Here is a 115343-nt window from a genome sequence, read left to right as displayed (position 1 = left end):
TCCATTCCAGTGATTTCACAGATCATGGTTTGATATTCAAAAATCGACTGTAGCAACCCTTGACTGATTTCAGGTTGATAGGGTGTATAGGATGTCATAAATTCTTCTTTTGCTGAGATTTGCTTAACAATAGCTGGAATGTAGTGATTATATGCTCCTGCACCTCGGAAAATACTTGAGAAGACTTTGTTTTTCTTTCCCATAGTTTCTAGAATACGACGTACTTCAAATTCTGACTTTCCCGCTGGAATATCAAGTTTTTCTACGATCATTTCTTTGGGAAGCGTTTGGTAGAGATCCATCCTATCCGTTAATCCGATCGTTTTCAGCATGTCTTGGTATTGTTGTTCTGTTGATCCAAGATAATTACCCATTCATTACGCCTCCTCAGATTCTTCGCAGAATTTCTTATATTCGTCAGCGGTTAATAAGTCTTCGATTGCTTCGACTCCCTCTACTTCGATCAACCATGAATCCAATGGTGCAGAATTGATCAACTCTGGGCTATCCATCAACTCTTCATTGATTGCTGAAACCGTTGCTGTAATTGGAGAATACGCCTCTGAAACAGCTTTAACTGATTCGATATCCGCAAATGATTCACCTTTTGTGACTTCATCCCCTTCATCTGGTAAATCAATAAACACAATATCCCCTAATTGGTCTTGTGCGTAATCAGACAGACCGATCCTAACTTTATCTCCATCAAAAAGTACCCACTCATGTGATTTAGAAAACTTCAATTCTTCCGCCTTTGCCATAATAAACGACTCCTTCTTTTCCAATTATTTTTTTACAAACGGTATTGTGACAACTTCAGCCGTAATTTTCTTACCTCTAACTTCTACTTCTATTGGTGAACCGATTTCTACGATTCCTTTTTCTACTAAAGCCATTGCACAAGCCTTATTGATAAATGGACACATCGTACCTGAGGTCGTTTGGCCAATCTTATTCCCTTTAAAATAAACATCGGCTCCTTCACGAACAATCCCGCGATCCGTTAACTGTAACCCGATCCGAGTAATTTTAGGTTCACCTTTATCAAGTAGGCCCTGTTTGCCAATAAAATCTTCTTTTTTCATTTTGACCGCAAAACCTAGATCTGTTTCAAGCGGTGTGATTTCTTCAGTCATTTCATGCCCATAGAGTGGCATTCCAGCCTCTAAACGCAATGTATCACGTGCACCTAGACCACATGGGATGATGCCGTATTCTTGACCTGTTTCTACTAACAGATGCCATAATGTAAGTCCATCTTCTGGTTTACAGTATAATTCATAGCCAAACTCCCCTGTATAACCCGTTCGAGATAAAATACAAGTGACACCGCCAACATTGGCCTGTTCAGTAAAACTATAGTATTTTTTAGGAATTTCTTCCTCTTTTGTTAATTTCGCTATAATTTCTTTAGCAAACGATCCTTGTAATGCGATCTGAACAAACTGATCGGATTGATCAGAAAATTCAACTTCACCGAATAAGTGCGCTGTCATCCAAGCAACATCTTTCGCTCTATTTGCTGCGTTGACCACCAGTAGATATTTCTCCTCACTACATTTATACACTAATAGATCATCGATTACTCCACCATTTTCATTACACATCAAGGTATATCGAACACGACCTATTTCTAAATTGCTAAAATCATTTGTTAATAAATACTGCAAATTCGCTAAAGCATCTTTTCCCTCGTAAACAACTTCCCCCATATGGGAAACATCAAACAATCCAACTTGATTGCGAACAGCTAAATGTTCTTTGATCACACCACTATCTTTATATTGGACAGGTAGCGTGTAACCCGCAAATGGAACCATTTTCCCGCCTGCTTCAAGATGTGCATCATATAAAGGTGTTTTTAGATCCATCTTCTCTACTCCTTTGCTTCTTCGTATTTTTATTTCTTTGTTTCGATGACACCTCCAAGTAAAAATAACTATATAAAAACAGAGGAACAGGCATCTTAAAGAAATGCCTGTTCCTCTGTACAAAACCTGAGAGATTCGTCTTCATCTTGAAGAGTTGCTCCTTCGGTGCTTCCGCTTTCCAGAGTGATGTCCAATTACGGTCCTTTTACCTGAGATCTTCATGATCAATGCTTTGCGTCATTGATCATTTATTCCTTCGGTGCTATGACTAGTCTCTCCCGTAATTCTCTTCCATCTAATTTAAATTAAGTCGCCTCTATCCTTTTTTAGGCATTGAATAATACTGTTGTTCAGCCTTCAATTCAAAATATTGAGGTTCAGAGCTGTCCAATATGCCAGAATTCAAAGACAAGGTCTGAATCATACGATTCTCATACAAATGAATGTACATTTGTTTTTCTTTACTGTCATAAGCACTAGTATATTGCGTATATTGTACATCCGTATCCGAACTAACTTTAACAACACCTTTGGGAATATCAAAACTATCTAAAATATGAAAAATTTGTTCAACTGCTTGTTCGTCTTCGACTTTTTCTGAAAAATGCTTCAAAAATGCCGCTCGAATAAAGCGTGACTGGGGTGTGAAATCTCCCGGAATCCCACGTAAACCAGAACCTTTACCATTTGAAAAAACATGAAGAGCTTCCATCTGTATATCAGGCGCTATCAAATCACTAAGCCCTACATAATTCTGAAGATTCGTTAAATGCCAGTCAAATTTTGGGCTATTGGTAAACACGCCTACTGGATTGTCATAAACTTCATAGCTGCCGTCAATGGAAGGCTCAACCACAACCGATGCACCTGATTCATCTTGAAATACATAGTGCTGGGGAATTCCCATCTGATTATCAACAATAGCAATCGCCGTATCCTGATTTACCCGCTCTTTGATTTCAGCCACAGAAGCATAATTCGTCAAGGCATAGGTTACAAATTCGGCTCCTGCTAAAGGTAGCTTACCCTGAGCACGAATTTTTTCTGATTCAATATAGCGATTATAATGGCCAAAGTAAAACGAGCCACCCATCAATCCTTTTTCATTAACACCGTCTACCAATAATGGATGTCCAGCAAGTGCCACGCCCATTGCAGCATATTGTGTTAAGAAATGATCTAACGAAACATGTAAATCATAACTTCTAGGAATAATTGCACCATCATATTCCAACAACAAATTAAATTCTTGAGTTCGGCCCCAATAACTATTGCCTGCTTTTGACTTAACTGTGATACCTGTACACATTTTCTCACACCCTTTTTATTTTTTCAAAACTCTGAACTAGGATTCTTTCTTTTTTTGAACCAGTAAGGTGATAGTTCCTGCAACTACAAATGAAATGCCTATAAATAAGAAGGAACTGAAGAAAGCACCATTTGACAATTGAATCAGGGCTCCAATAATCGTTGGGGCAACAAAACCACCTGAAACACCGATTGCATTAATTGTTGCATATTTTGCAGAAACTTCATCTGATGGAAATAGTTTCAATGGAATACTCATCAACGTTGCAAATGCCAAACTAGCACAGGCAACAGCGAGTGTTAATGCAATCATACTCAATACAAATGTTCCAACGACTGAAACTAACACAGCAAAAATTCCACCGCCTACGGTTGCCACAAAAATAACATTTTTCTCTTTACCAATGAAAAATTTATTTACCATAACACCGCCAACCATCGCTGCAACCATTGTGAAAAAGCCAATGACAGCTGTTACGTAAGCAGTTTGAGATAAACCAAGACCATGAGCTTCTACAAGATAAGTCGCCATCCACCCATTCAGCCCATAAATCGCCGCATTGATGAAAAAAGCGGCAAAAATCAAAATCCAGACATTTCGATCTTTTAATACTTCTCGAAATGAAATCGCCGACTTATTTTGCAGCTGTTCCTTTACGCCGCCAAACTCTTTTGGAATCACAAAGTACATTAAAACAGCAATCAATAATACAGCCGCTCCTAAAAAATAATAGGTCTTATGCCAACCAACTTGAAGTAACAGTGGAGCGATCAATAATGGTCCTACGATCGCTGCAAAACCTGAGGAGGCAATCATCGTAGATTGCGCCGGACCTCGTTTTTCCATTGGTAACTCTTGTGAAATAAAGGTACTTACAGAAGATGGATAACCCGAATGCGCAACGGCTCCTGTCATAAAGCGAATAAAAATTAAATACAATAATGAAAAGCCAAAACCAAATAAAAAAAGAAAAATTCCCACTAAAAAAACTGAAGCAATCATCATTTTTCTAGTTCCGATTTTATTAGACAAATACCCAAATGGAATTTGAAAAATCGTATAACCTAGAAAAAATGCACTTAATATCAATCCCTTTTGTTGGGGATCAAAACCTAGATCATTTGCAATCGTCACCAGTGACATGCCAATTGTCGTTTTATCCACATAAATACAAGTGTATCCTAGAAAAATAGCTGCCAACATCCAAGTAACATTTCTTGTTTTCTTATTTTCCACAGTCTCACTCCTAGCGACAGAAAGCGCTTTCTAAATATAATTATGCTTGATATTTTGAAAAAGTCAATAACCCAATTCAATAATTTTACATAAAGTCAAAATAAATTAGAGTTTCTTTCTGATTCCAAGTATATCCCTTCACATTATGCATAGGGTGAAAAATAGACTGAGAAAAGCATAGAACTTCTTTTCTCAATCTATCTTCCAGTTAACGATTTTTTTCTAAGGTATTACTCAAACGACCAAATTCTTCCAAGGATAATGTTTCTCCTCGGCGTGATGGATCGATTTCTGCTTCTGTTAAGCTTTCTGTTAACCAAGCTTTTGTTTCCTCGTCTTTACCATAAAAATGAATCAAATTGTTCCATAATGTTTTACGGCGTAATTGGAATGAGGCTTTGGTTAATTTGAAAAACTCTTTCTCATTGGTTACAGCCACAGCAGGTTGCTCTCGTTTCGTCAGTTTGATGATTGCTGAGTCAACATTCGGTTGTGGAATAAACACAGTTTTGGGAACAATGAACGAAATGCTTGCTTCCATAAAATACTGAACAGCAATCGATAGTGAGCCGTAAGCTTTTGTTCCTGGTTTTGCAGATATTCGATCCGCAACCTCTTTTTGCATCATCACAATCATTTCTTCTACCTCTAAATCAGACTCCAAAAAGTGCATCATGATTGGTGTAGTGATGTAATAAGGAAGATTGGCTACTACTTTGATTGGAAGTTCTTGTTCAAAGACTTCATTTGTAGTGCCCACTAAATCGGCTTTCAATACATCGTTATGAACCACTGTAACATTTTGATACGGACTCATGGTGTCCTCTAAGACTGGGATCAAGCGATCATCGATTTCAAAAGCTAAAACTTGTGCCGCATTTTTAGCTAATTGCTCAGTTAAAGCACCAATTCCAGGTCCTACTTCTACAACATTCGTGTGGGTATCAATTCCAGCTGTTTCAACGATTTTACGTAAGATATTTGGTTCTGTTAAAAAGTTTTGTCCTAAACTTTTTTTAAATGAAAAGCCATGTTGCTTCAAAATCTCTTTGGTTCTTGAAGGGGTGGCTATTTCTTTATACTCTGTCAAATTGATTCCTCCGATTTTTCATTAGGTGTTTCATTTATACTATTCATTGCCTCTATCAGTTCTTTTTCTGTAATCCGAAACATTTTCAAGCGTTTGGTCAATTGCTTACTATTGGTGTAGCCAATACGCAATTCGTCGCCTAATTTTTCACGACGTTCCTTTGCACGAGCCCCAGCTATTAAACCATATTCTATCAAGGTTTGTCTAGGGATTTCTTGATAATCATCTGCCCCATTGACTGGGGTAACAATTTTCTCTAATGCTTCCAAAATCGCTTCATCACTAGCATGCTCCACACCTAAACTATTTCCTCGTTTCTTAGGTGCAGCAAGCTGACGAGAGAGAAACGCATGCTTGGCATCAGGCACAACCTCCATAATTGTTTTACGGATTTTTTCCCCTGAAAAATCTGGATCAGTAAAAATAATGACACCACGCGTTTCTTGTGCATGTTCGATTTGTTCTAAAATATCCTCATTGATCGCTGAACCGATTGTTTCAATCGTATCTGCATCCACAACTTCTTGGATACGTCTAGTATCGTCTTTTCCTTCAACGACAATAACTTCTTCAATCCTCAACTTATCTGTCATTCAGCTAACCTGAATAAGCGATGCGCATTAATTGTTGTTTGCTTCGCTATTTCTTCAAAAGGAACTTCTCTTAGTTCTGCAATTTTTTCTACTACATAACGAGTATAACCGGGTTCATTGCGTTTGCCTCGATAAGGAACTGGGGCTAAGTATGGTGCATCTGTCTCCACCAATAAACGATCCAAAGAAACAGCTCTAGCTACATCTTGAACCTCTAATGCTTTCTTAAATGTCACAACACCACTTAAAGAAATATGCATCCCCATATCTAGAAATTTTTCCATCCATTCAGGATCGCCACTGAAACTATGCATGATTCCGCCAATATCCCGAATATCTTCTTCTTTTAAAATTTTATACGTATCTTCCATTGCATCTCGTGTATGGATGCTGATTGGTAGATTCATTTCTTTAGCAATCGCAATTTGACGTCGAAACACACGATCTTGAACTTCTTTAGGATCTTCCATCCAATAATAATCTAACCCGATTTCGCCAAGTGCTACTACTTTTGGTGTTGTTAGTAAATGCTGTAGCCTTTTCTCGATATCAGGCGTATAACTTCCAGCTTCTGTTGGATGCCAACCAATGATACTTTGGATTTCTTTATAGTGTTGGCTAAGTTCTAGAGACTTTTCAATCGTCGGTGTATCAAAACCAACTACCGCCATTTCGGTTACACCTAATTCTTTTGCATGTTCAATTGTTTCTGGAATATCTTCATTAAATTGTTCTGCGTTTAAATGAGTATGAGAATCAAAAATCATGTTCATTCACTCCTTAATATAAAAGCGTAGTAGGCTCGTTCAGCTCTGACAGGAAAATAGGAAAAATCGATTGTGGTGCTTTTTACCACAAACTATTTTTATCTTTTTCCCGAAGAGCTAGCCCGCGTAGCTAGATAACAATAAAAGCGTAGCAGGCTCGTTCAGCTCCGACAGAAAAATAGGAAATTATGACTGAGGTGCTTTTTGCCTCATTCATAATTTATCTTTTTTCCGAGGAGCTAACCCGCATAGCTAGATAACATATGGTAACAACGTTCCACTTCGCTTCACCTTGTACCAAGTCTTTTCGTGCGACGAGTAATCGCAAGAGCATTCAACATCAACTCAGTTCTTCGTTGTGTTTCTTGGCTTGTTTCTTGGTATGTTTCAAAACAAAAGCGTGGTAGATACGTCAGCGTAGCTAAATAGCACAGCATCTTTATTCTACGACATTTGCTTGTCTATCTTCTATACTTTATCACATTTTAAGCAAAAGCTGAATGGACAGCTCCGATAAATTATCAGCTTCTTATAATCGCATTATCCAAAAAAATAGCTTATACTATTCGGTCACGGCAATTTATGTCAGGAGGAATCAATATGTCAAATGATCACACACAAGAAACCCAACATTTGCAACAAGTTTATGCAGAATTAAGTCAAGCCAGAGAAACGTACCAAGCTGCTATTGACGAAGTTAGTACTACAGGAAAATCTGTATTGGAGCAATTTGGCGGTGATACTAAATTAAATTTTGATAGTTACTCAGATAATCTGGAAACATTTGCCATGATGGAGATGAAAAATAGAGAAATCGATCAATTAAACATCCAAAATGCGACTGCAGCTAAGCAACTTGAAAAAGTCGAGCGATTACTAAAAGTTCCCTATTTTGGAAAATCGATGTAACCTTTTTAGATGCGGATGACGATCGTGATGTGTTTTATATTGGCATGAATGATTTTACCAATTTGGATGGAGACTCACGAATCTATGACTGGCGTTCACCTATCGCTTCTCTTTTTTATAATAATGTTTTAGGTGACAGCAGTTATCTAGTTAATAAAACGGAGATTCCTGTAACCTTAAATCTGAAAAGACAATTAATCATCGAAGAGGATCATCTGATCAATTTCTTTGATACGAGTCTAGCGATTCAAGATGATATTTTACTCCATTCATTGGAAGCGGACTCTTCTCAATATATGAAAGATATTACGACTACGATTCAACAAGAGCAAAATGAGATTATTCGTGATGAACGTCATCCACTACTTTTAGTTAATGGTATTGCCGGTAGTGGAAAGACATCTGCCATCATGCAGCGAATTGCCTATTTACTTTATAATCATCGGACACAAATTACGGCTGACGATATTTTACTACTTTCGCCGAATTCGACTTTTATCGATTATATATCCCAAGTATTACCCAATTTAGGTGAACGGAATCCTTTAAATCTGACCTTACTGCAATTTCTTAAATTTACCTTTCATGAAAAAATGCCAATTGAAAGTGAAGCAGCTTATTTCAATCGGATCACAGCCGCACAAGTGAATACTCAGCAGAAAATCATTCAATCTCAAGCATTTGCTGCATTTATTCAGTCATTCGATGATCCAACGCTGATTCAACAATCTTTGTTCCAACCGATTTTATTCAAAGGTAAACCAATTTTCTCCGCTGAACTGATTTTTAATTTATATCAAGAAACACCGAATACTTTATCGATCAGAGACAGATTATCTGCAACAAAAGAAAAATTATCCAGCTTATGGAATCGTTATCTGATTAAACAATCTAAGTCTAAAAAAATGATCGATCAAATGCAAGATCTGACTGAAGCGGAACAATTGCGTTATTTTGATATGATTTTTACCGAAGATGATGAAGAACAACTGACAGAATTTGCATTGCAACGGTTACAAAAAAAATACCGAAAAGTTACTGATGCAATTGCTGATGTGGCGTGGTTTGATCAATGGTTACTCTTTGAAGCGTTGTATCAACAGTACCAAAATACCCCTTATAAAAGAACAGCATCAGCTTATACTGCAGACGAAGTTGTAAGCCTACTACTGATCAAAGATAAATTTATTGAAGATTTATCCAATCGACAAATGGCTTTTATTTTGGTAGATGAGGTCCAAGATTATACTGAAGCTCAAATTCTTTTACTGCTGAAACTATTCCCGCAAGCTAACTTTACTTTGGCAGGAGATGAAAATCAGGCTATTTTTAATACATCAATCAGTTTTATGGAATTGAAAGAGTTATTATCTGTTTCTAGCCGTTCAGTCACTTCTTATCAATTATTGAATAGTTACCGTTCAAGCAAGGAAATCACGCAACTTTTCCAAACGTTAGTAACAAATCATGAAAAGCTCAAAATCGTATCGATCCGAAAAGATGGTGAGAAACCTATGTTTATGCCTTGTGAAAATCAAGATGCTTACTTAGAAACACTCACTGCACTTTTAGCTTCCTTATCTCCTGAAGAAGCGACCGTAATCATTACAAAGACTGGAATAGAAGCAGAAGAATTAAAACAACAATTGACTACAAACAGTAACATTCCTAAGGCTCAAATCCTTTCTATTGATATGGCTAAGGGTCTTGAATTTGATAATGTGATTATTCATGATCCTTCAACATTACGCTATGGAACAACGGAACGCGAGAAGAAAATTCTTTATACAGCGATTTCTCGTGGAATGAAACAGGTATTTTTACCTTACGTTGGAGAGCTGTCTCAATTGCTTAAAGATAAATAGCTATTAAAGATCATTCAAAAAAAACAGACTTTAGTCCGATGCTTTTATCCTTTTTCAGCAGTAAACTTAATTCCTGTCTGATTTTTAATTTGATAGGAGGGAATGCTGTTTGAAAAATTTATTCGAAGAATCTGACTTTCTCAAAACAACGATTCGAAAGAACGTAACGATTGAGCGAAAACCTCAAGTTAATACGATTTGGCACTGGGTATTACTGATTCTATTTGGTTTATTAGCTTATGGAACAATGACGCAACAGCTTCTTCTGATCGCACTTTTCGTTGTGATAGCGGCAATTGTCAAAGGTCCTCTAATGCTTTTATGGGGCGCTATCTATTCCGCTTTGATCGCCTTTTTCCCACCGCTTGGACTCTTATTGTCAATTGTATTTTTCTTGATAAATCTTGGAACAGTCGCAAAAAGTTGGCGGATTTCCTTAACTAGTGCCTATTTCTATTTGGTTCCTCTAATTGGCAGTATTCTTAGAGCTGTCATAAAGAATGAGCCGACCTATGCTGTTTTGGTGTTTGTTGCCGTTAGTGTCTTAGGGTTACATTTTTTACTTCATTGGCTATACAAAAATAACAGCTTGAGCCGAAGCCTGACTTGGTCGATCATTAGTGTTCCTTATGCCATAATGATTATGTTGTTACCGACTCGTTTCCATAGACTTAAATCAACTAAAAAATTAAAATTTTAATACTTTTCTCTGCTCATGTTTTCCTTCAACATTATGAGCGGAGTTTTTTTATCCACACTCATATGACATAAATCCTATTTCAAATGACAATACTCCATATCTTTCTTAGAATAAACCTTCTATTAGGAGGAACGAACTCCTGAAAAAAACAAGAACAGAAATTTTAGCCGACTTTCGTCAACAAATCGCCGCAGGAAACATTTTATTAGGTGTGGGGGTAAGAACCGATATTTTCGCCAAATTCGTTCCGCTCCTCTAAAAATGGGGTGGAAACAGAAGCAGTTAATTCCTCTAACTAATCAGGCATTTCTTCTGTTTCACCCCTTTACTCGCTATTTTTTGTCGCTGCTAGTTCAATCGAAAATCTCTGAACTATAGTTCCTTCAACCAAATATTCGGCGGACAATATCCCTCCATTTTTTTGGATTGTCTTTTTCGAACCCTTATTTATTTTGTCACAGGTAAGCATTACTTTAGAAAATCCACGCTTTTGAAAAATTTCTAGCGATTGAGCAAGTAGCACATTGGCATACCCTTTTCCCCGTTCAGAAGGCACGACACCAAAACCAATATTGCCGCCAATCTGTACTAGTCCCTCGGTCAACTTGTATCTTAATTGAACAGCTCCAACTAATTTGTTTTCTACTTCCAGAAAGAGTGTCTCTGCTGGAACAAAATCGTTCTGTTCACTATGTTTATCTTGTTCAAGTTTCACTAGCCATTCTTGAAAGGTTAGACCATTTAAATAAACAGATGATGGAGTTATTTTAGATGCTCCTGCTTCTGTCCATTCTTTGACAAATGCCAAATACTTTTGTTCATCTGTTGAAGTCAATTCTCTTAGAATCATTCCACATTCCCTCCATTTTTAATACTGTTGTTTTGATGGGATCACGCCTCTTACTCCACCTTTTGGGTTTGTCATGTCACCAATATATCTAGGAATCAAATGTATATGGCAGTGCATAATACTTTGACCTGCATTGATGCCACAATTTGTCCCAATGTTGAATCCATCTGGTCGATAGCTCTCTTCTACTATTTTTTTAGCAACTTTGAGTAATTCGTCAATTGCACCCTTTTCCGCTATAGATAAATCGAAATAGTCCATTTTATGTTTTTTCGGTATGATTAATAAATGTCCTTTACTAACAGGAAATCGATCATAAAAAGCACCAGCTAAATCATTTTCTATAACAAAATCTGTTACGCCACAAAATACACACATGTTTTTCTCCTTTACCCGATAGATTCTTACTACCTATTATAGTCCAATCAATTGCATCTGAATATACAAAAAAAGATGCTCTCTGCGCTAGCCAGTCTGGACTTAACTGCAGAAAACATCGTTTTTATTCTTTTTTTAAATCGCTCCACCTTTTAATGCTTTATCCAAGGCGTCGTTTAATTTTTTCATTTGCTCTTCATTGAAAATCTCTTTAGCGCCTTCACGTGCTTCTTTCGCATTTTCTTCTGTTACGGCACTTGGGTTAGCTTCGATTTGTTTGATCATTGCATCTAATTGCTCATACATCAATTTTTGAATTTCAGGATCATCTTTTAAATCACTATAATCAATTGAGTCATCTTCTAAATCTAGATCAGAATTATCTGTTGCTGCTCCAGTAATATTAGACAAAATAGCTTCTAATTCATCTTGACTGATAATCTCTTTTTTACTTGGCATTTTGATCTTTCCACTATTTTTTTGTGGTGTAACAGCCATTGTCATCACAATGCTCATTTTAGCATCGTCTTCATCTGTTGCAGCTAATGCCATTTCCATATCAAGTGCTTTTGTTTTTTGATTGATGCTGATCTTAATATCCATTTTATCTAGATCATTTTTTAAAGATTTGATCGCGTCTTTCATTTCTTTCGCATCGCCAGATTTTTTGTAGTCTTTATCTTCTTTGGCAACTTCATCGATTTTTTCTAGCATTTTAATGATTTCTTTTTTGGTAAACGTGTGTGTGACAACATCTTTGTCTTGTGTAAATGTTTTCTTATCAAAGCTTTCGATCAGCTTCTTCATTTCGCGACCCATTTTAGAATCCTCAGCGTTTGTAAAGGTTTTGTTCTTCAATGGATTGGCTTTTTTATCTAATTCACCGGAAGTCAATGTATCGCCTGCTTCAGCAATATCAATGTATTTTCCTTTTAATTTATTCAAATCGCTTTTACTTAGTTCTATTGGGTAATTAAATGAATTGGCTATATCCAGCATTCCTGAAACAAAACTTGTCGACATGAAATACTTGTCTTTCTCTCCAACAAATTGGAATGGTAATTTTTCGCCAAATAGATTCGCTGTGATTTCCATTTCCATTGCTTCTGTTTTGTCATCGATCGCATATTTTCCGTCGATACTCATATCTTTTAATTGGCTAGCGAACATTTTGACATATGCGCCGCCTTCATCACCATCATACTCTAAATCTTTGATCTTCATTTCAAAACTAGCTGCGTTATACTCGTCTCCCTTAGAATTAAGAAACGCATTAGTAAATTCTTTTCTTGGATCCGATCCACAGGCTGCTAATAAAAAGATCGCAACTCCTGTTATAATCCCCAACATGTACTTCTTCATCTTCATCAAACATTCTCCTTGTTTAGTAACTCAATTTTTTTGGTTCTATCATAATGATACAATAAAATATATCCTTTTGATATAAATTTTAGCGATATTTTCCAAAATATTCGATTTATAAAAAAAAACCAGAACGTCTGTCTAATTTTTTTATTAGACAAACACTCTGGTTCTTTTTGGTTTAATGATTTTTGCACGTCAACTATGCGATACTTGCTCCGTTTGGCATATCTTTTGGTGCATCAATGATTTGTAATTTACCGTCTGAAGATTCGGCTGAAAGAATCATTCCTTGACTGATCTGTCCACGCATTTTTCTTGGTTTTAAGTTTGCTACGATCACAACTTTTTTACCAATCAAGGCGCTTGGATCTGGATAAAATTCTGCAACCCCAGACAGAATTTGACGATCTTGTTCATCGCCTGCATCTAAGCGGAATTGTAATAGTTTATCCGCCCCTTTGACTTTTTTACAGTCAATGACTTCAGCTACTTTCAATTCTACTTTATCAAAATCTTCATACTTGATTTCTTTTTCTTTTGTTGAAATAAGCTTTGTTTCTTCAGGGTCCCATTTGATTTCTTCTGTTGTTGTTTGAGCATTTTGACTCATTTTCTTTTGAATATACAGAACTTCAGTATCAATCTCTAAACGAGGGAAAATAGGTGTTCCTTTGGCAACAACTTTTACCTCAGTTGGAAATTCGCCGAAATGGATTGCTTCCATATTCATTGTTTCAGGATCTAACCCTAATTGTTCAAAGATTTTTGTCGGAGTCTCTGTCATCACAGGCTGTAATAAAATCGCTACGATACGTAAGCTTTCAGCTAAGTGAACCATAACACTGTCCAACTCATTTTTCTTTTCTTCATCTTTCGCTAAAACCCATGGTTGTGTTTCATCAATATATTTATTGGCACGGGAAATCAGAGTCCAAACCTCAGCAATCGCTGTGTTGAATTCCATTTTTTCCATTGATTCATGATATTTCCCAATCACATTTGCCGCAGTTGTTGATAGCTCACTATCAAATGGAGTAACTTTTGAGGCATACGCTGGAACATGTCCCTCACAATATTTATTGATCATAGCAATCGTACGATTTAAAAGATTGCCTAAATCATTTGCTAAATCATAATTTAAACGAGAAACAAAATCTTCTGGTGTGAACACACCGTCACTACCGAATGGAATCGCACGTAATAAGTAATAACGTAGCGCATCTAGACCATAGCGATCAACAAGTATCTCAGGATAAACAACATTCCCTTTAGATTTAGACATTTTTCCGTCTTTCATCAATAACCAACCGTGACCAAAAATTTTCTTCGGTAATGGTAAGTCTAACGCCATCAACATAATTGGCCAATAAATCGTATGGAAACGAACGATTTCTTTTCCGACCATATGAACATCTGCCGGCCAGTATTTTTGAAATAAGCTATCATCGTCCGAACCATAACCTAAAGCGGTGATATAGTTTGATAAAGCGTCGATCCATACGTAAACCACATGTTTTGGATCATTTGATAGCGGGATTCCCCAAGAAAATGTTGTACGTGACACAGCCAAATCTTCTAGACCAGGTTTGATAAAATTATTGATCATTTCATTTTTACGTGATTCTGGTTGGATAAATTCTGGATGTTCATTGTAATATTCCAATAAACGATCCGCATATTTACTCATACGGAAGAAATAAGATTCTTCCTTAACTAATTCAACTTCATGACCGCTCGGTGCTTTACCACCAATCACTTTGCCTTCTTCATCACGATAAACTTCTGCTAACTGTGTTTCAGTAAAATACTCTTCATCTGAAACCGAATACCAGCCTTCATATTCGCCAAGATAAATATCCCCTTGTTCTAATAAACGATCAAAGATCTGCTGAACTGCTTTTTTATGGTAATCATCCGTTGTACGGATAAATTTATCATAGCTGATATCAAGTGTTTTCCATAGTTTTTGAACATCTGCCGCCATTTTGTCGACATATTCTTTTGGTGTAACACCTAATTCTGAAGCTTTATTTTCAATTTTTTGTCCGTGTTCATCCACACCCGTTAAGTAAAATACGTCAAAGCCCATCAAGCGTTTGTAACGGGCCATTGCATCACAGGCAATCGTTGTATAAGAATTGCCGATATGTAGTTGTCCGCTTGGATAATAAATCGGGGTAGTGATATAAAATGTTTCTTTTTCTGACATGTAGAAACATCCTCCTTTTAGCATTCTCTTGAATTTACTCCTAGATAGTATACCATACTTGGCTTTATTGAACTAGAAATCCTTGTATTTTATCTAGATAAAAAAGCTTCTGCTAGCTTATTGTTGAAACTCTAGCAGAAGCTTTGCGTTTCTTTTGTACTTATGCTCGAACAAAACCGTCTTGAACAGCTGTTTCAGCCACTTCTCGAATGATGACGTCAACCAAGTCTTGATTAAATGGTGAGGGAATAATATATTCACTCGTCAACTCTGATTCCGGGATGATTTCTGCGATAGCTTTTGCAGCAGCTAATTTCATATTTTCCGTAATTTTCGTTGCACCTGCGACAAATGCGCCTTTGAACAACCCTGGAAAAGCTAAGACATTATTGATTTGATTAGGATGATCAGAACGCCCTGTTCCAACAACTGCTGCGCCTGCATCGATTGCATCTTGGTAATCAATTTCGGATTCTGGATTCGCCATTGGAAATACGATTGCACCAGTATTCATGGATGCCACCATTTCTTTAGTTACTAGTTTAGGTGCAGATACTCCGATAAATACATCTGCCCCTACCATTGCTTCTCCTAAAGTTCCTTGGAAATTTTCCCCGTTCGTAATTTCTACGATTTCTTTTTCTAGAAAATCCATTGGTCTTTTCATTGTTTTCGATAATGCACCATCGATATTAAAGGCAATGATATTCTTTACACCAAAATGATGGAGCATTTTTATAATGGCACTGCCGGCAGCTCCAGTTCCTGACACAACTACGTTGATCTCATCTACTTTTTTATTTACGATTTTTAACGCATTGATCAATGCTGCTATTGTAACGATTGCGGTGCCATGCTGATCATCATGAAACACTGGGATATCCAATTCTTCAATTAAGGTACGCTCGATCTCAACACAACGTGGCGCAGAAATATCTTCTAAGTTGATTCCGCCAAAGGTTGGGGCCATCGCTTTGATGATGCTGATGATCTCTTTTGGATCTTTTGTGTCTAAACAAATGGGGATTGCATCGATCCCAGCAAATTCCTTAAATAGCAACGCTTTTCCTTCCATAACAGGTAACGCTGCTTTAGGACCAATATCGCCTAATCCTAATACGGCTGTGCCATCTGTTACGACTGCCACGGTATTGCCTTTCCAAGTATAATCATAAACAGAATTTGGATTGTCATGAATTTTTCTACACGGTTCTGCAACTCCTGGCGTGTAAGCCAATGATAGATCCTCTTTTGTTTTTACTTCAACCTTTGAATGAACATCGATTTTTCCGCGCCATTGTGCATGTGCTTTTAAGGCTTTTTCATAAATATCTGTCATTTTTTCTCGTCCTTTCCAAATGAACCACTGTTTATTTTCCTAGCATTTGCTCTGGTTTGACCCAAGCATCATAGTCCGCTTCTGTCACTAATCCCAAAGCCAGTGCTGCTTGCTTTAATGTGGTATTTTCTTCAAATGCTTTTTTAGCGATTTTTGCTCCATTATCATATCCAATATAAGGATTTAACGCCGTTACCAGCATCAATGATTGTTCGACATACTGACTCATTTTTTCTTGATTCGCTTTGATTCCAACTAAACAATGTTGATTAAATGAACGCAAGCCATCAGTCAATAACTCAATACTTTGAAGTAAATTATAAGCGATTACGGGCATATAAACATTCAATTCAAAGTTTCCTTGTGAAGCGCTAATGCCAATGGTCGTGTCATTGCCCATCACTTGAACAGCGATCATTGTTAACGCCTCACATTGAGTTGGGTTGATTTTACCAGGCATAATGGAGCTCCCAGGTTCATTAGCAGGAATCGTGATTTCCCCTAAACCACTACGAGGACCACTTGCCATCCAGCGAATATCATTTGCCATTTTCATCGCATTTGACGCTAAGGCTTTTAAAGCACCCGATGTAAAAACAGCTGCATCTTTGCAGGCTAATCCGTGAAATTTATTTGCATCTTCTGAAAATCCAATCTTAGTTTCTTCATTCAATTGGTTAAAAAATACCTCGACATATTCCTTCGAAGCATTCAGCCCCGTTCCTACTGCCGTACCACCAATCGCCAATTGTTTCAACTCGTGTAAGGATAATTCCAACATTTGAACATTATGCTCCAGACCTGAACGCCAGCCACTGATTTCTTGTGCAAAAGTTACAGGTGTTGCATCTTGTAAATGAGTTCGGCCGATTTTTACGATTTTTTCATTTTCCGATTCAAGCTGATGTAAAGTCTGGATCATCTTCTTCATGACAGGAAACAGCTGCTCTTCAATCATTTGCACTGCTGCTATATGGATTGCAGTTGGAAAAACGTCATTGGAACTTTGCGACATATTAACATGGTCATTGGGATGAACCGTTACACCCTTTTCTGCAGCTAAATGAGCAATCACTTCATTCACATTCATATTCGTTTGGGTACCACTGCCTGTTTGCCATAAAGATAATGGAAACTGTTCGTTCACCTCTCCTTTCATGATTCTATCAGCTGCTGTTTGGATCGCCTTGCTGATCGCTGTTTCCAATTTCCCCGTTGCTTCATTTGCTTTAGCGGCATTCTTTTTGACTAAAGCTAATGCCTTGATTAGCGCAATGGGCATTTTTTCGATCCCTATATTGAAATTTTGGCGACTACGTTCGGTTTGAGCACCCCAAAATGCTGTTTCTGGTACTTGAATTTCTCCCATAGAGTCTTTTTCGATGCGGTAAGACATTCTTTGAATCCTCCCTTTTTTTATTTACTCTCACTATACTTTAAACGAATCACGATTTACAGTGAAATTCATTTTTTTTCGAAAAAGAACTCAAAAAAATCAGTAACCACTACGATCACTGATTTCTACTCTTAATTATTCTCCTTATTTTCATTACTATGTTTATAACCATAACCAAAATAAATCACAAAACCTAAGACTAATGCTATCGCAAAAGCTTTCCACGTCGCTGCTTGCAACTGTAACATCAATCCAATACTCACGATCACTAACAAAATTGGAACAAATGGAACAAACGGAATTTTAAATTCCCCTGGTTTGGGATCACCGGCGACTTTTCTTAAGCGAATAATTCCGATTGCCATCACGATCAAGTACATCAATGTCACAATATTCGTCAATTCCGCTAATAACTCCATCGGTACTAATCCAGCAAAGATCATTGTACATACACCTGCAACATAAGTAGCATTTTTCGGTGTCCGATTTTTTTCATCGATTTTGCTCATAAATTTGGGTAGTAACCCATCTTTACTGATCGCATAAATAATTCTAGCTAAGCTATACATCATCGAAATCGTCACAGTTAAAAGGGTTAAAATTGCGCCAACAGAAATGACACCCGCTACGCCATCACGCTGCACAAAACGCATCGCAAATGCTACTGGATCTTTTACGCCAAGTGCATCAAATGGAACGATCCCAGTTAATATCAAGGTCACGATCACATACAAAACAGTCGCAATAATAATCGACCCAATAATTCCTTTTGGGATATCCTTTTGAGGATTTTTCACTTCTTCTGCGGTCATACTTACAGCATCAAAACCTAAGAAGGCAAAGAAAACCACAGCCGCCCCACTCACGACTCCAGAAAAACCAAAAGGCATAAAGGGTTGCCAATTATCAGGTTTTACATAGAAAATACCAACGATTAAGAACAATGCAATAATCCCAAACTTCACAAATACCATTACATTATTCAAACGTAAAGCAGTTTTAGCTTCTAATGATACCCAAAACATAACAGCAAATAAAACCAATACTGCGATCAAATCAACATACGTACCCTTAGCTGGGTTATACGCTCCACTCAAAGCTTTCGGTAAATCAATACCAAGACTGTTCAAAAATCCGTGAACATAACCAGACCATCCTGAAGCAACAGATGAAACCGCTAAGAAGAATTCACAAATTACTAGCCAGCCTGTCATCCAAGCAACTAATTCTCCAAAAACGACATACATGTAGGCATAAGGGCCACCAATTGCCGGAATCCTTGAAGCAAACTCGGCATAACATAACCCTGCTAAAACAATGGCTCCTGCTGCAACTAAAAACGAAAGTGACAACGCAGGACCTGCATATTGTTCCGCAGCAACACCTGTTACAACAAAAATCCCAGTCCCAACAATTGCCCCGATTCCTAGCATGATCAAATCCATTGTTTTTAAATCCTTTTTCATAGCACTTGGCTCACTTGAAACAGCTGTCAGCTCTTTTTTCCGAAACATCGACATTTCTTTTCCTCCAGTAAATCAATCCATTTTCTAACATAATAATTGCTAATTTCCTCATAAAAAGAAGCGTAAATATGACATTTACGCTTTCATATACCCTAAAAGGATACCACCTAAAATGACGAATAGGCAACCAATTACGACATATCTCATTTCTTTTTTAGACTTGGTTTCGCCTAAAATATAAATACCGCCTAATGTGGAGATAATGATCCCCATTTGAGATAAAGAGAAACTGATTGCTAAACCAAGTTGTCGCATCGTCAGTAACATACAAATATTTCCTAAGCCCCACAACAGACCACAGCTCATATTGCGCCAAACATACCGATCCAGCTTAACCTTTTTAAAAGCAAAGAAGCTAGCACCAATCAACATCCCGATACTTTGAGGTAAAATAATCCCCATCGGATCAAGTCCGGCTGCATTGATAATAATCGTATATGCGCCATAACCGATCGTTGAAAAAATCAACGCCCGCAAGCCTTTATTAAAATCCAACATCGTATTCGATGTTTTTACACCACTATCATCATCTTGCCTAGCCGTTAGATAGGCACCTAATACTAATAAACCAAGAGCAATAAAGCCTAAAATATAATCTCGACTGCCTTTCCATTCATGAAAAAAGAGCGCTCCAGCAATCGTATTCACGATCAACTGCATCCCCGTTGAAACAGGTAACCCAACCGATACACCTAAATACTTCATTCCGTGAAATTGCTGATTTTGCCCGACACTCCAGAATAAACCAGATAAAATACCAATTACAACCATTTGAATAGTGATCGCAGGTTGAACAATGAAAAAGATGATCGTCGAAAAGAATAAGGCCCCAATCGTCATACCTAATGTTTGCTGATTAGCACTACCGCCGATTTTGCCGCTGACAAGACCAATACTACCCCAAGCAAACATCGGGATCAACGCTACTAATATCTCCATAATAAGCTCCTATCAAAAGTTTGATGTGTTAAGTCTAACAATAAAAGCGTTTGCTATACAACTATACGAGAGCAAAAAGTTTACTAAAATTTCTCTCATTATTTGTATTATGAAAAATAAGAGAATATTGACTTGAAGGAGCGTACTCTATTTAACAATAATGTATGCAAAAACCTTTATAAATTCTATATTTTCCAATGAAAGAAGAACAAGCAAAAATAAAAAAGCCTACATTGAGAAAAAATGATTCCATTTCTCAACGTAGCTATCTATCTTCTCTCATTGAAATAACTTAAAAACGGAAACAACAATTTCACAGTCGTGCCTTCTCCTTCAACTGACTCCATTGTCAATTGATGGCCTAACTTATCCGCCAAGCTTTTAGCTAAATACAAACCTAAACCAGTGGAATGCTGTTCACTAGTCCGACCATTTTCTCCTGTAAAGCCTTTATCGAAAATCCGGTGCTGATCTTCTTTAGGAATCCCAATCCCAGTATCCTTCAAGGATAGCCAAGCCCCTTCTTTGGTTCTGAAAATAATAACCGTGATCTTACCGCCTGCTGGAGTATATTTGATGGCATTACTGACAAGTTGTTTAAAAATAAAGGCCACCCATTTTGCATCTGTCAGCACCATTTGGTCGTCACCTTCAATCGAAAACTGCAAACTCTTTTGAATAAAATAATTCCCTTGTGTCCGAATCACCGACTGAACAATTTCTTTCAACGAATATTCTTGGATCAAATAATCTCTGGAAAAACTATCCAATCTAGCATAGTAAAGAACTTGCTCCACATATTCATCGATTTTGCTTAACTCATTTTCGACTAAATAATATTTCTTTTCTGGAATATCGTCTTCAATCGATTGTAGTACTAAATTGACAGCCGCTAACGGTACTTTAATTTCATGAACCCAGGAATCAATATAATCTTTTTGATCCTGTTGATTGTTGATTGCTTGCTGCATCACTTGCTGGTGTTCCACCAATAACCCGTTAATATAGTCCTGAGCCAGTTTTTCTTCTGCTTTTGAGGCTTCACCTAGATAATGTTGCAAAGATGGCGGATGTTCTGAAATATCTAAAGAACGCCACCAGCTTTTCTTTAATGAATAATCGATTGTTAAAAATAAAAGTAAAAACAACCCTTGTAATAAGACCAAATACCCAATAACCGATGGATTCACGACCATATCTGGAGAAAGCCACAAAATAAAACAAGTCACTCCAATAAAAAATAACCAGCCAATCAATAACAACCAATGATCTTTTAAATATTTCCCAATTGTCATTTTCTGCTCCTATTCTATGGCACGATATAGCCCTGTCCCACTTTGGTCTCAATATAGCCTTCAAGACCTGCTTGTTCAATTTTTTTTCTTAAGCGGTTGATATTGACGGTCAATGTATTGTCATCCACAAAGCGTTCGTCTTCCCATAAAGCGCGCAATAATTTTTCTCGTGTCAAAATTTTGCCATGTTTCTTGATCAAAATATAGAGTAAACGGTATTCATTTTTACTTAAATCAATCACTTCACCATTGATTTCCATACTACCATTATCTACATTTAAAGTAATACCATTATGAGACATGATCTCACTGCCGACTTCTGAGTAGTTATACGAGCGACGTAAAAGTGCATTGATTTTCGCAATCAGCACATCGATTTGAAATGGTTTTGTGACAAAATCATCTGCTCCCATATTCATTGCCATAATCATATCCATATTGGTACTTCGGCTGGAAATAAAAATAATCGGAATTTTGGAAATTTCACGGATTTTCTGACACCAATAATAACCGTCAAATACTGGGAGATTGATATCCAACAATACCAATTGCGGATCTTCTCTTTGAAAATCTTCTAACACATGATTAAAATCTGTCGTTCCGAATGTATCAAACTGCCATTTTTGCAACTCTTCGCTGATTAGCTCACGAATCGTTGTCTCATCTTCTATGATCATGATCTTTGCCATTTGCTGACCTCCTGTTGTTTCTTTCTATTGTACCTTATCAGAAAATCTGCGTCATTCATATAGGACTTTTAGCCGAATTTTTAAGAAAAAAATGAAGGGAAACTAATTCTAGCTTTCCTTCACTCTTTCAATACTTACTCCAAAACCGCAACGCCACTATCCGATATTGCTTTTCCGATAAACAAAAAAAACCCGTCTAACAGTAAAATCGTCATATTTACACCAAAAAAGATCGATAATTTTTCGATTCCTTGGATTTTTTCTTTCGTCCTAAGAATCAGATATAAGATAAAGTTACTGCCGTATGTGAAAACCGTCAGCACTAAAACAAGTTCTATCAACATTGTTTTTGCTCCCCACAGCTTCATTATATTTTTGGATACACTTACATTTTACGCTAACTAGTGCCTTTTTTAAAGGAAAGACTGTCTACAGTATTTGATTAATTGGTCAGCTACAAAAAATGTCTGGATAAACAGTGGGAGCAAACGGTCCTCCACGCTTCAAGGATCGGAGTGAAACGAGAACCGTAGATGCAGAAGCAATCCCTAAAAATGATAGTCTCTTGTATCATCCTTACGTCTCTTTTACTTTATAAATTAATGTCATTATCCCACTGATTTTGTTCAGCACTCATTAAGTCATTAGTTACGCCACATTTACTTTAGTTTTTGGTAGATATATTTTTCAGACCTATTCACAACAATTTAGCGATTCACGTAACTTTTTTCAAACCCTTTATTGACCCTAAAAGGGTTTTCCTATAAAATGGGGATAGATAGAAACGAATAGGATAAAAAAAAGCACTTCATGATTTAGCTACCAACTAAATCATGAAGCCCTGAACAGTCAGTGAACACCTGACCAATCAAGTTGCTTAAGCCAATATTTATACATTGACATCTTCCATTTTACTCAATTTTGACAGAAATTTCTAGAGGTTTATACTAGTTTTTTCTGACTTGAAGATGTTTATGCTTATTTATTGAACTTACAATGGCGTTGGATATGTGTCCAACGCCATTTTTTTGTGTATTCGTTTCTATCTAAAAGAACACTTGCTTACTTTTTAAATCTTAACATATAATAGTCAACCAACCATTGACTATATTAAACGCTGATCCCAACCAGCTTTTACCCATTCTCCTGGATGATTTATTAAGTAAGCAGTGATTCTTTAACGAATAGTCAATTACTACTCCCAAGTATTCTTTAAGGAAACACAACGATCAACATCAACGTACTCTTTTTCAATACTTCCTTTATACGAAGATGATTGTTTGTATTTTCTTTATTGCTGACTATTAAAGCGAGAAATAAGCTTTGTTGCTTATTTCTTGTTTTTTTGTCTACACTAGTCAAAATACAGCTGTTGCAATACGCTCACATCCCACGTGTCTGTTAAATCAATAAAATAAGGGCTTTGCCATTGCTGAGTTTTGCTGGCTGTTTTATTCAAACCCATAACCCAATCCGGATAAAGGCGCAGGGCCATCTTTCCTTTGATCGAGCTGGTTGTCAAAATATGTTGCTCAGCTAAAATGGCCTTGGGAAATATAAACTGCCCGACCTTCTCTTGATCAAAGATCGTGATGATCCATTTTTCTGGTGCAGAGATACTCTCATATGGCTGATTTTTATTTGCCGCATCTTTTTCCCAAAAAGCAACAAAGTAGCCTAATTTTTTAGGCGTTATTTTAGCTTTCCTACTTCTGAATGTTTGTTGGCCGATTGAAAAGGTTAGACCTTGATAGTCTTTATTTTGTTCCTCGACTTCGAGATTTTCTAAAGGTAGACCACTAATTTGGTCTACTATTTTTAGTAAATAATTCAATGATTCCATTGTTGCACTCCTTTCCAAGAAATTTTATTGTATCATGTAGATTCAAAAAAAATAAAGGATTCCTGCAAGTAATATGTTTCAATAACTGAAAAAGTGACTGAGACATAACCCTATGAGTTACAGCTCAGCCACATGGAATTAGAGTAAACGGTGGAATCAGAATCAATCACCACACTTCATTTCGATTACATTGTCGAAAATCAACATGAATAGAATGAATCGCTATAGAGTAGTACCTACTATGTGAAGGCTTCAGAAATATGGATATTCTGCCCTAACCTCAAATTTCATTCTTCATACTCCTCTTCATCGTCTAGTTCAGGAAGCTCGATCTTCTCCACTGCATTTTTACCTATATCAGATAAACAATCGACCAATTCATCGATTTCCTCAATTGGCGAGACTGCAGCTTCTATCACCATCGCTAAGTTTAAGCCAGATAAAACACGTAAATTCGGTCGAGCGTTCATCTGCATCAGCGCTACATTGCACGGCGTTCCACCTTTTAGATCAGCTATTATCAACACTGGATCATTGCCCAACGGTTCAAGTAGCTTTAGTAATTTATCTGTTGTGCCGGACAGGCCATCAACTTCCGTCATAGAAACAACAGTTGCTTCTATTAAATCACCAACGATCATTTTAGCTGATTGTACTGTTTCAGCTGCCATTTTACCGTGGCTCATTAAAATTAATTTAGGTTTCATTCTTGTTCCTCCACTCAAACATCCTTCTTAGTTCTTGCACTCTATTTTAGCCATTAGCCTATCTCACTAAGAACAGCTGAAATACGCCGATTATGTTGATTCAATAGCGCTTGCGCATCAGCTAATCCGATTTGTCCTTGAATCATTACAATAGCTTCTGCTACGTGATTATGTGCCAAATTCAAATATTCTTGTGCAGTCGTTTGCTCAACACCTGTTGCTTCATGAATAATCTGGATCGAACGCTGAATCAATTTTTCATTTGTTGGTTGAACATTGACCATCAGATTCTGATAGACATTTCCTACTTTGATCATAATCCCTGTTGAAAACATATTTAAAACCATTTTTTGGGCCGTTCCTGCTTTCATACGAGTTGAACCTGTGATTACTTCTGGTCCGACCACAGGAGCAATACCAATTGCCGCCAATCGATTCATTTCACTCGCTTCATTACACGTAACAGCGATTGTCAAAGCGTTTACTTTTTCACCATATTCTAGCGCACCGATTGCATAAGGCGTTCTTCCACTAGCCGCAACTGCAATTATTACGTCTTTATCCGTTAAGTTACATTTTTTTAAATCTGCTTCTGCTAGTTCTTTTGAATCCTCGGCTCCTTCTACTGCGTGAAACATGGCTTCTTTTCCACCTGCAATCAGGCCAAATGCTTTGTCAGGTGATACGCTGTATGTCGGTGTCAGCTCAATTGCATCCAATGTTCCTAAACGGCCAGATGTTCCTGCACCGCAATAAATCAAACGCCCGCCATTTTGATAACGCTCAGCGGCTTGATCGATCGCTTGGGCTACCTCTGGCAAGACTTTTTCCACGGCTAACGCAACTTTTTGATCTTCCTGATTAATGATTTTTACCATTTCAAGTGTTGATAATTGATCGATAGTTGTACTTGCAGCATTTCGTGACTCAGTAGTCAATTCATCTAACTTCATCCTACATCCCTACTTTTCTTTCAGTTTCTCTACCAATTTTCTTGTATCCATCATATTCTTTTCAATTGTCGTATCTAAATCATCTTGGATCGAGCCTAAATATAAGACGTCTCCTACAGCCATGGTAGAAGCGATCGAAGCAATTGCACCTACTCGCAGTAGATGTTCATTGGCTGGTACAAGTAATACTTCATCGCTTAACTTCGTGATCCGTTCACTTTCATTTCTAGTAATGAAGATGATTTTCGTTTGATTTTTCTGGGCAATTTCACAAGCAATCAAGACTTCTTTTGACATGCCACTATACGAGACTGCAATCAAAACATCCGCTGGCTTAGAGTAATTTAAAAATTCAAATTGCATATGGACGTCATAATTAAAGACTGCTTTTTTCCCAGCTCGATTAAATTTATGATATAAATCGTAAGCCGTTAAAGAGGACGAACCAATTCCCATCAAATAGATTGTCTCTGCTTGCTTGATTACATCAATCGAACGCTTTAAAGCCTGCTTATCGACTAACTCAAATAGATCTTCGATCGTTGCATTTAGTAAAGATTCTACTTTTGCACATAATGTATCGATTGAATCGTCCACTGCTACGATCGGGTCGATTGTTTTTGGCGCATGTTCTGCACCTTGTTTTGTTGCAATCGACAGTTTTAGCTCTTCCCAGCTATCAAACGTCAATGATTTAGAAAAACGAGTCACAGAAGCGGGAGAGGTGCCGCTATTGGATGCAATTTCATTTGCGGTCAAGGAAAGAACCAAGGTTGGATCTTTCAAGATATAATCAGCGATCTTTCGATTGACCTTAGAAAAGTTTTTGTATTTTTGTCGGATAATTTTGATTGCATCCATGCATATTCAGCTCCCATTGCTTATTTAATAAAGTTTAAAATTGTTTCATCAGATTCTGAAGGAATCATTTGTGCTGTGATTTTTATGCCCTTTTCATCTAAACGTTTGATTGTTTGGACATCTGTTTCAGTAACAGCCACTGATTTTTTAATTGGTTTACTGCCTTCTTTTTGTGATATGTTCCCAACATTAAAGGCTTTTAAGGGAACACCGCTATCGATCAAATCAGCCATATCTTGAATATCTTTTGTAATCAGGAATACTTTTTCGTCGTCGTAATTACCAGCTAAAATTTTCTCAATTGCTTTACGTTTGGAAAGGATCGATAATTTTACGCCAGCAGGTTTAGCCATCTTCAATGCCCCAATCTGCATTTGATCTTTGACCGCTAAATCGTTAACGACCATAATTCTTTGAGCACCTAAAGTATTCGTCCAAACGGTTGCTACTTGACCATGGATCAAACGTTCATCTACACGTGCATGTTCAATTGTCATTCTTCATCATCCTTTTTTAAAATAGATTTCCGATCCAAGCAGTGATTCCTTGTAAATTGCCTAAAACCATTCCAAGTAGAATCAATACAAAAATCAAACGCGTTGAATTCATTTTTTTCTTCCCCAACAACCAATAAGACATCATCACGATTGACAACGGAATCAAGGCCGGTAGAATTTTATCCAGCATCTCTTGAATAGATAAGGTCACTTCTCCCATTTTATAGGTCAACTCTAGTTTATAAGTTATGACCGAAGGAATCAATCCTCCAACGACTGTTAATCCAAGAATTGCAGCAGCTTGTGTTAACAGCTTCATTTTATCCGCAAATTCTGTAGCGATTTTTTTTCCTTGATTATAACCGATCCATGTAAATTTATAGCGCACCCATAAAACAGCTAAGCCTGCAATAATCGGGATTGCCAGACCAAAAGCTTGTCCTCCTTGAGCCATGTATGCGGCAATTGAAAAAACAATTGCTCGGTAGATTGCAATAAACAGTGTATCACCTACACCCGCAAATGGTCCCATCAGTCCTGTTTTTAATCCTGTGATCGCCTGATCATCTTCGATCCCGATCTCTTCTTCTAAAGCCATATCTGCCCCAATGATCAAGTGCGACATAGCTGGTGTTGTATTGAAAAAGCCCATTTGGGTTTTAAGCGCCTTTTTCATCTTCTCGGGATCATCCCCGTATAATCGTTTTAAGGCAGGCATGATCACATAAGAATAGCCTAGACCTTGCATTTTTTCATAATTCCAGCCCCATTGTAAGCTAAATAAATTTCTCCGATAAACTTTATTGATGTCTTTTTTCGTTAGTTTGTTAGTCATCGATTTCTACCTCCTCATCGTCTTCATAGACAACTGTTCCAGCAGATGTTGCAGAACCTTTATTATTATTTTGATTCATAACATAAATTGCTGCTAAAGCTAAACCAACCAAGGCCACTCCTAAAACAGAGAAGAAGGCTGCACCATAAGCCAATAAGACAAAACCAATAATGAAGTACGGCCAATAAGTTTTGATTGGTAAGTAACGCATCAAAATAGCGATCCCCATTGCTGGTAAAATTGCACCAGCAGCTTTCAGACCATTCATGACCCACACCGGAATCCATTCATTGATCACTGTTACAACTTGCTCACCAAAGGCTAAGCCGATAAAGACTGGAATCACCCGTGATAATGTCCAGGGAAAAATCCCCAAAATATTACAACGTTCAACGCCTTTATAATTTCCTTCTTCCGCATATTTATCTGCTTTATGCTGGAAAAATGTATTTGTCATTCTACCGAGAATATCTAATTGCGTCAGTAATAAACCAATAGGCACTGCAACTCCGATGCCATACTCAGCACCTTTTCCAGAAATAATCGCATAGGCTGTCCCCATCACAGCACCAGACAGAAAATCCGGAACCGTTGCCCCGCCATAAGTGGCTACACCAAGCGTCATCAATTGCAACGTTGCTCCAATCATCAAACCTGTTTGAACATCGCCTAAAACCAAACCAGTAAACGTTGCGGCAAACAATGGCGTATACGGACCGATCTGAATAGATATCTGATCTAATACACCTACAGCTGTGTAAATACATAAAATAAGAATAATGCCGATAGAAATTTCCATTTTGATTCCTCCTTAATATAAAAATGTGACAGGCTCGTTCAGCTCCGACTGGAAAATAGGAAAAATCGATTGTGGTGCTCTTTACCACAAACTATTTTTATCTTTTTCCCGAGGAGCTAGCCCGCGTAGCTAGATAACATATGGTAACAACGTTCTACTTCAATTCACTCACTACGTTTCAAAGTAAAAAAAGAATACGCTTTCTTTCCACAGACAAATCATACCATATTTGAAATCGAATTTCAACTATATATAAAAATGCCTAAATAAAGAAACGTGATTTCTTTTCAAAAGACAAAAAAACACAACTAGTCCCATTGGCTAGTCATGTTCTTCAAAAAAATCTCACTATTTCTTTTACACTTCACTTAGTACGATTCATCAAACTCCTATGTAATGATAAATAGACGGTTTAGATAATTCTTTGAGAAATCGACCAAGTCTCATATTCTGGCATATCAAAAATGTACTTTTCTCTATGTGTTTTTTTGTATTCTTGTTCAATCAATTGAATCGTAGCATTTGCCGTATCATCTTCCAAAGCATAGCCATTAAAGATATAGAAAATAAGTAATGTGCATTTTTCATCAATTGCCATTAATTTTGGTAACGTTAACGCTAGTGTTTCAGCATTTATTTTTTCAACTAGTTGATTCGCTTCTTTAGATAACTTGCAGTAATAGTCGATGTATTCTTGATCAACTTTTATTGTTTGATCAACAGTTGCAACATATTCTTCAAGCTGAATATTCCATAAAAATGTTTCCACAAGGTTCCCTCCTGGTCTAGATATACTCTGTATGTTTTTATTGCGAAATACCTACACAAAATATGCTAGTTATTTCCTGAAAAAATAATCTCTTATTTAAGATAGCACAAGGTACCCGTTTTGTTCCATTAAAATGACTAGATTATTACACAAAAAAAGGATACTAGCTTTTTTTCCATTTTTGAACTAATGTTCCTGATAGTATTGATGAATGAAACACTCAATCTCACGTAATTGACTAGATTCGATATGTTGTCTTTTAATAAAGTAAAAATTTCTCTGGTATTCCTGACCTAGTGAGCGCCAGTTCAATTTTTGGGTCAACGCTCGCTTAGAAATAATTGACTGACCGATTCCCCGCTCTAAACATCTAACAATCATTTCATTGTTTTTGACGATCATTTTTTGAGGATTTAAGTTATGTGCCAAAAAGTAGCGCTCAGTATAATGAAATACTCCAGAATTTTCCTCTCGAACTAGCCATAAATCTTTTGAAAAATCACCAGCATGCACTAATTCATCAGCCAAAATTTCTTGACGAATGATTGAATCGGTGATTAGTGGTTTTTCAATAAAACCAAAATGGGCTTGGTGCTTCTCGATTCTATCTAATACACGCTCAGAATTATCCATATCTAAAATAAATGAGACTTCCGGAAAGCGTTGGATCAATTGATCCATTAATTCTGGTAGATAATAAACTGCAAATGTATTGGAAGCAATGATCCTACAGGTTTCTCTAGGGTTGGTTTGCACTCGTAAAGCTTGCACAACATCTTCCCAATCATCAGATAAATTAAGCAAATGATTGTATAAAATATCCGCTTGTTTGGTCGTAATGATTTCTTGCCGTCCATTTCGTACAAACAGCTGAATATCAAGCTCTTCTTCCAATAATTTGATTTGATTCGAAACAGCTGGTTGTGAAATAAATAAACGTTCTGCAGCTTTTGAAAAATTTTTAGTTTCATAAACGACACGAAACGTTTTCAGTAATTTAAACATAGAGACCCTTTCCATTCGTTTTAGTTATAAATATTATTTTAACTATTTATTTCTCAAATGCAAATAATTTCGTTATACTAGATTTGTAGAGAGATAAACATGGAAAGAAGATGAATATTTTAGTGGAAAATAATAATAAAGGAAAATATTTAACAAAAACAATGATCATTTTACCTGGATTGATCACCGCTTTTATGGTAGCCGTTATTAGCAAAATCATTGCGATTTGGCTACCGACTTTAGGTGCAGCAACGATTGCGATCTTGCTGGGTATCTTACTTGGAAATACTTTTTTAAAAAATCCAATATTGGAAAAAGGGACGAAAATTGCTGAAAGCAAGCTATTAGAATTCTCAGTTGTTTTATTGGGTGCCACAGTGACGTTTCAAACCATCGCACAAATCGGAATCAAAGGAGGCATTTTTGTCCTTTTACAAATGGCTTTAACGATCATTGCTTCTTATTTTCTTGGTAAAAAGATGCAGTTTTCAGATAACATGTCCTTATTAATGGCTGGTGGAAATGCAGTTTGTGGTTCTTCAGCAATTGCATCGATTGCACCAGCGATTCATGCAAAAGAAGAAGAAAAAGGGCAGATCATTACCCTGGTCAATTTACTAGGAACTATTTTAATGCTACTATTGCCAATTATCGGCTCCATTATTTACGGGACAGACATTCTGACAAAAAGTGCGTTGATCGGTGGGATTCTACAATCTGTCGGACAAGTCGTTGCAAGTGCTAGTATGATCAACGGAGAAGTGGTAGAACTTGCTATGTTGTTTAAAATTATGCGGATCATGATGCTTGTAGTCGTTGTTTATCTTTTTGGTCGATTCAAGCAGCAAAGAGCACCGATTACTACAACTACAGAAATAACACCTAAGAAAAAAGGCTCCGCTTTACCTTGGTATGTTGTGGGATTCGTACTATTTTGTGTGATCAACAGTTTGATTCATTTACCTGTAGAATTAAGCCAAACAGCACATTTCTTTAGTGGTTGGTTTGAAATCACAGCGTTAGCTGCAATTGGTCTACGTTTAGATTTTCAAAAGTTCTTCAAAGAAGGAAAACGTTTTTTGATTTACGGTCTATCAGTTGGTGTGATTCAAGTTGTTTTAGCGATTGCACTGATCTTTTTATTAGGAATTTAAATAGTAAAAAGTCACTCGAAAAGCATTCGAGTGACTTTTTTTACCGGATTATTTTATTTCCTGTCTATCATCTGTATGAGGTTTAAACCCAACATAAGATTTGTTACCACTTAAATTAAGCACAAACAACACAATAACCAGTGATAAAATCGATACTGATAATAATAGCGTCTGTACAGCATCACCGTGTAATACCATCAATTGCCTTAAAATAGCTGTAATACAAATCAGAATCAAATACCGGATCGGAATATGATGTCCTTCTTGAATATAGCGGATTACCATCATAATAAACTCAAATAACATAAAAAATGCTACCACTTCTTGCATCACGATCGATAAGTTTTTAGGCGTCATCGGTTTATTGATAAACGTACCGATATCAATCAATTGACGTATCATAAAAATTAAAATAAGTAGTGCTAGTACGCCCAAAACAATATCTAACACCCAATTAACATATTTTTTCATGATGCCGAATCTTTGTTCTTCTTTCATCTTCGTCCTCCTTTCATTTCAAGAGCTAAATCGTTTTGTTCAAAGTCTAACTAAAAACAGTGGCCACTCTTCCTTTATAAGAATAATATATCATTCTTTTTACACGATGTAAAAATCTAAATCTGAAAAAAGTGCTACATAGCAAGCAGTTTAGGGTATTCGACATCAAAAGAAAGCAAAAAGTCTGACTGAATAATCCAACTAAAGTCCCACTCTTTTTAAAATTACCTATGTTATCTTTTAATCATAAAGTTTGGGGGAATTATTTTATGAATAAAAAATTGGATGCATTTCACTTAAAAGTGATTGCGATTGTTGCTATGTTGCTTAATCATATTGGGAGTGGTTTTAGTCTTTATGAGTATTCAGACTCGCTATTTTTCTTTACAGAATTTATTGGAAAGCTGACATTTCCTATCATGGCCTATTTACTCGTTGAAGGGTTTCATTACACGAGAAACATTAAAAAATATGCCGCACGCTTAGGTCTATTTTGGCTTATTTCAATCTATCCATTCCATGCCTTATTTTATCCCGGTTACCCTTTTGCTTTGACAGAATTAGTCAATAATATTTTCTTTACACTTTTAATGGGGCTTCTATTGATTACCCTATACGATCGAACCAAAAATACGGCTATTCACGTTTTATTGGTGATTATTTTTTCACTTGCAACGATCATGTCTGACTGGAATTTAATTGGCGTTTTGATTATTTTTGGATTTTATCGGATTCAAGATGTTAAACTAAAAAAAATCATACCGCCAGTTTACGCAACAGCCTTCTTATTTTTATTGATGTTGATCGTCTACATGATTGCACCAAGCTCTGTTCCTTGGTATGAATTACTTTCAGGTCTTGGTATTCTGATGACTATTCCACTGCTTTTAAATTATAATGGGCAACGTGGTTACTCTCCAAATTGGGTCAAATGGGGCTTCTATTTATTTTATCCAGTACACATGATCCTGCTTATCTTACTACGCGGAATTTTGTAAAAATGGCACAGTTTAATACAGCAGTGTATTTAAAAGGCGAGTTCTTTTTAAATACACTGTTTTGCGTTTAACACAAGGTCATCTGAAATAAATAAGTCTTTTTATCTAGATAACTACCCAAATTGAGTTGATTTTAGCAAATCTATCCGATAGAATAAGTTTATCCCTCTTTGTTTCTAATAACAGGCGAGGGAATTGTTTTTCTAGCAAAAATGTAAGGGTTTACAAAAAAGGTGTCTTAAAATAAAGGAGGACTAATATGAATACTTTCTTAGAAAAACTACAAGCTAAACTTGGACCGATTGCTTATAAACTTGATTCAAATCGTTATCTTTCTGCCATCAAAAACGGTTTTTTTGTGGCCATGCCATTATTAATTATTGGTTCGATGTTTTTACTGGTTACACAATTGCCAATAAAGCCCTATATTCAGTTTATGGAGTCTGTTTTAGGGAAAGATTGGATGTCTTTGTTTCTTCAAGTTAACAACATGACGATGAATGCGATGACCTTATTTGTTATTTTGGGTATTGCGAGTGAAATGGCCAAATACTACTCTGTTGATAGAGGTTCAACTCAAGCAATTGCTCTTGTTGGCTTTCTGGTCTTAACACCGATCACGGCAACCGAAAACGGTTCTTTTTTACCCTTAAGTAACTTCGGGGCATCTGGTCTATTTGTCGGTATGATCACAGCAATCTTAGCGGCTGAAATTTTCCGATGGGTCGTCCAAAAGGGCTGGACGATCAAGATGCCGGAGTCTGTCCCTTCAAATGTGGCAAAATCATTTTCCGCATTGATACCGGGATTTTTTGTCGTAATTGTATTTAATCTGATACGAATCGGCTTTACGTTTACATCATATGAAACGGCTCAAAATTTTATTTTTGAAGTTTTACAAACGCCACTCTTGGCATTAGGCAGTTCACTTCCAGCAACGTTAATTATTTTATTGTTTGAAGCATTACTATGGTCATTTGGTATCCACGGTTCAAATATTGTTGGTGCTGTAATGCAGCCAATTTGGATCGCCCTGACTGTAGAAAATGCGCAAGCCTTTGCTGCTGGTGAACCATTACCAAATATTGTCAATTATCAGTTTTATAGTAATTTTGTCAAACTTGGTGGGTCCAGTGCAACGATTGGATTGGCCATCGCTTGTCTCTTCTTTGCAAAGTCAGCTCAGTTCAAAACTTTAGGAAAATTATCTTTTGCACCAGCAATTTTTAATATTAATGAGCCTTTGGTTTTCGGGATCCCGATCGTACTAAATCCAATGATGCTGATTCCCTTTGTGATTGCACCTCTGTTGATGTGTATCCTTGCGTATACAGCCATGGCAACTGGAATTGTCCCATTGACCAATGGGGTTAATCTACCGTGGACCATGCCACCTGTGATCGCAGGATTGATGGTTAGTGGTTGGCGAGGTGCTATTTTGCAAATCGTTCAAATTTTGTTGAGTTTTGGATTGTATTACCCGTTCTTTAAAATGGAAGATTTAAAAGCGTATAAGGTTGAGATGGAGGGAATAGCAACTAGTGAGGAGACACTAGAAACTGAAATTACGGAGAGTGTTTAAATAAGTACAATCAAAAAAGCGAAGAATCAATTCCTGATTTTTCGCTTTTTTACTCTCTTTATTCCTCTAAACCATCCCAAAAGCTATCACAATTGCTGCGTCATTTGCAGTTGATTCTGATCCTTGGGTATTTAATAAGAGTGTTCCGCCGATCGCAATCACTCGAGCTAAAACAAAGCCACCTAAAATAATCCCAACATTTTTCTTAGTAAAAAAATCAAATTTTAAGTTTAAAAAACCTAACTTTTCCCCTAAAAATACTAGCAGCCAAATATTCCCAATAATTACCACCATCAGTACAATCGCTGCAAACAATGATAACTGGACATTGCCCATCGCTAAGGAAGCTCCTTTAGCAAAACTAAATATGAACATCCCCATTTGGCTGACTAAAAATAACCCAACTAAAACAAAAAACTTTTTAACGTATCCCATCTCATTACTCCCTTTTTTAACTATATTTTTACTGATTTCATTCATCATACCAAACTATGGGGAAGTAGTAAAATAGCTCATCGATGAGGTAATAAAAAATCCCTACTCAAATGAGTAGGGATAAACATTATCAGATAATTGTTTTAATTATTTAGCTAAAGCACCTTTAGCTTGGTCAGCTAATGCTGTAAATGCTGCTGCATCGTTCACTGCTAATTCTGCTAACATTTTGCGGTTGATATCAATCTCTGCCAATTTCAAACCGTGCATTAATTTAGAATAGCTCAAGCCATTCATACGAGCTGCTGCGTTGATACGTGCAATCCATAATTTACGGAAATCACGTTTCTTTTGACGACGATCTCTGTATGCATAACTGTATGATTTCATTACTTGTTCTTGTGCTGTTTTAAATAATGTATGTTTTGATCCATAATAGCCTTTCGCTAACTTAAGAATCTTTTTACGACGTTTACGGGCTACTACGCCACCTTTAACACGTGCCATGGTTAATTCCTCCTAAATATCTGTTGTCTCTATGAGTTATTTTAATTGCTAAGTTGTGACAAGAATTTTTTCAGCTCTCTCAATTCAAGCAAGCTTTTTACTAATCTAGCTTCGTGGACTAGGCCTCTCGATAAATAGATAAATTCTTTTTAAAGATAAAAAGCATCTTTAAAAAAATTTCCTAATTTACTCGATGCCTGATCGAGTCCCCTACGCTTTTTTTACTTCATTCTTGCTAATTGTTGACGAATACGTTTGAAATCGCCTGATGAAACCATTCCTGCTTTACGCAATTGACGACGTTGTTTTTTTGTTTTACCGTGGAAACGGTGACTTGTAAACGCACGGAATCTTTTTAACCCGCCGTTACCAGTACGTTTGAAACGTTTTGCTGATCCGCGGTGTGTTTTTTGTTTTGGCATGACTAATTTTCCTCCTACATTTTCATTTCGCATACAGTTCAACTAAATTAGTTGAAAAAGTTGAACAAGCATCCTAAAAAATTTGATTCACTAGTTATCAGCTTGTTAGCTTAATTTTCATTCTTCGGTGCCAGCGTTAGAAACATGCTGCGTCCGTCCATTTTCGCTTTTTGTTCCACTGTAGCGATATCTGCAGTTTCTTCCGCTAAGCGATCAAGAACTTTCTGACCAATTTCTTTGTGGGTAATGGCACGGCCTTTGAAACGGATCGAAGCTTTCACTTTATCCCCTTTTTCTAAGAATTTACGTGCATTACGAAGTTTTGTATTGAAGTCATTTAAATCAATTGTTGGACTTAAACGTACTTCTTTTACGTTGATCACTTTTTGTTTCTTACGAGCTTCACGCTCTTTCTTTTGCGTTTCGAAACGGAATTTTCCGTAATCCATAATTCGCGCAACAGGAGGTTTCGCAGTAGGTGCTACTAGAACTAAATCCAAATTGGCAGTTTCAGCAATTTGTAATGCCTCCACTTTTGTTTTTACTCCTAATTGTTCTCCATCTTGTCCGATCAAACGTAACTCGCGTGCACGAATGCCGTCGTTCACCATCATATCCTTTGCTATGGTCATTCACCTCCAAGTTTTTTAAGAGAAAATCAATGCTGAAACTCTTATTTTCAAAGTCTGTTATTGTGTAAAACACAATAAAAAACAGGCTCTGTATACAGATCCCGCGATTTTCGGACTCATATCAATCGATATAAAGAATCCAATATCCAGCCCAGTGACACTGTCAACTAAGGCGAGAAGCGGGTGCTTCTGCTTTCATTTCTCAACTTTAACAGTATATAATATCTATTTACTTTTGTCAATGCTTTTTTCGCCAAAACAGAAGTGACTGATGGACCACTTCTGTCTCAGCTATTTTTCCACTGTTTTTAATTTCCAAGTAGCTCTGCTATTTTTACAAGCACACCCTTTTCATCATTGGATAAAATAATTTCTTTGGCGGCTACTTTGACTTTTGGTTGCCCATTACTCATTGCATAGCTATATCCTGCATGTTTCAACATCTCTATGTCGTTACCGCTATCACCAAAAGCTGCCACTTCATGATTCTTTATACCCCATAATTCTTGAAGTTGTAACAACCCATGTGCTTTATGGATTCCTGGGATAATTAGATCCACATCGCCATGTCCACTAGAAACAGGGATTACTTTATCGCCTAATGCTTGATGTAATTGCTCGAGCACTTCTCCTACTTGCTCAACAGGAAAGCTCAATGCAAACTTGAATAACGTATCCTCTTTCACTTCAAACAAATTTGATACTTTTTTTAGTCGATAGTAATATTTTTCACCATGTTCCACGAAGGAATCTGGTTCAGTTTCGGCAACATATGCACTATTTTTACCGCACAAAATCGTATGTCCCTCTTTAAAATCAGCTAAAATAGTAAGTACTTCATGAATAGTGTTTGAATCGATTTCACCTGTAAATATCTCTTTCCCTTCACTTACCACATAAGCACCATTTTCTGCTACAAACGACAATTCCTCAGCGATTTCTGGGAAAAAAGATTTGAGTTGATAATATTGGTTGCCACTAGCCACAACAAAACGAACATTTTGTTGTTTCATTTGTTGGTACAACTGATTAAACGTTTCTCGATCGTAATCTTGTTGACTGTTCAAAAACGTTCCATCCATGTCTACTGCAATCATTTTTACTGTCATTTTTTTACTTCCCTTCAGTCTAGTAATCCAAAATGAGTTAATCCAAATTGAATCCCATTATCCACATGAGATTTTGTGATAAAATCTGCTTGGCTTTTTACATACGCCGAAGCGTTATCCATTGCAATTGCTGTTTGTACGGCTTCAAACATTCCTACATCATTTTCACCATCCCCAAAGGCATATGTTGGCACATGGCTTAACTTTAAGCTTTCGATTACTTGATAAATACCAGCCTTTTTCGACTGACCGTTTAAGACAACTGCCATTGAATAAGGGCTATCTCTAAAAAAAGTTAAACGTTCAGCAAAAGCTTTTCGGTATAATGCATCTTTTTCTGGTTCTTCTGAAAAAAGATACATCATATAAATCTCATGGGTCTTATGAAAACTAGTTGAAATTTGCGGCATCAGTGCATGATCCAAATGATATAATTTTTCCATACTGTTATCCGAGTAACAAGCCGCATACTCCGCTTCGGTATAACAAGCTAAAGAATGTCCCATCTCCTCAGTAAGCGCCATCAATTCTTGAATCAGCGTTAGTGGAAATGCGTGTTTTGAGACAACTTGATTTTCCGCAACATTAAATTGACCATTTAAACTTACATAAGAATCAATTGGCGTACCTTCTATGATTTGCTTGATTTCCTTTGGCGATCGTCCGCTAGCAATAATTGGTAAACTATCCTTTTTCTTTAATTCCAAAATAGCTTCATGATTCTCTTTGGGTAATTTTGACTCTTTATCTAGCAACGTTCCATCTAGATCAAAGAAAACAAGTGCTTGATAATCCTTCATGTCTCCCTCCTTTTCACTTCCATCCACTATTATTGTACTATATTTTTGAAGAACACATCAAAAAACTTTATTCATCTTGTCCAAACCATTGACTGGCTAAACAAGAAGAATAAAGTTCAACTTTTTATTTTTCATTAACTAATAATTAGTGAACTATTTCTAGTAACTAGAAATTTCCTAGAAAAAGACAAATGATCGACTAAACGCTATATCTATCTTATATGCCCTAGGCTATCCCTGTAGTCCCTACAGTTCTTTGCTTTGTTAGTTACCTGTTGTTTCTTTCAATCCTTGGATCAATACGTTGATACTAGCAGCGGTCTCAGGATCTTGCAGTCCTTTTTGCTCATTGATATCTTGAGTAAAAATTTGACTCACACTATTTTCTGAATGTTCAGAACATTTTTTGCAAGCTAAAACCTTGATTACTCTTTTGTTATACCATGTAGCTTTATATTCAAGCTTTGAAACAAATAAAGCCCAAGAAACATCTGAGATACCACGATGCAACTTACTATTTCTATAAAAATCAGCTTGATGAATATCTTCTATGCAAATCAAATCATACTTTCGAACAATTTCTGTCGTAATCTTATTAAGAAAATCGATTCGCTGATTCATCAACTTCTCCCGCATTTTTGCTACTTTCAGCTTTTGTTTCTGATAATTTTTTTGTTGCGAAAGATCAGTTCCTTTTGCTTTTGCAATTTCTTTACGCCGTGTCAGTTTTCGTTCCTCTCTAGTGATTCGCTGCTCAAATTCTTTCGTAAATTTATCATTGTCGATACGTCTACCGTTTGATAATACCGCAAATTCAGAAGCACCTAAGGTTATGCCAACCGCCGAATACGTCTTCTCGATCGTTGGAATTTCCTCTTCACACAAGATTGAAGCAAAATACTTATTACTAGGAGTCAAAGAAATCGTTACTGACTTTATTTTCCCTATTACTGGACGATGCATTTTCATTTTCACTAACGATTTTAACTTAGGTACTTTCAAATATTTTTCATCAATAATTTTTACTGTACCATTTTGATTGTTCGTCGTATAAGAGGAAACGGAATCTTTCTTCTGTTTCAACTTAGGAAAACCAATAGACTTTTCTCTGTGAAATTTTTTAAATGCTCGATCCAAATAAACTTGTGCGTTCGATAAAGCTAAACTATCCACTTCCTTTAAACAAGGATACTCTTTTTTATATTGAGCAGGTGTTGGCAACTTAACTTTTAAATCAGGATTTTCCTTCAGCTGCTTATATAACTGAATCCGTTCCTGCAACAAAAGATTATGCACAAGCCTTACACAAGAAAAAGTTTTTTTAATAAATTCTTCCTGTATTGAAGTAGGGTAAAGCCTATACTTATACGCTTTTAACACCTTCATTAAAATCCCACCCTACCAATAAAAAGCTGAGTGGGCTCGTTTAGCACCGACTGAAAAATAGGAAAATATGTTTGTGACGCTTTTTGTCACAGGCAGATTTTCTCTTTTTTCCGAGAGACTAGCCCACGAAGCTAGATTAGATAAAAAGCTGAATGAGCTGTTCAGCCTTGACTGAAAAATAGGAAAACATGAGGGTGGCGCTCTTGGCCACAATCAAGTTTTATCTTTTTTCCGAAAGGCTAGCTCATGAAGCTAGTTCAAAATGATTACGTCACAATGAAAACTTGTTCATTCATCTGACCTTTTAAAAATGCTAGCTAAGAAAAACAGATTGATTTTCTTAGCTAGTATTTAGTTTGCCAAACTACTCGTGATTCGCTTGGGCTTTTTTCTCTTCAATTTTCTTGCGATACACTTCAACTTCATCTTCTGAACAATACACATAATGCTCAGGTGTAATTTCTCTTAATTTGCGTTCTTTATTGTCTTCTGGTTGCGGTTTATAAACGATCCGTTTACGCGTCCGTTCATAATCTGGATCAGGTAGTGGGATAGCTGATAATAAACTTTCTGTATACGGATGTACACCAAAGTTATACACATCATCACTTGAACCCATTTCCAATAATCTTCCGCTATGCATCACGCCGATACGGTCACTGATATGTTTAACCATTGATAAATCATGGGCAATAAACAAGTAAGTCAGACCAGCATCTTTTTGTAAGTCTTGCAATAAATTAACCACTTGCGCTTGGATCGAAACGTCCAATGCTGAAATCGGCTCATCACAAATGATAAAGCGTGGGTCAACAGCTAAGGCTCTTGCAATCCCGATACGTTGACGTTGACCACCTGAAAACTCATGTGGATAACGTGTACCGTGACTTGGATCAAGACCAACGACTTTTAGTAATTCATTGACTTTTGATTCGCGTTCAGCTGCATCTTTTGCCAAGTGATTAATGTCGATTCCTTCAGCGATAATATCATTGACTTTCATTCTAGGATTCAACGAAGCATATGGATCTTGGAAGATCATTTGCACTTCACGACGAAATGCTTGCATTGCTGATTTTGAACGAATTTTACTGATATCATCACCATCAAAAATGATTTCGCCATCAGTAGGATCGTATAAACGAATCACGCTACGGCCAGTCGTTGATTTACCACTACCAGACTCGCCAACTAATCCGAAAGTTTCTCCTTCATAGATATGAAAACTAATATCATCAACCGCTCTTACTTCGTCAGGACGACCAACGTTAAAATATTGTTTTAATCCTTTAACATCTAAAAGTACTTTTCTTTTTTCACTCATTATTTAACGCCTCCTGCAGTCGTATTATGACGTTCAGCGTAAATCGCCCAACGTCTTGCAATTTCAGCTGGAGGGGTGATTTTTGGTGCTTGCGGTGCTAATAACCACGTTGCAGCTTTATGAGTTGGTGATACTTCAAAATATGGCGGTGCTTCTTCTGCGTCGATCTTCATTGCAAACTCATTACGAGGGTAGAAAGCATCTCCTTTTGGTGGATCTAATAAATCAGGAGGTGAACCTGGGATCGCATATAGCTTATCTTCAGTTCCTTCCATTGTCGGCATTGAGCCAAGTAGCCCCCATGTATATGGATGCTGCGGGTTATAAAAGATTTCTTCTGATGTTCCTACTTCAACTAAACGTCCACCATACATAACGGCTACACGATCAGCCACGTTTGCTACTACCCCTAAATCATGGGTGATAAAGATAATCGATGTGCTGATTTTTTGTTGTAAGTCTTTTAATAATTCTAAAATTTGCGCTTGGATCGTAACATCCAAAGCTGTTGTCGGTTCATCTGCAATTAGAACTTCTGGGTAACAAATCAATGCAATCGCGATCACGATACGTTGACGTTGTCCACCTGAAAATTGGTGTGGGTAATTTTTCAAACGTTTTTCAGCATTTGGAATCCCTACTAATTTTAATAATTCTAGTGCTTGATCTAGCCCTTCTTTTTTTGATACTTTATTGTGCTTGATCAACGATTCAGCTACTTGTTTGCCAATCGGCATTGTTGGATCCAATGATGTCATTGGGTCTTGGAAAATCATTGCAATTTCTTTCCCACGAATGGTTTGCATTTGTTTTTCCGTTTTGTGTACGATATCTTCACCTTTAAACAGGATTTCTCCATTGTCAATGTTTGCATTGCTGCTCAATAATCGCATGATACTTCTAGTAGTTACTGATTTACCACTACCAGACTCTCCTACGATCGCAAGAGTTTCCCCTTTGAACAATTCAAAGCTCACACCACGAATAGCATTTACTTTTCCAGCAAACGTATCAAAAGAAATCTGTAAGTCTTTTACTTCTAATACTTTTTCCATAGTCATTCACTCTACTCTTTCATCTTAGGATCGAAGGCATCACGTAGTCCGTCAGCTAACAAGTTGAAACAAATCATTACGACTGACAGTGTTACGGCAGGAATCCACATCAAATATGGAAGGAAACGGAACGTTTTATATCCTTCATTTAATAATGTTCCAAGTGAAGCGGTCGGCGGTCTTAATCCTAAACCGATGAAACTTAGAAACGCTTCGAAGAAAATTGCTGACGGGATACTGAACATCATTTGAACGATAATTACGCTGGAAATATTCGGTAAAATATGTTTAACAGCGATCTTCAAACGAGATTCTCCTAATGTTTGGGCAGCTAAAACAAATTCTTGATCTTTTAATTTCAAGGTCTGAGCCCGAACGATTCTGGCCATTGAAATCCAGTTTGTAATAACCATCGCTAACACGATTGACAAAATACCTGGATCAAAAACAGTCAGCATCAAAATCATCACAACAAGGTTAGGAATTCCTGAAAGAACTTCCAAGATACGTTGCATCACCGTATCCACACGTCCGCCTAGTAATCCTGAGATCAAACCGTATGTTACACCGATCGTAATATCAAGTAATGCTGCGATAAATGCAATCAATAATGAGATACGAGTTCCCATGAATAAACGGCTCAATACGTCACGACCTAAGCCGTCTGTTCCAAGGTAAAAGTTAACATTATCAGGAACATTTGCTTGGGCGTATTTATCGACCATTTTACCAGCCACATTCGCTGTACCGTTAAATCCATTGATACTATCTAAAAATGGAATACGCGGTGGCAAGTTGATGTACGCTACATTTTGTTGTGTTGGATCATGAGGTGAGACCCAAATAGTAATAATTGAAATAAAGATGATGATTCCGAGTAAAATCAACGAAATTACAGCAGCTTTATTCTTTTTCAAACGACGCCAAGAATCTTGTAAAAAGCTTAGTGATGGCGTTGCAATTCGTTCACGTTCCTTGGTTGTTGATGTATCCAAAGGCTGAAAGTCATTTGCAGGTATGTTTTTGATTTTTTCTGGGACATTGTTTAAGTCAACTGTTTCCATTAACCTTTGGCACCTCCTGAAACACGAATTCTTGGATCGATCAATCCATAAAGTAAATCAACGATCAAGATTACAAATACTAATAAAGCAGAATATAAAATCGTTACGGCCATAATCGTTGGATAATCATTCGTCATAATTGATTTTACGAACTGTTCCCCGATACCTGGGATAGCGAAAATGTTTTCAACAACTAAAGATCCAGTCATTAAACCTACAGCTAAAGGTCCAAGTAATGTGATCAACGGAATCAAACTATTTCTAAGACCGTGTCTCACTGCCACTTGCCAGCGGCTCAAACCTTTGGCGCGAGCTAACTCTACATAATCACTATGTAAAACTTCGACCATCTCGGTTCGTATAAACCTGGCGGAATCGGCCATTGGACTCATTGCCAGGGCGATCGTCGGTAAAATCGTATAAGCAAAACCATTCCACATTGCGATTGGTAATACTTTTAATTTCATGGCAAAGATATATTGTAACAATACGGCAAAGACGAAGTTAGGAATCGAACGTCCTAAAATTGCCATTAACGTAGCCAATGTATCGACCCATGTGTTTTGGCGCATTGCGGCAATGATCCCTAGTAAAATACCAACTAGTGTTCCAAAGATGATTGCTTGCGCACCTAATTGGACAGAAGGCCCAATACGACCTGCCAAAAGTTTTGCTACTGGTTGGTTTTTAAATTGGAATGAGATCCCAAAATCACCAACAAGCAGGTTTTTCAAGTAAATTCCATACTGAACGATGACTGGTTTATCTAACCCAGACTGCTTATTCAACATAGCGATTGTTTCTGGACTAAGTTTTTCTTGGTTGGTATAAGGAGTACCTGGTAATAATTGCATTAAGAAAAACGTAATCGTTGCGATCAACCACAATGTGATGATCATAAAGAAGACCCGTTTAAGAAAATATTTTCCAAAACTGTTCAAGAATGACACCTCCGAGATTATTTTGACTTCATCAGCTTTTTTAGATAAAGTAAGGATAGAAAATTAAGTAAGGATGAGCACATGAAAAATTTTAAATGGCCCTTGATTACCTCAGCGGTCTCAAGCATCGGTATTTTCACTTACCTATTAATTAAACAGTCATTCACTATCCGTTCTATATCAGATACCTTTTTCATCGTTTCATTATTCTTTCTGATTATCGGTCTTGCCCTATGGATCATGTCCTCAGGTTTTTTTGATAATTTCCAACGTTTTATGAAAATGCATTTTCGTTTTAGAAAGAAAAATGAGCCGAAAGAATTCATACCATTTTCTGAAATCGGTAATGCACATCAGCTTTACTGGCTTGAAACTGGTGGTATTTTACTGATCGTCTCTATTGTTTCTTTATTATTTTACTTTTTATGAGCAAAGATAGCAAGAGGACCGTTGCCTTTTTAATTCAAAGAGGGCAAAGGTCCTTTTTGCTATTGACTATCCATTTCGATTATTCTGAGATATACGCCCATTTGTAATCAAATTTTGGTCCAGCTGGGTGGAATGCAATTCCTTTAACTTTTTCAGAACGCATACGAGCTTGTGCTCTTTGGTAAAGTGGAACAACACCCATATCATCCATAATAACTTTTTCAGCATCGATCATATTATCCCAACGTTTTTCAGGATCATTCGCATTGGTTGTCGCTGCAGCCTTAACGTTTTTATCATATTCAGGACTGCTATAGTGACCACGGTTATAAGAATTACCAGTTTCAAATAGGTTCAAGAAGCTACTTGGATCGGCATAATCTGCACCCCAACCACCAATTGTTGTTGTAAAGTCGCCTTTGTTTGAACGATCTAAACGAACTGCGAATGGTACTGGGCTAACGGTTACTTTTACACCATCTAAAGTATCTTGGATAGCGCCTTGTAGATACTCAACTGTTTTCTTAGAAGAGTCAGTATCTGAAGATAGAATATCCATATCTAGTTTAGTGATACCCAATTCTTTTTTCGCTTTTTCCCAATACTCTTTTGCTTTTTTCTCGTCGTGAGCAATTACATTTCCTGCTTCGTCAGCAAAATCTTTATCCCCTTTAGGGCTAGTAGACATATCTGCTGGAACAAGTCCTTTTGGTTCTACTGAACCGTCACCTAAGATTGAATCAACCAATGATTTGCGATCGATTGAATAAGAAATTGCTTTTCTTAAGTTTTCATTTTTAAATGGTGAGCTATCTTCACGTTGATTCAATTCCATGTATTGAGTTGACGCTTCTTTTTCGATAACGAATTCTGGATCACTCGCCATTTGTTGTGCTAATTCTCCGCTCAATACAACTTCATCTACTTGACCATCTTGGAAAAGATTCAATGATGTAGGAGCTTCTTTTACTACGCTTACTTTAACTTCATCTAATTTAACTGTCTTGTTGTCCCAATAATCTTTGTTCTTTTTAAGAGACCATTCTGTATCTGTTCCTGGTCCGTCAAAATCTGCTAAAGTAAATGGTCCGTTATAAACGGCATTTTCACTGTTAGCAGCGAATTTAGCACCATATTTTTCCACAATATCTTGTCTTTGTGGGAAGAATGAAGGGAATGCGAATAAGTAATCCATAAATGGTGTTACTTGTTGTAAAGTAACTTCTAATTCATAGTCTCCTACTGCTTTGATACCTAATTCTGATTTATCTTTTTTGCCATCCATGATTTCTTGGCCATTTTTAACGGCACTATATAGGGAAGCATATTCTGAAGCTGTTGCTGGATCAACCGTGCGTTGCCATCCATAAACATAGTCTTCTGCTTTTACAGGTTTTCCATCTGACCATTTAGCGTCTTCGTTTAGCTTAATTTTATAAACAAGACCATCTTCACTCATCTCTGCTTTTTCAGCAGCACCAGCTGGTTGTGGTTTATTTTTAGCATCTAAACGGTAGATTCCTTCATAAACATTATTTAGTGCTGTAAAACTAACTTCATCCGTCGCTAACGAAGGATCGGCACTTGGCATTTCTTGTTGTTCATTAATACGAAAAATTTGTTCTCCGCTTGCTTTGCCGTCAGCCTCTTTTGAACTACCTGAATCGTCTGTATTTCCACCGCCGTTACCGCACGCCGCGAGTGTTAAACTAAATAAAGTGATGAATCCAAAAGCAAATGATTTTTTTAACTTCATTCTTTTTTCCTCCCTAGTAAGCCCTTGATTATTTTCTGAAAAATCAGAATTTAATAATTATTTATTGTTCTGAGGTATAGTTTACAATTTTTAAATTAAAAAATCAAGAATAAGCTTATTTTTTTTTAATACACCCATCATTAAATTATGTCTACATTAGAATCAATTTCTTAGAAAAGGCTATAGAAGACTGAATGAGCTGGTTCAGCCCCATTTGAAAAACAGGAAAATATGAGAGTCATGTTTTTGGTTACATTCAAGTTTTCTCTTTTTTTCGAAAACTAACCTGTATAGCTAGATTAAAGAAAAAGCTGAGCGGGCTGTTTAGTCTCGACTGAAAAATAGGAAAATCCCAATGAGGTGCTTTTTACCTTATTGAGATTTTATCTTTTTTCCGAGAGACTAGCCCGTATAGCTGGATTAGAGAAAAAGCGATTGTCTTCTTATAAATAAATATGTTAGATTAGTAATAGAAGGATTGTATTTTGATAGTCACAGACCATGTTGATTTATTTTTACAACTTAGCATCAAGTAATTTGAGTGCTATTTTTCATATTATTAAAAGGAGTGATCGGATGCACCATTCATCTTTTTTCAAAGAATTAACTACATTTCATAAACCGCAAAAAGCACCTTTTCGCCTGATTGGCGCAGGTATTTGTATGGCTGTCCCCTTATTCATTGGTTATTTTTCCAATAATTTATTGATTGGTAGTTTTGGTTCATTAGGGATTTTTACGTTCCTTTATTATCAAACTCTTCCATTAAAGGAGTTATTGACCCTTTTAAGTTCTGTTGGTGGTTTTTTACTTTTTGGAAATCTTGTGGGCGTTCTTAGCACCCATATTCCTTGGGTCATTCCAATTGCTATTGCTTTGATCAGCTTTAGTGCCCGGATCATTTTTAGGCTATATAGGATCGCTAAGCCAGGGGCTTTTTTTATTGTCATGGTAACAGCTATGGGAAGTGGTACTAAGATTCCTTTAGACAGAGTTCCTACTATGATGAGTTACGTTTTACTAGGTGTTTTGACCTCTCTTGTAGTTGCGGTTATCTTATACTTTATTGAAGGTGAAACCCCGTTACCACAAAAGAAAATTTCTTTGCAGGAACGCCTTTATACTGACCCCGCTGCCCTACTTGATGCGCTACATTATGCCGCTATTTTATTTTTAGCAACTTATATTAGCCAGTCATTGCATCTAACGAATGCGTATTGGATGATTGTTTCTTGTGCTGCAGTTTTACAAGGTGATAACTTACGTGCTGTGATGCATCGTAATATTCAGCGGATTTTGGGTACTATGATCGGTTTATTGATTGCGGCTCTTCTATTAAGCATTTCATTTACTTCATTAGAAACCATTTTTCTAATTTGCTTTTTCTTTTTGACTGTAGAATTTTTCATTAAACGAAATTATACGATCGCAAACTTTTTTACAACGCCTATGTCTTTATTATTAGCAAATTTAGCTCGCCACCAATATTTAGTTAGCTTGCTGAATTATCGTTTGATTGGGATTGTTTTAGGAAGTCTTTTAGGCCTTTCAGGCGCTTTTGTACTGACGACTTGCTTGAAGTTTTATAATCGTGCGTATCAATTAAATGAAAACTTAGATAAAGAAACAGAATAATGACACTCAATCTGTCATATAAATTTGGAGGTTTTAGTCATGAAACTCAAAAAACCCGTTCCCCCTTTGTTGCCTCAGCTAACTGAAACTGATTTCATTTCATTAGATGATGAAGTCATTATTGAAGGATTGGTATTGAAAGAGCAAGATCTTAGTTATCAAGATGTACGTAATTTAGTGTTTAGAGAGTGTCAATTTGAAAAAATCACGATGAATCGAAATCACTTGGAACGTTTTGAATGTAGTAATGTGATTTTCGATCATTGCGACCTTTCTAACACCGAATGGATCGGCGCTAGTTTTCATCAGGTTCATTTTCGACAATGCAAACTGACAGGTACGAATTTTGCAGAAAGCTATTTGCGAGATTGTCTTTTTGAAGACTGCTTGGCTGACTATTCTTCCTTTAGCGCAACAAATCAAAAAGTGGTTCAATTCAAGCGTACAAGTTTAAGTGATACTGAGTTTGTTGAAGTGGCTTGGAATCACCTTTTATTTGATAGTTGTTCATTGACTGGCAGTAATTGGTTTCATACAAAATTGTCTGGTCTTGATTTAACAAAGAGTACTTTTGAAAAAATTGCTTTCTCACAAGAATTACTAAAAGGGTTGAAAGTCACTCAAGAACAGGCCATTACAATTGCAGCCGGCTTGGGCTTAATCATTGATGAATAGAGGATAGAAAATGGGAACCATCGAAACAGTGCTGAACGCAGTCTCGGTTGTTCTCTTTTTCTTGTGCAGATTATTAATAAGATGTTAATTTTCTTATGAAATAGAATCTAAACATTTTACTTCATATACTTTTTTGGTACACTAGTATAGCTTGAGAACGATTCTCAAACAGTCCATTGGGGGGATTATAAATGAACAAGAAGCTGATCGAGCTTTGGGGTGACCTAGTTGATTTAAAAGATTTGATCATAGCGATCGCTATTTGCAGTGGCACAACGATGGGGAGTTTTTTTCTTGCCCCTGCACATGATACAACGAAACAACTATTTTTTGGTCTAGGTGGAGCTGTTTTGGGGTTCATTATTAGTACCTTTTTAATTAAACCAAAACGAATTGTGATCATGGAGGACGACGACTAATGGATGTTGGATTACTCTTTCAAATGCTGCTAGCCGTGATCGGAGCTGTCGTTTTATATACATTTATCGGTTTTGTGCCAGGAACGGATGAAACGTCTGTTTTGATGCCTGTCACACTAGCTATTGTTTTAGCAGGTGTACAGCCGATCATCGTTTTAACGTTTTTCATAGCTGCGATCATTACCTTAAATTTGATGAATGCTATTCCAACTGCATTAGTCGGTTTACCTGGTGGCGTGATGTCAACACCGATGATCGAACATGCTTTATACCTTAAAGAACGGGGACTAGCAACAACTAGTATTAAAAAAATGGCAACAGGTTCTGTGATCGGAACTGCCGTCGCTATACCAATAAGTTTGCTTTTAGCAAATATTTTGGCGCCTTTTTCAGATTCTGTGAAAGCATATGCCCCATTATTATTTGTTTTCGGAGCAATTTTTTTATCATTGATTGGGAAAAATAAATTACTCGCTTTACTAAGTATTATCCCACTCGGATTATTGTTTCAGGGGCTACGTTATCTATATTGGGGAATCGGGGCTGTTCCTCAAGAAAAAAATGTGACGGTCTCTTTCTTTTTAGGAATCACGATCGGTCCTTTACTCGTTTCTTTATTAGGATTGTTAAATAAACAAAATCGAGATGCTTTACCACGTCATGAAATAAGTAAAATCAAGTTGAACAAAACAGATGGAAAACAAGCTTCACGGCACACTTTTCAAACAATTACTAAAAAAGAAGCTGGGACTAGTATTGTCGTGTCCTTGCTTTCAAACTTTCTCTTCTTTTTAAGCCCAGTCGGTTTGACGATTCTATTTGGTGAGGCAGTTGCAAATAAAGAAAAAGATCCTGTCAAAAAAGCAAGTATGGCGATCACTTCTATGAGCGCCTTATCACATGCGACTTATCTTTCAGGCGTAATTATTCCGCTGATTGCTTTAGGTATTCCGTTATCACCAGTAGCAGTCGGACCAGCTAACGCTTTGTTCAATGCTCCACCCGTTTTTACCTTAGAACATAACCTCCATCATTTATTAAGTAGAGGAGAATTTGTTTTGTCGATTCTGTTTGCAGGGATCTTGGCTTCAGCTATTACATACTTCATTGCGATGACATATGCTCGTCAGATGACAGCTTTCGTTTTGAAAAAGATTCCCCATGAAGCCATTTTAGGGTTATTTATCGGGTTTATTTTATTACTAGCTTATATGGATGCTGGATTAATCAATATTTTTGGTGTTTTGCTCGTAGGAATCGTTTGTGGTACTCTTAATAAGATGGGCGTAAATTATGGCGTTCAATTCATGATTCTTTACGCCGCACCTTGGATCACGACACATCTGATATTTAAATAGAAGGACTGTTTATTACTATGTATAAAGAAAAAATAGGGCACGGACAAGCATCTGGAAAAATTATTCTGATGGGGGAACATTCTGTTGTTTATGGGGAACCTGCTATTGCGTTTCCTTTTCAAGAAACGTTTATTGCAACAACAGTTGAATCTAGTACTGCCATGACATTAGATTGCCTTTACTTTTCAGGAAATCTTGCAGATGTTCCGTCACCATTAAAAAGCATCAAAGAAGCCGTCAATCAAACACTGATTGCTCTTCACCAAGAAAATACAACGTTAAAACTCACAATTACTAGCACGATTCCAGCCGAGCGCGGTATGGGCTCCAGTGCGGCAGCAGCGGTTTCGATCGTCCGTGCTTTATTTGATTACTTTGATGTAACATGTACCCAAGAGGTATTGTTACCTTTAGTAAACCGTGCTGAAAAAATAGCTCATGGAAATCCCAGTGGCATTGACGCTGCAGCAACTAGCGGGAATGACTCACTATTTTTCATAAAAGGACAGCCCTTAGAATCATTTCCAATGAATGTTTCTAATGCTTTTTTAATCGTTGCTGATACAGGTATCAAGGGTCAAACCAGAGCTGCAGTCAGCGATGTTGCGAAGCTTTTTGAGCAGGACCAAGCTAAAATCGCACAACATATTACTGAGCTAGGCCGTTTGACTAGACTTGCTAAACAAGTCATTTTGGCAGATGATGTTTTAGCTTTAGGAAATATTATGAACCAAGCACAAGAGCAACTTAAAGCATTATCTGTCAGTAATGAGCAATTAGACCGATTGGTTACAACAGCTCGTGAAAATGGTGCAATTGGCGCCAAACTAACAGGTGGCGGCCGTGGCGGTTGTATGATTTCTTTAGCTGAATCGAAAGAACAAGCTGAAAAAATCGCCGCTGCTTTAAAAAACACCGGCGCAGTAGCGACCTGGATTCAATCATTAGGAGTGAACAATTAATGTACGCTGGAAAAGCACGAGCCTATACAAACATCGCCTTAATCAAATATTGGGGCAAAAAAAATGAACAATTGATATTACCAATGAATAACAGTCTTTCTTTGACCCTTGATGCTTTTTATACAGAAACTACTGTGATTTTTGATGCGTCACTAACGAAAGATTCATTTGTCTTAGATGGGACGTTACAAGACGCTAAGCAAACAACGAAAGTATCTAAATTCTTGGATCTCGTTCGCCAACAGTATAAAATCTCTTTATTTGCTAGGGTAGAAAGCCAAAATTTTGTCCCTACAGCAGCTGGCTTAGCTTCTTCAGCTAGCGGTTTAGCAGCTTTGGCCGGCGCCTGCAGCCAAGCGTTAAATCTACAATTAAATGAGACAGAATTATCCCGATTGGCCCGCCGTGGTTCAGGTTCAGCTTGCCGTAGTATTTTTGGTGGATTTGCTGAATGGCAAAAAGGAGATTCAGATCAAACTTCTTTTGCTCAAGAAATCCCTGCAGATGGTTGGGAAAATGATTTAGCGATGCTTTTTGTGTTAGTTGATGATGGTATCAAAGATATTTCTAGTCGCGATGGTATGAAACGAACCGTTGAAACATCCAGTTTTTATTCTGGTTGGCTAGAAACAATTGAAGCTGACTTAGCAACGGCCAAACAAGCAATCGCCGCAAAAGATTTTAATAAACTAGGTGAAGTTACTGAAGCGAACGGATTGCGTATGCATGGTACAACCCTTGGAGCAGTACCACCATTTACCTACTGGTCGCCTGAAAGTTTAAACGTCATGCAATTAGTACGCACAGCACGAGAACAAGGTCTTCCTTGCTACTTTACCATGGACGCTGGTCCAAACGTTAAAATTTTAGTTGAGAAAAAAAATCTAGCTGCATTAAAGAATATTTTAGCAGAACATTTTTCAGAGCAACAACTGATTACGGCTCATGCAGGACCAAAAATCACTTTGCTCCCTCTAGAAAGGTCGGAAGAATTATGATAGAAGTTTCCACACCCGGTAAGTTATTTATTGCTGGCGAATATGCAGTTGTTGAACCTGGGCACCCAGCGATCATCGTGGCAGTCGATCAATTCGTAACAGTCACTCTTGAATCTGCTGAAAATGTTGGTAGTATTCAATCAGCGCAATACAGTTCATTGCCTGTACGCTGGACCAGACGAAATAATGAACTCGTTCTTGATATTCGAGAAAATCCATTCCATTATGTGTTAGCGGCGATCCGTTTAACTGAAAAATATGCACAAGAACAACAAAAGGAATTGGCGTTTTATCACTTGAAGGTTACTAGCGAACTAGATAATTCCAATGGACGAAAATACGGATTAGGCTCAAGCGGTGCTGTAACCGTGGCAACTGTCAAATCTTTAAGCCTATTCTATGATTTAGAGCTATCTGAAGAAGAAATATTCAAGCTTTCAGCTTTAGCCCATTTAGAAGTTCAAGGAAATGGTTCCTGTGGTGATATCGCTGCAAGTTGTTACGGTGGCTGGATCGCCTTTTCAACTTTCGATCATCAATGGGTCAATGATCAAGCACAAAAACAAACACTGACGGCTCTGCTTCAAGCAACATGGCCAAAATTAATGATCAAACCATTGACCGTTCCTAAAAAATTACGTCTTCTGATTGGTTGGACCGGTAGTCCCGCTTCTACTTCTGACCTAGTGGATCAAGTCAATCAATCAAAGGAAGTTCAAAAAAATGCTTATCAGAAATTTCTAGATGACAGTAAAACGTGTGTTGAGACAATGATTACAGGTTTCGACTCTGAAAACATTTCATTGATCCAAACCCAAATTCGGAAAAACCGACAGTTACTCCAACAGTTAACATCGCTTACAGGTGTGACGATCGAAACGCCCGCCCTTAAAAAATTATGTAACTTAGCTCAGACTTGCGGCGGTGCTGCAAAATCATCTGGTGCTGGCGGTGGTGACTGTGGTATTGTGATTTTCAAACAAAAATCTGGCATTTTGCCATTGATGAGCTCATGGGAAAAAGAAGGCATCACGCCTTTACCATTACATGTATATTTTTACGGAAAGCAGGAAAAAAATGAATCGAAAAGATGAACATATTTCTTTGGCAAAAGCTTTTCATAAAGAGAAAATGAACGACTTCGATCAAATTAAATTCATTCATCATTCATTTTCAGAAATAGCGTTAGACGAAGTTGATATTTCAACATCCTTTCTTGATTTTACCTTTAAACAACCGTTTTATATCAATGCGATGACAGGTGGCAGTGAACGGGCAAAGGACATCAATCAGCAATTAGGTATTATCGCTAGAGAAACTGGTGTCATGGTTGCGACAGGCTCAGTCAACGCAGCCTTAAAAAATCCTGATTTAGCTGATACTTATCAAATCATGCGTAAGGAAAATCCTACTGGTGTGATCTGGGCTAATATTGGAGCTGGGCTTTCTTTAGAAGAAGCGAAAAGAGCAGTCGATCTTTTCCAAGCCGATGGACTGCAAATCCACGTGAATGTCCCACAAGAACTAGTAATGCCTGAAGGAGATCGTGATTTCCATGGTTGGCTAGATACTATTGAAGATATTGTTTCACACTTATCTGTACCTGTAATTGTGAAAGAAGTTGGCTTTGGTATGAGTAGTGAAACGATTGAACAATTAGTCTTGCGTGGCGTAAAAGCTGTTGATGTCAGTGGTCAAGGTGGTACTAGTTTTACCCAAATCGAAAATGCCCGTCGTAAAAAACGAGAGTTAGGCTTTTTAACTGACTGGGGCCAATCAACCGTCCTTTCCTTGTTAGAATCGATCAATTGGCAACGAGACTTGACCGTTTTAGCATCTGGTGGCGTTCGTCAATCGCTAGATATTCTCAAAGCCCTCAGTTTAGGTGCCAAAAGTGTGGGAGTTGCGGGAACGATTTTAAACCAACTAATGACACACGGTGTAGATGACACCATCGCACTTCTTCAGCAATGGGAAGACGAACTTAAAATGTTATATACCTTGCTTGGGAAAAAGAGTACGAGTGACCTTACAACAACAGATATTATTTTTTCTGGTGAGATCATTCATTGGTGTGAAAGTCGCGGTATTGCTTATCAGCCGTTTGCTAAGAGGAGTAAATAAACGAAAAAGTGAGTGAGATATGACTTAAAGAGTCATGTCCCACTCACTTTAATTATTTCTAACTTGATTCAATCCAACGTTTTCTTTAACATGTATAAATGGTGTTCATGAAATAACTTTTTCTCTATTGTTTCTAAAGACACCCAACGCATCGGTTCTGTTTCTAATGGCTCTGCAACCTTTTTAGCGAGCGTACAAGCATAAAAATAACCGATATTATGTTGCGATAAATCAGGATACTGTGGAGAAACCCAATGTTTTTCAGCTTTTCCAATAAATTCACCTATACTTAAATTAAAACCTATTTCTTCAAGCGCCTCTCTTTTTAAAGCTTCAATTGGAGCTTCACCATTTTCAATTCCTCCTCCGACTAAAAATAAGTATTTATCGGAAGATTGCACAACCAAATATTCTCCATTTTGATTTTGAATCACTGCGTAAGCACCTACTCGATGGCTATACGTCAAACTATTATTTCTTTTTCCAAAAGACTCCAATCCAAACCTCCTTGTATCTATGAAAACCAGTTTTTTCTTATCCTTTATACGCCTTTCTCAACGCAGCAATGTCGATCCGTTTCATCTTATACAATTCCTGCATTACCCGATAAGCTCTTTCAGGATCTGAGTTATCAAATAGCGTATCCATATCTGTTGTAACGGTTTGCCAACACACACCATACTCATCTTCCATCCAACCGCACGGCCATTCTTTGCCCTTAGAAGTGACGGCATCCCATAGCTGATTGATTTCTGCCTGATCCTTACAATACACATAAAACGAAGTCGCCATTGTAAAGGTAAAATCATGTGCTTCTCCACTATCCATAACCCTAAATGGTTGTCCATGCATTGTAAATACCGCTTGTGCAACAGTACCATCAGGATTTTTTTGGACATACTCAACCTTACCCTCACCAAAGATTTCGATCCATTGATTCATTGCTTCTTCTGCCTTACCAAATTGTTGACCAACAAATAAGAAACTCGGTGTGATAGACTGTGGTGTTTCAGATAGAACTAATTGCCATGAAACACCGTATTGATCATTCAACCAACCATATTTCTTGCTGAATGGATATTCGCCGAATTCCATCAACACCTCTCCATTATGACTTAATGTTTCCCATAACTTGTCGATTTGCTCTGTCGTTTCACATTCCACAAAAAACGAAATCGCTGGTGTGAAGTTAAACTCTGGACCACCATTCAATAAAATGACTTCTTGCCCTGCTAAGGTTGTCGTCACAGTTAAAACTGAGCCTTTGGGTTGATGTTCGCTATCCACATAGTAATCGACTTTATTGATTTTACTCTCTTCAAACGCATTGACATAAAATTCAGCAGCTTCTTCGACTTTTCCATCAAACCATAAACATGGAGAAAACTTAGACATCTTGGATCATCCTTTCTTGATAAAACTGATTTTCACGGTCTTTTCAACTAGATCTGTTCTGTCTTTTATTATATAGAAGCTTTAGCTGTTTTAAAAATATTCTTGTCTTTTTTGTCTAGCCTTTAAAATTATAGAGTGGTCGAATCACTTCTTGAATAGTCATCGTTTCTTTGACATCTTCCATTAGTTGTTTCTTTGGCTTATACGCTTTGGGTGCTTCATCGATCGTTTTCTTTGAAACAGAGGTCGTCCAGACATGCTTCATAGCATGCTGATAACTTTCTAAGCTGATTTTTGCCTTGGCTTGCGAGCGACTCAATACTCTTCCCGCTCCATGAGGTCCTGATTGATTCCAATCTTGATTGCCTTTACCCGTTGCTAAAATACTGCCATCTTTCATATTCAAGGGTACGATGATTTTTTCACCAAGCTTGGCAGAGACAGCTCCTTTTCTTAGCAGTTTGTCTTCTAAATCAATATAATTATGAGGACAATCAAACGATTCTATGATAGCTTTTTTCCATTTCATGCCTTTAAGAATTGTTTCAGCCATGATTTTACGGTTCATAGCGGCATATGCTTGTGCAATTTTCATATCTTCTAGGTAGTTCATTAAATCATCTGCTGTTACATACGATAGCTCATAGGGAATTTTTACTGATTCTCGTGCTAATTGTAGTTCATGAGCTCTTTCAGTATCACCCTTTTGTTTCGCGTGAGTTGCAGCTATTTTTAAAGCTTTTCTTTGTTGTGATAGCTTTTGATAGGCTACTTCTTGATGATATTCAGCGATTTCTTTACCTAAAACACGACTGCCGCTATGGATCACTAAATATAAACCATCTGTTCCTTCGTTCACTTCAATAAAATGATTGCCGCCCCCAAGTGTGCCTAAACTTCTTAGAGCCCAGCCTTTGTGGATCGGTGCATGGATTTTACCTAGTTCAAACTCATGTTGGCTTTTATCATGGGACTGAGATCCGCTAGGAATTCTTGTGCGAATGATTCGATCTAGTTTATCAAAGTTTGTTTTGATGGATTTCTTTAGCTTCACAACATACAAGCCGCAGCCGATATCAACTCCGACTAAATTTGGGACTACTTTGTCTTTGATTGTCATCGTTGTGCCAATAACACAGCCTGAACCGCTATGAGTATCCGGCATGATTCTGATTTGACTTTCTTTAGCAAATTCTTGGTTACATAAAGACATAATTTGTCCGATCGTATTATCATCTAACATGTCTGTAAATACTTGTGCTTCGTTATATTTCCCTTTAATTGTTAACATTCTGATTCCTCGTTCTTTTTTTATTGTCTGGAATGCAAAATGTCGACCGCATTCCTTAGCCGCTTTGTTTGTTTCCTTTTCTTCCACTCATTGGATTCACCTCCATAAAATTTCAACAAAAAACCGCCAATCAAAAATGATCGACGGCTTATCTTTTTAAGTAGCTAACTTAAAAAGGTCTATATACTGAAAGAGAAAGCAAAAAAACATGATTTTTGCCATTGCTTCAATATAAGATAACGCTCTACAACCCATTTCTGACTTTTACTTATTTTGAATTGACTCATTGTCATTTCGCTCCCTCCTTTCTTCTTTGTTATTTATCCATGGTAGCATTTCATAATTTACTTTGTCAATAGACAATTTTATTCATTACGGCAGCTATTTCTCTCTTCTTTAATCAAACAATTTTCTGAAATTCACTTGGTTTTTAACTCTTTTATATCCTTGATGTTCGTAAAACTTATGCGCTTCCGTTCTTTCAACACCTGAATTTAGACGGATACCTTCAGCATTGTTTTCTTTAGCCCATAGTTCGGCATGATTCAGTAATGATCTGCCTATCCCGTGACCATGAATATCTTCATTTACTACAAGAGCCATAACATTCATCAATTTGGGTCCATAAGTACAAACATATTCGCTTAATTGAATATAACCAACTACTTTTTCCTCTATAACATGTACAAATACTTTATTCGTAGGTGAAGATAATAAGTAGCGTAACTGCCGTTTAGCCTCTTCTAGTGGGTATTCATGCTTTAACGGGTACGTATTTAACTGATTGATCGCTTCTGCATCTTCTAGTTTTGCTTCTCTGATGGTCATTTTGTTTCACTCCCATTTGTTTTGACTTTATTATACCTCTAAACAAAAAGAGAAGAGCAACTTTTCAGTTACTCTTCGAACTTTTTTAATTAACCATTGTAGGCATCAATAATGATTTGTTTCAATTCACTGATCAACGGTTCTTTTGGATTTGCTGTTGTACATTGATCTTCATACGCTAATTCTGCCATGTGATCAACAGTTGAATCAAGAATTTCTTGTGTCACACCTTGTGCTTTCAAGTTCATATCAATTCCAACAGATACACCTAAATCATAAACAGCTGTTGCTAATGCATCCACTAATTCTGCTGTATTTTTTCCTTTAAGACCTAAGAATTTCGCAATATCAGCGTAATCTGTGTCTGCACGGAAGTAATCATATTTAGGGAACATTGCATGTTTTGAAGGATCTTTGGCATTGTAACGGATGATATGCGGTAATAAAATCGCATTTGTACGTCCGTGAGGAATCCCATATTCTCCACCAATTTTATGTGCTACTGAGTGACAAATTCCTAAGAATGCGTTGGCAAAAGCCATACCAGCCATTGTTGATGCATTATGCATTTTTTCACGACTTTCAGCATCTGGACGTTTCACTGAGTTTTCTAAGTGTTCAAAGACTAATTTGATTGCTTGTAAGCTTAATCCACGTGTGTAATCAGAAGCCATAACTGAAACGTAAGACTCGATTGCATGTGTTAAGACATCCATACCAGTATCCGCTGTTACAGAAGCTGGAACTGACATGACAAATTGAGGATCAATGATCGCAACATCTGGCGTTAATGCATAATCCGCTAATGGGTATTTCACATGGGTATCACTATCTGTAATAACGGCAAATGGTGTTACTTCTGAACCCGTACCTGATGTTGTTGGGATACATACAAATTGTGTTTTAACTGCTTTTTCAATTTTATACGTACGTTTACGGATATCTAAGAATTTTTGTTTAGCACCAAAGAATTCTGTATCTGGGTGTTCGTAGAACATCCACATGCCTTTAGCCGCATCCATTGCAGATCCCCCACCTAAAGCAATGATCGTATCTGGTTCAAAATCAACCATGACTTTTGTTCCAGCATACACTGTGTTTGTAGATGGATTTGGTTCTACAGCTGAGAATACTTCGATTTGAACGTCGTTTTTACGTTTTTGTAATTCTTTACGGACTGTATCAGCATAACCGAATTGAACCATTCCTGGATCACAAACGATCATGACACGTTCAACGTTTTCCATTTTTTGTAAATATTGTAATGAATTTTTTTCAAAGAAAATTTTTGGCGGTAATTTAAACCATTGCATATTATTTCTCCGTTTCGCTACAGTTTTGACGTTGATCAAGTTAACAGCAGATACGTTTTTAGAGACTGAATTTTTACCGTAAGATCCACAGCCTAATGTTAATGAAGGAATCATTTCGTTATAGATATTACCGATTCCGCCTTCAGCAGATGGAGAGTTTACTAAGATACGGCAAGCTTTCATGCGTAAACCAAATTTCACTTGTAGGTCTTCATCTTCTGTATGGATCACTGCTGTATGTCCTAAGCCACCTAATTCAAGCATTGCTTCACATAAATCAAAGGCGTGATCTGTATTTTTTGCTTTCATCATCGCTAAAACTGGCGATAATTTTTCACGAGAAAGTGGGTATTCTGCTCCTGCTCCTTCAAGTTCAGCAATTAGAATTTTTGTGCCTTTTGGTACTTTGATTCCAGCGAGTTCTGCGATATGTTCAGCAGAGTACCCAACGATTGCTGGATTAACAGCATATTTTCCTTCGTTCATCACAGCATCTTCTAGTTTTTGTAATTCGTTTGGTTTAACGAAGTACACTTGATGTGCTTCAAATTCAGCTTTTACTGCTGCATAAACTTCTTTATCTACGATCACAGCTTGTTCAGAAGCACAAATCATGCCGTTATCAAATGATTTAGACACGATCAAGTCGTTTACTGCACGTTTGATTTTAGCTGTTTTTTCAATATATGAAGGAACATTCCCTGGTCCAACACCTAACGCTGGTTTACCAGTTGAATAGGCTGATTTAACCATAGCACTACCACCAGTAGCTAAAACAATGGCAATACCAGGATGATTCATCAAACCTGAAGTTGCTTCTAAAGAAGGTTGTTCGATCCATTGTACACAGTTTTCTGGAGCACCTGCTTTAATGGCTGCATCACGAACGATACGAGCAGCTTCAGCAGAACATTTTTGTGCACTTGGGTGGAACGCGAATACGATTGGATTACGTGTTTTGATTGAAATCAACGCTTTAAAAATGGTTGTTGATGTTGGATTCGTTGTTGGTGTAACACCACAAACCACCCCAACTGGTTCAGCGATTTCGATTAAGCCTGTTTGGTCGTCTTTATTGATAACACCAACCGTTTTATCATGCTTGATGCTGTTCCAAATATATTCAGAAGCGTACATATTTTTGATTGCTTTATCTTCGTAAATTCCACGGCCAGTTTCTTCTACAGCCATTTTTGCTAAAGGCATATGTTGGTCTAATGCTGCCATTGCCATTTGGTGCACAATGTGGTCAACTTTTTCTTGATCGAAGTCTTCCATTTCTTTTAAAGCAATATTTGCTTTTCTTGCCAACTCGTCGATCATTGCTGATACATCAGTCGTTTTGGTATCTTCTTTCTTCATTGTTTTAGCCATTGTGATCCTCCTAGAAAAATAAGTTAGTTATTTTTTGTTTGTTAACTATTTCACATACACATCATACAACATTATTTTTTTCTTGTAAATAGTTTTATTGTGATTTTTTTCACATTTATCGTTTTTTTTATTCATCTTTTTCAAGTAAGCGCTTTTTATTATACAAAAAGAAAAAAGAATCTATTCTCCGTTAGAATAGATCCGTTAGGTCTTGCCAATCCTTGATTGTCAGACTACTTGTTTGTGCAATTAGTTGCTGGTAATCAAAAAATTCGTTTGGCTCAATATGTAAAATGTCTTCTCGACACGCTTTGATCGATGGTGGAGCTTGCTTTTTCCAACGATAAGAAACAAGATAGTTCATCAATTCTGTCTCGTTAACTGATGAATAACCAAGCTGCTGAAAAGAACGGCATTTTATTTTTAATTCTTTTTTTAATAAGAATTTTTGGTGCCAAGATAACTTTTCGATGGTTCTCGCCCTCTTTCTAAAACCTACACTATGTATGAAGCCTAAATAGATTTAGAAAGAAAAAATTCCAGCAAGCTGGAATTTATTCTTTCGTTTCGTTGTTTTCAGAAGTTATTGTTACAGTTGGTTCTTCAACAACTGTTTCTTCTGTCTCAACAACTGTAACGCTACTGTCATTTGTAACCACAGTACCTGGTTTTACAGTTTTGATTGCTGCACGATCAAATTCAAGGATGATTCCTTCACAATCGATCAATACAGTTTTTTTGTCATTGTCGATTTCAGAGATCACGCCATGTAATCCACCGATTGTTACAATATTATCGCCCACTTTCATTGCTTCTAAAAGTGATTGACGTTCATTTTGTTGTTTCTTTTGGGAACGTGTCATAAAAAACATCATTCCAGCTAAAAGAATTAATGGTAAAATAAACGAAAGTCCTCCGCCCATTATCTATTCACCTCTCTATCCTATAATCACTAGTTTACTGTAACAAAATTTCGTGTACAACACTAGTCTTTTGATCATTTTTTTAGAAACTTTTCGCATTCTCTTTGTTAAACCCATATTCTTCAAAAAATGCTTGTCTAAATTCTAGTAGATTGTCATCCATGATCGCTTGACGGACTTGTTTCATCAAATTCAATAGGAAATACAAGTTATGATAAGAAGTTAAACGGATACCAAATGTTTCATCCGCTTTGATCAAGTGACGGATATAAGCACGAGTATAATTTTTACACGTATAGCAATCACATTTCTCATCTAGCGGACGGAAATCTCTTGCGTACTGCGCATTTTTAACGACAAGTCGACCTTTAGAGGTCATACAAGTCCCATTTCTAGCAATTCTCGTTGGCAATACACAGTCAAACATATCAATCCCACGAATGACCCCATCAATCAACGAATCAGCTGTTCCAACTCCCATTAGGTATCTTGGCTTATTATCAGGAATTAAAGGCGTTGTAAAGTCCAAGACACGATTCATCTCAGCTTTTGGTTCCCCAACGGATAAACCACCGATCGAATAGCCTGGAAAATCCATACTGATCAAATCTTTGGCACTTTGGCGTCGCAGATCTTCAAATCCAGCACCTTGAATGATACCAAACAATCCTTGACGATCTGGGTTGGCGTGAGCTTTCAATCCACGTTCTGCCCAGCGTGACGTACGCTCAATTGATTTCTTCACATAATCATAGCTTTCATCAAACGGCGGACACTCATCAAAACTCATCATAATATCAGAGCCTAGATTATTTTGAATATTGATTGCTTTTTCTGGTGAAAGGAATAATTTAGACCCATTTAAATGATGTCTAAAATGAACCCCTTCCTCTGTGATTTTACGCATATCACTTAATGAGAATACTTGGAAACCGCCAGAATCTGTTAAAATCGGTTGATCCCAATTCATAAATTTATGTAAGCCACCAGCTTCTGCAATTAAATCATCGCCGGGACGTAGCCATAAATGATAGGTATTGCTCAAAATCACTCCGGCCCCCATTTCTTTTAAGTCTTCTGGTGACATGGTTTTTACTGTCGCTAACGTTCCTACAGGCATAAACATTGGTGTTGGAAATGTTCCGTGGGGGGTGATGATCTCCCCTAAACGGGCACCAGTATGTTTTTCTTTCTTTATTAAACGATAACGAATGGCTGGTTCTGTCATTCATTTTCCTACTTTCTTTTGTAAATTTACACTTTCCTCATCATACTTTTTTTTGTTCGTATTTGCAAGGTTTTGCAGGCTTTCTTTAGGATATCCTTAGACAAATGAAACGCCTCTCTCTTCGCTTGCCAAGTATTGTGTTCCCATCAGCTCTGCAGACAGTTGCTGCGACTTACAATAAAAGGAGCTTAGATAAAAAATTATCCAGCTCCCAGGTTTTTAAACGGCTCTTATTTATCGCTCATTGCTGTTTCAAGTTCCATCATTGCTGTTTTCACAATTTCAGGCGTAATCTTTTCTTTCATATAATGAATCGTTTCATGCGGCTCAGCAGCACGTTCAGCAATGCGCTGATAATCATCCTCTGATAAATTCATATTCATCCCTTTTAAAGAAATTGGTAAATCAAGACTGTGATAAAACGGAATTAGTTGTTTGATTTCTGACCATTTATTTTCGATCACTAACTGAACAAAAACACCGTAAGCCACTTTATTACCATGTAGCTGTTGGTGACTTTCAGGTAAAATCGTCAATGCATCATGAATTGAATGTGCCCCAGCAGTCCGCCCATAATCATCACCAAAGCCACCAACCATTCCGCCAAGTAAGATATTCGTCTCCACTACATTTAAAAAAGCTTGATTGATTTTTTTCTGCTTCATAGCAACAAGCGCCTCTTGACTGTCAGCCAGTAAAACATCTCGACATTTTTTGGCTGCAAAAGCAGAAACCTGGATTTCGATTGGCTGTACCGCTAATTGCGAAATCATCGCATCTGCTTCATACCATTTAGCCACAGTATCACCAATACCTGCAATCATCAATTCAATAGGTGAATCAAGAATAACTTTAGGTTCGATCAAAACCAATGCATTACTTTGAGCAAATACATCATAGCGATCCATAGAACCATCTGTTTTATAGATCACACTTAGTGGTGTATACGCCGCACATGTTGCAGCTAATGTAGGTAAAATCAAGATAGGTGTATTACATTGGTTTGCCACCGCTTTACCTAAATCTGCAATTTTCCCGCCACCAACTGCGATAATTCCTTCTAAACCTGCTTGTTCAAATTGTTGTTTTAATTCGACTGTTTTCTCATCTGTACAGGCTCCACCATAATCTACAAATTGTGCATCAATATTCACTAATGTAGGAAAATAGGATTTGGCCGCTTCCCAAGAATCTCGACCATGTAAAATCATAACACGTTTAAGCTTTCTTCTATTTAAATGTTCTTCTAAATCATCCCAAGCACCAACACGGCATTCATATTCCTGTGGCGCTCCTCTAACGATCAATGATTGATTCATCTGTCTCAACCTTTCATTTTTTACTTATTTTTATGCAAAAGCGAAATTTTTTAACTTCTTGCTAAAATTCACTTTTCCTTTCCCTTAATCTATGATATGATAAAACACATCTAAAAACAATAAATTTTTATACATTTATACACCATTTTTAGAATATTTATTGAAAATCACAACAGTTGAATTTACTTGACCGTTATCATTCTATCATAAAGGAGAAGAACAAATGAAACTATGTAAAAAAACCTTAGCCATTATTATTCCCATATTGCTGGTATTACTCACTTTTCTACCAGTAACAACCGCTCTAGCCGAAGAGAAAGATCCGGTCTACGACAGCGTCATGAAACGTGGTGAATTGATCGTTGGACTATCTGCTGACTATGCACCGTATGAATTCCATGCAGATGTTGATGGTAAAGACCAAGTCGTTGGTTTTGACATCTCAATCGCACAAAAAATCGCAGATGATCTAGGTGTCAAATTAAAAATTGAAGAACTGGGTTTTGATGCATTATTAGGTGCATTAAAAACTGGTAAAATCGATTTAATTATTTCAGGCATGGCACCCACTCCTGAACGTCTCCAAGAAGTTAATTTTTCAACACCGTATATGACCGTTCAGCAAAAAGTTGTGGTTAGAAAAGACGACAAAGATCTATTCCAATCAACAAAAGATTTTGACGGGGTAAAAGTTGGTGTTCAAAAGCAAACCACTCAAGAAGAGCTGGCAAAAACAGAATTAGTCGGTTCGATTCCAACCTCTTTACAAAAAGTACCCGACATCATTATGAACTTAAAAAATAAAAAAGTTGATGCTGCAGTTTTAGAAGGTCCAGTTGCTGAAGCTTATGTCGATCGTGATAAAGCCTTAACTTTCGCTGATGTTACGTTCGAACAAGGACAAAAAGATGCAGCGGTAGCCATTCCTAAAAATGCTCCTGTTTTAGAGCAAAAAGTCAACGCTTCGATCAAAACGATCAATGACAATAATTTATTAGATGGTTATAAAAAAGAAGCAGGTAAATTGATGTTTACAGATGATCAAAGCTTCCTTGGTAAATACGGTAAATTTTATATCAGTGGTGCGGGCTATACGATTTTCTTAGCCTTTATGGGTGTATTATTTGGTGCCATACTAGGTGGTTTACTCGCCTTAATGAAGCTTTCTAAATCCAAAATTTTACGTGGTATTGCGATCTGCTACATTGAATATGTTCGTGGAACACCTTTATTAGTCCAAATCTTTATTGTTTATTTTGGTACAGGCGTATTGGGTCTTGATTTATCAAAAATCGCTGCTGGTTGTATCGCTCTTGCATTAAATAGTGGTGCTTATGTTGCTGAAATCGTTCGTGCTGGAATCAACGCTGTTAATAAAGGACAATTAGAAGCAGCTCGTTCTCTGGGCATGAATCAACCACAAGCCATGCGCTACATTATTTTACCGCAAGCAATCAAAAATATCTTACCTGCACTAGGAAATGAATTTGTAACAGTCATTAAAGAGTCTTCTGTGGTTTCTGTTATCGGGGTTTCAGAATTGATTTTCCAAGCCGGCAATGTTCAAGGTGCCAGCTTTAAACCGTTCTTACCTTATCTAGTGGTATCATTGATTTACTTTGTTTTAACCTTTACCATTTCTCGCCTACTAGGTGTTGCTGAAAGGAGAATGAATACTAGTGATTAATATTAAAAACTTGCACAAAACCTTTGGAAAAAATGAAGTCTTAAAAGGGATTGATTTAGATGTAAATGCTGGGGAGGTTGTCGTGATTATCGGCCCTTCTGGTAGTGGAAAGAGTACTTTCTTACGTTGTTTAAACTTATTGGAACAACCAACAGCTGGAAGCATTGAATTTGAAGGTAAAAATTTATTAGATAAAGATACTGACATTGATGCGCTTCGTCAAAAAATGGGCATGGTATTTCAAAATTTCAATCTGTTTCCTCATAAGACAGTTTTAGATAATTTGACAATCAGCCCTATCAAAGTCAAAAAGGAAACCCCAGAAGCAGCTAAAGAAAAGGCTCTAACTTTATTGGAACAAGTCGGTTTGAAAGACAAAGCGACTAGCTATCCTTCTAGTTTATCTGGCGGACAGCAACAACGGGTAGCCATCGCTCGAGCACTAGCGATGAATCCTGATGTAATGCTGTTTGATGAGCCAACTTCTGCACTAGATCCAGAAATGGTTGGTGAAGTTTTAGCCGTTATGAAAGCTTTGGCCGTTGAGGGAATGACCATGGTGGTCGTTACACATGAAATGGGCTTCGCCCGTGAAGTTGCCGATCGTGTGATTTTCATGGACGCTGGAATCATACAAGAAGAAGGCACCCCAGAAGAAATTTTCGGTCAACCGAAAAATCCTAGAACACAAGATTTTTTAAGAAAAGTGTTGTAAAAACTACAAGAGGGCAAAGTAAGTAGAAAAACTTACTTTGCCCTCTTAAAAAAATAGTATAGAATGAAGTTAAGCAACAAGTAATTGGAGGTAACAAAATGGATCGACTAAACATTGCAAAGAAACATCAACAACCTGCTGAAAATATCTTAATGGATATTGCCACTTTAGCAAAACAAGTACCTGATTTATTGGACCTGTCGATCGGAGATCCCGATTTGATTACAGATGAACGAATTATTGATGCCGCTTTTACAGATGTGAAAAATGGGCACACAAAATATACCGCTTCTGGCGGTAGTCAGGAATTTATTGATACTGTTATTGCCTTTTATCGAAAACAATATGGTTTATCTTTTAAACCTGATCAAGTTCGAGCAACTGTTGGTGCTTTACATGGCATGTATTTAACGTTACAAGTATTGTTAGATCCTGAAGATGAAGTCATTATTCATGAACCTTATTTTTCACCCTACAAAGATCAAGTAATTTTTGCTGGTGGTAAACCAGTATTTATTCCAACTTATGAAGAGGATGGTTTTCAAATCAATATTGATGTTTTGAAAGCTGCCATCACAGATAAAACAAAAGCAATTATTATCAATTCACCAAACAATCCTACTGGAGCCGTTTTTTCTCCTGAAACATTTAAAGCGATTGCTGAATTGGCGATCAAACATGATTTTTATATTCTTTCAGATGAAGTCTATGAAGCGTTTTGTTTTTATGATGATTTCGTCCCAATGGCAACATTTGCTCCTGACAATACGATTACATTTAGCAGTTTCTCAAAAGCCTTCGCGATGACTGGTTGGCGTATTGGGTATATGATTGCTCCCGATTATATCAACGACGCTGCGAAGGTGATCAATGAAAGTATAACCTACTCAGCACCTAGCCCTTCTCAACAAGCTGGTATTTACGCATTAAATCATGCTGAAACACTGACTCCAGCAGTTGTAACCATTTTTAAAGAGCGTCTAGAATATCTGGAACAACGAATTTCGTCTATTCCGTTTCTCTCATTACATCCAGTCAAGGGCAGTATGTATGCGTTCATTAACATTTCAAAAACTGGTTTAACGTCTGTCCCCTTTGTTGAAAGAGTCTTAAAAGAAACAAATGTATTGATGATCCCAGGAAAAGCTTTTGGCGAAACAACTGGGGATAGTTATGTGCGTTTAGCAGCAACTCAAGACATAACTATATTGAAAGAAGCATTTGATCGAATTGAGAAAATGAGCTTTCAAACAAACTAGAAAAAAAGACCTACCACTAAATTCTGTCATTCGTATGAGTAGAATTTAGCTATAGGTCTTTTTTTATTCTATTTAACCGATTTTATTTTTTACTTCTCTAGTAAATACTCTTTATTAAATAGTGGAACTAATCTAGTTTAATCAAATAATTTTTTGATACTATTGTTGATCCTTCAGCATCTAAAAAATCTAATCTTAAGTCTTTATCTGAAATTGTTTTATAAACTGTAGCCATAGGAATTGCTTTCCCTTGCTCTTGTTCTTTTGTAGATTCATCTGAAAGTTTTTTAATCTGTTCACTAAGTTCTGGATGATCTATAAATAACGTTTCCATCTCATCTTTATTTGATGCTTGGTTAGCTTGCAAATACTTTTCAAATACCTCTTGTCCTGATTTAAAGACATTTGTTTTATTAGTAAAGGTATAAAAAACTACAAGGTACTTTGCATTATCGTCTCCACTAACAACACTTGATCCTGTCAGCTTTGCTTCAAAGTCTGGGCTGATAAAGTTTTCATTATTTACAGCAAATGAATTGTCTGCTGAGGCATAATTATTTTCAGATACTTCTTTTTTTGCAACTTTTCCTTGATCCGTTTTTTTTTCCTTCGATTCACTCTCATTTTTTGAGTTACATCCAGCTAACAATAGGCAACATCCAAGAATTGCCAATCCAATAAGTTTCTTTTTCATTTACATTTCCTCCTACTTCACTTGAGTCAAACGACCTAGTTCATTTGTTTTATAGTCCCAACTATACGGTCGAGGCTCTTTTTCTTTTTCACCATTAGAAGTTGTTCCCATTTTCGGTTCAACAAAAACAGTTACCCAATATTCACTTGATTTACTATAATCTACAACAGGATCAGCTTTTACTATCTCAGAAGTATGATCAAAAGAATGTTTTTCTTCTAAATCAGTATCAGTTGCTGTTGCAATGGCCCCACGATACATATAATATTCAGGTACTAAATCAATAATCCGAAGTTTATCTATGCCAACGGAAATCCTTACTGTTGTAAACAATCCTTTTGTAATCTCTGCTGGTTTATTCTTCACAGTCGAACCAGTAACGAATTGGTACGTATTGACTGTGTTAGAACCTGCGAATTGCTCCAGTTTGAAATAACCTGTGCTAGGAACTACTAAAGCGTCATTCTGATTTAGTACGACTTGTCGTAAATGCAACCGAGTAGGCCTGTTCTCAACTTGATATGTGGTTGTTTTTCCGTGAACTACAGCTACTGGTATCCAACCTTTTTCGATTATCTGATAACCAGGTGGTGGAGCTGTTTCTCTGATATAATACGTACCCGTTGCAATAGCTGGAATAGATATTTTTCCTGATCCATCCGTTTTTTGATTTTTATACAGGATATTTTGACCTTTATTGTCACTTGCTATATCAAAAATAGCTCCTGACAGTTTTCTATCTTTTTTCTCTTCGTCTTGTTTGATGATTTCTAGTCCGCCTTTTTGACGTTCATTTTCAAATTCTACCGGTACCGTTTCCCACGGTTTCACGGTCACTTTCTTACTCTTGGGTACCGATAGCTCATAATTCACTGGCGACGCTGTTTCTTCTACTGTATATTCTCCCGCCGTTAAGAAGCCTGTCGTCACTCGTCCATCATTTCCAGTTTTTAGCTTCGTTATCACTTCTTTCCCCGCACTGTTTAGGACTCTAAACTCTGCTCCTGCGAGTACTTCCTTGCTGTCTTTGTCAAATTTCTTGATAAGAATTAGCCCTTGCCTATTATTGGTGAACGTTAGGTTCGCTGTTTGACCTTTGACTACGTCAATTGATCGATTGTTTCCTTCTACTGGATTTATTTCATGGCCTGCGGGGGCTGCCGTTTCCGTTACCGTGTATTTACCTGTCGGTAAATTTCCCAATGTATACACACCATTCGCATCTGTCTGACCACTTCCTACTTGGGCTCCAGCGGCGTTCTTCACTGTGTATTTTGCCCCGGCTAATCGTTTTTTCGTGTCGTCCTGCTTGATGATTTCTAGGCCGCCTTTTTGACGTTGGTTCTCAAACAATACTAGCGTTGTTCCACCCATTTCCACCGTCACTTCTACACTTGAAGGATTCGCTAGGTCATAGTTTGCCGGTGCTGCACTTTCTTGTACCTTATACTTTCCTGCTGGTAATACGTGTCCTGTTGGCGCTGCCGTTTCCGTTACTGTGTATTTACCTGTCGGTAAATTTCCCAATGTATACACACCATTCGCATTGGTTTGTCCACTTCCCACTTGGGCTCCAGCGGCATTCTTCACTGTGTATTTTGCCCCGGCTAATCGTTTTTTCGTGTCGTCTTGCTTGATGATTTCTAGTCCACCTTTTTGACGTTGGTTCTCAAACAACACCTCTGGCGTCGTTTCTCCCATCTTCACCGTCACTTCTACACTTGAAGGATTCGCTAGGTCATAGTTTGCCGGTGCTGCACTTTCTTGTACCTTATACTTTCCTGCTGGTAAATAGCTCGTCGTTACCGTTCCATCAGTTCCGGTCTTGATGCTCGATATTACAACCTTATTCTGACTATCCGTTACTCGGTACTCCGCTCCTGACAAGACTGCTTTACTTTCTTTGTCTACCTTCTTGATCTTGATTCGCCCTTGGCGATTGTTTGTAAACGTCAGACTTGCCGTTTGATTTCTCACCACATCTACAGTTCGATTATTTCCTTCTACTGGCGCCGCTACGTGTCCTGTTGGCGCTGCCGTTTCCGTTACTGTGTATTTACCTGTCGGTAAATTCCCCAATGTATACACACCATTCACATTGGTTTGTCCACTTCCTACTTGGGCTCCAGCGGCGTTCTTCACTGTGTATTTTGCCCCGGCTAATCGTTTTTTCGTGTCGTCTTGCTTGATGATTTCTAGTCCACCTTTTTGACGTTGGTTCTCAAACAACACCTCTGGCGTCGTTTCTCCCATCTTCACCGTCACTTCTACACTTGAGGGATTCGCTAGGTCATAGTTTGCCGGTGCTGCACTTTCTTGTACCTTATACTTTCCTGCTGGTAAATAGCTCGTCGTTACCGTTCCATCAGTTCCGGTCTTGATGCTCGATATTACAACCTTATTCTGACTATCCGTTACTCGGTACTCCGCTCCTGACAAGACTGCTTTACTTTCTTTGTCTACCTTCTTGATCTTGATTCGCCCTTGGCGATTGTTTGTAAACGTCAAACTTGCCGTTTGATTTCTCACCACATCTACAGTTCGATTATTTCCTTCTACTGGCGCCGCTACGTGTCCTGTTGGCGCTGCCGTTTCCGTTACCGTGTATTTTCCTGTCGGTAAATTCCCCAATGTATACACACCATTCGCATTGGTTTGTCCACTTCCTACTTGGGCTCCAGCGGCGTTCTTCACTGTGTATTTTGCCCCGGCTAATCGTTTTTTCGTGTCGTCTTGCTTGATGATCTGTAGGTCGCCTGTAGCTTGTGTCACACTTAAAGTGGCAGTTGCTTTTATAGGATTGAAAGGTTTCCCTTTTTCTACTAGATTTGCTTTATTTAAATCGTACTTTCCATTGCCGGTAACTGTATTCACCAAATCTGGTTTACCAACTGTAGTTGCATCTGCTATAGCTGTAAAACTGATCACTAATTTTCCTTTTGTCTGGCTAATAATTGGGGATTTAGAAGCCGAATCAGGTAAGCCTTTTGTATTTAGTATTGTTCTTGAAGCATTCCACACCAAATTATCTACAACTTTCTTACTTGCTTCACCATTCAAGGAGTAAGTCGTTGTCCCTGCTTTTGCTACAATTCCAGCTGGTAACTTATCTTCAATAATCATTGAGCTATATAATGCAGTATCTCTAGTTATGTTTTCCATTGTAATAGTGTAGTTAAATTCTTCCCCATTCTCAACTGAGGCTTTATTTACTACTTTACTTATTTTCAGCGTTGGTTTTACTATTACTACATCAGCACTACTTGTCGGAGCGGCTCCATTAAAATTCGATCCATTCACTGAGCTTTCGTTTCTTCGCACCGTCCCATCATTGGCTTGACCAATTCTCGCTTGGATTTTTATTACATATGTCTTATTTCTTTCATGACTTTTTCCTACTGCATAATTATAGTTAATGAGTTTATTTTCTATCCATGCTGAATTTGGTTTGGCTTCATCATTTATAGACCAAGAAGTTAAAGTAACTCCTGCTGGTAATTTGTCTGTAAATACGGCATCTCTCAAATTAGCCATATTTACATTCGTACTTTCATTTCTTAATACGATTTCATACTCTACTATATCATCAAACTTTGCTTTCGTATTTTTTTGATATACAGTTTCTCCAGTAGTTATATTTCTTACTTTTTTTTGAATCGTTGGCTTTGGAGGGTCGAATGGAACTTTTGTTGTCACAGTATTCGATACCTCATTACGTTGAATATTATCAAAAGTTTGCGTCATAACCGTCGCTTTATTTGTTATTTGTGCAAATCCATCTATTACCGGATAAGAATTCAAATTCACTTTAGCATTCAATTTGACAGGAACTGTCACTTCAAGAACTTTATCGTAAAAATTTGCTTGCTTTGTGTTAATGGCTTTCACTGTCAAATTATTATTTGCGTCAACATTTGAAGTGAACTGAGAAGTCAAATTTTCATTACGCACACTATCCTTAACAACAATAGAACCATTAGTTTCAATACCGTTAGGTAGTTTATCAGTAATTTGAAATGAGTTATACCACCACTCTTTGCGTTCTTTGGGTATTCTAGTTTCAAAAGTATAAGTAAAGCCTTCTTCTTTTGAAACTAGCGTATTTGTTACTACTTTTGTTTCATTACTATCACTGACTTGCTTTTTTATCAAAGGTGCTTCAAAAGGACGAGCATTAGTCGTCATCAGTATAAAAGTATACCCTTGACCCCCATTACCTGTTGGCCATTTGGTTACAACATTTCTAGGTTTATCCTCATACTTGATCGTAACTGAAGATCCTTGGAAAATACCCGTGGCAAATGCTTGAGGAGTATTTTCTTTCTGTGCGTCCTTCCCTCCACCAACAAAACGTAATTCGTTCCCAGTCATTCCATACCCCAATTGGTTTTGATGATGAACATACGTTTTGTGCCAATTTGAAGCATCAAAATTCGGAAATACTAATTCTTCAGCATAATCAATGTCTCCAAAAGTAAGTGCTCCTTTTACACTAATTGGCGTTAAGGTTCCGCTCTTATAGAAACTAAATGTTTCTTTAATATCATAAATACCAAAAATATCCTGTGTCATTTCTTTTTCAAAAAATCTAAGTACACCAAACGGCTGTGAGCCTGCCCCTAAATTCAAAGTATAAGAATCAAAAGTTACTTTTATATCAACCAGTTCACCATTATACATTCCTATATTTCTATACCATAGACCCAATGCTCCTTGTTTATTTGCCGGAACTTGCATGACCTTTTGATTCGGAGCCTCTGTGGCAATAACTCCACCCCAACCTTCAACCTTGGTCTCAGGTGTAAACTTTATACTCAAGTTATACTCAGATGGTATCCACGTGTTATAATCCCCTAAACCGCCACTGATAACTCTGTTACCTGGCGGTATTAGTACACCTCCTATAGCATAGCTTTGTCCATACATACGATTATCTTTTCTTAATTCAGAGAAAAAATCTTGTTCTTCTTCTGTAAATTGTTCTGTCTCATCAACTAACTCCGAAAGTTTTTCTTCCTCTTCAGAATTTTCTATCTGTTCATTTATCGTTATATTTTGTTCTTCAGCTTTTATATTACTTGTATTTTTCAGTAATAGTACTATTCCCAAGCTTCCTAAGAAGAAACCAACCACAGCTATTATTTTCACCCATTTATTTTTCATCTTGTATCCTTTCTAAAAAAAAATGAATCTATCTCACAGAATTTTCGCTTTAAATTTGCAGTTTCAATTGATCATCTATTTTTTTTCTAGGATCTTGTTTAGGAATAGTACCTTGCCACCATGCATCACGATAAGCATATGCTGTCGAGCTTACTCCTTCTAGCTTAATTTCAATCTTTATTTCTGCATTTAAATACTGTTCCTCTAAATTCTTTGAAATAATCGTTACTTGTTTGAACAGACTAGAACTTGTTTCATTTTTTTTCAATTTCTTTACATAGTAGAAGTAGCCATCTTGCCCGTCTATCCAGTCAGCTGTATCGAAGGGAATTTCTATCTGCGCATTTTCTCCTTTAAAGCTAGCAGGAAGTACTAAGTCTTCTCCTTCAGAATCAGTGACAATAATTGTTGGTAAAACTAGCACTCGAATAAACATATCTTGATTTTGGTCATTCGTGATTGCAACTTTTTTTGTGATAGGCGTATCAATTTTTATTTCTTTTGATGGAGTAAATGTCTCTTGGATCGTTCCCTTCAGATCACTCAATCGAAAATTATTGACTTCTTCATCTGTTGATTTATTCGCTGCATAAACATCACGCAAAACAGTTCCAATTGCAAATACTAGAACTACTGACAAAACGATCAACGCCCATTTTTTGGGCGTAATTGATTTTTTCTTTTCTTTTTTTTTCGTTCCCATTATTCCCTCCTTCTCTCAGCCAAAGTTGGAAGCTTTTACTTTTTAGTTTAGTTTGTCTTTGAGTATTCCATAAACTATACTATCTGTTCCAATTCCCCACTCTTTAATAATTGTTTTTACAGGGTCATGTGCTTCTAAATAGGGATTTAACTGATATAATGTCCCTTTATAATTGTTTGGTGTACTAGAAGAAAGTGATACGTTATCTACTAATGGCTCGCTTATGTTTCCAGGTGCTAACACTTCAGAATAATAAAAATAACCATCATCGTATAGCCAATAATTCTTTATTCCTGGCTTTGGAACAGAGGTATTCATATATGCTGAAAAATTGATTTCAATGAAATGTAGCGGTAGGGACTTTCTTGCCGAGTCATTTAACTTATATCTGTCTTTTCCATTTGTTCGATCTGCTATATACGCTTTGTTCGCTACATAATAAAGTGAACCGTCTTGATATGTACCGCCTTTTTCTGAAGCTGGTTGCCAAGTAGATATATCTTTACTATTAACTACTGGCTTTTGCTCATTTGAAACTGTGATTAGGTTTCCATTTCCGACTTTATCTCTGACATCTATCTTAAAAGCTAACAGATATTCATAGAGAGAAACTCTTACAAGGGCAGGTGATTGTCCTGTGTTTTGTACACGAATTTGTTTTGTTGTATCTTTTCCAGGCTGCCAAGCTAGATTCGGTTTAAACACTTCAGTTAATTCAGCTTGAAAATGTCCACTTTCAAATTTATTTGTAACTGAATCAGCAGATGTAAACCAAGCATAGGTACTTCCAAGAACCAACAGGCTAGAAAAAAATAGAGAAAAGAGAGCTAAATATAAGCGGAAGCTTCTTTTAGACACTCTTGACTTTTTTTTATATTTTGCTGATCTACGTTTTTTCTTTTTCAAGAGGTGTTCCCTCCTAACTTCCTAATTCAATCATGGTTTTAGTTATTTCATTTATGAGCGTTTCTTTTGATCCTCGTATTTCTTTTTGAAAATCAGCACGGCCATCAGCACTATAAATAAACCTAAAGAAATATAAATCAATACATTTCGCCATTCTTCACCAGTCTGCGGAAAAAATAGTTTTCGTTTCGTTTGTTTATTGTCCTCTGTTCGTTTAGACTCTTGATTTTTGGTTGCTCTAAATTTCCAAACATTTTCCATCATACTTTTTACCTGAAAATCATTTTTCGTGTATGTATGATCCATTTCAAAAATTGCACGCAAACGCTTACTATCCCCAGGATGAAACGTTCCAAATGAATATTCAACTTCTTGTAGATTTATTGTATCGCTAATACCAGAAGCCGGACCATCATATATTTTTTTTCCTGCATAATTCAACACCATGTGGATTGCTTTGGAAAAATCGATTGGTCCGCTTAAGGTAGGCTTAAAAATCTGCATACTTAAATCATACGCTTCTCCCTTATCTACACTCATTAAATCAATGTCAATCGTCCACTTTTTACCTGGTAACACATCTTTGATTTCAACTAGATATTCCCCATCTGATTGAACATGGATTCCTTTATCGTCTCCAATGACGATACCAGAAGGCAATGGTTCTCCCTCCACCCCATGGGCAAAAGTAGGAGAACCACCGGTGATTGATAAACTTATAATAATCAAACTGAATAGTTGACAAAGGTATTTTATCTTTTCCATTCTATATCACCATTGTTTTCTATTTATTAATAGTCACAAAATTCCACTAATTTAGTGTACAAAGTTGGATTGCTTACATCTGTTTTCCAAGTATCTTTAATTGATTGTTGTGCATTTTGAATACCTTGCGCATTTACGATCAAATCAAATTGAAGTAAACTATAGCTATTATCCGCTTGCTCCATTAATTTCACGCTATCCAAGAGTTGAGCCGTTTGGGTACCTCGTAATACTTTTCCAACAAAATAGAAATAACCATCTGCTATGTTGTAATACCATTTATTTTCAGTAATCTCTGTTGTTAACTCTGTAAAGCCTAATTGAATAAGATCATCTGCGAATGACTTATATGTTTTTTCGTCTACAGCTGGTTTGTTATATAATTTATTCGGATCAGCCCAATTTTCCCTTATTTCATTATAAGTTGCATCAATCATAGAAAGATATGCTGGGTTTACTAAGGTTAATTTCTGAGTAGTCCGATCACGTGCAATACTACCTGACGTATTCCCAATATATGCTTTTGCTTTAGTATTATCTGATGCTTCCCATTGTGCTACATAGGAATATTCTTCTGGAATAGGATCTCCAGATGGTTTGTTTCCAGCAGCCTGTACTTCTTTCTCATAAATTTTAAACTTGTATTCTTTATTATCAACCGTAATATTTTGTACTTCAGTTGATAAATTTGCCGTTACATCTACATACCCTAAACTTACATAGTCTGATTTAGAAGGCATCGCTTTTGGTACAACTGGAGGATCTGATAATTCGCTTCCTTTGTTCGGTCCAGATGCCCAAATATATTTGTTTGCTCCATCGAAATAAATCTCATTGTTATTTCTTAATTTCTTGAATACTTCTTCAAAGCTTACGCGAATCAATGCATCATATTCCGATACATTCGCTACTGAAACTTTTTTGGCTACCCCTTCTCCAGGCGTCCAATCTTTTTCAGGTGTAAAGGTCTCAACAATCTGGATATCATTTCCTGCAATTTCACCTTCAAAATGATTGACCGCCGAATCACCACTTGTAAACCAAGCAAAAGTCCCAGCACCCAAAGCCACTAAAGCCAATACACCTGCAATAATCAACAACTTTTTATTTTTCATTTTTAATCCCCCACATATTTTTTATTTAACGTTGACTCATTAAATTAAGAAGCTACTTACTTAGAAAATACATACATCTTAATTACCAATATAAAACCAAAAACAGACAACATAAAGATAATAGAAACAATAAAGTTTTTTCGAATAAACTTTAAAATCGTACCAATTTTTGGAAAGACAAGTATTTTTTTCCCTACCACTTGTTTTTCACTTATCGGCAAATCTTCAGTATCATTATTATCTCCCTTTGTAACATAATACGTTCCTTTTGTTTCATTCAAGTGGTCTAATTTTTTGATTACTCGATGCGTTAAAAAGGCTTCACTTTTCATTGAAGGTCGGTAAGTAATCACCTCGCCTTCTTTTGCAGTATTTCCTTGAATGTCCTTTACAATGATAACATCGCCTGCATAAAAGCCACCCTGTTTCTGATCGCGTTCGTTAGGTGCCATTGAATTCGTCAAAACATTGAAAATACGATAACCTAGAATCGTCTTATTCTGATCATCACTAAATGCAAAAAGAATCGACATGCAAATCAACCCTAAAGTAATGATGTAAAATAGCAGATCTAAAACATTTTTTAACATCTTATTTTTAGGAGAAGACCGATTTTTTTGCATTTTTAATTGTTGTTTCTTTTTTTGAGGCTTTTGTTTTGAAGGCTGCCGAGTCCTCCTTCGATTTTTTCCACCTACACTTGATTTGTCGTATGGCTGCTTCTTCTGTGTTCTTTTAGAATTAGAAGAAGGCTTTTTCTTTCTTGGTTGTTCATCCAAAGATGAATTCCTATGTCTTTTCACTCTTTGTTGTTTCATGTTATACCCTTTCCTTCAAATAACTAAATAACAAATCAAGTACCTTTTTAAAACGTGAATGAATTTTTTTGTAAAAAAATAGTTAAAAAGTAAACATTATACTTTTTCCTTACCTTGCTTCCTCCTAGCCGATAAGGAATGTCACAAAAAAAGGAAATTTAATCATAACCATAAAATTGTAAAAACCAACCAAAAGAATTGTATTTCATCCATTTCACACACCTAAGACTAGGATAAGGAATAATGGTCACATATGTCAACATTAGATGATCTTACCGTTTTTATCTTTTTATTATATTATCTTTATATTTATACTTATATAAAAACAGTTGACAAATTTAACAACCATATCCTATAAAAAATAACACTAAATAATGCATATAAGTATAAATTTGTTCTTTAAAAGAAATTATTACAAATATATTTCTTTTGCAAAAAAAGCTTATTTCTAGATTTTTTGGAACTGTCCTGTTCAAAATGAACCAAATTTAACGAATACACGAAACAAAAATATCATTGGTGTAAAAACAATCCCATTCGAGACTATTTTTACACCAATGATATTCGATATTAAACGGAACCTAAATCCGCCTTATTTACACTTTTTCAATATTTTTGAGTGAACGGACGAGCAAACGCGTTTTTCAACTACGCCTCAAATAAACTACGTGTCGCCTCTCTAATTTTTTGTGCAACATAGGGATTATTCATCGTATACAGATGGATACCATCCACTCCTTGTGCGACTAAATCAACAATTTGATTGATCGCATACGCAATCCCAGCATCACGAATCGCTTCAGGATTATGCTCATAACGTTCCATCATTTTTAAAAACTTCGTTGGCAATGTCACATTAGACATCTTGACCATACGCTCGATTTGCTTTTTATTGACAACTGGCATAATTCCAGCTTGAATCGGTACATCAATAGCGGCGATATCGCATTTTTCTTTGAATGTATAAAAATAATTATTATCAAAAAACAATTGTGAAATCAACTGATTCGTTCCTGATTCTACTTTTCTTTTTAAATTTCTAATATCCTCCACTGAATTTGCTGCTTCACTATGCGTTTCAGGATAGCAAGCTCCAATAATATTAAAATCTCCTTGTTCTTGGATAAATAAGACGAGGTCATTTGCATATGCAAAGTCTTTCTTTGGTTCTTTATCCGGTAAAAGATCTCCTCTTAAAGCCAAAATATTTTCTACCTTTTTTTGTTTTAATTCTTCTAAAATCACCACGATTTCATCTTTTGAAAAATTTACAGCTGGTAAATGGGCCACACTTGGCAAAAATTGCTCATCTTGAATTTTTTGTGCAATATCTGCTGTGCTCAAATTAGCATTTGCGCCACCAGCTCCTAACGTCACACTGATAAAGTCAGGCTGCTGTCCTTTTAAACGAGCCAATGTATGATAAATCGTATCGACCGGTGCTGTTCGTCTAGGTGGAAAAATTTCATAGGAAAAGACGGTCTTCTCGTTGAACAAGGTATCTGTCCTCATTTACACCCCTCCACGTACCTTTTTTGCGGCAAGAACTAAGTTTTTCAAACTTGCTTCTGTTTCTGGTACCCCTCGTGTTTTCAAGCCACAATCAGGATTGATCCAGACTTTTTCAACAGCCAATTTACTTAGAATATTATGAATAGTGGTTTCAATTTCCCCCACAGATGGAACACGAGGTGAGTGGATATCATAGACACCTGGACCAACTTGTGTTTGGAAATCGATTGCTTTTAACGCATCTAAAATAGTTAAATTGGATCGGGAAGCTTCAAAGGAAATAACATCTGCATCCATGTTATCAATATCTTGAATAATATCTGCAAATTCGCTATAACACATATGCGTATGAATTTGCGTTGTTGGCTTCACTTTGCTATGAACAAGGCGAAAGGCTGGTATTGCCCAATCAAGATACTCAGAGTGCCAATCACTTTGACGTAATGGTAACTTCTCTCGTAATGCCGCCTCATCGATTTGAATGATCTCAATCCCATTTTCTTCTAAATCCAACACTTCTTCTTGGATTGCTAAAGCTAATTGCAAGGTTGCCTCTCTTAAACTGATATCTTCCCTAGGAAATGACCAATTCAAAATGGTTACTGGACCTGTTAGCATGCCTTTCATCGGTTTGTCCGTTAAAGTTTGGGCATATTTTGAATACGCTACTGTAATTGGATTTGAGCGTGAAACATCTCCCCAAATAATTGGCGGTTTTACGCAACGAGTACCGTATGATTGGACCCAAGCTTTTTCAGTAAACAAATACCCATCCAAGCTTTCACCAAAATATTCCACCATGTCATTACGCTCAAATTCACCATGAACTAAAACGTCCAAACCAATTTCTTCTTGGAAAGCAACACATTCTGCAATTTTGGCTTTATTGAAATCTGTGTATTGAGTTTCAGTAATTTCACCTTTTTTAAATTTTGCACGATTTTGTTTGACTTCTTTTGTTTGTGGAAATGAGCCAATCGTCGTAGTCGGTAAAATCGGTAGTTTTAGTTTATCTTTTTGAACAACTGCACGATCTGTTAGAGATGGCAAACGAACAAAATCTTGTTCTGTCAAAGCGTTGACTTGCTGAGCTACTTGTTCATTTTTAGCGAATCGTTCTTGCGTGAATAATGCAATATTCGTATTCAGCAACGCTTGGTTACTCTGTTTATTCGCAATGATTTGCTTTAAATCATTTAATTCCGCTAGCTTTTCTACTGCAAAGGCAAAATAATCAGTCACAGTCTTGCTTAATCCTGTTTCATTAGCTAAGGTAAACGGAACATGGAGCAATGAACAAGACGTATTTAATACAACCTCCCCAAAAGATTGGAGTTTTTCCAGTAGTGCTAACGTTTCTTTATAATTGTTTTTCCAGATATTTTTTCCGTTGACGATTCCAGCAAATAAAGTCTTATCTTCGGGAAATCCATATTTTTCAAGTAAATTGAGTGTTTTTCTACCTTCGACAAAATCCAAGCCAAGCCCATCAAAGGGTAAATCGATCAGTTCTTGATACGCATCTCGAACGTCTCCGAAATACGTTTGAACTAAAACTTTTACAGTCCCTTTTTTAGCCAATAGTTTTTGGTATATAGTCTTAAATTGTTGGACTTCAGCTGTTGATAAATCTAAAACTAAAGCGGGCTCATCTATTTGAAGCCATTGGCAACCAGATTTAGCTAAACGATTAAAAATCTGTGCATATGCGTCGATCGCATCCTCATAAAAATCAACTGCTCGTTTTGTCCCATGATAAGTAGCAAGTTTTAGTAAAGTAAAGGGTCCTATGATCGTGGGTCTTGTATTGATCCCAGCTTCTTTGGCTTCATTAAAAGCAGTAAATAACGTATCTCCAACAAGCCTTAGTTCAGTATCATCATCAATTTCTGGAACCATGTAATGATAATTGGTATTAAACCATTTTTTCATCGCTAAGGCAGTCACATCCCCTGAGGCTCCTTGATAGCCCCTTGCTAAAGCAAAATAAGTTTCTAATGGCGACAATTGCAGTGCTTGGTATTTTTTAGGTACGATATTCAATAGAACCGCTGCATCCAATGTCGTATCAAAAAAAGAAAAATCACCACTAGGGATAAAATCGATGCCCTGATCAACCAACAACTGCCAATGTTTATTACGTAACTCTTTCCCTTTTTTTTCTAACTCTTCTGTTGATAGTTCTTTTCTAAAATACTTTTCTGTCGCAAATTTTAGTTCTCTCAATTCTCCCACACGTGGGAACCCGATAATTGATGTCTTCATACTTTTCCTCCTTCAAAGGTATTTCAACTACTTTACCATGATAAAGAAATATAGAATAACACTTATTTTCTATCATTAAATATAGTTTAAAACTATATCAAAGGGAACAAAAAAAGAATAACTTCCATTCCTGTTACTTGGAAATCATCCTCTTTTCTATTATTTTTCTTGTTCTACTAAAAATTCTTTTGCTTCCTTGTTCACTGATTTTAAGTCTATCCCTTGTTTTGTCGCTGCGAACATACAGCCACAATAACATTGACGATAGACATCGTATTCTTTACACAATTCGATTGAACGCTTATAACCATTATTTTTCTTAAAATCACTTGGTAAATAATTAGTGGCATAAAACTTTTGAATATCAATCCCAATCTCATTGATCAATTGACTATTTTTCTTTGGTGATAACGTTAGCGCACTGCCAAAATAGTCATAGCCTAATTCTTGTGCCTTTTCTGCCACGATATCTAAGCGCATTTGAAAACAAGCGGAACAGCGTTTACCACCCTCTGGCTCTTCTGTTAGTTCTTTTTCCTGCACCATTTGGATAAATTTATTGGGCTCATAAGGCGCAGCTAAAAAGTTGACCTGATTGTTTGTCTGCTGATTAAAATCCTCGACAAATTTTTTCTGAACGATTTCCCGACGCTGATATTCTGTTCTTGGGTGAATATTTGAATTAGCAAAGAAAATTGTCACCTCCGCATATTGTGTCAGATATTCAAGGGAATAGGTACTACACGGAGCACAACAGCTATGAAGTAAAATTGTTGGTCGGGTATCCGCTTTTTCCCATTCTGCAATGACTTTTTGTAAAACACGATCATAATTGATTTTTTGATTTGGAGACATTTTCTCCGTTATTTCTGTTAGATTTATCAATGAATTGCCTCCATATTTTCTCAAGCTCGATACTATATTTTACTGCTTAAATGGTAAATTCGCTAGTCCATCTTTAATAATTTGAACTGATTCTTTTAAGCTATTTTGCTCTTTTTCAGTTAGTGGACATGAGATGAACGATTCTATCCCATTTTTCCCGATCACTACAGGTTGCCCATAATAACTATCCATTTGATCATCATACGCTGAAACGGGTACAATCGTTTTGGCGTCATTCAAAATCATTCGGATCAGTCGAGCACCACAGGTTGCGATCCCATAGCTTGTGTAACCTTTTCCAGCAAAGGCATTCCAGCCACCCGCACGAACTGCTTCATCCAATTGGTTTAAATCAAGTTCACTATCCCAAGTCAATAGGGGGCGATCTCCAATCGTCACAGTCGACCAAGCTACAAATTGAGAATCTCCATGTTCACCATAAACATAACCACCTACATTCCGACTGTCGATCGATACATTACGGCTTACTGCTTGTTGCATACGTGCTGTATCGAGCATTGTACCTGTTCCAAATACTTTCGTTGTCTCAAATCCTGTTTGTTTTTGCATATAGGCCGCAATTACATCACATGGGTTTGTAATCGTTATAATAATACCATCAAATCCTGACTGCTTGATTTTAGGCGCTGTCTCTTCAACAATCTTGCTTGTAATCTCAAGCTCTTTAAAACGATCTCCATCATCACCTAGTGCACTGATCTGCCCTGCACAAAAAACAATGACAGAGGCATCTTTCAACGCTTGGTAATCTTGAATGATGATTTTCGTTTTACCCGTTAAAAAAACCTGTGCATCCAATAAATCGTATTCTTCCGAAATCGCTCGCTTTTCATCTTTATCGATCAAAACAAGTTCGTCAACTACGTTTTCGGTCACTAATGTATAAGCTAATGTTGCGCCAACATGTCCTAACCCGATGATCCCTACCTTACGCATTTAAACACTTCCTATCCCATTTTTCTTAATCGTATCGGAATAATATGCTTCCGTCAATCTTATTTTTCCGGCCTATTCAGCGAAAATGATTAATAAAAAGCCACAAAGAATGATTGATTGTCTTTATGGCTCTTTTCTCTATTCAGTTGCTTTTGTTACTTTAAAATAATCAATATGAGCATGTTCATAATCTAGTACTTCAAGGGTAAACCCATCTATCTTGATTTGATCCCCTACCGTAATTTGATTTTTCTGTTGCTCCACAATAAATCCAGCTAGAGTAGACATTTCGGACTCTTCAAAAGGGGGTATTTTGACTCTAAAGTAGCGTTCAAAATCGTCTAAAGTGATTTTTCCAGATACAATATAAGAATTATCTGCTTCTTTTGCAATTAAAGCATTCTCTAAATCTGTTTCATCCCTAATATCGCCGACCAATTCTTCTAAAATATCCTCGATTGTGACCATCCCAGTCGTTCCACCATATTCATCTTTTAAAATGGCAATGTGCTTGCCTTCCTTTCGCATCATCGTCAAAAGAGTTTTGATGGGAATAGTAGTTAAAGCAACGATTGGCTCTTCTACTAATTCACTAACTTTTCTTTGATCGTTGATAAATGATTCCTTGATCAAGGCTGGCAATGTCACATAACCTAAGACATTATCTTTAGACTCTTCGATTACTGGATAACGTGTATGTCCTCGTTTTAATGAATGCTGAATGGCTTGGGCTACAGTTTCATCAGCTTCAAAAACTTCCATTGAGGTCCGATCAACTTGAATTTCTTTAGCTAGAGTATCATCGAATTCAAACACATTTTCCATGTAATGGTATTCTTCTTTTGTTAGTTCACCTTTTTTATAGGAATCAACTGCTACATAAAGTAATTCTTCCTGAGTTAAGGTTTCTTCGCCTTCTGACACTAATTTTATTCCTAGTATTTTTCCTAATTTTGCAGCAGAATGATTTAGCAACCAGATAAATGGATACATTACTTTATAAAAATAGTGCAAGGGCTTCACAATCGCTAAAACAACTTTTTCTGTCTGCGCAATACTATAACTTTTTGGCAGCAATTCCCCCACTACTACATCCACATATGTCACAATGGCAAAACCTAAAATGATGGATATTGTACGGCTAAGAGCTGCGCTGATCGGTAAATTACCAATCAGTGGATGCAACAATGCTGCTACCGATCCTTCACCGACCCAACCAATGATCAATCCTGTTAAAGTGATTCCTAACTGACTAGCAGATAGATAGGCATCCAAATGATGGGTTACATGAATCGCCAACTCAGCGTTTTTTATACCATCGTTTTTTAATTGTTCCAATCTTGACATACGGATTTTCACCAAGGCAAATTCACTTGCTACAAAAAATGCTGTGATGGCAATCATTAAAAATAAAATAAAAAAATTTATTGCAAGCATATTCTACACCTCATTTTTCTTCTTCGTATTCATTATACTTGTCCTTTGAGTATAGTGCGAATGGAAACTATTGTAACAAAAAACTCTAAGACTTTCAGGCAGTCTTAGAGCTTTTTTGTTTAGGATAAAGCTTTCCGTTCTCTTAATCTGGTCTTACGCGTATCCCCAATAATCAATGGAACAGATTCATATTTCACTTCACTATACTCTAAGCCAAACCAGTTTTCTGGTGTGGTCGTTCTCTTTTTGATTGCCAATTTCAGCTGCATGATTTGACGATCCCATTTTTTCAATTCGGTTACTTTTGATAACTCTTCCCGAATAATAATAAATTGGAAGTCACCCACTTCACGTCCAGGTGTCAGTGAATATTTTTGTGGTTGTTTAGGTAAACGACCTTCTTTCATTAAATCATACACGATTTGACGAATATAGACATTGACCTCTTGTGCCACATGGAATCCTAGATACAATTGAACTTGCACAATAAAATCAGTTCCCATCATATCGACAGAGTATTCTTTTGTAAAAGGTTCATCCGTTACTTCAACATTAACAAACCAATAAACATTTGCTCTTTTCGGTTGTTTATCTAAAATAGAGTAAATAATTTGTCTGCCAATTTCATCCCCAATCGTATCAGGAGTCATAAACACCACATTGGTTTGAGATTTTGGCACTGATGTATCATCTTTTAACATCCGTAACTGCTCAACATATTGCTTAAGCGGAACTGTATCAGATGTTTTCTCTTTGATAATATTGCCCCATTCCCAAATCGTCATCACAGCTAAAATCAAGAGAGCAATCCCTACTGCAACGTAACCGCCGTGGAAGAATTTTGCAATACTTGAGACAAAGAAAATTGACTCAATACTACCAAAGAATAAGGTAACCAGATAAGCGACCCATTTTGGCGCACCTTTTTGTAGTAGATAAAACATTAACAAAATAGTTGTCATTAACATGGTTACCGTAATGGAAAGACCATAAGCTGCTTCCATATGTGTAGAAGTTCTAAAGGTAATCACGATCAATGAACACACGATCCACAACATCATATTAACTGCTGGGATATACATTTGACCGATATTTGCACCCGGATAAATAATTTTTAATCTTGGCAATAGTTTTAATTTGATTGCTTCTGACACTAAGGTAAAAGAACCTGAAATCAAGGCTTGAGAAGCAATAACTGCCGCAACTGTAGCAAAAACCACACCAATCAGCATAATACTCTTTGGCATCATTTGGAAAAATGGATTTAAATTCTCAATAGCTAAAACAGACGGATCATTTTTAGCACTTAAAATCCATGCTGCTTGACCTAAATAATTAAGGATCAAACACACTTTGATATACGGCCAACTAGCACGAATATTATGTTTTCCAACGTGACCTAAGTCAGAATAAAGAGCTTCTGCCCCAGTTGTAGCTAAAAAGACATTCCCTAAAACAAAGATCCCTAGTTTATTTTCGGGACTAAGTAATAGATGAATCGCATAATACGGATTCAAGGCACGAAGCACAGTCCAATCTTGACCAAAATTAATCAGCCCCATCACGCCTAAAAAGGTAAACCAAGCGAACATGATTGGCCCAAATGCTTTACCAACCGCATCCGTTCCAAAACGTTGGACAGAAAATAGAATAAGAATAATAACTAAAGTAATCATCACGATGATGTTTTGATCACTCCCAAACCGATCAAAGAAAACAGGAATCCCACGCAATCCTTCGATTGCTGTTGTCACCGTTACCGCTGGTGTTAATACACCATCTGCTAATAACGCCGCCCCACCAATCATAGCTGGAATGATCAGATACTTCCCTTTTTTACGGACAAGTGTGTATAAAGAAAAAATTCCGCCTTCACCATGATTATCCGCATTTAAAGCAATCACAACATATTTGATCGTTGTTAAGATCGTTAATGTCCAAAAAATCAACGATACCGCACCAATAATGAAATTCTCTGAAACATTTTGAAGACCACCATTATCTCCAACGATCGCTTTCATTACATAAAGCGGACTTGTTCCGATATCTCCATAAACGACACCCATGGCCACTAAAAGACCAGCAGCAGTCAATTTCTGATGATGCGAAACTTTTGACTTCTCTATCACAAAATTCTCCTCCAATTTAAAAGCGTAGCGGGCTCGTCCTGCTCTGACTGAAAAATAGGAAAATCTGAAGGTGACGCTTTTTGTCACAGGCAGATTTTATCTTTTTTCCGAAGAGCTAGTCCACAAAGCTAGATAATACAAAAGCTGAAAGAGCTCGTTCAGCCTCGACAGGAAAATAGGAAAAATTGACTGAGGCGTTCTTTGTCTCATTCAATTTTTATCTTTTTCTCGAGAGGCTAGCTCTTGAAGCTAGATAATACTAAAAGCATAGCGGCTCGTTCAGCTCTGACTGAAAAACAAAAAAAATTGTCAGAACTTCTCTTCAACTCACTTCTGCTTTTTAAGTAACATAAGAGACCTAAGTGAAACGACACTTGGCCCTTACACTTAGGTCTCGCAATTTCATTCTTAGACCAGTGTTCTCACACTTGCTGTTGATCTAAAAACATAGATAAACTATGCTGCTACTCCCCTAAGATCCTTATTTGGACATCCAAATAAAAAAATCGATTATTCGTTATAATTAATTTAAAAAAATACCAGCTAAAAAACAAAAATAACTGATTTTGATAACAACTATAATACTCCTTCAACATTTTAGCAAGTCTTTTATGTAAATAAATTCAATAGTATTTTCAAAGCATTCTTTCAATCAAGCTCAAACTATAAAAAAGAACGCTTGAAGGCTCGATTTCTGTTAAGAAATTGGCCCTTCAAGCGTTCTTTTTATGCTCATTTTATTCTGTATCTTCTTCTGGTGAATAATGGAATTTGATCATTTCATTAACAAAAATCGGAATGATCGATAAGCCCATTACTAACAACCAATGATTGATACCGATTGGAACTAATCCAAACAGCTCTTGAGTAAATGGCAATAATGCAATGACCGTTGTAATGATCACAGCCAATACAGCCATTTCAAACAATGATTTATTGGTTGATAATTTTACTCTGAAAATTGATTCCGTACTTCTCACATTGAAAACATGTAAAATCGATGAATAAGCTAAAATCAAGAATGCTACTGTTTGACCAATTTCATGGCTTGCTTCGAAAAAGTAAGAGACTGAATCAACGTTAGCCCCTAAATAGAAACCAAATAAGGTAATCACTGTAAAGACAAAGGCATTGATTCCGATTTTTTGCCATAAGCCACGTGCAAAAATCCCTTCATTTCTTGGAATCGGTGCTTCATCCATGATTCCTTTTTCCGCAGGTTCTTTCCCTAAAGCAAAACCTGGCAAACCATCAGCCACAACGTTTACAAATAATAATTGAACAGCTGTGAATGGTGCTCCCCAACCTAGCAACATAGCAATCAACACAATAAATATCTCTGAAATATTACAACTTAGTAAAAAGTTGACCGCTTTACGAATATTCCGATAAACAGCTCGACCTTGCGCAACAGCATCAACAATTGTTGCAAAATTATCATCTGTCAAAATCATATCTGCTGCACCTTGTGCCACATCGGTTCCAGTAATCCCCATCGCACAACCTACATCACTTGCCTTCAAGGCAGGAGCATCATTGACACCATCCCCTGTCATCGCAACAACAGCCCCAGTACGCTGCCAAGATTTCACAATACGAATTTTATCTTCTGGTGTTACACGAGCATAAACAGAAAGTGATTTCACACGTGAGTCTAACTCTTCATCAGACATTTTTTGCAATTCAGAACCTGTTAAAGCTTCGCTTTTATCTGTTAATATACCTAATTCTTTGGCAATAGCTCCAGCGGTCACTACATGATCTCCTGTGATCATGACGGTTTTGATTCCTGCCTTTTTGGCTCTAGCAATCGCCCCTTTACTTTCTGGTCTTGGTGGATCGATCATACCGATCAATCCTAATAGTCTCAAATTCTTCTCTAACGCCTCTGAAGTGATGTCTGTGGGTTCTTCATCATAAATGGCATAACCTACCGCAATCACTCGTAAAGCTCGTTTTCCAAAGCGATCGTTTACTACTGCTGCTTGTTCCACATCTCCAAAACGAAAACGGGTCAATAAGACGTCAAAAGCACCCTTTGTGACAGAAATATACTTTTTCCCCATTTTATGAACGGTCGTCATCATTTTTCGATCTGAGTCAAAAGGAATTTCACCGATTCTTGGGTATTTTTCTTCCAATTCAGCCTTAGTATGATAATTTTCTTCCACAGCACGTACAATTGCAGCTTCAGTCGGATTTCCTTGGATGACTAAATCGTCTCCGTCTTTATCTACAATAACATCCGTACAAAGCGAAGCCATTTTTAAAACTTCCATTGCTTCATCTGTCATCGCATCTTCAGTATCTGTTACTTCATCTCCACGAGACCAAACACGTCTGACCCGCATTTTATTTTGCGTCAACGTTCCTGTTTTATCAGAACAAATCACATTGGCCGTCCCTAGTGTTTCAACAGCTGGTAAACGGCGAATGATCGCGTGTTTTTTCGCCATTTTCTGTACACCATAAGCCAAAGTCAAGGTCACGATCACCATCAACGTTTCCGGCACCGCAGCAACAGCTAAAGATACTGCTGTCATAAACATTTCTAATATTGGTTCACCTTGGATCTGACCAATGATAAATACTAGAGCCGCCGCAGCTAAAGCAATTAAACTAATCCGTTTCCCTAATTGGTTCAAACGTTTTTGTAACGGCGTTTGTTGGGTCACATCATCATTCAACAAGCCGGCAATTTTACCCATTTCTGTTTGCATCCCTGTTGCCGTAACAATTGCTCGGCCACGACCATTTGCCACTGTACAGCCTTTAAATACCATATTTATATGATCACCGATTGGTGCATCCTGGTTGCCTATGTACTCTGAGTCTTTTTCAATCGGTTCACTTTCGCCAGTCAGTGCTGATTCTTCTACTCTAAGTTGTGCCGTTTGGATCAAGCGAGCATCCGCCGTAATCATCGATCCTGACTCTAGTACTAGTATATCGCCAACAACTACATCTTCTGCATCAATGGTCTCAACTTTGCCATCACGTAAAACCGAACTGCTCTGTTTGTTCATATCTTGCAGGGCGGCCAACGATTTTTCAGCATTTCCTTCTTGAACGATCGCTAATACTGCATTAATGATCACAATGGCGATAATCAGAATTCCTTCAAAATAATCCCCGTGATCTGTAGCAATTGCTGTGTAAAATGAAATAGCTGCTGCAACTAATAAAATGATTGTTGTAAAATCCGATAAACTATGCAGAAACTTCTTTACTATCGACTCTTTCTTCGCTTCATGAAACTTGTTCGCGCCATGTTCAGCAAGCCGCTTCTTGACCTCTTGTTTCGTTAATCCTTGTTCTGTATCTGTATCCACTTCTTTGATAATTGTCTCGATAGGTTGTTTGTATGCTTCCATCCTATCCCCCCATTCTTAAATTTTCCTTCTATTAATATAGTATCTATATTCACTATACCATGTTTTTTTTTCAAACTTCAATAAATATGGCTAAATTTTCATTTTTTTCCGGTAACTTTTTTGTGATTGCCAATCACCCAGCGTATAAAAATCATTGGTACATTTGAAGTCTTTTTATTTGAAAACGCTTACTAAATATGTTACTATAATTATAGAAGGAAGGAGGAACAATCAGTCGTATTGAAGAATTTCTCGAAGTAGACATGAGTAAACGCAAAGTTGTTAGCAGAACACGATTCACCTTTCATCAAGATATATGTGTAGAGTATAAAAATCATAAAAACATCTTTAAAAAATAGTGAATATGTGTAAAAAGTTGGACCATCAATCCAAATAAAGCAAAAAAACACGTATAAAGATTGTTTGATTGAAAAAAATTTAAGAAAAGAAATGTATGAAATGTAATGAAAACAAGATTTGGTTTATGAACAAGAAATTCAACTAATTACTTTACATGTATAACGAAAAGTAAAAAATGACCATTCAATACACTGATTCCTTCCGGTAACGAAAGCCAAGCTAGTCGAGAAGCTTGGCTTTTTTCTTTTGATTTTATCTGCAAGTTATTTGTAAGTGAAAGTAAGATATGGTATATTGACTATGCGCTTTTTATTTAATACATAAATTAGACTATTGGAGGGATTTGCATTGCCAAAAAAGAAGAACTCATCTTTTGAGAGTTCCATTCACGTCTACAGAGCCATGAAACGCATGACCCAACAGGAACTTGCTGACAAGGTGGGAGTATCTAGACAAACAATCATTCAGTTAGAAAGAAATAGGTACAATCCTTCCCTTTTACTGGCTCATGACATAGCAGACGTTTTCGAAGTGCCGATTGAACAAATCTTCACTTTCAAAAAATTAACAGATGACGAGCAAACAAACGAAGTAACCGACTAACAGACGGAAGGAAAGGATAAATTATGACTGAATCACTTAAATCTTTTTTTGATAACTTGCCAACAAATCATTGGTTTACCTTAGTGATTGCTTTATTATCAATTATCTTTATTGTTTATTCACTCTACTTTTACTTTAGTAAAGAAGGTAAAGATGAACGTGGAAAGAAAATCATTTCAACAGCTAGCTTTATTTCTTTCATTATTACAATGATTTTGTTATTTGCCTTAAGTAATTTATTTTATGATATTGCTTCTTATAATCAAGTTTCATACTCATGGATTTTGAATCTAGCAGTTTTGATTATATCTGGAACAGAAGCTATTGGCATATTTATTTTGAAAAAATCAATTTAACAAAAAAACTAGAAAAATGGATTGCACCCATTTTTCTAGTTTTTTGCTTATTATGGTAAGCAGATAATACGTGACCATCCACCAATTGTATTTGCAACAATCGTCTCAGATCTATCCACAGTATCTTCAGAATTTTTACTTCTTTCAAACGAAGCTCCCACAACTGCATCTACTTTTTTTAAATCTTTTGCTGTTTCCATTTTTTCAATCGATAATTTTCTCATGATATATTTTCTCCCCCTTGCGTTAATACCTAAATTATAATGCGTACGCCAATATAAGTAAAGTTCTTTTTTCAGATTGTGTCACTTAATAAATAACAAGGACCGTACACTGGACGAATCATATGCTCTTAATAGTTGATAGCCAATTCCCGCTAGTCCGCAGAAAAGGCTTATTGGAATGCACGCTGGATCAGTCTTCAATTTAATAACGTCATCTGTTAATAGATTAATATTATTCAAATAATCATCTGAATTTCCATAATTTCCATGACATAAACAATCGTCTTCTACAAAAGTATCCTCGACTTTTCCAATTGATTTCCCTATAACTTTTTCAATGCCCATTTTTCCTCGACACCAAGAATTATTCCGTATTGGTTCCCGTTCAAGATTTTTTTCAACTTTTTCTTGGTACCATTCCCGTTTTGCTTCGATCGCTACTTCTTTCAAGAGTTGATTTGCTTGAGCCAATCCATAACAAACACCAGCATAACCATGAGCAAAGCTGCTATCTTCCATTTCCTGATACTCTACAGCATCTGCGTAATACGATAATAATCCATAGACTTCGTCACTTGGAAATTCTCGGTAGATGGCTGCCAAAATAGCCAGTAAACTAGCTTTTCCATAAAGCCATTCATTCAACTGATTTTGCTCCATTCCTTGAGCCATTTTCAAGTTTTGCAGACTCTGTTGTAAGTATGCTCGATGTTTTTCATCATCAAGTAATCTCGTCACATAAAAAGCAACGGTTAGACGCATCCCATCATCAAAAAAGGCACTTTCATAAGAACTTTCTGCTTTTTCATTTTGAAAAAGCTCTTTTTCCAATAGCTCAATTACATCTTGATAACTAGCTTTAGGCACAAAATAGTTCAAATAGACTAAAAACAAATAGACTCCGGCACTCCCTTCATAAAGATCTGTGCTTGGATAAGCAATCACTACCTCCTCATTTTCTCCTGGTAGAACAGACATCCAATCAACTTCTCCATGCTGTTGTTCCACTACAATCTGATCAATGATCCTATCGCCAATATCAGCAGCCTTTTGTAATAACGGTTGTTCAATAGAACTATTTTGTACTGCAATCGGTATTTTTTGTGTTTTATATTCTAACGTACCTAGACTTTCTTTTAGTAAAAGGTAAGAAAATCGACTGTTTTTTTCTGTTATTTGTTCCATATGCTCCACCGTATCTTGTATTGGTGTTTTGGCCAATAGTCCAGGGAGCTTGTGACCATTGGTATAAACTGTTGTCAAAGAAGTGTTCGCTGTAATTAAAGGAATATCGTGATCCAACATTGCTTCTACTTCAAAAGGGATTAACGCTTCTGGAATGATTTTACTAGCCCATAAGTTTTCAATGATCTTCTCCCGTTCAATATAGTTTGACGTACTCTCTGTATGCAACGTAAAATTCAATAAATTCCCATAATCTTGTGTATCTCTGTAAATCAATCGGATTGTTGTATTAGAAAATAACTCTTTGACTTTCTCTATAAAAGCAGCTTTATTTTTCAATAATAATTGATTCATTGTTTGAAAGGCTGCCTGGATCACGTGACGATATAATTGATAATCTACATCTTGTCCCGCTAAGCGAGGAATATTTTGAGCACCCTCCATGTACGCTTCCTCTAATTGGAAAGCGATATCACTAGAGCCTTCATTTCTCAGCCTTCTAACTTTTTTAGGCAACTTTTGCTTAGTACCAGATAAAGCGTCCATTTCCAGATCACGTTTCCATTGTTTTTTTTGTGGCAACAAACCGGAGACGATAACTGATTGTTTTTCGATGCGAACTTGCCGTGATAATTTTTGTGTTTGTTTAAACATCTCAGGACGAATCAGCGTTTCCACATCGATCAAGACGGGGTAGGAGCCACTAGCAATTAAGTTTTCCATATGCAAATCTGTTGCCCCTAACCAATAAACGATTGCTAATAGCTGACCATAGTTTCGATAAAAACTCATCACTTCATTCTCATTTTGACATTCTTGATAGATTACTTTTTCCTCGATCGTAAATGTTGGTAAGACAATACGCTTAATTTTATAGAAGGACAACGTTGTATCTAGTTTTTCTAGATAAGACAGTAATGCATTAAAACGTTCACCTATTTCAAGGTTTTTAAATTTAAAAATCAGATCTTTCTTTTGTACTTGAAATTGAATCACTGTTTTTCCTTGATCGTGGCTGTCTCCTTGTCCCAATTTTATTTGTGTAAGTTTCATCGGCGTTGAAATAGCAAAGGTTTCTGCTAATTGTTCAGTAGAATCCGTCAACGAAGCAATAAATTCTTCAATCATTTCACAAGCAAAGCGCAAACGAACGGCAAGAACTCTGGCAAGTGTCGGGTACTCTCCATAAAAGAGATACGTTCGTTGCTTGTCTCCAAGAAATTCTTCAATATACTTGGCAAATTCTGCTTCTTTTGATTCCGCCTGTAACTGATACTCTTCAATCATTTGGTGAACATCCCAAACCAAGGTTTTTTGCGCAATAAAAAAGAATTCAGCAGATAATTGCTCGATCAATTCCTCAATCACATTTTCTGGTAGTTGAATCAATGGATATTTTGGTAATAGACGTCTAATATGTTGCTCATAGTAATTTAAGTGAAAACGAAGTCCAGCTGCTAAGTTCATTTCTTTTATTGGGATTTCAGTTGCAAATAACTGTCTATGTAATTGGAACCACTCACTTTTTTCAACAGTTGGTAATAATAATTGCGCTCGTTCTTCTGTAAAAGGCGCGAGTCCGATGTTAAGCTGTTGCTCGTTCCACTGATAATGCTGCATCATTTTATGATAATCTGACTCTTGTAATAAACTTTTACGTACTTGCCATTGCTTTAAGTAAACGGGTTCATCTGTATCTACAGGTAGGTTTCTCCAACATTCGATTCTTTCAGTAATGGTTGTAGCATAACTATAGGTCAACTCTTCAATCATCGTTTTCTCTCCTTTAGCATTGTGTCTCCTCTTTATAATCATAATAAAAAAGTAGCAAAAATACTACGGTATTTTTATTTTCTTTAAAAGTAAATAAAAATATCGTAGTCATCAGCTGAAGCACTAGCAAAAAACAGGATGAGATCCTCAATCTCTTGCAACAGATAAAAATGATTGCCTTAAAAAGGCTCTATTGATCAAAAAATCTTTAGGTGCTAACAAGTAAGCAGCTGTTGTTAAAAATTCTGATTGTGTAAGATTGGCATATACCATGCTATGAGCGGTATTTTTCATTTTATAAACAGATAGCAAATCTGTTGGTATTTTTTCTGAGTATGTTTTTTCAGTGTCCTTAATATCTACGTTTTGGTCATGGTCAGCAAGGATCAACTCAACTGGGACATTTATTTTTTCTAAATCAGACCGACTGTTAGCTCTGAAGTTCTTTTTAACAAAGGACCAGCGCTCTTTTGACATTGGCTCTGGTTCTGGCGTATTTGCTAGATACTCTTGAAAAGATGCATTGTTTTTCAGCAACGTGATCACTTGCTCTTCTTTTCCTAAAGCTTCTGTGATTTGTTGCGGTGTTTTGCCTTCTTGTTTTAATTTTTGTGTCGTATAATACGTATTTTGCGTTACCCAGTCGATTGCTGGAGATACCAAGATTACTTTAGAAAGTGGGACTTTCTTTTGCGCAGCAACTTTTGGGACAACCCAACCACCTTGACTTACTCCCCATAACACAATTTTCTCTGTGTTTATAGTTGGTTGTTTCCTTGCCCATTGAATGACTTCAGTTACTTCATCTGCCCGATCATCCATCGATTGATTCAGCCAGTTTCCTGTTGAGCCAGCGACCCCGGGTTTTGCCCAAGAAATCGTTGTAAATCCAGCTTTAGCAAATTGTTCCATCATAGTCCTATAGCCACCTTCATTTGTGGCATCAACCGCTGCATCTCCATGAACCAATACTACGATTCCACGAGACTCACGCCTTTTTGGTTGTGTTAACACAGCAGCCAAACGGCCTTTAGTAGTTGGAATCCATTTAGTGGTCTCATGCATATCATAAAAATGTTCATACCAAATAAACATGCCTAAAATCATAAGTAATCCTGTAAATAACAGGATCAACTTTTTCACTCGTTTCATCTTATCTGCTCCATTCCATAAAAAGCCAATTTGGTTCGTTCACTAAAAAACCTAAAAGAACTTTTCTTTTCCTTTTAACGATTGAAAACCCGCACTTCAAATATAAGCGCTTTGCATGCGTATTTTCAGCAGAAACAAGAAGTGTCAGCTTTTCACCGTTTTTTGTATTTGCTTGTGCCATCTCGATCAATTCCTTGGCAATTCCCTGTTTTTGGCATTTTTCGTGTACTGCAATATTTTCAATATACTGCTCTTTATCAGCAGAACGGTAATCTAGCGCTGTCAGCAATAAGAGATAGTGAGCGATAGTAAAAAAACCATACTTTTTAACTAACTCAAAAGGATAGGCAAGTTTTTGGGGATAATTGGTTGTTCCCGCAATAGTCAATAACCCGACGATTTTATTTTCTTTCTTTGCGATATAATCAACGGGAGCGAGCTGCTGTGAATATTTCCGATCAAGATAAACTAAAATATCCAGCTGTTCATCTAGCTTTAGATGAAGTGTTCCAAATTTGGCCGAAAAGGATGTTAGCAACAACCTAAGTACCTCCTTTTCTTCCTGCTGACTTAATTGATCACGAGCCATCACCTGTATGCTGTTATTCATAAAGCCCTCACCCTTTCATTGAAATAAACCCTTGAAGTTCATACAAAAGTTTATTATTCATTAAAATAGAAGAATAGGCTTCCTCTTTGATGATTACTTCTGATACGCCCAAAGATGGAAAGTTGGTTTCTTGCTTAAATCTAGCAACGGCTTCTAACAATTCTGCCTCTTCTTCTACCCAAACTCTTTTTACTACATAGTCACCCGCTTTTAGTTGTTTATCTTTTGCCAAAGGGTCTTCAACGTAAACATCCATCTGCTGATCGCAGACTAAATAATAGAGTGATTCAAAAAGCATAGGTTGGTTGTTTTGAGTATTTTTGAAAGCTTTAAAGAAGGCAGCTATATTCATTGATTCCATCAATGGATATGAATAGACTTTCCTCAAATTTCTTTCTGGCAAGCTAAGATATCCCTCCTCTTTTTGTTCGATCTCTGGCAATAACGCTTCAATTTTCTTTTTAGCAACGACTAATTGGTGAATTTTGTCTTCTGTAGCTTGTAGTGTTTCTTTTAACGTTTGTTCCGCCCAAACGTTATCCTGATTGGTCATAAACTTAGTAATTTGAGCCGTTGATACGCCTAAACTTCTCATTAAAAGAATATTTGCCAACTGATACATTTGATCAATACCGTATTTGTGGTATCCATTAGCATCAATAAACGCTGGCGACAACAAGCCTTTTTCTTCGTTATAACGAATTTGATGTTTGGAAATAGCCAATAATTCAGCTAATTGTCCCATAGTTAAATATGTTTCCATTTTGATCTCCTCCAATAAAAAATAGATAAGCTCATCCAAAACGACTAAAAATGTGATCCAGTTTTTTAAGTGAGCGTTTGCTCTTAGTTCTGTTAGCATAAACTATGAGGTCACCCAACAGTCAAGTGCCGATAAAAAATAGTTACTTTTCCACACCATACGAAAACGTTATTAAAATCATAATAAAAAACCTCATTAGATGTTCGTGCATACATAACAAACTAATTCACTATATATTAAAGCTAATAGTGCAATTTATCAAAAAAAAATAACAAAATTTTGTGAATTCCCAGTTATTTCATCCTTTTGTTAGAGATAAACAGCTATATTGTAAGCATTTATTTTGTGAATTTTTTACTTTTCGTATATTATAGTTATTAAGAGGTATGTACCAATATTTTCGAAAGGATATGAAAAATATGTTAAAATTATATACTACAAATAGCTGTACATCATGTAGAAAAGCGCGGCGTTGGCTAATTGATCATGATATTCCATTTGAAGAAAAGAACTTTGGCACGACTCCTATTACATTAGACGAACTAAAAAATATATTAATCCTTACTGAAGAAGGCACGGAAGATATTATTTCGATCCGTTCCAAAGTTTTTCAAAAACTAGATATAGATATTAACGAATTACCTTTACATGCATTATTGGAGCTGGTGAAAGAGAATCCAGGATTACTACGCCGTCCAATTATGATCGATGAAAAGAGATTACAAATTGGCTTCAACGAAGATGAAATTCGGTGCTTCTTACCTAGATCTGTTCGTAAAAGAGAATTATCACAAACATTACTTTTAAGCGGTTTATAATTGTTACTACCTCGAATCCCAAAAAGAAGAAACTCGTTTTCACTCTAAGAGAGTTGGATGAAGGATAATTGATTTCATACAATTGTCCTTCATACTCAAGTTTAGAAGAAAACGAGTTTTTATGATTTTTTAATTCACTTATTTTACAAACATTGCGTCACCAAAACTAAAGAAGCGGTAACTTTCATCGATTGCATGTTGATACGCAGCGAGCGTTAAATCTCTCCCTGCAAATGCGCTGACTAACATCACTAATGTTGACTTTGGTAAATGGAAATTAGTAGAAAAAGCTTGGACAATTTTAAATTCGTAACCAGGTGTAATAAAAATATCTGTCCAACCGCTATCTGCTTTAATTTGTCCATCGAATTTCGTTCCAATTGTTTCCAAGGTCCGAATCGAAGTCGTTCCTACCGCAATAATTTTGCCCCCACTTTGCCGCACGTCATTTAATTGTTCAGCTGCTTCTTCGGTCAAACGATAAAATTCACTATGCATTTCATGTTCTGAAATATTTTCTACACTAACAGGACGGAATGTTCCTAATCCGACGTGTAAGGTCAAATAAACGAGCTTCACGCCCTTTGATTGGATTTTCCCAAGTAGTTCCTGTGTAAAATGTAAACCCGCTGTAGGGGCAGCTGCAGAGCCATTTTCTTTTGCATAGACAGTTTGATAGCGTTCAGGGTCTTCTAAACGCTCTTTTATATAAGGCGGTAAAGGCATTTCTCCCAATGATTCCAAAATTTCTAAGAAGATACCATCATAGCTGAACGTTACGATCCGTCCACCATGTTCGAGTTCTTCAATAACGGTTGCACTTAAACGACCATCGCCAAAGCTGATCTTTGTGCCAACTTTTGCACGTTTGGCTGGTTTGATCAGCGTTTCCCACGTATCACCTTCTGTATTTGTCAAAAGCAGCACTTCCAAATGTCCACCAGTTTCAGGTTTTTCTCCATATAAGCGCGCTGGTAATACACGAGTATCATTCATGACTAACGCATCTCCTGCGTTTAATTCATCAATAATATCATGAAAGTGTTTATCTTCTATCTCTTTGGTTTCACGGTTCAACACCAAAAGTCGTGAACTCGTTCGATCTTTTAAAGGGGTTTGAGCAATCAGCTCTTCTGGTAAATCAAAATCAAAATCTTCTGTACTAAGCATATTGGTCACTCTTTCTACTTGATTTGTCTTGGCTATTCTACCATTTTTTAGGTTATCTGGCTACGAAGAAAACACCTTACTAAAAGACAAAATACTTGATTCTGCTGTTTCAAACCATTAAACTTACTAAAAGTAAGTTATCAAATTAGGAGGTTTATCATGTTTGCACCACTTCATCATGTTTCCTTATTGACTAGATATGCTGAGGAAAATCACTTTTTTTATACAACGATTCTTGGGTTGCGCTTTGTAAAAAAAACAGTCAATCAAGAGAATCATAAAATGCTTCATTACTATTACGGCGATTACGCTGGAACACCCGGTTCTGTCATTACGTTTTTCGTCATTCCAGCACTCGCTAATCGATATGATAATGACCATTTTTTGAATTCGATCGGACTAAAAATCCCCAAAGGCAGCTTGTACTTTTGGGAACAGCGGTTAACTGAAGCTCAAATAGGCTTCACTAAAGAAGCAAACACATTATCTTTTCAAAATCGAGATCAAGTAACGATTCAGCTAGTTGAAGTAGAACAACCACCATTAGCTAAGGAATTACAGGTTCAAAACACCATTCCTGGCGATAAACAGATTTTAGGTCTTTTATCGACCGAATTTCATGTCACCGATCTTGAAAAAACAGCAGATTTTTTTTATCGGTTGTTAGGTTGGGAAACTGATCAGGGATATCTACAGTTGAATGAAACAGACTCTATTCAGCTAGTGCAGACCAATACAGTAGAAAAAACGAGGATGGGTCGAGGAAGTATGGATCATGTAGCTTTTTCGATTAGAGATGAAACAGCACTTAATCATCTATATGAAAAAGCGAAACAACAAGGTTGGCATATTGAAAAACTAGTCCATCGTGGTTATTTTAAAAGCTTGTATATCAGAGAACCCGGCGGTAATCGTGTTGAATTCGCTACGTTAACACCTGGATTTACGATCGATGAACCCTTAGACGCTTTAGGTGAACAGCTTGCTCTGCCACCCTTCTTGGAAAAAAAGCGGACAGAAATCGAAGCAGCTCTTTATCATGAACCATAAGTTGAATCATTCTTAAGTTGAATCATCTATGTAGCTTACGCTAAGATACAAACAGGTGCCAAAAACAAAAATAAACGAACTTATCTAGAATAGGTCAAGATTATTTTTGTTCTTTTGCTCCTGTTTATACCTCTTGAAAATCAAAGACTGGATCAAACAAAACAGAACATTACCATCTCAACGATTCTACTAGGTTTGTCCCTCTTTGATTTTTGCGAAACTGCAAAGATCAAATTTATGAAACAGCTTTTGACTGTCGGCTTCAGTCAAAGCGATTCACAATCCAACTCCTTACACTCTCTAGATAGAAACAAAAAAAATGGTATCGGTAAACTCTACCAACACCATTGCATGTTCAACAAATAGGCATCACATAATCCATCTTAAATTCTGGAAAAGAAAGTTCTAGATATTTCTCCAAAAATTGAGTAAAATGGAATATGTCGATGTTACGCATTGACAAGGGCAACTTGATTGGTCAGCTTTCTCTGACTTATCAGGGCTTCACGAATCAGCGCCAACTGATTTGTGAAGTGCCTTTTTTATTATATTCGTTTCTATCTATTACTCATTTTAAAGAAAAACAATTTCATAGTCAACAAAGTGTCAGAAAATATTTCATTTATCTTGTTTAATTATGAAAATAGGCGAATTATTCTCTATTTTTTAGTAGCCTACTTGACTTCTTTGTTAATTAAAATTGGTAAAGAAAAAGAACCGGACAAAAGTCGGTTCTCTAAATCCAAATAAACGGCGAGACAAAAGTAGCTTTTTTCTTGGAGCTAAACACTTTTGTCTCGGCCTCTCCATCTAGATATTCTGAGTATCCAGATAATCCTCATAGGACCAAAAAGATTCTTCATCTATCGGGACTTGAGGTTTTCTTTTTTTGGTCGGTATTAATTTTGGCTGTCTCATGTTTCCTTCTTCAATTAGAAAAAACCATTTTTTACCATCATTGGCTTGAATGATATCGGTAAAATCAATCATATTTTTTTTCAACCATTTTTTTCTATCTAGGTTATATTTTGAATCGTCATGAAACAACTCTTCTTTCAACAACACAAATTTTGCTGAAAAATCCATCCCTGCAGCCATACGATATAGTTGATCAGCCTCTTCAAAACATAATTCCTCGTTATAAATATCACCAAGTGAAATAAACGCATTGAAACACTCATTTAGTTGAATGCCACCATTTTTGATACTTGCTTCTATAACTAATTTGAAAAAATAAACTGCTTGTTGATAATCTTTTGCTTCCAAGGAATGCTTTCCTTGTTCAAACCACTTTTTAATCTTCCTTTTTTTAAACATCCTTTTCTCCTTAAAAACTTTATTAAAAAACAAGCGAAGACAGCCAGCGAAGTGCTACTTCGTCAAAATATAGATTTAGCCATCGAGGTTTCTCATAACACTCATTTCAAGCTTAAGGAGAGCCAAGCAAAACTCACCACGTTTTGCCTAACTCCCCTTATATAATAGACCCGTTGTAATTCATAAAACTAGACCACTGTCATCTCTTCGCCAAACTGCTAAAACTTATTCAACCTTTTCCAAGATTTTAACATCGCCGGTTTTGGATTTTACATCAATTTTATATTTTCCATCATTTGATACATCAGAAAAATCATTTCTCAATTCGCCAGTCCCAGTGCTAGCAATAACGTTGATTGTTTGACTTGGGTCTTGGAGCCATTTGATAAAACCAGATTGGCTGAAAACAGTTGCATTTACTTTACTTTCTTGAATAGCAATTGTTGGTCCAGAGCCATTTTTCAAATCTAATCTCCCTTGATTTTCTTCTGAGACGATTTTGCCGTTCTCATTGACCATTGAAAGATCCCCTTTGGTTCTTTTTACAATTACTTGCCCATCTGTTGCTGTGGCCGTGAGCTTCTTTGTTTCGGAGTCTTCTAAAATCATTCGTCCTGAATGATTGTTTAAAACAACCTTATCCGAACGTAAAAATTTCAAAATAGAAAGTCCTTTATTGCCTTCAATCGTTAAATCACCAAGCATACCAGTGATAACGGTTTTGCCTGAAGTGCTTTTGACGTTTAAATTCATCGCTGATTCTTCGATAATTACGTCGCCGTAATCACTATCTACATTGCCTTCATCAGCAATAATATTTTTGGCATAAACATCTCCTGAAATTAAGTCTAAGTCAAAATTTTTCGTTTGGATATCCAGCAAACGTAAATCGCCTTGGCTTAAACCTAAGTGAAAATCATCGAGGATCGTCCCTTTTGGAATAAAGAAAATCACTTCTGAACGTCCTGTTCGTGTGAATGAATCAAAAATATTTTCCTCATCCAACGTTAAGTCAACTTTGTTATCATATGAGCCATTTTCAATCTTTTTAATGTCACTTTCTTTGAATCTGCCTTTCACCATTAAGCTCGGTTTTTCAGTACTAGATACCTCAACTGTGGTGATCTCAACATCTGCATCTGAATCAAAACTAAAAGCAGCATGATTGCTGGAAGCTAGATTGATTTCTTTGTAATATTGTCTACCTTTATACATTAACTGGCCTGTTACTGAAAAAAATAGCAACAATGCGACGCCCAGTCCAGATAAACCAATTGCAACCCCATTGATCAAGCGCTCCTTTTGACTAAACCAACTTTTAATAACTTGCAAGATAATCGCCAATAAAAATAAACATAAAATGGTTGGAATACCAGCAAGATTTCGTTCTTCTATCAATTCTTTTACGACGTAGATCAAGAAAAAGCCAAAAACTGCCAACAGTCCTAAAAGAAATAACGGTCTCAACACTTTAAATACTGTCTTGATAAATTTTTGCATTCTTTTTTTCTGAGTTTGAATGAATACATCTTGAATTTCTTCTCTAGGAACAACAGAAGTTTTGGCATTGATTGCAGCATCCAAGCTTAGATCTGCGTAAAAGTCAGCAGCTATTTCTTCTGGCGGAGCGAGTCTGGCAACAACTTCTGCTTCTGTTTGTCCTTCTTCTAAACAAATAGCTAATTGCTCCAATAAATCTTCTTTCAGCTCGTTAAAATATTCTATATCTTCTTCAGCAAAAGCAGCCTTTAGTTGGTTTAAATATTCTTCCATGGTGTTCACTAATCTGCCTCCCTCAGTTTACTTACTTGTTCAACGAATTCATCCCAATCACGCTCTAAAAGCTCCAAATATTCTTTTCCTTTATCCGTCATTTGGTAATACTTTCTGGAAGGACCATCAGGTGATTCTTTCGTATAAATCTCACAATAAGATTCTTTGACTAATCGGCGTAAAACTGGGTAAAGCGCCCCTTCGGTAATTGGTATAAACTGATTCACTCGTTGTGTTAATTCGTATCCATATCGATCTTCTTTTTGAATAAAATGAAGTACACACATTTCTAAAGCACCTTTTTTAAATTGGCTGGAAGCCCTCATCGCTCAATCCCCTTATCACAGTTTTGATTGACAAATTACCCGCAGTTTCTAGTAAGTAACCACTGAAATAAATCGACTATGAAAAGAGCACATGTCTAATTTCAAAAAACAGCAAATTAAGCGCTGCACCAAAGGGCTTTAGTCTTTGGTACAAATCTTGTTCAGTCCTTTATCGGTGGTTATTGCGGTTGTAATTCTTTTTCTCTTGAATGATACCTTGACGCTCTTCTGGTGTCAAATTAGGATCACCCAACTGCCGGCCCCACTCTCTGTTTTGTTGGCCTCTTTCCCGTCCATTAGCTGAGGCACCAGACACCGCTTCAGGCTCCTCAACAGTTTCAGGTGCTAGTGGAGGTTGGGCCTGTTCTACTGGTTGTTGGGCTGTCGCTTGGCCTGATCCTGCTGCTTGTTCAGTTGCTGCTTCTTGAGCTGCAGCTTGACTGGCTACTTTTTCTTCTTCTGCTTTTGTAGCGGCCTCTTTCTTTTCAGCCTCTTCTTTTTGTTTTTGAACTTTTTTTGCCTCTTGCTCTTTTAGTTTTGTCTTGATTGAGTTCTCAACATGAGCGATCTTTTTAGACACGACTTCTGCTAGTCTTTCTCTTTTTAAAGCAAACCGTTCCCTAACTGCCTCATCTTTTGAAAAAGCAGCATCTGCGGTATTTACCGTCTGGGTCGTCCCGATCCCGATCATTAAAAGAGCTATGCAAAATACTATAAATTTTTTCATTCTAACTTCTCCTTAATCAACATATTTCTTTACTCTAGTTATCCTTGGAAAGCATCTAGCAATTCGTTAAAACGTTTTTCTTCATCTACTATGATCCAATATTTCTGCTCTTTTTTATCTGGTTCCAGTTCTAAATGGATCGTCTTTGACTCTTTGGAAGCCTTCAACTCTTTAAACGTTTTTTTCAGTGCTTCAAATTGGATTTGATTAAGGTCTTCATCTTTTAATGCATCTAATTCTTTTAAAATCCCATTTAATTGCTTTTCGTCAGAAATCTTGTCGATATCATCTAATTTTCCGATCATATCATAGCCTTTATTCTTTAACCATTGGACCAATTCTTCATCGGTTTTTTGATCAATGACTTGATCAAATGCCGTCTGATCCAGTCCTGTAACCGTCACTTCTACTTCTTGTTTTTTCGCCTTGCTATTTTTTACCTTTACCGAAAAACTAGTTTCCTTTTCAAGTCGCTCCTGATAGATCGTTACTAACTCTTTTGCTTGTTCTTTTGAAAGACCGAACAATTCAGAAAAGTCTTGTGTCAAGTCTTCTTGGCTAGGTGCGTCTAACTGATAAAAATAGTTTTCCCCAGCTTCTTTATCTCGATCATAAATTATATTATTGATGAAAGCTGTAGCGACCTCTTTAGGATCAGCATTCTTTGCGCATCCAGTGAAAACAACAACTATAAACGCTAGCATCATAATTATTCTCTTTTTTTTCATACGTCTAATTGGCTCCTTTATGACAGTAACTGTTGATTTTTTTGTGCATCTTTTCTATTTTTGACTATATATTTAAAAATCGTATAAAATTTAACTCTGATTGACTGGATATCACCAATTCCATAGGTTGGATCAGAATAAATCAGCCCTAACCAACGATAGTGATTTTTTCGTGAAAACTTTTGAATTTTGAATGTGATTTCAACTTTTCCTGCTACATTAATAGTACGCGAACGAACCAGTTTTACATTTTTTATTTTCTGAAAAGACAGAAATCCTGCTTCTGGATCAAGCAACATGCTTAGATGCGGATCTTGTTGATTGGCAATGATGGTCACACTTTTCTCACCTAAATAATTGATTTGAACGGGGATTTCTTGATCTTCTTTCATTAATTTGCCTTGATACTCAACTGGAACGATCATTGGTAAACGTGGTCGTTCATATGCGACACAAACGGCTACGGTCAAACTAACAATGTTATACAACAACCAATAAACATTGATGGATAACACATTCCACCACTGTAGCTGACTTAGATCTAATTGCCAGATGTAATAAATCAAAGCGAAGCAGTTAAGCCCTAATAATAGAATCTGAATTTTGCAATTGCGCCAATCAAAGTAGCCTTTTCCCCCTTGGATCCCTTTAATCGTCACATGGAACTTTTTATTCTTTTTAGGACTAAACAAGGTCTCTTTCCAAACGGCCCAAGAAACTTGCGGTGCTGTAACAAGTTCATAAATGTTACTTATGAAGGAATTATATTTTTTTCTAGCAACTGACTTATACATCAGACTCCCCGATAAAAATGCCGGTAGCCAAAATATCACTAGTTGCGCCAACGTCGTTTTCAAACTTGAAATGTTAAAAACCAAATATAAAAATGGGCATAGTAAATAAATCAATTTATACATGCCAGAATACCAGTACAGCACACCATCAAGATAAAACCATTTTTGAATGAAGCTTAAATTTTTCAGTTTCTTTAATGTATACTTTTTAGCAACTTGGACATTACCACGTCCCCAACGATCCCGTTGTTTCACATAATCTGCTAACGTTTCTGGAGAAAGTCCTGAAGCGAGCGCTTCATTGACAAAGACGCCTTGCCATCCATTATTTTGCAACAATAAACCTGTAGCCATATCTTCTGTGATCACACCTGTTGTGAATCCACCGATCGAATCTAACGCCGCCCGCTTAAATAATGCATTGCTTCCTACATACAATACTGCATTGAATTGATCTTTGCCTTCTTCTAAACTACGCATAAAAAAGTCTTGTTCATTATTGATTTCACTGTCTAAATATAGATTATGTTGAAAAATATCTGAATTAAAAAACGTTTGCGGTGTTTGAATAAACCCAACATCTTCTTGCGCAAAATACCCAAGCGTTCGTTGTAAAAACTCACGTTTAGGCACCATATCTGCATCTTGAGTCACAATAATTTCTCCGCTAGTTTTGGTTAGTGCATAATTTAAATTCCCTGCTTTGGCATGCTCATGTGTAGGACGAGCAATAAATTCAACATGATGTTTTTCTGCTAATTTTTTTACCATCGAGCGATCTCCATCATCACAAAGATAGATCTTTAATAGCTCTTTAGGATAGTCAATAGATAAACACCCTACAACAGTTCTTTCTAAAATATCAATATTTTCATTATAGGTAGCGATCAGAATATCAACAGTGGGTAACACTTTTAATTCATCTACTGTTTTTTTTTTCCGTTTATACGGCTTCCAAAATAAGATCACTAGAGTAAAGGCCTGAATGAATCCCATAAATTCCGCCAGATATAATAAACTCCCGGCAATCGTTTCAACAATACTTCCACTAGGAATCGTATAAACAAACCGCCAAGCTAAGTAAATAAATTGGATAATAACAAAACCAGTTAAGACAAATTTCCGATAATTTTCATTTCTCTTCGCTACAAGATAAAATAAAAACAAATAACTCAAACTAAATACCAAATACCATAACCCAAATTTTTCCATTTTCTCTCCTTTTCGCCTCCTATTATTCATAAAATAGTAGTTGCTAGTCAACAATATACTAAGGTTTCTAACTATTGTCAATAGAATAATAGTTGATAAGTCCTTCTTCCCTAACTTTTTCCAGCATTTCTTAGAAAAATATGTTGATCATCTCATTATTTTTGACCTTAAGAATGGTCATAAAAACCTCTGATTTGTCCAAATCGTTGTTTTGTAGCATACTAGTAGTAGAACCATTTGTTAGGAAACACTGTAATTCTGTAAGAAACGAGACCAAGAAAAAAGAATTTGGGGTGAGAAAGTTGATCGAATTTCAACATGTTTCAAAAATTTACAAAGGCGGCAAAATCGCTGTAGATGACATCAATCTGTCTTTTGATAAAGGCGAATTTATCTGCTTTATCGGAACCAGTGGTAGCGGAAAAACAACTTCTATGAGAATGATCAATCGAATGACTGATCCATCAAAAGGAAAAATCTTGATCAATGGTGAAGATATTCAAACGATCAATCCAGTGGAGTTACGTAGAAAAATCGGGTATGTTATTCAAAATATCGGGTTGATGCCGCATATGACAATTAGAGAAAACATCGTACTTGTACCGAAGTTATTGAAAGTAGACCTTGAAGAGCGCAATAAAATCGCAGAAAAAATGATCGATTTAGTGGAGCTACCTAGAGAAATGCTTGATCGTTATCCAAACGAATTATCTGGTGGACAACAACAACGAATCGGCGTTGTTCGGGCTCTTGCAGCTAATCAAGATATTATCTTGATGGATGAACCTTTTGGTGCATTAGATCCAATTACAAGAGACTCTTTACAAGACTTAGTCAAAGATTTACAAGAACGTTTAGGAAAAACAATTGTATTTGTAACACATGATATGGATGAAGCGTTAAAATTATCGAATCGAATTGCCATTATGAGTGAAGGTAAAGTGATCCAATTTGATACGCCGGATAATATTTTACGTCATCCAGTCAACGAATTTGTCGAAGAATTAATTGGTGAAGATCGTTTGATCCAAGCCAAGCCAGATATTACAACAGTTGGTGAAGTAATGTTGAACAATGCGATTACGATCACACCAGAAAAATCATTATCAGAAGCAATCAAACTAATGAGAGAAAAACGTGTTGATACACTCTTAGTTGTTGATGGGGCTGGAGTCTTAAAAGGCTTTATCGATGTTGAAACACTTGATCGCCGCAGAAATACGGCTACCAGTGTTAGTGATATCATGAATCCAAAAGTCTTCTTTGTAAAAAAATCTTCTTTACTACGCGACACGTTGCAACGAATTTTAAAACGTGGCTTAAAATACGTTCCTGTTGTAGACGACCAACAAAAAGTCGTGGGTATTTTAACCAGAGCTTCCTTAGTAGATATCGTTTACGATGTTATCTGGGGTGAAGAAGAAACAGAAGAAACTGCTCCAACTCAAAATGAATCAGAAGCAACTGATGTCAAACAGCCTCAAGCGGAGGTGTAAAAAAATGAATCAGTTTTTATTAGAAAGAGGAAATGAACTTGTCACTAAAATTGGTGAACATATTTTTATTTCTGGGATAGCACTGCTACTGGGGATTTTGTTTGCTGTGCCGATTGGCATCCTGTTGACCAGAACTAAAAGAACCGCAGCAATCATTATCGGGTTGACCAGTGCCTTACAAACCGTTCCATCACTGGCTTTACTTGCTTTGATGATCCCAATTTTTGGTGTTGGAAAAATTCCAGCAATCATTGCATTGTTTATTTACTCCTTATTACCTATTTTACGAAATACGTATATCGGTATCCGCGAAGTCAGCTCGGATTATAAAGATGCTGCTAAAGGGATGGGGATGACCAATGTCCAATCGATTTTTATGGTCGAATTACCAATCGCTATGCCGACAATCATGGCTGGGATTCGCCTAGCTGCAGTCTATGTGATTGCATGGGCGACACTTGCTTCTTACATTGGTGCTGGTGGTCTTGGCGATTTCATTTTCAGTGGATTAAACAACTACCAACCTGATTTGATTTTCGCTGGAACGATTCCTGTCACAATTTTAGCGCTAGCTGCGGATTTATTGCTTGGATTATTGGAGAAAAAATTAACGCCTAAAGCATTAAGGGAGGCGGAATAATAATGAAACAAAAACTTAAATTATTACTGTTAACTTGTTGCAGTGCGTTGCTATTAGCAGGCTGTTCTTTACCTGGACTAGCTTCTAACTCTGATGATTCAACCATTTCCATTACCGGAGGAATCACATCGGAAGCACAAATCTTAGCCAGCTTAGTTGCTGGTATGATCGAACATTATACGGATGAAAAAACGACGATCATCAACAACTTAGCCACAACTACGATCAATCATCAAGCTATGATGAATGGCGATGCACAAATTTCAGCTGCCCGTTATACCGGAACTGATTTAACGACAACATTAAACTTAGAACCGATCAAAGATCCGAAAAAGGCCTTTGATGTTGTTCAATCTGAATTTCAAAAAAGATTTCAGCAAAAATGGTTTAATTCCTATGGATTTGCTAATACCTATGCTTTTATGGTAACGCAAGAAACCGCTAAAAAGTATAATTTGAAAACCATCAGTGACCTCAAAAAAGTTGGTGATCAATTGACTGCTGGTGTTGATACGTCTTGGATCGATCGTAAGGGTGATGGCTACAAAGGCTTCACCGAAACATACGGCTTCGATTTTAAACGTGTTTTCCCAATGCAGATTGGTTTAGTCTATGATGCTGTTGCTGCTAACAAGATGGATGTTGTTCTAGGTTATTCAACAGACGGTCGGATCGGCAGCTATGATTTGGTGATTTTAGAAGATGATCTACACTTCTTCCCACCTTATGATGCCTGTGCGGTTGCAACAGACGAAATCTTGAAAAAACATCCTGAACTGAAGGATGTATTAGCTAAATTATCAGGCAAAATTTCAACGGAAACGATGCAAAAACTGAACTATCAAGCAGACAATGATTTGATGGAACCAGAAACTGTTGCAGACAACTTCTTAAAAGAACACCATTTCTTCGAATCTGAAGGAGGTGGAAAATAATGCAGAACCTACAAGATATGAATTTACTGCAACAGTTCTTCTATTACTTTGAGCAAAACGGTAGTTATGTTTTGAGTCAGTTTGTTCGACATTTTCTGATTTCCATTTATGGTGTATTATTTGCCGCTATCGTGGGTATTCCAATCGGGATTTTCATTGCCCGTAGAAGAAAAATGGCTGGTTGGGTCGTAAGTATTGCAAACTTGATCCAAACAGTTCCTTCTCTAGCAATGCTTTCCATTTTGATGCTAGGTCTAGGACTTGGCGTCAATACTGTTATTGTCACTGTCTTTCTCTATTCATTATTGCCAATCATCAAAAATACGTATACTGGGATGATCCAGGTCGATCGAAATATTTTAGATGTCGGTAAAGGCATGGGGATGACTAAATGGCAGCGACTTTACATGGTAGAATTACCGCTTTCTGTTTCTGTGATCATGGCAGGAATTCGAAATGCTTTAGTTGTCGCAATCGGAATCACCGCAATTGGTGCTTTTGTTGGCGCTGGTGGACTGGGTGATATCATCATCCGCGGAACCAATGCCACAGATGGTACCGCCATTATCCTTGTTGGGGCTTTACCAACTGCTTTGATGGCGATCATTACTGACTGGGTGTTGGGCATGATCGAACGCCGATTAGATCCGGTGAGTAAACATTCATAGAAAAGCGGAATGAGCCGTTTAGCTCTGCCTGAAAAATAGAAAATCCTGTTAGTGATGCTCTTTATCACAAACAGGATTTATCTTTTTTCCGAAGAGCTGGTTCATATAGCTAGATCATAGAAAAGCGGAACAAAACGCTTAGCCTTAGAGAAAATTAGGAATCTGGATATAGAACGTTCTTTGTTCTCTATCCAGATTATCTATTTTCCTCAAAGGCTGTTTTGTGCAGCTGGATCATAGAAAAGCAGAATGAGCCGTTTTGCTCTGACTGAAAAATAGGAAATCCTGTTAGTGATGCTCTTTATCACAAACAGGATTTATCTTTTTTCCGAAGAGCTGGTTCATGTAGCTAGATCATAGAAAAGCGGAACACGTTTGCTCAGATCCTGAGTGATATAAGAAAAATAATTTTAACAGGGCGCTTTTCCCTGTGAATTAGTTTTCGTTATCACCGAAGGATTTAACGGTTGCAGCTGGATCAAGTAAAAACGTATGAGTCTGTTTAGCTCTAACATAAAAAGCAAGTAAGAATCTCTTCAGATCCTTACTTGCTTTTATTATTTCTTCAAATGATAACTATACGTCGCAACCACAATATTTTCCCGCCATGATAATTTTAAACGTAAACGCAAGCTCGTCTGATTATGCAAAATATTTTGCCAGCGCCGATTAGGCACAAACTGTGGAATCAACACAGTTGTCGTGTAATTCCGTTTGGCTGAATTTCGACTTACTAAGTCCACATAACGAAGAATTGGATTGGTGATCGAACGATAAGATGAATGGACGACAGAAAAACGAATATCTGGAAAATGTTGCTTAAAAGCGGCTTCGATTTCTTTTTCCTTTTCAACGTTTTCATCTAAGGAGACATGCATCGCTACTACATAATCACCGATTGAACGAGCATAATTGACAGCTCCCACATTAGCTTGAGTAGCATTTCCGACTAAGACAATCACTGTATTACCATAAAATTCCTGCTGCTTGACTGTTTCTTCTAAGCGTAGTTGTTCCGCTACATTTTGGTAATGAGTATGAATACTGTAAAAAACAAAAATCAACACAGGCATAATAATAAAGAACGGCCAGATATCGCCTAAACGATACATGAACAAAATAACGATGATTGCATAAGAAATGAAGGCTCCAACAATATTCGCAATTGATTTTGATAACCATTTTTTCGTTTCTTTCCGCCATTTCAGCACCATACCTGTCTGAGATAAAGCAAAGGGAATAAAGACCCCGATTGAATATAGCGGAATCAAGCGTTCTGTTGACCCTTGGAAGATCAATAACAATACGACAGAACCTGCCGCTAAGGTCAAAATCCCATTTGAATAGCCTAAACGATCTCCACGATCCATGTACATATGGGGCATGAATTTATCCTTGGCTAAGTTATAGGCTAACACTGGAAAGGCTGAAAAACCTGTATTGGCTGCTACAGCTAAAATCAATGCTGTTGCAAATTGCAGTACATAATAAAGGATATTTTGACCAAAAACAGCTTTCCCAATTTGCGCTAATACCGTCACTTCATTTTGTGGCACGATTCCATACCAATAATTGATAAAGGTGATTCCAACAAAGAAAAAACCTAAGATTGCAGCCATTAGCGTTAACGTTCCTGCAGCATTTTTTGCTCTAGGCTTTTTGAAAAACGGTACCGCATTACTGATGGCTTCCACTCCAGTCAGTGAAGAAGAGCCTGAAGAGAAGGCTCGTAACACCAACGCAATCGTAATACCTGGAACAACTGTACCTGGTATGGCTGTTGCGTGTAAAGGAACCGCCCCTGTCATGATTTTGAACAAACCAGTCCCAATCAATAATGTGATCACTGCAATAAAACTATACACAGGGAACATCAAGAAACTAGCAGATTCTCTCAATCCGCGTAGATTCATCAACATGATCAACAACACGATCACAATCGAGATAGCCACTTGGTGACCATACAATGCTGGTACCGCTGAAATGATTGCCTCAGCACCTGCTGAAACGGATACGGCCACGGTCAGCATATAATCGACCAGCAATGAACCACCAGCCACTAAACCGGCATTCTTCCCTAAATTTTCGCTACTGACAACATAAGCGCCACCACCATGAGGATAGGCGTGAATGATTTGCCGATAAGATAACGTTAATGAAATAAGTAAAATAATAACAAAAGCAGCGATGGGCAACGAATACCAAATAGCAGCAGCAGATAATGTAACCAGTACAACAACGATTTGTTCTGTCCCATAGGCAATTGATGATAGTGCATCTGATGACAATAAGGCCAGTGCAGCAAAACGACTCAACTTATGCTCATCGTTTTCAGTTGATTTTAACGGTTTTCCGATAAATAATCGTTTTAAGTAGTCCACTTGATCAACCTCTCCTTCTTTGATTTTTTTCTATTTTATTTTCAGAAAAGAATATGCTTTTTCCGCAAACAATCACATATGCTACGCCCATAAATGACGATTGTCAATTATTTACCTGCTAAACTATTGAAATATTTATCTCTTCCTCTTTCTCTATTTAACAAATTCTTAGAACATTGTTTCTAACATTTTAGCAAGATTCTCTTTTCATCAAAACTATCCCACTTTTACGCTGTTTTTAGGCTAGTAAAAAAGACAAGAACAGCTCTGATGCCAGTCCTTGTCTTTTTTACTATTCTATTATTTGCCATGATCGATGTTGATCAAAATAGTCTGCTTCTTTTTTCGCTTGTTCAACAATGCTTTGGGGATAATTCAGCACATCCAACAACTGAATAGCATTTCTTGTTGTAGAAGGACCTTGCCGCAATTGATAATCAAAGGTCACGCCTTGTTCTTTAGTAACCTGTTCTTCAAAATGAACATTATCACACGATCCTTTTAAAATTTCTGTCAGTTCAATATCATGCGTCGCAACAAACGCTAAGGACGGATACGCATCTAACCAATGCACCATACTAGATGAGGCAGCAATGCGCTCGATCGTATTCGTACCTTTTAATATTTCATCGATAAAACACAAACAAGGAACAGTTGTTTCAGCCAAGTCCAGCACGCGTTTGACCGATTTTATTTCTGCTATAAAATAGCTGTCCCCTTCAAAAATATCATCCTCCACTGCCATTGATGTTAAAATATGGCCAAATGGTAATTGGAAGTGCGTTGCTAAAGCTGTGTGAATCGTTGCAGAAAGGATACAGCTGATTGCCACACTTTTGACGTACGTTGACTTACCTGAAGCATTAGAACCTGTTACAAGCGTATTTTTGGTCCAATTCACCTCATTTGGCACCGGTTCTGTTAGTAATGGATGATAGACTTCTTCACCTAGCACTTGAATTTCTTCTGAAAAAACCGGCTGACTGGTATCAGGCATGACCATTCGAAAATTTAACACAGCGGCAGCTACTTCTAGCTCTCCCAATAAACGCCACATTTCTTTTGCTTGCAACTCATAATTCTTCAATTTTTCCAAAACAAAATTATAGGAAATAAATGGTAACATAAAAATCATCGCGAAATAATCAAACATCAGCTCCGCATCACTATTTGACTTCATTCGAAAAGAAATACCAAACTTGGTCATCGCAGCAAGTGGTCGTAAATTTTTCGTCAGCTCTTCTTGAAAAGGTGTTTTTATTTTCGCTATTTTCTTAGCACAGGCAACCGTTTGAACCAAATAGCCCATACAAGTCAGCTCACGTTGGAGTTTTGCCTTTTTTACTTGATAATAGATGACGTTGAATAA

Annotated in this window: 102 protein-coding genes, 1 pseudogene, 1 riboswitch and 1 other annotated feature (2 of these 105 cut by a window edge); of the genes and pseudogenes, 25 read left to right on the top strand and 78 right to left on the bottom strand. The window is 36.9% G+C overall.

The window, feature by feature from the left end; translation table 11 throughout:
- From gcvPA to ATZ35_RS08675, 8 genes are all read right to left on the bottom strand, one after another.
- Positions 1–374, bottom strand: the start of a protein-coding gene (gcvPA, locus tag ATZ35_RS08710; RefSeq protein WP_208926912.1) for an aminomethyl-transferring glycine dehydrogenase subunit GcvPA. The gene continues 940 nt to the left of window position 1, outside the view; 374 of the gene's 1314 nt are visible here — the first part of the coding sequence; its start codon is at positions 372–374; its stop codon lies off the left edge, out of view.
- A gap of 3 nt (positions 375–377) precedes the next feature.
- Positions 378–761 (bottom strand): glycine cleavage system protein GcvH, encoded by a 384-nt coding sequence (gcvH, locus tag ATZ35_RS08705; protein ID WP_086279943.1) that lies wholly within the window; start codon positions 759–761, stop codon positions 378–380.
- A 24-nt stretch (positions 762–785) separates the two neighbouring features.
- Positions 786–1871 carry a glycine cleavage system aminomethyltransferase GcvT gene (gcvT, locus tag ATZ35_RS08700; protein ID WP_208926911.1) on the bottom strand — a complete coding sequence of 362 codons (1086 nt, stop codon included), beginning with the start codon at positions 1869–1871 and terminating at the stop codon, positions 786–788.
- A gap of 187 nt (positions 1872–2058) precedes the next feature.
- Positions 2059–2162, bottom strand: a riboswitch (glycine riboswitch).
- 25 nt (positions 2163–2187) lie between these two features.
- On the bottom strand, positions 2188–3180 hold the full coding sequence (locus ATZ35_RS08695) for a linear amide C-N hydrolase (RefSeq protein ID WP_208926910.1): 993 nt from the start codon (positions 3178–3180) through the stop codon (positions 2188–2190).
- Positions 3181–3216: 36 nt separating this feature from the next.
- Positions 3217–4416, bottom strand: coding sequence for an MFS transporter (locus tag ATZ35_RS08690; protein WP_208926909.1), 1200 nt, complete (start codon positions 4414–4416; stop codon positions 3217–3219).
- 208 nt (positions 4417–4624) lie between these two features.
- Complete coding sequence (rsmA, locus tag ATZ35_RS08685; RefSeq protein ID WP_208926908.1) at positions 4625–5506, bottom strand: 16S rRNA (adenine(1518)-N(6)/adenine(1519)-N(6))-dimethyltransferase RsmA; 882 nt, start codon at positions 5504–5506, stop codon at positions 4625–4627.
- Positions 5503–6099 (bottom strand): ribonuclease M5, encoded by a 597-nt coding sequence (gene rnmV, locus ATZ35_RS08680; RefSeq protein ID WP_208926907.1) that lies wholly within the window; start codon positions 6097–6099, stop codon positions 5503–5505. The genes rsmA and rnmV overlap by 4 nt, the downstream gene beginning before the upstream one ends.
- Positions 6096–6866 (bottom strand): TatD family hydrolase, encoded by a 771-nt coding sequence (locus ATZ35_RS08675; protein WP_208926906.1) that lies wholly within the window; start codon positions 6864–6866, stop codon positions 6096–6098. The genes rnmV and ATZ35_RS08675 overlap by 4 nt, the downstream gene beginning before the upstream one ends.
- Positions 6867–7466: 600 nt before the next feature.
- Between ATZ35_RS08675 and ATZ35_RS08670 the strand changes: the two are divergent.
- Positions 7467–9640: pseudogene (locus ATZ35_RS08670) on the top strand (HelD family protein).
- A gap of 109 nt (positions 9641–9749) precedes the next feature.
- The gene (locus ATZ35_RS08665; protein ID WP_208926905.1) at positions 9750–10340 is read left to right on the top strand and encodes a hypothetical protein; all 591 of its coding nucleotides are present in this window, start codon (positions 9750–9752) and stop codon (positions 10338–10340) included.
- 325 nt (positions 10341–10665) lie between these two features.
- Here ATZ35_RS08665 and ATZ35_RS08660 read toward each other — a convergent pair whose 3' ends face one another.
- The 20 genes from ATZ35_RS08660 to ATZ35_RS08565 form a co-directional block, all read right to left on the bottom strand.
- Positions 10666–11190: a GNAT family N-acetyltransferase gene (locus ATZ35_RS08660; RefSeq protein ID WP_208926904.1), complete on the bottom strand. Its 525-nt coding sequence runs from the start codon at positions 11188–11190 to the stop codon at positions 10666–10668.
- 18 nt (positions 11191–11208) lie between these two features.
- Positions 11209–11568 (bottom strand): HIT family protein, encoded by a 360-nt coding sequence (locus ATZ35_RS08655; RefSeq protein ID WP_208926903.1) that lies wholly within the window; start codon positions 11566–11568, stop codon positions 11209–11211.
- 135 nt (positions 11569–11703) lie between these two features.
- Positions 11704–12936, bottom strand: coding sequence for a hypothetical protein (locus ATZ35_RS08650; protein ID WP_208926902.1), 1233 nt, complete (start codon positions 12934–12936; stop codon positions 11704–11706).
- 196 nt (positions 12937–13132) lie between these two features.
- Positions 13133–15142, bottom strand: a complete 2010-nt coding sequence (gene metG, locus ATZ35_RS08645) for a methionine--tRNA ligase (RefSeq protein WP_208926901.1) — start codon at positions 15140–15142, stop codon at positions 13133–13135.
- A 160-nt stretch (positions 15143–15302) separates the two neighbouring features.
- A complete protein-coding gene (locus tag ATZ35_RS08640) occupies positions 15303–16481 on the bottom strand; it encodes an NAD(P)-dependent malic enzyme (protein ID WP_208926900.1) in 1179 nt (392 codons plus the stop codon).
- 31 nt (positions 16482–16512) lie between these two features.
- On the bottom strand, positions 16513–17877 hold the full coding sequence (gene fumC, locus ATZ35_RS08635) for a class II fumarate hydratase (protein WP_208926899.1): 1365 nt from the start codon (positions 17875–17877) through the stop codon (positions 16513–16515).
- Positions 17878–18008: 131 nt separating this feature from the next.
- Positions 18009–19397, bottom strand: coding sequence for an amino acid permease (locus tag ATZ35_RS08630; RefSeq protein WP_208926898.1), 1389 nt, complete (start codon positions 19395–19397; stop codon positions 18009–18011).
- Between the two features lie 81 nt (positions 19398–19478).
- Positions 19479–20342: a GRP family sugar transporter gene (locus tag ATZ35_RS08625; RefSeq protein WP_208930397.1), complete on the bottom strand. Its 864-nt coding sequence runs from the start codon at positions 20340–20342 to the stop codon at positions 19479–19481.
- 269 nt (positions 20343–20611) lie between these two features.
- Complete coding sequence (gene sapS / locus ATZ35_RS08620; RefSeq protein WP_208930396.1) at positions 20612–21637, bottom strand: two-component system sensor histidine kinase SapS; 1026 nt, start codon at positions 21635–21637, stop codon at positions 20612–20614.
- 14 nt (positions 21638–21651) lie between these two features.
- A complete protein-coding gene (sapR, locus tag ATZ35_RS08615; RefSeq protein ID WP_086279881.1) occupies positions 21652–22326 on the bottom strand; it encodes a two-component system response regulator SapR in 675 nt (224 codons plus the stop codon).
- 134 nt (positions 22327–22460) lie between these two features.
- Positions 22461–22670 carry a hypothetical protein gene (locus ATZ35_RS08610; RefSeq protein WP_208930395.1) on the bottom strand — a complete coding sequence of 70 codons (210 nt, stop codon included), beginning with the start codon at positions 22668–22670 and terminating at the stop codon, positions 22461–22463.
- A gap of 1010 nt (positions 22671–23680) precedes the next feature.
- Positions 23681–24169, bottom strand: a complete 489-nt coding sequence (locus ATZ35_RS08605; RefSeq protein WP_208930394.1) for a MepB family protein — start codon at positions 24167–24169, stop codon at positions 23681–23683.
- 287 nt (positions 24170–24456) lie between these two features.
- Entirely contained in the window at positions 24457–24876 is a 420-nt protein-coding gene (locus tag ATZ35_RS08600; protein WP_208930393.1) for a PTS sugar transporter subunit IIA, read from the bottom strand.
- A gap of 53 nt (positions 24877–24929) precedes the next feature.
- Positions 24930–25829, bottom strand: a complete 900-nt coding sequence (gene murQ, locus ATZ35_RS08595; protein WP_208930392.1) for an N-acetylmuramic acid 6-phosphate etherase — start codon at positions 25827–25829, stop codon at positions 24930–24932.
- A 9-nt stretch (positions 25830–25838) separates the two neighbouring features.
- Entirely contained in the window at positions 25839–26690 is an 852-nt protein-coding gene (locus ATZ35_RS08590) for a MurR/RpiR family transcriptional regulator (RefSeq protein WP_208930391.1), read from the bottom strand.
- Positions 26691–26710: 20 nt separating this feature from the next.
- On the bottom strand, positions 26711–27187 hold the full coding sequence (locus ATZ35_RS08585; protein ID WP_208930390.1) for a PTS sugar transporter subunit IIB: 477 nt from the start codon (positions 27185–27187) through the stop codon (positions 26711–26713).
- 16 nt (positions 27188–27203) lie between these two features.
- Positions 27204–28022 (bottom strand): PTS system mannose/fructose/sorbose family transporter subunit IID, encoded by an 819-nt coding sequence (locus ATZ35_RS08580; RefSeq protein ID WP_208930389.1) that lies wholly within the window; start codon positions 28020–28022, stop codon positions 27204–27206.
- The gene (locus tag ATZ35_RS08575) at positions 28015–28821 is read right to left on the bottom strand and encodes a PTS mannose/fructose/sorbose/N-acetylgalactosamine transporter subunit IIC (protein WP_208930388.1); all 807 of its coding nucleotides are present in this window, start codon (positions 28819–28821) and stop codon (positions 28015–28017) included. Before ATZ35_RS08575 ends, ATZ35_RS08580 begins: the two co-directional genes overlap by 8 nt.
- Positions 28822–29233: 412 nt before the next feature.
- Positions 29234–29590 (bottom strand): DUF7006 family protein, encoded by a 357-nt coding sequence (locus tag ATZ35_RS08570; protein ID WP_208930387.1) that lies wholly within the window; start codon positions 29588–29590, stop codon positions 29234–29236.
- 186 nt (positions 29591–29776) lie between these two features.
- Positions 29777–30595 (bottom strand): LysR substrate-binding domain-containing protein, encoded by an 819-nt coding sequence (locus ATZ35_RS08565; RefSeq protein ID WP_208930386.1) that lies wholly within the window; start codon positions 30593–30595, stop codon positions 29777–29779.
- A 110-nt stretch (positions 30596–30705) separates the two neighbouring features.
- On the opposite strand from ATZ35_RS08565, the gene ATZ35_RS08560 reads away from it, so the two are divergent.
- A complete protein-coding gene (locus ATZ35_RS08560; protein ID WP_208930385.1) occupies positions 30706–31749 on the top strand; it encodes a YeiH family protein in 1044 nt (347 codons plus the stop codon).
- A 48-nt stretch (positions 31750–31797) separates the two neighbouring features.
- On the opposite strand, the gene psiE is transcribed toward ATZ35_RS08560, so the two are convergent.
- Positions 31798–32247 (bottom strand): phosphate-starvation-inducible protein PsiE, encoded by a 450-nt coding sequence (gene psiE, locus ATZ35_RS08555; protein ID WP_208930384.1) that lies wholly within the window; start codon positions 32245–32247, stop codon positions 31798–31800.
- A gap of 269 nt (positions 32248–32516) precedes the next feature.
- Between psiE and ATZ35_RS08550 the strand changes: the two genes are divergently transcribed.
- Together ATZ35_RS08550 and celB are read left to right on the top strand one after the other, a co-directional pair.
- Positions 32517–33245, top strand: a complete 729-nt coding sequence (locus tag ATZ35_RS08550; protein ID WP_208930383.1) for a TraX family protein — start codon at positions 32517–32519, stop codon at positions 33243–33245.
- Positions 33246–33504: 259 nt separating this feature from the next.
- Positions 33505–34827, top strand: coding sequence for a PTS cellobiose transporter subunit IIC (gene celB, locus ATZ35_RS08545; protein ID WP_208930382.1), 1323 nt, complete (start codon positions 33505–33507; stop codon positions 34825–34827).
- A 66-nt stretch (positions 34828–34893) separates the two neighbouring features.
- Here celB and ATZ35_RS08540 read toward each other — a convergent pair whose 3' ends face one another.
- From ATZ35_RS08540 to opp1B, 11 genes are all read right to left on the bottom strand, one after another.
- The gene (locus tag ATZ35_RS08540; RefSeq protein ID WP_244148230.1) at positions 34894–35262 is read right to left on the bottom strand and encodes a hypothetical protein; all 369 of its coding nucleotides are present in this window, start codon (positions 35260–35262) and stop codon (positions 34894–34896) included.
- A 147-nt stretch (positions 35263–35409) separates the two neighbouring features.
- A complete protein-coding gene (gene rplT / locus ATZ35_RS08535) occupies positions 35410–35769 on the bottom strand; it encodes a 50S ribosomal protein L20 (RefSeq protein ID WP_086279831.1) in 360 nt (119 codons plus the stop codon).
- 221 nt (positions 35770–35990) lie between these two features.
- A complete protein-coding gene (gene rpmI, locus ATZ35_RS08530) occupies positions 35991–36191 on the bottom strand; it encodes a 50S ribosomal protein L35 (RefSeq protein ID WP_010762697.1) in 201 nt (66 codons plus the stop codon).
- Between the two features lie 110 nt (positions 36192–36301).
- Complete coding sequence (infC, locus tag ATZ35_RS08525; RefSeq protein ID WP_010762696.1) at positions 36302–36823, bottom strand: translation initiation factor IF-3; 522 nt, start codon at positions 36821–36823, stop codon at positions 36302–36304.
- Between the two features lie 68 nt (positions 36824–36891).
- Positions 36892–37024: a sequence feature (ribosomal protein L20 leader region), on the bottom strand.
- A gap of 107 nt (positions 37025–37131) precedes the next feature.
- Positions 37132–37932, bottom strand: coding sequence for a Cof-type HAD-IIB family hydrolase (locus ATZ35_RS08520; protein WP_208930381.1), 801 nt, complete (start codon positions 37930–37932; stop codon positions 37132–37134).
- A 14-nt stretch (positions 37933–37946) separates the two neighbouring features.
- Positions 37947–38732 carry a Cof-type HAD-IIB family hydrolase gene (locus ATZ35_RS08515; protein ID WP_208930380.1) on the bottom strand — a complete coding sequence of 262 codons (786 nt, stop codon included), beginning with the start codon at positions 38730–38732 and terminating at the stop codon, positions 37947–37949.
- A gap of 264 nt (positions 38733–38996) precedes the next feature.
- Positions 38997–40118: an RNA-guided endonuclease TnpB family protein gene (locus ATZ35_RS08510; RefSeq protein WP_208930379.1), complete on the bottom strand. Its 1122-nt coding sequence runs from the start codon at positions 40116–40118 to the stop codon at positions 38997–38999.
- 364 nt (positions 40119–40482) lie between these two features.
- Positions 40483–41442 carry an ABC transporter ATP-binding protein gene (locus tag ATZ35_RS08505; RefSeq protein WP_208930378.1) on the bottom strand — a complete coding sequence of 320 codons (960 nt, stop codon included), beginning with the start codon at positions 41440–41442 and terminating at the stop codon, positions 40483–40485.
- A complete protein-coding gene (gene opp1D, locus ATZ35_RS08500) occupies positions 41442–42503 on the bottom strand; it encodes an oligopeptide ABC transporter ATP-binding protein Opp1D (RefSeq protein ID WP_086279820.1) in 1062 nt (353 codons plus the stop codon). The genes ATZ35_RS08505 and opp1D overlap by 1 nt, the downstream gene beginning before the upstream one ends.
- Positions 42504–42508: 5 nt before the next feature.
- Positions 42509–43561, bottom strand: a complete 1053-nt coding sequence (gene opp3C, locus ATZ35_RS08495; RefSeq protein WP_010762690.1) for an oligopeptide ABC transporter permease — start codon at positions 43559–43561, stop codon at positions 42509–42511.
- Positions 43561–44502 carry an oligopeptide ABC transporter permease Opp1B gene (gene opp1B / locus ATZ35_RS08490; RefSeq protein ID WP_010771133.1) on the bottom strand — a complete coding sequence of 314 codons (942 nt, stop codon included), beginning with the start codon at positions 44500–44502 and terminating at the stop codon, positions 43561–43563. Before opp1B ends, opp3C begins: the two co-directional genes overlap by 1 nt.
- 81 nt (positions 44503–44583) lie before the next feature.
- Here opp1B and ATZ35_RS08485 point away from each other — a divergent pair, with 81 nt between their 5' ends.
- Entirely contained in the window at positions 44584–44931 is a 348-nt protein-coding gene (locus ATZ35_RS08485; protein WP_208930377.1) for a DUF3899 domain-containing protein, read from the top strand.
- A 79-nt stretch (positions 44932–45010) separates the two neighbouring features.
- On the opposite strand, the gene ATZ35_RS08480 is transcribed toward ATZ35_RS08485, so the two are convergent.
- Entirely contained in the window at positions 45011–46687 is a 1677-nt protein-coding gene (locus ATZ35_RS08480) for a peptide ABC transporter substrate-binding protein (protein ID WP_208930376.1), read from the bottom strand.
- A 576-nt stretch (positions 46688–47263) separates the two neighbouring features.
- Between ATZ35_RS08480 and ATZ35_RS08475 the strand changes: the two genes are divergently transcribed.
- The 8 genes from ATZ35_RS08475 (at position 47264) to fni (ending at position 54858) form a co-directional block, all read left to right on the top strand.
- Positions 47264–48322: an FUSC family protein gene (locus ATZ35_RS08475; protein WP_208930375.1), complete on the top strand. Its 1059-nt coding sequence runs from the start codon at positions 47264–47266 to the stop codon at positions 48320–48322.
- A 39-nt stretch (positions 48323–48361) separates the two neighbouring features.
- Positions 48362–48997, top strand: a complete 636-nt coding sequence (locus tag ATZ35_RS08470) for a pentapeptide repeat-containing protein (protein ID WP_208930374.1) — start codon at positions 48362–48364, stop codon at positions 48995–48997.
- Between the two features lie 191 nt (positions 48998–49188).
- The gene (locus ATZ35_RS08465; RefSeq protein ID WP_086445048.1) at positions 49189–49416 is read left to right on the top strand and encodes a hypothetical protein; all 228 of its coding nucleotides are present in this window, start codon (positions 49189–49191) and stop codon (positions 49414–49416) included.
- A complete protein-coding gene (locus ATZ35_RS08460) occupies positions 49416–50774 on the top strand; it encodes a tripartite tricarboxylate transporter permease (RefSeq protein ID WP_208930373.1) in 1359 nt (452 codons plus the stop codon). Before ATZ35_RS08465 ends, ATZ35_RS08460 begins: the two co-directional genes overlap by 1 nt.
- A gap of 17 nt (positions 50775–50791) precedes the next feature.
- Entirely contained in the window at positions 50792–51736 is a 945-nt protein-coding gene (gene mvk / locus ATZ35_RS08455) for a mevalonate kinase (protein ID WP_208930372.1), read from the top strand.
- Entirely contained in the window at positions 51736–52734 is a 999-nt protein-coding gene (mvaD, locus tag ATZ35_RS08450) for a diphosphomevalonate decarboxylase (RefSeq protein WP_208930371.1), read from the top strand. Before mvk ends, mvaD begins: the two co-directional genes overlap by 1 nt.
- A complete protein-coding gene (locus tag ATZ35_RS08445) occupies positions 52731–53828 on the top strand; it encodes a phosphomevalonate kinase (protein WP_208930370.1) in 1098 nt (365 codons plus the stop codon). Before mvaD ends, ATZ35_RS08445 begins: the two co-directional genes overlap by 4 nt.
- A complete protein-coding gene (gene fni, locus ATZ35_RS08440; RefSeq protein ID WP_208930369.1) occupies positions 53812–54858 on the top strand; it encodes a type 2 isopentenyl-diphosphate Delta-isomerase in 1047 nt (348 codons plus the stop codon). The genes ATZ35_RS08445 and fni overlap by 17 nt, the downstream gene beginning before the upstream one ends.
- A gap of 68 nt (positions 54859–54926) precedes the next feature.
- On the opposite strand, the gene ATZ35_RS08435 is transcribed toward fni, so the two are convergent.
- The 9 genes from ATZ35_RS08435 to ATZ35_RS08395 all read right to left on the bottom strand — a co-directional run bounded on the left by ATZ35_RS08435 (position 54927) and on the right by ATZ35_RS08395 (position 64529).
- Complete coding sequence (locus tag ATZ35_RS08435; RefSeq protein WP_208930368.1) at positions 54927–55355, bottom strand: NUDIX hydrolase; 429 nt, start codon at positions 55353–55355, stop codon at positions 54927–54929.
- Between the two features lie 37 nt (positions 55356–55392).
- Positions 55393–56253: a VOC family protein gene (locus tag ATZ35_RS08430; RefSeq protein ID WP_208930367.1), complete on the bottom strand. Its 861-nt coding sequence runs from the start codon at positions 56251–56253 to the stop codon at positions 55393–55395.
- Between the two features lie 115 nt (positions 56254–56368).
- Entirely contained in the window at positions 56369–57544 is a 1176-nt protein-coding gene (locus ATZ35_RS08425) for an RtcB family protein (protein ID WP_208930450.1), read from the bottom strand.
- Between the two features lie 396 nt (positions 57545–57940).
- Positions 57941–58372 (bottom strand): GNAT family N-acetyltransferase, encoded by a 432-nt coding sequence (locus ATZ35_RS08420; protein ID WP_208930366.1) that lies wholly within the window; start codon positions 58370–58372, stop codon positions 57941–57943.
- Positions 58373–58461: 89 nt separating this feature from the next.
- On the bottom strand, positions 58462–61059 hold the full coding sequence (adhE, locus tag ATZ35_RS08415; protein WP_010762677.1) for a bifunctional acetaldehyde-CoA/alcohol dehydrogenase: 2598 nt from the start codon (positions 61057–61059) through the stop codon (positions 58462–58464).
- 190 nt (positions 61060–61249) lie between these two features.
- Positions 61250–61567, bottom strand: coding sequence for a post-transcriptional regulator (locus ATZ35_RS08410; protein ID WP_208930449.1), 318 nt, complete (start codon positions 61565–61567; stop codon positions 61250–61252).
- A 46-nt stretch (positions 61568–61613) separates the two neighbouring features.
- Positions 61614–61982, bottom strand: a complete 369-nt coding sequence (yajC, locus tag ATZ35_RS08405; RefSeq protein ID WP_208930365.1) for a preprotein translocase subunit YajC — start codon at positions 61980–61982, stop codon at positions 61614–61616.
- Positions 61983–62064: 82 nt separating this feature from the next.
- Positions 62065–63210 (bottom strand): tRNA guanosine(34) transglycosylase Tgt, encoded by a 1146-nt coding sequence (tgt, locus tag ATZ35_RS08400; protein ID WP_010771116.1) that lies wholly within the window; start codon positions 63208–63210, stop codon positions 62065–62067.
- 230 nt (positions 63211–63440) lie between these two features.
- Positions 63441–64529 carry an iron-containing alcohol dehydrogenase family protein gene (locus tag ATZ35_RS08395; RefSeq protein WP_208930364.1) on the bottom strand — a complete coding sequence of 363 codons (1089 nt, stop codon included), beginning with the start codon at positions 64527–64529 and terminating at the stop codon, positions 63441–63443.
- A gap of 223 nt (positions 64530–64752) precedes the next feature.
- On the opposite strand from ATZ35_RS08395, the gene ATZ35_RS08390 reads away from it, so the two are divergent.
- From ATZ35_RS08390 to ATZ35_RS08380, 3 genes are all read left to right on the top strand, one after another.
- Positions 64753–66216: an ABC transporter substrate-binding protein/permease gene (locus ATZ35_RS08390; RefSeq protein WP_208930363.1), complete on the top strand. Its 1464-nt coding sequence runs from the start codon at positions 64753–64755 to the stop codon at positions 66214–66216.
- On the top strand, positions 66209–66931 hold the full coding sequence (locus ATZ35_RS08385) for an amino acid ABC transporter ATP-binding protein (protein ID WP_208930362.1): 723 nt from the start codon (positions 66209–66211) through the stop codon (positions 66929–66931). Before ATZ35_RS08390 ends, ATZ35_RS08385 begins: the two co-directional genes overlap by 8 nt.
- Positions 66932–67029: 98 nt before the next feature.
- Complete coding sequence (locus tag ATZ35_RS08380; RefSeq protein ID WP_208930361.1) at positions 67030–68190, top strand: pyridoxal phosphate-dependent aminotransferase; 1161 nt, start codon at positions 67030–67032, stop codon at positions 68188–68190.
- Positions 68191–68317: 127 nt separating this feature from the next.
- On the opposite strand, the gene ATZ35_RS08375 is transcribed toward ATZ35_RS08380, so the two are convergent.
- The 14 genes from ATZ35_RS08375 to ATZ35_RS08310 all read right to left on the bottom strand — a co-directional run bounded on the left by ATZ35_RS08375 (position 68318) and on the right by ATZ35_RS08310 (position 90913).
- Complete coding sequence (locus ATZ35_RS08375) at positions 68318–68884, bottom strand: DUF5067 domain-containing protein (RefSeq protein ID WP_208930360.1); 567 nt, start codon at positions 68882–68884, stop codon at positions 68318–68320.
- A 12-nt stretch (positions 68885–68896) separates the two neighbouring features.
- The gene (locus ATZ35_RS08370) at positions 68897–74047 is read right to left on the bottom strand and encodes a SpaA isopeptide-forming pilin-related protein (protein ID WP_208930359.1); all 5151 of its coding nucleotides are present in this window, start codon (positions 74045–74047) and stop codon (positions 68897–68899) included.
- A 49-nt stretch (positions 74048–74096) separates the two neighbouring features.
- A complete protein-coding gene (locus ATZ35_RS08365) occupies positions 74097–74750 on the bottom strand; it encodes a hypothetical protein (RefSeq protein ID WP_208930358.1) in 654 nt (217 codons plus the stop codon).
- A 42-nt stretch (positions 74751–74792) separates the two neighbouring features.
- Positions 74793–75656 (bottom strand): BsaA family SipW-dependent biofilm matrix protein, encoded by an 864-nt coding sequence (locus ATZ35_RS08360; RefSeq protein ID WP_208930357.1) that lies wholly within the window; start codon positions 75654–75656, stop codon positions 74793–74795.
- 51 nt (positions 75657–75707) lie between these two features.
- A complete protein-coding gene (locus tag ATZ35_RS08355; RefSeq protein ID WP_208930356.1) occupies positions 75708–76421 on the bottom strand; it encodes an LPXTG cell wall anchor domain-containing protein in 714 nt (237 codons plus the stop codon).
- 26 nt (positions 76422–76447) lie between these two features.
- The gene (locus tag ATZ35_RS08350) at positions 76448–77536 is read right to left on the bottom strand and encodes a BsaA family SipW-dependent biofilm matrix protein (RefSeq protein WP_208930355.1); all 1089 of its coding nucleotides are present in this window, start codon (positions 77534–77536) and stop codon (positions 76448–76450) included.
- 56 nt (positions 77537–77592) lie between these two features.
- The gene (locus ATZ35_RS08345; RefSeq protein ID WP_208930354.1) at positions 77593–78354 is read right to left on the bottom strand and encodes a signal peptidase I; all 762 of its coding nucleotides are present in this window, start codon (positions 78352–78354) and stop codon (positions 77593–77595) included.
- A gap of 648 nt (positions 78355–79002) precedes the next feature.
- Positions 79003–79866 (bottom strand): methylenetetrahydrofolate reductase [NAD(P)H], encoded by an 864-nt coding sequence (metF, locus tag ATZ35_RS08340; RefSeq protein ID WP_208930353.1) that lies wholly within the window; start codon positions 79864–79866, stop codon positions 79003–79005.
- On the bottom strand, positions 79867–82131 hold the full coding sequence (gene metE / locus ATZ35_RS08335) for a 5-methyltetrahydropteroyltriglutamate--homocysteine S-methyltransferase (RefSeq protein WP_208930352.1): 2265 nt from the start codon (positions 82129–82131) through the stop codon (positions 79867–79869).
- A 159-nt stretch (positions 82132–82290) separates the two neighbouring features.
- Positions 82291–83016 carry an epoxyqueuosine reductase QueH gene (locus ATZ35_RS08330; protein ID WP_208930351.1) on the bottom strand — a complete coding sequence of 242 codons (726 nt, stop codon included), beginning with the start codon at positions 83014–83016 and terminating at the stop codon, positions 82291–82293.
- Between the two features lie 39 nt (positions 83017–83055).
- The gene (locus tag ATZ35_RS08325; RefSeq protein ID WP_208930350.1) at positions 83056–83973 is read right to left on the bottom strand and encodes an L-lactate dehydrogenase; all 918 of its coding nucleotides are present in this window, start codon (positions 83971–83973) and stop codon (positions 83056–83058) included.
- A gap of 138 nt (positions 83974–84111) precedes the next feature.
- Positions 84112–85410 carry a hemolysin family protein gene (locus tag ATZ35_RS08320; RefSeq protein ID WP_208930349.1) on the bottom strand — a complete coding sequence of 433 codons (1299 nt, stop codon included), beginning with the start codon at positions 85408–85410 and terminating at the stop codon, positions 84112–84114.
- A 119-nt stretch (positions 85411–85529) separates the two neighbouring features.
- Entirely contained in the window at positions 85530–87539 is a 2010-nt protein-coding gene (locus ATZ35_RS08315) for a KUP/HAK/KT family potassium transporter (protein WP_494337781.1), read from the bottom strand.
- A 737-nt stretch (positions 87540–88276) separates the two neighbouring features.
- A complete protein-coding gene (locus tag ATZ35_RS08310; RefSeq protein WP_208930348.1) occupies positions 88277–90913 on the bottom strand; it encodes a calcium-translocating P-type ATPase, PMCA-type in 2637 nt (878 codons plus the stop codon).
- Between the two features lie 708 nt (positions 90914–91621).
- On the opposite strand from ATZ35_RS08310, the gene ATZ35_RS08305 reads away from it, so the two are divergent.
- Complete coding sequence (locus ATZ35_RS08305; RefSeq protein ID WP_086445070.1) at positions 91622–91876, top strand: helix-turn-helix transcriptional regulator; 255 nt, start codon at positions 91622–91624, stop codon at positions 91874–91876.
- 23 nt (positions 91877–91899) lie between these two features.
- The gene (locus ATZ35_RS08300; protein ID WP_208930347.1) at positions 91900–92232 is read left to right on the top strand and encodes a hypothetical protein; all 333 of its coding nucleotides are present in this window, start codon (positions 91900–91902) and stop codon (positions 92230–92232) included.
- 50 nt (positions 92233–92282) lie between these two features.
- Here the strand turns inward: ATZ35_RS08300 and ATZ35_RS08295 are convergent, their stop codons facing one another.
- From ATZ35_RS08295 to ATZ35_RS08275, 5 genes are all read right to left on the bottom strand, one after another.
- Positions 92283–92456, bottom strand: a complete 174-nt coding sequence (locus ATZ35_RS08295; protein ID WP_208930346.1) for a hypothetical protein — start codon at positions 92454–92456, stop codon at positions 92283–92285.
- Positions 92457–92537: 81 nt separating this feature from the next.
- Positions 92538–95414 carry a type 2 lanthipeptide synthetase LanM gene (lanM, locus tag ATZ35_RS08290; RefSeq protein WP_208930345.1) on the bottom strand — a complete coding sequence of 959 codons (2877 nt, stop codon included), beginning with the start codon at positions 95412–95414 and terminating at the stop codon, positions 92538–92540.
- 147 nt (positions 95415–95561) lie between these two features.
- Positions 95562–96566 (bottom strand): alpha/beta hydrolase family protein, encoded by a 1005-nt coding sequence (locus ATZ35_RS08285; RefSeq protein ID WP_208930344.1) that lies wholly within the window; start codon positions 96564–96566, stop codon positions 95562–95564.
- 1 nt (position 96567) lies between these two features.
- Positions 96568–97176: a GNAT family N-acetyltransferase gene (locus ATZ35_RS08280; protein WP_208930343.1), complete on the bottom strand. Its 609-nt coding sequence runs from the start codon at positions 97174–97176 to the stop codon at positions 96568–96570.
- A gap of 7 nt (positions 97177–97183) precedes the next feature.
- On the bottom strand, positions 97184–97939 hold the full coding sequence (locus ATZ35_RS08275) for a helix-turn-helix domain-containing protein (RefSeq protein ID WP_208930342.1): 756 nt from the start codon (positions 97937–97939) through the stop codon (positions 97184–97186).
- A gap of 419 nt (positions 97940–98358) precedes the next feature.
- Here ATZ35_RS08275 and spxA point away from each other — a divergent pair, with 419 nt between their 5' ends.
- On the top strand, positions 98359–98757 hold the full coding sequence (spxA, locus tag ATZ35_RS08270) for a transcriptional regulator SpxA (protein WP_208930341.1): 399 nt from the start codon (positions 98359–98361) through the stop codon (positions 98755–98757).
- A gap of 138 nt (positions 98758–98895) precedes the next feature.
- Here the strand turns inward: spxA and queA are convergent, their stop codons facing one another.
- Positions 98896–99927, bottom strand: coding sequence for a tRNA preQ1(34) S-adenosylmethionine ribosyltransferase-isomerase QueA (gene queA, locus ATZ35_RS08265; protein ID WP_208930340.1), 1032 nt, complete (start codon positions 99925–99927; stop codon positions 98896–98898).
- Between the two features lie 159 nt (positions 99928–100086).
- Here queA and ATZ35_RS08260 point away from each other — a divergent pair, with 159 nt between their 5' ends.
- On the top strand, positions 100087–100977 hold the full coding sequence (locus ATZ35_RS08260) for a VOC family protein (RefSeq protein ID WP_208930339.1): 891 nt from the start codon (positions 100087–100089) through the stop codon (positions 100975–100977).
- 810 nt (positions 100978–101787) lie between these two features.
- Here the strand turns inward: ATZ35_RS08260 and ATZ35_RS08255 are convergent.
- The 6 genes from ATZ35_RS08255 to ATZ35_RS08230 form a co-directional block, all read right to left on the bottom strand.
- Positions 101788–102294: a hypothetical protein gene (locus ATZ35_RS08255; protein ID WP_208930338.1), complete on the bottom strand. Its 507-nt coding sequence runs from the start codon at positions 102292–102294 to the stop codon at positions 101788–101790.
- A gap of 225 nt (positions 102295–102519) precedes the next feature.
- The gene (locus tag ATZ35_RS08250; RefSeq protein WP_244148241.1) at positions 102520–104067 is read right to left on the bottom strand and encodes a DUF4097 family beta strand repeat-containing protein; all 1548 of its coding nucleotides are present in this window, start codon (positions 104065–104067) and stop codon (positions 102520–102522) included.
- An 8-nt stretch (positions 104068–104075) separates the two neighbouring features.
- Positions 104076–104393, bottom strand: coding sequence for a PadR family transcriptional regulator (locus tag ATZ35_RS08245; protein ID WP_086445077.1), 318 nt, complete (start codon positions 104391–104393; stop codon positions 104076–104078).
- 169 nt (positions 104394–104562) lie between these two features.
- On the bottom strand, positions 104563–105120 hold the full coding sequence (locus tag ATZ35_RS08240) for a hypothetical protein (RefSeq protein WP_208930336.1): 558 nt from the start codon (positions 105118–105120) through the stop codon (positions 104563–104565).
- Between the two features lie 38 nt (positions 105121–105158).
- Entirely contained in the window at positions 105159–105848 is a 690-nt protein-coding gene (locus ATZ35_RS08235; RefSeq protein WP_208930335.1) for a hypothetical protein, read from the bottom strand.
- A 17-nt stretch (positions 105849–105865) separates the two neighbouring features.
- Positions 105866–107854: a glycosyltransferase family 2 protein gene (locus tag ATZ35_RS08230; protein WP_208930334.1), complete on the bottom strand. Its 1989-nt coding sequence runs from the start codon at positions 107852–107854 to the stop codon at positions 105866–105868.
- 302 nt (positions 107855–108156) lie between these two features.
- Here ATZ35_RS08230 and ATZ35_RS08225 point away from each other — a divergent pair, with 302 nt between their 5' ends.
- Genes ATZ35_RS08225 through ATZ35_RS08210 form a run of 4 tightly spaced genes read left to right on the top strand, consistent with a single transcriptional unit; the run spans position 108157 to position 111593 of the window.
- On the top strand, positions 108157–109350 hold the full coding sequence (locus ATZ35_RS08225) for a betaine/proline/choline family ABC transporter ATP-binding protein (protein ID WP_208930333.1): 1194 nt from the start codon (positions 108157–108159) through the stop codon (positions 109348–109350).
- Positions 109351–109354: 4 nt separating this feature from the next.
- Complete coding sequence (locus tag ATZ35_RS08220) at positions 109355–109990, top strand: ABC transporter permease (RefSeq protein WP_208930332.1); 636 nt, start codon at positions 109355–109357, stop codon at positions 109988–109990.
- Positions 109991–109992: 2 nt separating this feature from the next.
- Positions 109993–110925 carry an osmoprotectant ABC transporter substrate-binding protein gene (locus tag ATZ35_RS08215; RefSeq protein ID WP_208930331.1) on the top strand — a complete coding sequence of 311 codons (933 nt, stop codon included), beginning with the start codon at positions 109993–109995 and terminating at the stop codon, positions 110923–110925.
- Positions 110925–111593: an ABC transporter permease gene (locus ATZ35_RS08210; protein ID WP_279614926.1), complete on the top strand. Its 669-nt coding sequence runs from the start codon at positions 110925–110927 to the stop codon at positions 111591–111593. The genes ATZ35_RS08215 and ATZ35_RS08210 overlap by 1 nt, the downstream gene beginning before the upstream one ends.
- A gap of 557 nt (positions 111594–112150) precedes the next feature.
- Here ATZ35_RS08210 and kimA read toward each other — a convergent pair.
- Together kimA and ATZ35_RS08200 are read right to left on the bottom strand one after the other, a co-directional pair.
- Positions 112151–113974 carry a potassium transporter KimA gene (gene kimA / locus ATZ35_RS08205; RefSeq protein ID WP_208930330.1) on the bottom strand — a complete coding sequence of 608 codons (1824 nt, stop codon included), beginning with the start codon at positions 113972–113974 and terminating at the stop codon, positions 112151–112153.
- 292 nt (positions 113975–114266) lie between these two features.
- On the bottom strand, positions 114267–115343 hold the 3' portion of the coding sequence (locus ATZ35_RS08200) for a MutS-related protein (RefSeq protein WP_208930329.1). Its footprint extends 585 nt past the window's final position; 1077 of the gene's 1662 nt are visible here — the last part of the coding sequence; the start codon falls outside the window, past its right edge; its stop codon occupies positions 114267–114269.

This window comes from Enterococcus rotai (assembly GCF_001465345.1).
Lineage (GTDB): Bacteria > Bacillota > Bacilli > Lactobacillales > Enterococcaceae > Enterococcus_L > Enterococcus_L rotai.
The sequence above is the reverse complement of the archived record's forward strand: the minus strand, read 5'-3'. Positions and strand labels throughout refer to the sequence as shown.

Bases quoted from the DNA above. Each gene is read 5' to 3' on its own strand.
- gcvH (WP_086279943.1), bottom strand. From the start codon at position 761: ATGGCAAAGGCGGAAGAATTGAAGTTTTCTAAATCACATGAGTGGGTA.
- gcvT (WP_208926911.1), bottom strand. From the start codon at position 1,871: ATGGATCTAAAAACACCTTTATATGATGCACATCTTGAAGCAGGCGGG.
- ATZ35_RS08695 (WP_208926910.1), bottom strand. From the start codon at position 3,180: ATGTGTACAGGTATCACAGTTAAGTCAAAAGCAGGCAATAGTTATTGG.
- rnmV (WP_208926907.1), bottom strand. From the start codon at position 6,099: ATGACAGATAAGTTGAGGATTGAAGAAGTTATTGTCGTTGAAGGAAAA.
- ATZ35_RS08675 (WP_208926906.1), bottom strand. From the start codon at position 6,866: ATGATTTTTGATTCTCATACTCATTTAAACGCAGAACAATTTAATGAA.
- ATZ35_RS08660 (WP_208926904.1), bottom strand. From the start codon at position 11,190: ATGATTCTAAGAGAATTGACTTCAACAGATGAACAAAAGTATTTGGCA.
- ATZ35_RS08655 (WP_208926903.1), bottom strand. From the start codon at position 11,568: ATGTGTGTATTTTGTGGCGTAACAGATTTTGTTATAGAAAATGATTTA.
- ATZ35_RS08650 (WP_208926902.1), bottom strand. From the start codon at position 12,936: ATGAAGATGAAGAAGTACATGTTGGGGATTATAACAGGAGTTGCGATC.
- metG (WP_208926901.1), bottom strand. From the start codon at position 15,142: ATGTCAGAAAAAGAAACATTTTATATCACTACCCCGATTTATTATCCA.
- ATZ35_RS08640 (WP_208926900.1), bottom strand. From the start codon at position 16,481: ATGACAGATATTTATGAAAAAGCCTTAAAAGCACATGCACAATGGCGC.
- fumC (WP_208926899.1), bottom strand. From the start codon at position 17,877: ATGTCTTACCGCATCGAAAAAGACTCTATGGGAGAAATTCAAGTACCA.
- ATZ35_RS08630 (WP_208926898.1), bottom strand. From the start codon at position 19,397: ATGTCGATGTTTCGGAAAAAAGAGCTGACAGCTGTTTCAAGTGAGCCA.
- ATZ35_RS08625 (WP_208930397.1), bottom strand. From the start codon at position 20,342: ATGGAGATATTAGTAGCGTTGATCCCGATGTTTGCTTGGGGTAGTATT.
- sapS (WP_208930396.1), bottom strand. From the start codon at position 21,637: ATGACAATTGGGAAATATTTAAAAGATCATTGGTTGTTATTGATTGGC.
- sapR (WP_086279881.1), bottom strand. From the start codon at position 22,326: ATGGCAAAGATCATGATCATAGAAGATGAGACAACGATTCGTGAGCTA.
- ATZ35_RS08610 (WP_208930395.1), bottom strand. From the start codon at position 22,670: ATGTTGATAGAACTTGTTTTAGTGCTGACGGTTTTCACATACGGCAGT.
- ATZ35_RS08605 (WP_208930394.1), bottom strand. From the start codon at position 24,169: ATGGAATCATTGAATTATTTACTAAAAATAGTAGACCAAATTAGTGGT.
- ATZ35_RS08600 (WP_208930393.1), bottom strand. From the start codon at position 24,876: ATGAAACCTAAATTAATTTTAATGAGCCACGGTAAAATGGCAGCTGAA.
- murQ (WP_208930392.1), bottom strand. From the start codon at position 25,829: ATGAAGTTAGATGAATTGACTACTGAGTCACGAAATGCTGCAAGTACA.
- ATZ35_RS08590 (WP_208930391.1), bottom strand. From the start codon at position 26,690: ATGGATGCAATCAAAATTATCCGACAAAAATACAAAAACTTTTCTAAG.
- ATZ35_RS08585 (WP_208930390.1), bottom strand. From the start codon at position 27,187: ATGACAATTGAACATGCACGTGTAGATGAACGTTTGATCCATGGTCAA.
- ATZ35_RS08580 (WP_208930389.1), bottom strand. From the start codon at position 28,022: ATGACTAACAAACTAACGAAAAAAGACATCAATAAAGTTTATCGGAGA.
- ATZ35_RS08575 (WP_208930388.1), bottom strand. From the start codon at position 28,821: ATGGAAATTTCTATCGGCATTATTCTTATTTTATGTATTTACACAGCT.
- ATZ35_RS08565 (WP_208930386.1), bottom strand. From the start codon at position 30,595: ATGTTTAAATTACTGAAAACGTTTCGTGTCGTTTATGAAACTAAAAAT.
- ATZ35_RS08560 (WP_208930385.1), top strand. From the start codon at position 30,706: ATGAATATTTTAGTGGAAAATAATAATAAAGGAAAATATTTAACAAAA.
- psiE (WP_208930384.1), bottom strand. From the start codon at position 32,247: ATGAAAGAAGAACAAAGATTCGGCATCATGAAAAAATATGTTAATTGG.
- ATZ35_RS08550 (WP_208930383.1), top strand. From the start codon at position 32,517: ATGAATAAAAAATTGGATGCATTTCACTTAAAAGTGATTGCGATTGTT.
- celB (WP_208930382.1), top strand. From the start codon at position 33,505: ATGAATACTTTCTTAGAAAAACTACAAGCTAAACTTGGACCGATTGCT.
- ATZ35_RS08540 (WP_244148230.1), bottom strand. From the start codon at position 35,262: ATGGGATACGTTAAAAAGTTTTTTGTTTTAGTTGGGTTATTTTTAGTC.
- rplT (WP_086279831.1), bottom strand. From the start codon at position 35,769: ATGGCACGTGTTAAAGGTGGCGTAGTAGCCCGTAAACGTCGTAAAAAG.
- rpmI (WP_010762697.1), bottom strand. From the start codon at position 36,191: ATGCCAAAACAAAAAACACACCGCGGATCAGCAAAACGTTTCAAACGT.
- infC (WP_010762696.1), bottom strand. From the start codon at position 36,823: ATGACCATAGCAAAGGATATGATGGTGAACGACGGCATTCGTGCACGC.
- ATZ35_RS08520 (WP_208930381.1), bottom strand. From the start codon at position 37,932: ATGACAGTAAAAATGATTGCAGTAGACATGGATGGAACGTTTTTGAAC.
- ATZ35_RS08515 (WP_208930380.1), bottom strand. From the start codon at position 38,732: ATGAAGGATTATCAAGCACTTGTTTTCTTTGATCTAGATGGAACGTTG.
- ATZ35_RS08510 (WP_208930379.1), bottom strand. From the start codon at position 40,118: ATGAAGGTGTTAAAAGCGTATAAGTATAGGCTTTACCCTACTTCAATA.
- ATZ35_RS08505 (WP_208930378.1), bottom strand. From the start codon at position 41,442: ATGAGTGAAAAAAGAAAAGTACTTTTAGATGTTAAAGGATTAAAACAA.
- opp1D (WP_086279820.1), bottom strand. From the start codon at position 42,503: ATGACTATGGAAAAAGTATTAGAAGTAAAAGACTTACAGATTTCTTTT.
- opp3C (WP_010762690.1), bottom strand. From the start codon at position 43,561: ATGGAAACAGTTGACTTAAACAATGTCCCAGAAAAAATCAAAAACATA.
- ATZ35_RS08485 (WP_208930377.1), top strand. From the start codon at position 44,584: ATGAAAAATTTTAAATGGCCCTTGATTACCTCAGCGGTCTCAAGCATC.
- ATZ35_RS08480 (WP_208930376.1), bottom strand. From the start codon at position 46,687: ATGAAGTTAAAAAAATCATTTGCTTTTGGATTCATCACTTTATTTAGT.
- ATZ35_RS08475 (WP_208930375.1), top strand. From the start codon at position 47,264: ATGCACCATTCATCTTTTTTCAAAGAATTAACTACATTTCATAAACCG.
- ATZ35_RS08470 (WP_208930374.1), top strand. From the start codon at position 48,362: ATGAAACTCAAAAAACCCGTTCCCCCTTTGTTGCCTCAGCTAACTGAA.
- ATZ35_RS08465 (WP_086445048.1), top strand. From the start codon at position 49,189: ATGAACAAGAAGCTGATCGAGCTTTGGGGTGACCTAGTTGATTTAAAA.
- ATZ35_RS08460 (WP_208930373.1), top strand. From the start codon at position 49,416: ATGGATGTTGGATTACTCTTTCAAATGCTGCTAGCCGTGATCGGAGCT.
- mvk (WP_208930372.1), top strand. From the start codon at position 50,792: ATGTATAAAGAAAAAATAGGGCACGGACAAGCATCTGGAAAAATTATT.
- mvaD (WP_208930371.1), top strand. From the start codon at position 51,736: ATGTACGCTGGAAAAGCACGAGCCTATACAAACATCGCCTTAATCAAA.
- ATZ35_RS08445 (WP_208930370.1), top strand. From the start codon at position 52,731: ATGATAGAAGTTTCCACACCCGGTAAGTTATTTATTGCTGGCGAATAT.
- fni (WP_208930369.1), top strand. From the start codon at position 53,812: ATGAATCGAAAAGATGAACATATTTCTTTGGCAAAAGCTTTTCATAAA.
- ATZ35_RS08430 (WP_208930367.1), bottom strand. From the start codon at position 56,253: ATGTCTAAGTTTTCTCCATGTTTATGGTTTGATGGAAAAGTCGAAGAA.
- ATZ35_RS08425 (WP_208930450.1), bottom strand. From the start codon at position 57,544: ATGTTAACAATTAAAGGGAAATATAACGAAGCACAAGTATTTACAGAC.
- ATZ35_RS08420 (WP_208930366.1), bottom strand. From the start codon at position 58,372: ATGACCATCAGAGAAGCAAAACTAGAAGATGCAGAAGCGATCAATCAG.
- adhE (WP_010762677.1), bottom strand. From the start codon at position 61,059: ATGGCTAAAACAATGAAGAAAGAAGATACCAAAACGACTGATGTATCA.
- yajC (WP_208930365.1), bottom strand. From the start codon at position 61,982: ATGGGCGGAGGACTTTCGTTTATTTTACCATTAATTCTTTTAGCTGGA.
- tgt (WP_010771116.1), bottom strand. From the start codon at position 63,210: ATGACAGAACCAGCCATTCGTTATCGTTTAATAAAGAAAGAAAAACAT.
- ATZ35_RS08395 (WP_208930364.1), bottom strand. From the start codon at position 64,529: ATGAATCAATCATTGATCGTTAGAGGAGCGCCACAGGAATATGAATGC.
- ATZ35_RS08390 (WP_208930363.1), top strand. From the start codon at position 64,753: ATGAAACTATGTAAAAAAACCTTAGCCATTATTATTCCCATATTGCTG.
- ATZ35_RS08380 (WP_208930361.1), top strand. From the start codon at position 67,030: ATGGATCGACTAAACATTGCAAAGAAACATCAACAACCTGCTGAAAAT.
- ATZ35_RS08375 (WP_208930360.1), bottom strand. From the start codon at position 68,884: ATGAAAAAGAAACTTATTGGATTGGCAATTCTTGGATGTTGCCTATTG.
- ATZ35_RS08370 (WP_208930359.1), bottom strand. From the start codon at position 74,047: ATGAAAAATAAATGGGTGAAAATAATAGCTGTGGTTGGTTTCTTCTTA.
- ATZ35_RS08365 (WP_208930358.1), bottom strand. From the start codon at position 74,750: ATGGGAACGAAAAAAAAAGAAAAGAAAAAATCAATTACGCCCAAAAAA.
- ATZ35_RS08355 (WP_208930356.1), bottom strand. From the start codon at position 76,421: ATGGAAAAGATAAAATACCTTTGTCAACTATTCAGTTTGATTATTATA.
- ATZ35_RS08350 (WP_208930355.1), bottom strand. From the start codon at position 77,536: ATGAAAAATAAAAAGTTGTTGATTATTGCAGGTGTATTGGCTTTAGTG.
- ATZ35_RS08345 (WP_208930354.1), bottom strand. From the start codon at position 78,354: ATGAAACAACAAAGAGTGAAAAGACATAGGAATTCATCTTTGGATGAA.
- metF (WP_208930353.1), bottom strand. From the start codon at position 79,866: ATGAGGACAGATACCTTGTTCAACGAGAAGACCGTCTTTTCCTATGAA.
- metE (WP_208930352.1), bottom strand. From the start codon at position 82,131: ATGAAGACATCAATTATCGGGTTCCCACGTGTGGGAGAATTGAGAGAA.
- ATZ35_RS08325 (WP_208930350.1), bottom strand. From the start codon at position 83,973: ATGCGTAAGGTAGGGATCATCGGGTTAGGACATGTTGGCGCAACATTA.
- ATZ35_RS08320 (WP_208930349.1), bottom strand. From the start codon at position 85,410: ATGCTTGCAATAAATTTTTTTATTTTATTTTTAATGATTGCCATCACA.
- ATZ35_RS08310 (WP_208930348.1), bottom strand. From the start codon at position 90,913: ATGGAAGCATACAAACAACCTATCGAGACAATTATCAAAGAAGTGGAT.
- ATZ35_RS08300 (WP_208930347.1), top strand. From the start codon at position 91,900: ATGACTGAATCACTTAAATCTTTTTTTGATAACTTGCCAACAAATCAT.
- ATZ35_RS08295 (WP_208930346.1), bottom strand. From the start codon at position 92,456: ATGAGAAAATTATCGATTGAAAAAATGGAAACAGCAAAAGATTTAAAA.
- lanM (WP_208930345.1), bottom strand. From the start codon at position 95,414: ATGATTGAAGAGTTGACCTATAGTTATGCTACAACCATTACTGAAAGA.
- ATZ35_RS08285 (WP_208930344.1), bottom strand. From the start codon at position 96,566: ATGAAACGAGTGAAAAAGTTGATCCTGTTATTTACAGGATTACTTATG.
- ATZ35_RS08280 (WP_208930343.1), bottom strand. From the start codon at position 97,176: ATGAATAACAGCATACAGGTGATGGCTCGTGATCAATTAAGTCAGCAG.
- ATZ35_RS08275 (WP_208930342.1), bottom strand. From the start codon at position 97,939: ATGGAAACATATTTAACTATGGGACAATTAGCTGAATTATTGGCTATT.
- spxA (WP_208930341.1), top strand. From the start codon at position 98,359: ATGTTAAAATTATATACTACAAATAGCTGTACATCATGTAGAAAAGCG.
- queA (WP_208930340.1), bottom strand. From the start codon at position 99,927: ATGCTTAGTACAGAAGATTTTGATTTTGATTTACCAGAAGAGCTGATT.
- ATZ35_RS08260 (WP_208930339.1), top strand. From the start codon at position 100,087: ATGTTTGCACCACTTCATCATGTTTCCTTATTGACTAGATATGCTGAG.
- ATZ35_RS08255 (WP_208930338.1), bottom strand. From the start codon at position 102,294: ATGTTTAAAAAAAGGAAGATTAAAAAGTGGTTTGAACAAGGAAAGCAT.
- ATZ35_RS08250 (WP_244148241.1), bottom strand. From the start codon at position 104,067: ATGGAAGAATATTTAAACCAACTAAAGGCTGCTTTTGCTGAAGAAGAT.
- ATZ35_RS08245 (WP_086445077.1), bottom strand. From the start codon at position 104,393: ATGAGGGCTTCCAGCCAATTTAAAAAAGGTGCTTTAGAAATGTGTGTA.
- ATZ35_RS08240 (WP_208930336.1), bottom strand. From the start codon at position 105,120: ATGAAAAAATTTATAGTATTTTGCATAGCTCTTTTAATGATCGGGATC.
- ATZ35_RS08235 (WP_208930335.1), bottom strand. From the start codon at position 105,848: ATGAAAAAAAAGAGAATAATTATGATGCTAGCGTTTATAGTTGTTGTT.
- ATZ35_RS08230 (WP_208930334.1), bottom strand. From the start codon at position 107,854: ATGGAAAAATTTGGGTTATGGTATTTGGTATTTAGTTTGAGTTATTTG.
- ATZ35_RS08220 (WP_208930332.1), top strand. From the start codon at position 109,355: ATGAATCAGTTTTTATTAGAAAGAGGAAATGAACTTGTCACTAAAATT.
- ATZ35_RS08215 (WP_208930331.1), top strand. From the start codon at position 109,993: ATGAAACAAAAACTTAAATTATTACTGTTAACTTGTTGCAGTGCGTTG.
- ATZ35_RS08210 (WP_279614926.1), top strand. From the start codon at position 110,925: ATGCAGAACCTACAAGATATGAATTTACTGCAACAGTTCTTCTATTAC.